The 110,846-nt window shown below is 68.3% G+C and carries 101 protein-coding genes and 1 pseudogene (1 of these 102 only partly in view); 50 read left to right on the top strand and 52 right to left on the bottom strand.

The window, feature by feature from the left end; genetic code table 11:
* Nucleotides 1-101 precede the first annotated feature (101 nt).
* Nucleotides 102-890 (bottom strand): IclR family transcriptional regulator, encoded by a 789-nt coding sequence (locus LRH25_RS18610; protein WP_141287586.1) that lies wholly within the window; start codon nt 888-890, stop codon nt 102-104.
* A gap of 198 nt (nt 891-1,088) precedes the next feature.
* Here LRH25_RS18610 and LRH25_RS18605 point away from each other — a divergent pair, with 198 nt between their 5' ends.
* Genes LRH25_RS18605 through LRH25_RS18565 form a run of 9 tightly spaced genes read left to right on the top strand, consistent with a single transcriptional unit; the run spans nt 1,089 to nt 9,629 of the window.
* Nucleotides 1,089-1,841, top strand: a complete 753-nt coding sequence (locus tag LRH25_RS18605) for an SDR family oxidoreductase (protein ID WP_141287587.1) — start codon at nt 1,089-1,091, stop codon at nt 1,839-1,841.
* A 16-nt stretch (nt 1,842-1,857) separates the two neighbouring features.
* Complete coding sequence (locus LRH25_RS18600; protein WP_141287588.1) at nt 1,858-2,724, top strand: amidohydrolase family protein; 867 nt, start codon at nt 1,858-1,860, stop codon at nt 2,722-2,724.
* Nucleotides 2,725-2,734: 10 nt separating this feature from the next.
* A complete protein-coding gene (locus LRH25_RS18595) occupies nt 2,735-4,240 on the top strand; it encodes a sugar ABC transporter ATP-binding protein (protein WP_141287589.1) in 1,506 nt (501 codons plus the stop codon).
* A 23-nt stretch (nt 4,241-4,263) separates the two neighbouring features.
* Complete coding sequence (locus tag LRH25_RS18590; RefSeq protein WP_141287590.1) at nt 4,264-5,286, top strand: ABC transporter permease; 1,023 nt, start codon at nt 4,264-4,266, stop codon at nt 5,284-5,286.
* A 58-nt stretch (nt 5,287-5,344) separates the two neighbouring features.
* Complete coding sequence (locus LRH25_RS18585) at nt 5,345-6,286, top strand: ABC transporter substrate-binding protein (RefSeq protein WP_141287591.1); 942 nt, start codon at nt 5,345-5,347, stop codon at nt 6,284-6,286.
* A gap of 59 nt (nt 6,287-6,345) precedes the next feature.
* On the top strand, nt 6,346-7,206 hold the full coding sequence (locus LRH25_RS18580) for an ureidoglycolate lyase (protein WP_141287592.1): 861 nt from the start codon (nt 6,346-6,348) through the stop codon (nt 7,204-7,206).
* 16 nt (nt 7,207-7,222) lie between these two features.
* Nucleotides 7,223-8,503 (top strand): L-fuconate dehydratase, encoded by a 1,281-nt coding sequence (locus tag LRH25_RS18575; RefSeq protein ID WP_141287593.1) that lies wholly within the window; start codon nt 7,223-7,225, stop codon nt 8,501-8,503.
* A gap of 2 nt (nt 8,504-8,505) precedes the next feature.
* Nucleotides 8,506-9,288: an L-fucose dehydrogenase gene (locus LRH25_RS18570; protein WP_141287594.1), complete on the top strand. Its 783-nt coding sequence runs from the start codon at nt 8,506-8,508 to the stop codon at nt 9,286-9,288.
* Nucleotides 9,288-9,629: an L-rhamnose mutarotase gene (locus LRH25_RS18565; protein WP_141287595.1), complete on the top strand. Its 342-nt coding sequence runs from the start codon at nt 9,288-9,290 to the stop codon at nt 9,627-9,629. Before LRH25_RS18570 ends, LRH25_RS18565 begins: the two co-directional genes overlap by 1 nt.
* 4 nt (nt 9,630-9,633) lie before the next feature.
* On the opposite strand, the gene LRH25_RS18560 is transcribed toward LRH25_RS18565, so the two are convergent.
* Complete coding sequence (locus LRH25_RS18560) at nt 9,634-10,542, bottom strand: LysR family transcriptional regulator (RefSeq protein WP_231011903.1); 909 nt, start codon at nt 10,540-10,542, stop codon at nt 9,634-9,636.
* 125 nt (nt 10,543-10,667) lie between these two features.
* Between LRH25_RS18560 and LRH25_RS18555 the strand changes: the two genes are divergently transcribed.
* Together LRH25_RS18555 and LRH25_RS18550 are read left to right on the top strand one after the other, a co-directional pair.
* Nucleotides 10,668-11,351 (top strand): type 1 glutamine amidotransferase domain-containing protein, encoded by a 684-nt coding sequence (locus tag LRH25_RS18555; protein ID WP_141291087.1) that lies wholly within the window; start codon nt 10,668-10,670, stop codon nt 11,349-11,351.
* The gene (locus LRH25_RS18550) at nt 11,351-11,662 is read left to right on the top strand and encodes an antibiotic biosynthesis monooxygenase family protein (protein ID WP_141291088.1); all 312 of its coding nucleotides are present in this window, start codon (nt 11,351-11,353) and stop codon (nt 11,660-11,662) included. The genes LRH25_RS18555 and LRH25_RS18550 overlap by 1 nt, the downstream gene beginning before the upstream one ends.
* A 58-nt stretch (nt 11,663-11,720) precedes the next feature.
* On the opposite strand, the gene LRH25_RS18545 is transcribed toward LRH25_RS18550, so the two are convergent.
* The 4 genes from LRH25_RS18545 to LRH25_RS18530 all read right to left on the bottom strand — a co-directional run bounded on the left by LRH25_RS18545 (nt 11,721) and on the right by LRH25_RS18530 (nt 16,999).
* On the bottom strand, nt 11,721-13,790 hold the full coding sequence (locus tag LRH25_RS18545) for a S9 family peptidase (protein WP_231011902.1): 2,070 nt from the start codon (nt 13,788-13,790) through the stop codon (nt 11,721-11,723).
* Nucleotides 13,791-13,866: 76 nt separating this feature from the next.
* Nucleotides 13,867-14,370, bottom strand: coding sequence for an RNA 2',3'-cyclic phosphodiesterase (gene thpR, locus LRH25_RS18540; RefSeq protein WP_141290805.1), 504 nt, complete (start codon nt 14,368-14,370; stop codon nt 13,867-13,869).
* A 15-nt stretch (nt 14,371-14,385) separates the two neighbouring features.
* Entirely contained in the window at nt 14,386-15,672 is a 1,287-nt protein-coding gene (locus tag LRH25_RS18535) for an amidohydrolase family protein (RefSeq protein ID WP_141290803.1), read from the bottom strand.
* A 46-nt stretch (nt 15,673-15,718) separates the two neighbouring features.
* A complete protein-coding gene (locus tag LRH25_RS18530; RefSeq protein WP_231011901.1) occupies nt 15,719-16,999 on the bottom strand; it encodes a winged helix-turn-helix domain-containing protein in 1,281 nt (426 codons plus the stop codon).
* 107 nt (nt 17,000-17,106) lie between these two features.
* Here LRH25_RS18530 and LRH25_RS18525 point away from each other — a divergent pair, with 107 nt between their 5' ends.
* The 4 genes from LRH25_RS18525 (at nt 17,107) to LRH25_RS18510 (ending at nt 22,284) form a co-directional block, all read left to right on the top strand.
* The gene (locus LRH25_RS18525) at nt 17,107-17,736 is read left to right on the top strand and encodes a hypothetical protein (RefSeq protein ID WP_231011900.1); all 630 of its coding nucleotides are present in this window, start codon (nt 17,107-17,109) and stop codon (nt 17,734-17,736) included.
* Nucleotides 17,737-17,790: 54 nt separating this feature from the next.
* Nucleotides 17,791-18,897 (top strand): Rieske 2Fe-2S domain-containing protein, encoded by a 1,107-nt coding sequence (locus tag LRH25_RS18520; RefSeq protein ID WP_231011897.1) that lies wholly within the window; start codon nt 17,791-17,793, stop codon nt 18,895-18,897.
* Nucleotides 18,897-20,003, top strand: a complete 1,107-nt coding sequence (locus tag LRH25_RS18515) for an adenosine deaminase (protein WP_141289021.1) — start codon at nt 18,897-18,899, stop codon at nt 20,001-20,003. The genes LRH25_RS18520 and LRH25_RS18515 overlap by 1 nt, the downstream gene beginning before the upstream one ends.
* Nucleotides 20,004-20,205: 202 nt before the next feature.
* Nucleotides 20,206-22,284, top strand: a complete 2,079-nt coding sequence (locus tag LRH25_RS18510; RefSeq protein ID WP_141289019.1) for an FG-GAP repeat domain-containing protein — start codon at nt 20,206-20,208, stop codon at nt 22,282-22,284.
* Nucleotides 22,285-22,360: 76 nt separating this feature from the next.
* Here LRH25_RS18510 and LRH25_RS18505 read toward each other — a convergent pair whose 3' ends face one another.
* The gene (locus tag LRH25_RS18505; RefSeq protein WP_231011896.1) at nt 22,361-24,631 is read right to left on the bottom strand and encodes a TonB-dependent receptor; all 2,271 of its coding nucleotides are present in this window, start codon (nt 24,629-24,631) and stop codon (nt 22,361-22,363) included.
* Nucleotides 24,632-24,767: 136 nt separating this feature from the next.
* A complete protein-coding gene (locus tag LRH25_RS32845; RefSeq protein WP_259374079.1) occupies nt 24,768-26,786 on the bottom strand; it encodes a phosphorylase family protein in 2,019 nt (672 codons plus the stop codon).
* Nucleotides 26,787-27,004: 218 nt separating this feature from the next.
* On the opposite strand from LRH25_RS32845, the gene LRH25_RS18490 reads away from it, so the two are divergent.
* Nucleotides 27,005-27,391, top strand: a complete 387-nt coding sequence (locus LRH25_RS18490; protein ID WP_141288408.1) for a translation initiation factor Sui1 — start codon at nt 27,005-27,007, stop codon at nt 27,389-27,391.
* Nucleotides 27,392-27,499: 108 nt separating this feature from the next.
* Here the strand turns inward: LRH25_RS18490 and LRH25_RS18485 are convergent, their stop codons facing one another.
* Nucleotides 27,500-28,396: an aspartyl/asparaginyl beta-hydroxylase domain-containing protein gene (locus LRH25_RS18485; protein ID WP_141288413.1), complete on the bottom strand. Its 897-nt coding sequence runs from the start codon at nt 28,394-28,396 to the stop codon at nt 27,500-27,502.
* Nucleotides 28,397-28,599: 203 nt separating this feature from the next.
* On the opposite strand from LRH25_RS18485, the gene atpD reads away from it, so the two are divergent.
* The 9 genes from atpD (at nt 28,600) to LRH25_RS18440 (ending at nt 35,356) form a co-directional block, all read left to right on the top strand.
* On the top strand, nt 28,600-30,039 hold the full coding sequence (gene atpD, locus LRH25_RS18480; RefSeq protein WP_141288409.1) for a F0F1 ATP synthase subunit beta: 1,440 nt from the start codon (nt 28,600-28,602) through the stop codon (nt 30,037-30,039).
* Nucleotides 30,029-30,445: a F0F1 ATP synthase subunit epsilon gene (locus LRH25_RS18475; protein ID WP_211361422.1), complete on the top strand. Its 417-nt coding sequence runs from the start codon at nt 30,029-30,031 to the stop codon at nt 30,443-30,445. The genes atpD and LRH25_RS18475 overlap by 11 nt, the downstream gene beginning before the upstream one ends.
* Complete coding sequence (locus LRH25_RS18470) at nt 30,435-30,761, top strand: AtpZ/AtpI family protein (RefSeq protein ID WP_231011892.1); 327 nt, start codon at nt 30,435-30,437, stop codon at nt 30,759-30,761. The genes LRH25_RS18475 and LRH25_RS18470 overlap by 11 nt, the downstream gene beginning before the upstream one ends.
* On the top strand, nt 30,748-31,083 hold the full coding sequence (locus LRH25_RS18465; RefSeq protein WP_211361423.1) for an ATP synthase subunit I: 336 nt from the start codon (nt 30,748-30,750) through the stop codon (nt 31,081-31,083). The genes LRH25_RS18470 and LRH25_RS18465 overlap by 14 nt, the downstream gene beginning before the upstream one ends.
* Complete coding sequence (locus LRH25_RS18460; protein ID WP_141288411.1) at nt 31,067-31,735, top strand: F0F1 ATP synthase subunit A; 669 nt, start codon at nt 31,067-31,069, stop codon at nt 31,733-31,735. Before LRH25_RS18465 ends, LRH25_RS18460 begins: the two co-directional genes overlap by 17 nt.
* A 20-nt stretch (nt 31,736-31,755) precedes the next feature.
* Nucleotides 31,756-32,037 carry a F0F1 ATP synthase subunit C gene (locus LRH25_RS18455; protein WP_141288412.1) on the top strand — a complete coding sequence of 94 codons (282 nt, stop codon included), beginning with the start codon at nt 31,756-31,758 and terminating at the stop codon, nt 32,035-32,037.
* 3 nt (nt 32,038-32,040) lie between these two features.
* On the top strand, nt 32,041-32,853 hold the full coding sequence (locus LRH25_RS18450) for a F0F1 ATP synthase subunit B family protein (protein WP_231011889.1): 813 nt from the start codon (nt 32,041-32,043) through the stop codon (nt 32,851-32,853).
* A 110-nt stretch (nt 32,854-32,963) separates the two neighbouring features.
* Complete coding sequence (locus LRH25_RS18445) at nt 32,964-34,448, top strand: alternate F1F0 ATPase, F1 subunit alpha (RefSeq protein ID WP_231011918.1); 1,485 nt, start codon at nt 32,964-32,966, stop codon at nt 34,446-34,448.
* On the top strand, nt 34,445-35,356 hold the full coding sequence (locus LRH25_RS18440) for a F0F1 ATP synthase subunit gamma (RefSeq protein ID WP_231011888.1): 912 nt from the start codon (nt 34,445-34,447) through the stop codon (nt 35,354-35,356). The genes LRH25_RS18445 and LRH25_RS18440 overlap by 4 nt, the downstream gene beginning before the upstream one ends.
* 10 nt (nt 35,357-35,366) lie before the next feature.
* Here the strand turns inward: LRH25_RS18440 and LRH25_RS18435 are convergent, their stop codons facing one another.
* Nucleotides 35,367-36,602 carry a CaiB/BaiF CoA transferase family protein gene (locus tag LRH25_RS18435; protein WP_231011887.1) on the bottom strand — a complete coding sequence of 412 codons (1,236 nt, stop codon included), beginning with the start codon at nt 36,600-36,602 and terminating at the stop codon, nt 35,367-35,369.
* Nucleotides 36,603-36,758: 156 nt separating this feature from the next.
* Between LRH25_RS18435 and LRH25_RS18430 the strand changes: the two genes are divergently transcribed.
* Nucleotides 36,759-38,459 carry an FAD-dependent oxidoreductase gene (locus LRH25_RS18430; RefSeq protein WP_231011886.1) on the top strand — a complete coding sequence of 567 codons (1,701 nt, stop codon included), beginning with the start codon at nt 36,759-36,761 and terminating at the stop codon, nt 38,457-38,459.
* A 9-nt stretch (nt 38,460-38,468) separates the two neighbouring features.
* Here the strand turns inward: LRH25_RS18430 and LRH25_RS18425 are convergent, their stop codons facing one another.
* The 4 genes from LRH25_RS18425 to LRH25_RS18410 form a co-directional block, all read right to left on the bottom strand.
* Nucleotides 38,469-38,750 carry a VF530 family protein gene (locus tag LRH25_RS18425; protein ID WP_141289042.1) on the bottom strand — a complete coding sequence of 94 codons (282 nt, stop codon included), beginning with the start codon at nt 38,748-38,750 and terminating at the stop codon, nt 38,469-38,471.
* A gap of 21 nt (nt 38,751-38,771) precedes the next feature.
* A complete protein-coding gene (locus LRH25_RS18420) occupies nt 38,772-39,521 on the bottom strand; it encodes a ferredoxin reductase (RefSeq protein WP_211361455.1) in 750 nt (249 codons plus the stop codon).
* Nucleotides 39,518-40,126 carry a sulfite oxidase-like oxidoreductase gene (locus LRH25_RS18415; RefSeq protein WP_141289040.1) on the bottom strand — a complete coding sequence of 203 codons (609 nt, stop codon included), beginning with the start codon at nt 40,124-40,126 and terminating at the stop codon, nt 39,518-39,520. The genes LRH25_RS18420 and LRH25_RS18415 overlap by 4 nt, the downstream gene beginning before the upstream one ends.
* A gap of 110 nt (nt 40,127-40,236) precedes the next feature.
* A complete protein-coding gene (locus LRH25_RS18410) occupies nt 40,237-40,722 on the bottom strand; it encodes a GFA family protein (RefSeq protein WP_141289039.1) in 486 nt (161 codons plus the stop codon).
* Nucleotides 40,723-40,882: 160 nt separating this feature from the next.
* On the opposite strand from LRH25_RS18410, the gene LRH25_RS18405 reads away from it, so the two are divergent.
* From LRH25_RS18405 to LRH25_RS18395, 3 genes are all read left to right on the top strand, one after another.
* The gene (locus LRH25_RS18405) at nt 40,883-41,653 is read left to right on the top strand and encodes a hypothetical protein (RefSeq protein ID WP_141289038.1); all 771 of its coding nucleotides are present in this window, start codon (nt 40,883-40,885) and stop codon (nt 41,651-41,653) included.
* Between the two features lie 121 nt (nt 41,654-41,774).
* The gene (locus LRH25_RS18400; protein WP_141289037.1) at nt 41,775-42,182 is read left to right on the top strand and encodes a hypothetical protein; all 408 of its coding nucleotides are present in this window, start codon (nt 41,775-41,777) and stop codon (nt 42,180-42,182) included.
* On the top strand, nt 42,179-42,994 hold the full coding sequence (locus LRH25_RS18395) for a class I SAM-dependent methyltransferase (RefSeq protein WP_231011884.1): 816 nt from the start codon (nt 42,179-42,181) through the stop codon (nt 42,992-42,994). Before LRH25_RS18400 ends, LRH25_RS18395 begins: the two co-directional genes overlap by 4 nt.
* 43 nt (nt 42,995-43,037) lie before the next feature.
* Here the strand turns inward: LRH25_RS18395 and LRH25_RS18390 are convergent, their stop codons facing one another.
* From LRH25_RS18390 to LRH25_RS18380, 3 genes are all read right to left on the bottom strand, one after another.
* Nucleotides 43,038-44,075, bottom strand: a complete 1,038-nt coding sequence (locus LRH25_RS18390) for a Gfo/Idh/MocA family oxidoreductase (RefSeq protein ID WP_231011883.1) — start codon at nt 44,073-44,075, stop codon at nt 43,038-43,040.
* Nucleotides 44,072-45,067 carry an inositol 2-dehydrogenase gene (gene iolG, locus LRH25_RS18385; RefSeq protein WP_231011882.1) on the bottom strand — a complete coding sequence of 332 codons (996 nt, stop codon included), beginning with the start codon at nt 45,065-45,067 and terminating at the stop codon, nt 44,072-44,074. The genes LRH25_RS18390 and iolG overlap by 4 nt, the downstream gene beginning before the upstream one ends.
* Before the next feature lie 69 nt (nt 45,068-45,136).
* On the bottom strand, nt 45,137-46,039 hold the full coding sequence (locus LRH25_RS18380) for a MurR/RpiR family transcriptional regulator (protein ID WP_141289024.1): 903 nt from the start codon (nt 46,037-46,039) through the stop codon (nt 45,137-45,139).
* A 208-nt stretch (nt 46,040-46,247) separates the two neighbouring features.
* Here LRH25_RS18380 and LRH25_RS18375 point away from each other — a divergent pair, with 208 nt between their 5' ends.
* The 7 genes from LRH25_RS18375 (at nt 46,248) to iolB (ending at nt 55,036) form a co-directional block, all read left to right on the top strand.
* A complete protein-coding gene (locus tag LRH25_RS18375) occupies nt 46,248-47,282 on the top strand; it encodes a sugar ABC transporter substrate-binding protein (protein ID WP_141289026.1) in 1,035 nt (344 codons plus the stop codon).
* Nucleotides 47,283-47,355: 73 nt separating this feature from the next.
* Nucleotides 47,356-48,516, top strand: a complete 1,161-nt coding sequence (locus tag LRH25_RS18370; RefSeq protein ID WP_141289028.1) for an ABC transporter permease — start codon at nt 47,356-47,358, stop codon at nt 48,514-48,516.
* A gap of 30 nt (nt 48,517-48,546) precedes the next feature.
* Nucleotides 48,547-49,347: an ATP-binding cassette domain-containing protein gene (locus tag LRH25_RS18365; protein WP_141289029.1), complete on the top strand. Its 801-nt coding sequence runs from the start codon at nt 48,547-48,549 to the stop codon at nt 49,345-49,347.
* 14 nt (nt 49,348-49,361) lie between these two features.
* Nucleotides 49,362-51,353, top strand: coding sequence for a bifunctional 5-dehydro-2-deoxygluconokinase/5-dehydro-2-deoxyphosphogluconate aldolase (locus tag LRH25_RS18360; protein WP_231011881.1), 1,992 nt, complete (start codon nt 49,362-49,364; stop codon nt 51,351-51,353).
* Entirely contained in the window at nt 51,350-53,215 is a 1,866-nt protein-coding gene (gene iolD, locus LRH25_RS18355; protein ID WP_231011879.1) for a 3D-(3,5/4)-trihydroxycyclohexane-1,2-dione acylhydrolase (decyclizing), read from the top strand. The genes LRH25_RS18360 and iolD overlap by 4 nt, the downstream gene beginning before the upstream one ends.
* 49 nt (nt 53,216-53,264) lie before the next feature.
* On the top strand, nt 53,265-54,194 hold the full coding sequence (gene iolE / locus LRH25_RS18350; RefSeq protein WP_141289483.1) for a myo-inosose-2 dehydratase: 930 nt from the start codon (nt 53,265-53,267) through the stop codon (nt 54,192-54,194).
* Nucleotides 54,191-55,036, top strand: a complete 846-nt coding sequence (iolB, locus tag LRH25_RS18345; RefSeq protein WP_141289484.1) for a 5-deoxy-glucuronate isomerase — start codon at nt 54,191-54,193, stop codon at nt 55,034-55,036. The genes iolE and iolB overlap by 4 nt, the downstream gene beginning before the upstream one ends.
* 213 nt (nt 55,037-55,249) lie before the next feature.
* Here iolB and LRH25_RS18340 read toward each other — a convergent pair whose 3' ends face one another.
* The gene (locus tag LRH25_RS18340) at nt 55,250-56,320 is read right to left on the bottom strand and encodes an NAD(P)-dependent alcohol dehydrogenase (RefSeq protein WP_141289485.1); all 1,071 of its coding nucleotides are present in this window, start codon (nt 56,318-56,320) and stop codon (nt 55,250-55,252) included.
* A 172-nt stretch (nt 56,321-56,492) separates the two neighbouring features.
* Between LRH25_RS18340 and LRH25_RS18335 the strand changes: the two genes are divergently transcribed.
* On the top strand, nt 56,493-57,026 hold the full coding sequence (locus LRH25_RS18335; protein ID WP_141289486.1) for a hypothetical protein: 534 nt from the start codon (nt 56,493-56,495) through the stop codon (nt 57,024-57,026).
* Nucleotides 57,027-57,047: 21 nt separating this feature from the next.
* On the opposite strand, the gene LRH25_RS18330 is transcribed toward LRH25_RS18335, so the two are convergent.
* The 8 genes from LRH25_RS18330 to LRH25_RS18295 form a co-directional block, all read right to left on the bottom strand.
* On the bottom strand, nt 57,048-58,022 hold the full coding sequence (locus LRH25_RS18330) for a dipeptide ABC transporter ATP-binding protein (protein ID WP_141289487.1): 975 nt from the start codon (nt 58,020-58,022) through the stop codon (nt 57,048-57,050).
* The gene (locus tag LRH25_RS18325) at nt 58,019-59,011 is read right to left on the bottom strand and encodes an ABC transporter ATP-binding protein (RefSeq protein ID WP_231011878.1); all 993 of its coding nucleotides are present in this window, start codon (nt 59,009-59,011) and stop codon (nt 58,019-58,021) included. Before LRH25_RS18325 ends, LRH25_RS18330 begins: the two co-directional genes overlap by 4 nt.
* A 2-nt stretch (nt 59,012-59,013) precedes the next feature.
* On the bottom strand, nt 59,014-59,931 hold the full coding sequence (locus tag LRH25_RS18320) for an ABC transporter permease subunit (RefSeq protein ID WP_141288590.1): 918 nt from the start codon (nt 59,929-59,931) through the stop codon (nt 59,014-59,016).
* Nucleotides 59,924-60,934 (bottom strand): ABC transporter permease subunit, encoded by a 1,011-nt coding sequence (locus tag LRH25_RS18315; RefSeq protein WP_141288591.1) that lies wholly within the window; start codon nt 60,932-60,934, stop codon nt 59,924-59,926. Before LRH25_RS18315 ends, LRH25_RS18320 begins: the two co-directional genes overlap by 8 nt.
* A gap of 21 nt (nt 60,935-60,955) precedes the next feature.
* Entirely contained in the window at nt 60,956-62,104 is a 1,149-nt protein-coding gene (locus LRH25_RS18310; RefSeq protein WP_141288592.1) for a branched-chain amino acid ABC transporter substrate-binding protein, read from the bottom strand.
* 195 nt (nt 62,105-62,299) lie between these two features.
* Nucleotides 62,300-63,901 (bottom strand): ABC transporter substrate-binding protein, encoded by a 1,602-nt coding sequence (locus LRH25_RS18305; protein WP_141288593.1) that lies wholly within the window; start codon nt 63,899-63,901, stop codon nt 62,300-62,302.
* Nucleotides 63,902-64,113: 212 nt separating this feature from the next.
* Nucleotides 64,114-64,728: a GNAT family N-acetyltransferase gene (locus LRH25_RS18300; protein ID WP_170200935.1), complete on the bottom strand. Its 615-nt coding sequence runs from the start codon at nt 64,726-64,728 to the stop codon at nt 64,114-64,116.
* A 73-nt stretch (nt 64,729-64,801) separates the two neighbouring features.
* A complete protein-coding gene (locus LRH25_RS18295; protein ID WP_231011877.1) occupies nt 64,802-65,656 on the bottom strand; it encodes a dioxygenase family protein in 855 nt (284 codons plus the stop codon).
* Nucleotides 65,657-65,753: 97 nt separating this feature from the next.
* Here LRH25_RS18295 and LRH25_RS18290 point away from each other — a divergent pair, with 97 nt between their 5' ends.
* The 3 genes from LRH25_RS18290 (at nt 65,754) to LRH25_RS18280 (ending at nt 69,026) form a co-directional block, all read left to right on the top strand.
* Nucleotides 65,754-68,327: an ABC transporter permease gene (locus LRH25_RS18290; RefSeq protein ID WP_375142181.1), complete on the top strand. Its 2,574-nt coding sequence runs from the start codon at nt 65,754-65,756 to the stop codon at nt 68,325-68,327.
* 100 nt (nt 68,328-68,427) lie between these two features.
* Complete coding sequence (locus LRH25_RS18285) at nt 68,428-68,700, top strand: YlcI/YnfO family protein (protein WP_141289330.1); 273 nt, start codon at nt 68,428-68,430, stop codon at nt 68,698-68,700.
* Nucleotides 68,697-69,026, top strand: a complete 330-nt coding sequence (locus LRH25_RS18280) for a type II toxin-antitoxin system RelE/ParE family toxin (RefSeq protein WP_141289329.1) — start codon at nt 68,697-68,699, stop codon at nt 69,024-69,026. Before LRH25_RS18285 ends, LRH25_RS18280 begins: the two co-directional genes overlap by 4 nt.
* 61 nt (nt 69,027-69,087) lie before the next feature.
* On the opposite strand, the gene LRH25_RS18275 is transcribed toward LRH25_RS18280, so the two are convergent.
* The gene (locus LRH25_RS18275) at nt 69,088-69,903 is read right to left on the bottom strand and encodes an SHOCT domain-containing protein (protein ID WP_141289328.1); all 816 of its coding nucleotides are present in this window, start codon (nt 69,901-69,903) and stop codon (nt 69,088-69,090) included.
* A gap of 254 nt (nt 69,904-70,157) precedes the next feature.
* On the opposite strand from LRH25_RS18275, the gene LRH25_RS18270 reads away from it, so the two are divergent.
* Nucleotides 70,158-71,222 (top strand): hypothetical protein, encoded by a 1,065-nt coding sequence (locus LRH25_RS18270; protein WP_170200965.1) that lies wholly within the window; start codon nt 70,158-70,160, stop codon nt 71,220-71,222.
* Nucleotides 71,223-71,249: 27 nt separating this feature from the next.
* Here LRH25_RS18270 and LRH25_RS18265 read toward each other — a convergent pair whose 3' ends face one another.
* From LRH25_RS18265 to LRH25_RS18195, 11 genes and pseudogenes are all read right to left on the bottom strand, one after another.
* Nucleotides 71,250-72,803 (bottom strand): methyl-accepting chemotaxis protein, encoded by a 1,554-nt coding sequence (locus LRH25_RS18265; protein WP_141289326.1) that lies wholly within the window; start codon nt 72,801-72,803, stop codon nt 71,250-71,252.
* A gap of 263 nt (nt 72,804-73,066) precedes the next feature.
* Nucleotides 73,067-73,600 carry a chemotaxis protein CheW gene (locus LRH25_RS18260; RefSeq protein WP_141290422.1) on the bottom strand — a complete coding sequence of 178 codons (534 nt, stop codon included), beginning with the start codon at nt 73,598-73,600 and terminating at the stop codon, nt 73,067-73,069.
* A gap of 91 nt (nt 73,601-73,691) precedes the next feature.
* The gene (locus LRH25_RS33165; RefSeq protein ID WP_310742434.1) at nt 73,692-75,410 is read right to left on the bottom strand and encodes a methyl-accepting chemotaxis protein; all 1,719 of its coding nucleotides are present in this window, start codon (nt 75,408-75,410) and stop codon (nt 73,692-73,694) included.
* Between the two features lie 30 nt (nt 75,411-75,440).
* On the bottom strand, nt 75,441-75,899 hold the full coding sequence (locus LRH25_RS18245; RefSeq protein WP_141290418.1) for a cache domain-containing protein: 459 nt from the start codon (nt 75,897-75,899) through the stop codon (nt 75,441-75,443).
* 162 nt (nt 75,900-76,061) lie between these two features.
* Entirely contained in the window at nt 76,062-77,993 is a 1,932-nt protein-coding gene (locus tag LRH25_RS33160) for a Cache 3/Cache 2 fusion domain-containing protein (protein ID WP_310742433.1), read from the bottom strand.
* An 8-nt stretch (nt 77,994-78,001) separates the two neighbouring features.
* Nucleotides 78,002-79,549: a methyl-accepting chemotaxis protein gene (locus LRH25_RS33155; protein WP_141290998.1), complete on the bottom strand. Its 1,548-nt coding sequence runs from the start codon at nt 79,547-79,549 to the stop codon at nt 78,002-78,004.
* A 162-nt stretch (nt 79,550-79,711) separates the two neighbouring features.
* The gene (locus LRH25_RS18215; RefSeq protein WP_231011876.1) at nt 79,712-81,502 is read right to left on the bottom strand and encodes a methyl-accepting chemotaxis protein; all 1,791 of its coding nucleotides are present in this window, start codon (nt 81,500-81,502) and stop codon (nt 79,712-79,714) included.
* A gap of 81 nt (nt 81,503-81,583) precedes the next feature.
* A pseudogene (locus tag LRH25_RS18210) lies at nt 81,584-82,654 on the bottom strand (methyl-accepting chemotaxis protein); the annotation flags it as partial.
* A gap of 304 nt (nt 82,655-82,958) precedes the next feature.
* The gene (locus tag LRH25_RS18205; protein WP_231011875.1) at nt 82,959-85,091 is read right to left on the bottom strand and encodes a chemotaxis protein CheA; all 2,133 of its coding nucleotides are present in this window, start codon (nt 85,089-85,091) and stop codon (nt 82,959-82,961) included.
* Between the two features lie 65 nt (nt 85,092-85,156).
* Nucleotides 85,157-85,519, bottom strand: coding sequence for a response regulator (locus LRH25_RS18200; protein ID WP_141291582.1), 363 nt, complete (start codon nt 85,517-85,519; stop codon nt 85,157-85,159).
* Nucleotides 85,520-85,585: 66 nt separating this feature from the next.
* Nucleotides 85,586-86,005: a hypothetical protein gene (locus LRH25_RS18195; protein WP_231011874.1), complete on the bottom strand. Its 420-nt coding sequence runs from the start codon at nt 86,003-86,005 to the stop codon at nt 85,586-85,588.
* A gap of 304 nt (nt 86,006-86,309) precedes the next feature.
* Between LRH25_RS18195 and LRH25_RS18190 the strand changes: the two genes are divergently transcribed.
* The 5 genes from LRH25_RS18190 (at nt 86,310) to LRH25_RS18170 (ending at nt 91,118) form a co-directional block, all read left to right on the top strand.
* Nucleotides 86,310-87,461: a hybrid sensor histidine kinase/response regulator gene (locus LRH25_RS18190; RefSeq protein ID WP_231011873.1), complete on the top strand. Its 1,152-nt coding sequence runs from the start codon at nt 86,310-86,312 to the stop codon at nt 87,459-87,461.
* On the top strand, nt 87,458-88,096 hold the full coding sequence (locus LRH25_RS18185; RefSeq protein WP_141289665.1) for a response regulator: 639 nt from the start codon (nt 87,458-87,460) through the stop codon (nt 88,094-88,096). Before LRH25_RS18190 ends, LRH25_RS18185 begins: the two co-directional genes overlap by 4 nt.
* Nucleotides 88,097-88,307: 211 nt before the next feature.
* On the top strand, nt 88,308-89,147 hold the full coding sequence (locus tag LRH25_RS18180) for a DUF2306 domain-containing protein (RefSeq protein WP_141289664.1): 840 nt from the start codon (nt 88,308-88,310) through the stop codon (nt 89,145-89,147).
* Nucleotides 89,148-89,211: 64 nt separating this feature from the next.
* Nucleotides 89,212-90,318 (top strand): sensor histidine kinase, encoded by a 1,107-nt coding sequence (locus tag LRH25_RS18175; RefSeq protein ID WP_141289663.1) that lies wholly within the window; start codon nt 89,212-89,214, stop codon nt 90,316-90,318.
* The gene (locus LRH25_RS18170; protein WP_141289662.1) at nt 90,315-91,118 is read left to right on the top strand and encodes a LytR/AlgR family response regulator transcription factor; all 804 of its coding nucleotides are present in this window, start codon (nt 90,315-90,317) and stop codon (nt 91,116-91,118) included. The genes LRH25_RS18175 and LRH25_RS18170 overlap by 4 nt, the downstream gene beginning before the upstream one ends.
* Nucleotides 91,119-91,141: 23 nt before the next feature.
* Here LRH25_RS18170 and LRH25_RS18165 read toward each other — a convergent pair whose 3' ends face one another.
* The 9 genes from LRH25_RS18165 to flhD all read right to left on the bottom strand — a co-directional run bounded on the left by LRH25_RS18165 (nt 91,142) and on the right by flhD (nt 99,496).
* Entirely contained in the window at nt 91,142-93,370 is a 2,229-nt protein-coding gene (locus tag LRH25_RS18165; RefSeq protein ID WP_231011872.1) for a hybrid sensor histidine kinase/response regulator, read from the bottom strand.
* A 165-nt stretch (nt 93,371-93,535) separates the two neighbouring features.
* Nucleotides 93,536-94,282, bottom strand: a complete 747-nt coding sequence (locus LRH25_RS18160; protein ID WP_231011871.1) for a class I SAM-dependent methyltransferase — start codon at nt 94,280-94,282, stop codon at nt 93,536-93,538.
* 272 nt (nt 94,283-94,554) lie between these two features.
* Nucleotides 94,555-94,959: a hypothetical protein gene (locus tag LRH25_RS18155; RefSeq protein WP_141287262.1), complete on the bottom strand. Its 405-nt coding sequence runs from the start codon at nt 94,957-94,959 to the stop codon at nt 94,555-94,557.
* A gap of 80 nt (nt 94,960-95,039) precedes the next feature.
* Nucleotides 95,040-95,672: a protein phosphatase CheZ gene (locus tag LRH25_RS18150; RefSeq protein ID WP_211361353.1), complete on the bottom strand. Its 633-nt coding sequence runs from the start codon at nt 95,670-95,672 to the stop codon at nt 95,040-95,042.
* A 31-nt stretch (nt 95,673-95,703) separates the two neighbouring features.
* Nucleotides 95,704-96,102 (bottom strand): chemotaxis response regulator CheY, encoded by a 399-nt coding sequence (gene cheY / locus LRH25_RS18145; RefSeq protein ID WP_141287261.1) that lies wholly within the window; start codon nt 96,100-96,102, stop codon nt 95,704-95,706.
* Nucleotides 96,103-96,161: 59 nt separating this feature from the next.
* Nucleotides 96,162-97,100 carry a flagellar motor protein MotB gene (gene motB / locus LRH25_RS18140; protein ID WP_141287260.1) on the bottom strand — a complete coding sequence of 313 codons (939 nt, stop codon included), beginning with the start codon at nt 97,098-97,100 and terminating at the stop codon, nt 96,162-96,164.
* A gap of 102 nt (nt 97,101-97,202) precedes the next feature.
* On the bottom strand, nt 97,203-98,060 hold the full coding sequence (gene motA / locus LRH25_RS18135) for a flagellar motor stator protein MotA (protein WP_141287259.1): 858 nt from the start codon (nt 98,058-98,060) through the stop codon (nt 97,203-97,205).
* Between the two features lie 364 nt (nt 98,061-98,424).
* Nucleotides 98,425-99,093 (bottom strand): flagellar transcriptional regulator FlhC, encoded by a 669-nt coding sequence (gene flhC / locus LRH25_RS18130; RefSeq protein WP_141287258.1) that lies wholly within the window; start codon nt 99,091-99,093, stop codon nt 98,425-98,427.
* Nucleotides 99,094-99,172: 79 nt separating this feature from the next.
* Nucleotides 99,173-99,496 carry a flagellar transcriptional regulator FlhD gene (flhD, locus tag LRH25_RS18125; RefSeq protein WP_141287257.1) on the bottom strand — a complete coding sequence of 108 codons (324 nt, stop codon included), beginning with the start codon at nt 99,494-99,496 and terminating at the stop codon, nt 99,173-99,175.
* 359 nt (nt 99,497-99,855) lie between these two features.
* Here flhD and LRH25_RS18120 point away from each other — a divergent pair, with 359 nt between their 5' ends.
* Genes LRH25_RS18120 through LRH25_RS18110 form a run of 3 tightly spaced genes read left to right on the top strand, consistent with a single transcriptional unit; the run spans nt 99,856 to nt 102,951 of the window.
* On the top strand, nt 99,856-100,896 hold the full coding sequence (locus LRH25_RS18120; RefSeq protein WP_141287256.1) for a polysaccharide deacetylase family protein: 1,041 nt from the start codon (nt 99,856-99,858) through the stop codon (nt 100,894-100,896).
* 20 nt (nt 100,897-100,916) lie between these two features.
* Entirely contained in the window at nt 100,917-102,254 is a 1,338-nt protein-coding gene (locus tag LRH25_RS18115; RefSeq protein ID WP_141287255.1) for a hypothetical protein, read from the top strand.
* Nucleotides 102,247-102,951, top strand: coding sequence for a class I SAM-dependent methyltransferase (locus LRH25_RS18110; protein ID WP_141287254.1), 705 nt, complete (start codon nt 102,247-102,249; stop codon nt 102,949-102,951). The genes LRH25_RS18115 and LRH25_RS18110 overlap by 8 nt, the downstream gene beginning before the upstream one ends.
* Before the next feature lie 24 nt (nt 102,952-102,975).
* On the opposite strand, the gene LRH25_RS18105 is transcribed toward LRH25_RS18110, so the two are convergent.
* Nucleotides 102,976-104,520, bottom strand: coding sequence for a methyl-accepting chemotaxis protein (locus tag LRH25_RS18105; RefSeq protein WP_141287253.1), 1,545 nt, complete (start codon nt 104,518-104,520; stop codon nt 102,976-102,978).
* A 319-nt stretch (nt 104,521-104,839) separates the two neighbouring features.
* Between LRH25_RS18105 and LRH25_RS18100 the strand changes: the two genes are divergently transcribed.
* The gene (locus tag LRH25_RS18100; RefSeq protein ID WP_141287252.1) at nt 104,840-105,343 is read left to right on the top strand and encodes a hypothetical protein; all 504 of its coding nucleotides are present in this window, start codon (nt 104,840-104,842) and stop codon (nt 105,341-105,343) included.
* Nucleotides 105,344-105,351: 8 nt separating this feature from the next.
* Here LRH25_RS18100 and LRH25_RS18095 read toward each other — a convergent pair whose 3' ends face one another.
* From LRH25_RS18095 to LRH25_RS18080, 4 genes are all read right to left on the bottom strand, one after another.
* A complete protein-coding gene (locus LRH25_RS18095; RefSeq protein WP_141287251.1) occupies nt 105,352-106,167 on the bottom strand; it encodes a hypothetical protein in 816 nt (271 codons plus the stop codon).
* A gap of 16 nt (nt 106,168-106,183) precedes the next feature.
* A complete protein-coding gene (locus tag LRH25_RS18090; protein ID WP_231011869.1) occupies nt 106,184-107,557 on the bottom strand; it encodes a glycosyltransferase family protein in 1,374 nt (457 codons plus the stop codon).
* A complete protein-coding gene (locus LRH25_RS18085; RefSeq protein ID WP_141291210.1) occupies nt 107,557-109,071 on the bottom strand; it encodes a methyltransferase domain-containing protein in 1,515 nt (504 codons plus the stop codon). The genes LRH25_RS18090 and LRH25_RS18085 overlap by 1 nt, the downstream gene beginning before the upstream one ends.
* Before the next feature lie 110 nt (nt 109,072-109,181).
* Nucleotides 109,182-110,846, bottom strand: partial view of an O-linked N-acetylglucosamine transferase, SPINDLY family protein gene (locus LRH25_RS18080; protein ID WP_231011868.1) — the 3' portion only. It continues 252 nt past the right edge of the window; 1,665 of the gene's 1,917 nt are visible here — the last part of the coding sequence; the start codon falls outside the window, past its right edge — the gene reads right to left on this strand; it ends in the stop codon at nt 109,182-109,184.

Here is a 110,846-nt window from a genome sequence, read left to right as displayed (position 1 = left end):
TATCTAGCGCGACGTCTCAGGCCAGCGCCGGGCCGCTCCCAAGCGGCCTGAGCACCCTCACGGAGGGTGGCAGCGGTACGCCGCAGCCGGGTGCCCACGTTTCATGCCAGCGACAGCCCTTGCGTGGCCTGTTTCAACAGCCCGCGCACGGTGTCCAAGTCCGCACCCACGTGCCGGTCGATGCGACGGATGAACGGGCAGGTCAGCACTGCCAGCGCGTGGCCGTGCGAGTCCAGGATGGGCATGGACAGGTCTGTCACGCCAAACGCCTGCTGGCTCTCGCCCTGCCAGTGGCCTTGCTCGCGCACGCGCGCCAGGATGGCCTGCAGTTCGGTGGCGCCCACCGGCACCTCGCCGTCCAGCGCCACGTGTTCGGCCAGCATCAGAGCGCGCCGGGTTTCGGGCTGGAAGGCCAGCAGCACGTGGCCGGAGCCCGTGTCCGCCAGGCTCACGCGCACGCCCAGGCGGATCGACAAGCCCCAGGCGCTGGGCCCGTTGACCTGCGCGACCACGGTGATGTTGCCGCGGTCGTAGATGCCCAGGTGGCAGGACTGCTCGGCCGCCTTGGCAAACGCATCCATGGCCGGCAGCGCGCGCGTCACCAGCCGTTCGATGGGCGGGTGACGGTGGCCCAGCACGAACAGCTTCAGGCTCAGGGCGTAGCGGTCCCCCTCCTGCGAGCGCGTCACGTAATGGCGCACCACCAGCCGCTCCAGCATGCGGTAGATCTCGCTGGGACTGCGGCCCATGGCCTTGACGATCTCGGCGCGGGTCATGCCCTGCGGCTGCTCGGCCAGCAGTTCGAGGATGTCCAGGCCCTTGTCCAGGGCCGGTGCGCGGTAACGGTCGTTGGGTGCGTCGCTGGTCGGCTCGTTGTCGGGTTCGGTCATGGCGGCGGCGGGTAAGGGGCGCAACAGGAAGGATGGACGAGGCTCCGCTCGCGTCGGCCTGCGCTGACCATACCGGACGGCAGCGCTCAGTCGGCCCTTCGGGTCCTCAGGGTAAGCACCAGAGGCGCAAGCAGAATCGGATCACTACAGTCATTCTCCAGTAAACGAAGTGTTCATACATGAACTTTTGAGGCGCCCATGAGACTGCAAGGCAAAACCATCCTGATCACCGCTGCGGGGCAAGGCATCGGCCGCGCCAGCGCGCTGGCCTGCGCCGCCGAAGGCGCGCGCGTGATCGCCACCGACATCAACGGCGCGCTGCTCGAATCACTGGCCGCCGAGGGTGCCGGCATCGACACGCGTTTGCTGGACGTGCGGGACAGCGCTGCCATTGCTGCGCTGGCGGCTTCGCTGCCGCCACTGGACGGCCTGTTCAATTGCGCCGGCTTCGTGCACCACGGCACTGTGCTGGACTGCGACGAAGCCGCCTGGGACTTCAGCTTCGACCTGAACGTCAAGGGCGCCTACCGGCTGATCCGCGCCTTCCTGCCCGGCATGCTGGAGAAGATGAAGCAGGACGGCAGCTTCGGCAGCGTCATCAACATGGCGTCCATCGCGTCCTCGGTCAAGGGCCTGCCGAACCGCTTTGTCTACGGCGCGACCAAGGCCGCGGTGATCGGCATGAGCAAGGCCATCGCGGCGGACTACGCCAAGGTGGGACTGCGCTGCAATGCACTGTGCCCCGGCACCGTGGACACGCCCTCGCTGCGTGGCCGCATTGCGGGCGCGGCAGACCCGGTGCAGGCCGAGAAGGACTTCATCGCCCGCCAGCCGCTGGGCCGGCTGGCCACGGTCGAAGACATCGCGCCGCAGGTGGTCTACCTGCTCAGCGACGAGTCGTGCTTCGTCACCGGCCAGGCCGTGATGGTGGACGGCGGCATTTCGATCTGAGCTTCGTGCCTGCTGTATGAATCGAACAGACGCGCACCAGCACTTCTGGCGCCCCGCTCGCGGCGACTACGGCTGGCTGCAAGGCGACGAGCCGGCGCTGGCGCCGCTGCGGCGCGACTTCCTGCCCGAGGAATTGCAGCCGCTGATGCAGGCCGCTGGCGTGCAGAAGACGGTGCTGGTGCAGGCGGCCGACAGCGTGGCCGAGACCGAATGGCTGCTGGAACTGGCCTCGCAGCATGACTTCATCGCCGGCGTGGTTGGCTGGGTGGACCTGAGCCGCGCGGACGCGGTGCAGACGCTGACGCGCCTGGCCTTGCACCCGAAGTTCAAGGGCGTGCGGCCGATGCTGCAGGACCTGCCCGATGCGAACTGGATCTGCCGCGCGCCGCGGCCCGAGGCCATCGAGGCGCTGGTTTCGTTTGGCCTGTGTTTCGACGTGCTGGTGCAGCCGGTTCAACTGCCGTTTGTGCTGCAGTTCCTGCGCGACTGGCCGGCGCTGCCTGCGGTGATGGATCATGCCGCCAAGCCGCCGCTGGCCGAAGGCTGGCACGCGGGCTGGGTGGCGCCTTGGCGCCGGCTGATGGGCGAGGCCTCGCAGCTGCCGAATGTCAGCTGTAAGTTCTCTGGCCTGTTGACCCAGTTGCCGGCGACCGAGCGTGGCTCGGTCGCCGACGCCGTCACCGCGCTGCGCCCGCTCTGGCACGAGTTGCTGACCCTGTTCGGGCCGGAGCGCCTGATGTGGGGCAGCGACTGGCCGGTGCTGACGCTGGCTGGCTCGCATGCGGAATGGGTGGCCGTCAGCGAAGCGCTGATCGGCGAGCTGTCGCCCGAAGCGCAGGCGGACGTGTGGACCCGCAATGCGCAGCGCTTCTACGGCCTGTGAAGGTGTTGACATGACCCCGCTCGTCGAGATTCGCAACCTGTCGAAGTCCTTTGCCGGCGTGCGTGCGCTGCAGGACATCCAGTTCGAGCTGCTGCCCGGCGAGGTGCATGCGCTGATGGGTGAAAACGGCGCCGGCAAGTCCACGCTGATGAAGGTGCTGGCGGGCGTCTATCCGCGCGATGGTGGCGAGATCCTGGTCGACGGCCGTGCGGTCGAGATCGACAGCCCGCGCGCCGCGCAGGCGCTGGGCATCGGCATCGTGCATCAGGAACTGAACCTGATGAACCACCTCAGCGCCGCGCAGAACATCTTCATCGGCCGCGAGCCGCATGGACGCTTCGGCTGGCTGGACGAGGCCGCGCTGAACGCCAAGGCCGAGCAGCTGTTCCAGCGCCTGAACCTGAAGCTGGACCCGCGCACGCCCGTGGGCGAGCTGACGGTGGCGCGCCAGCAGATGGTGGAGATCGCCAAGGCGCTGTCCTTCGACTCGCGCGTGCTGATCATGGACGAGCCCACCGCGGCACTGAACAACCAGGAAGTGGCGGACCTGTTTCGCATCATCCGGCAACTGCAGGCCGAAGGCGTGGGCATCGTCTACATCTCGCACAAGATGGACGAGCTGCAGCAGATCGCCGACCGCGTCACCGTGATGCGCGACGGCCTGTACATCGCCACCGCGCCCATGGCCACGACCAGCGTGGACAGCATCATCGGCATGATGGTCGGCCGCCAGCTCGATGCCTTCACCAAGCACCTGCCCGACACCACGCGCAACGAAGTGCTGCTCCAGGTGCGCGGCCTGAACCGCGGCCGCGCGGTGCGCGATGTGTCCTTCGAGCTGCGCGCCGGCGAGATCCTCGGCTTCGCCGGCCTGATGGGCGCCGGCCGCACCGAAGTCGCGCGTGCGATCTTCGGGGCCGACCCGCTGGACTCGGGCAAGATCCGCGTGCGCGGCAAGCCGGTCACGATCCGCTCGCCGCAACAGGCGGTGGCGCTGGGCATTGGCTACCTGTCCGAGGACCGCAAGCACTTCGGCCTGGCGACCGGGCTGGACGTGGAGACCAACATCGCGCTGGCCTCCATGGGCCAGTTCACGTCGGCCGCCGGCTGGGTGAACCAGGCCGCGCTGCGCCAGACGGCCGAGCAGCATGTGCGCCAGCTGGGCATCAAGACGCCTTCGGTCGAGCAGCCGGTGCGGCTGCTGTCGGGCGGCAACCAGCAGAAGATCGTCATTGCCAAATGGCTGCAGCGCGACTGCGACATCCTGTTCTTCGACGAGCCCACGCGCGGCATCGACGTGGGCGCCAAGGCCGAGATCTACAAGCTGCTGAACCAGCTTGCCGCGCAGGGCAAGGCCATCGTCGTGATCTCTTCCGAACTGCCCGAGGTGCTGCGCCTGGCGCACCGCGTGCTGGTGATGTGCGAAGGCCGCATCACCGGCGAACTCTCGGCCGGGCAGGCCACCCAGGCCAGCATCATGCAGCTGGCCACGCGGCGTGAAGCCGCCCCCGCCTGAGGGCGCAACGAACACCGACTGCCATGCCACCCATCACCACTTCTCCCTTGCCGGCGGCCGAAGCCGCCGTGCCGCGCCGCCGCGTCTGGCTGCGCCCCGCTGCGCGCCAGAAGCTGCTGGCCTTTGCCAGCCTGCTGGCGCTGATGGTGTTCTTCAGCTTCGCCTCCGGCAGCTTCCTGCAGGTCGACAACATGGTCAGCATCCTGCAGGCCACGGCGGTCAACGGCGTGCTGGCGATTGCCTGCACCTTTGTCATCATCACCTCGGGCATCGACCTGTCGGTCGGCACGCTGATGACCTTCTGCGCGGTGATGGCCGGGGTGTTCCTGACCTACCTCGGCCTGCCGTTGCCGGTCGGCGTGGCTGCGGCGCTGTTCTTCGGCGCGCTGAGCGGCTTCGGCTCGGGCCTGTTGATCGCCAAGCTGAAGATCCCGCCTTTCATCGCCACGCTGGGCATGATGATGCTGCTCAAGGGCCTGTCGCTGGTGATCTCCGGCACCAAGCCGATTTACTTCAACGACACGCCAGGCTTCTCGGCCATTTCGCAGGACTCGCTGATCGGCGACCTGATCCCCGCGCTGCCGATCCCCAACGCGGTGCTGATCCTGTTCATCGTCGCCATCGTCGCCAGCCTGATCCTGAACAAGACCATGCTGGGCCGCTACACCTTCGCGCTGGGCAGCAACGAAGAAGCGGTGCGGCTTTCGGGCGTGAATGTCGACTTCTGGAAGATCGTCGTCTATTCGCTCAGCGGCGCGATCTGCGGCGTGGCTGGACTCTTGATCGCCTCGCGGCTGAACTCGGCGCAGCCGGCGCTGGGCCAGGGCTACGAGCTAGACGCGATAGCCGCGGTCGTCATCGGCGGCACCTCGCTGTCCGGCGGCACCGGCACCATCCTCGGCACCATCATCGGCGCTTTCATCATGAGCGTGCTGACCAACGGCCTGCGCATCATGAACGTGGCGCAGGAATGGCAGACGGTGGTGACCGGCGTGATCATCATCCTCGCGGTCTATACCGACATCCTGCGGCGCCGCACGCGCTGAGCTGCCTCTTTTCCCGTTCCCGTTCGCTTCGATTCCTACAACGACAGGAGACACCACCATGATGAAGAAAACCGTTTCGCAACTCGCCTTGGCCGTGGCCGCCACTTTCGCGCTCGCGGGTGCCGCCAGCGCGCAAGAGGTCTACATCCCGCTGATCTCCAAAGGCTTCCAGCACCAGTTCTGGCAGGCGGTGAAGAGCGGCGCCGAGCAGGCCGGCAAGGACTACAAGGTCAAGATCAGCTTCGAGGGCCCCGAGTCCGAAGCGATGGTGGACAAGCAGATCGACATGCTCTCCGCCGCGCTGGCCAAGAAGCCGGCCGCCATCGGCTTTGCCGCGCTGGACAGCCAGGCCGCGCTGCCGCTGTTGAAGAAGGCCCAGGCCGCGAAGATCCCGGTCATCGCTTTCGACTCCGGCGTGGCCGGCGACATCCCGGTCACCACCGCCAGCACCGACAACAAGGCCGCCGCCTCGCTGGCCGCCGACAAGATGGCCGAGCTGATCGGCAAGGCCGGTGAAGTGGCCGTCGTCGCCCACGACCAGACCAGCCGCACGGGGGTGGACCGGCGCGACGGCTTCGTGGACCGCATCAAGTCCACCTATCCGAACATCAAGGTCGTCAGCGTGCAGTACGGCGGCGGCGATCACCTGAAGTCCACCGAGATCGCGAAGTCCATCCTGCAGGCCTACCCGAACCTGAAGGGCATCTTCGGCACCAACGAAGGCTCGGCCATCGGCGTGGCCAACGGTGTGCGCGAGATGAAGCGCAAGGTCGTGATCGTCGGCTACGACTCGGGCAAGCAGCAGAAGGACGCGATCCGCGACGGCCTGATCGCCGGCTCGATCACGCAGAACCCGGTGGGCATTGGCTACAAGACCGTGGAAGCGGCCGTCAAGGCGCTGAAGGGCGAGAAGCTGCCCAAGGTCATCGACACCGGCTTCTACTGGTACGACAAGACCAACCTCAACGACCCGAAGATCGCCGCGGTGCTCTACGACTGATCTTCGCCTTGCACACGACGCTGTCGTCACTCTCACTCACCGATAAAAGAGGAATCTGAATGAAACTGCTGCGCTACGGCCCCCTGGGCCAGGAAAAACCGGGCCTGCTGGATGCCGATGGGCGCGTGCGGGATCTTTCCGCCGTGGTGGCCGACATTGCCGGCGATGTGCTCACGCCCGCCGGTCTGGACAAGCTGGCCAGCCTGGACATCGCCTCGCTGCCGCTCGTGCCAGGCACGCCGCAGCGGGACCTGCGGCTGGGCGCCTGCGTCGGCAAGGTCGGCAAGTTCATCTGCATCGGGCTGAACTACGCGGACCACGCGGCCGAGTCCGGCGCGAAGGTGCCGGACGAGCCGGTGGTGTTCAACAAGTGGACCAGCGCCATCGTCGGCCCGAACGACGACGTGGAAATCCCGCGCGGCAGCTCGCGCACCGACTGGGAGGTCGAACTCGGCGTGGTGATTGGCAAGGGCGGCCGCTACATCGCCGAGGCCGATGCCATGTCGCACGTGGCCGGCTACTGCGTGGTCAACGACGTCTCCGAGCGCGAGGTGCAGCTGGAGCGCGGCGGCGGCCAGTGGGACAAGGGCAAGGGCCACGACACTTTCGGCCCCATCGGCCCGTGGCTGGTGACTGCAGACGAAGTGCCGGACCCACAGCAGCTCGCGATGTGGCTGGAGGTCGACGGCCGCCGCTTCCAGAACGGCAACACCAGCACCATGGTGTTCGGCGTGAAGAAGCTGGTCAGCTACCTCAGCCAGTTCATGAGCCTGCAGCCGGGCGACATCATCTCCACCGGCACGCCGCCGGGCGTGGGCCTGGGCCAGAAGCCGGTGCCCATCTACCTGAAGGCTGGCCAGACCATGCGCCTGGGCATCCAGGGCCTGGGCGAGCAGCAGCAGCGCACGGTACAGGCCTGAACGCCCGGAACACGCCATGACCACCATTCGTTCCATGCGCGTGCTCGACGTGCGCTTCCCCACGTCCGAGCACCTGGACGGCTCCGACGCGATGAACCCGGACCCGGACTATTCCGCGGCCTACGTGGTGCTGGAGACCGACCAGCCGGGCCTTGAAGGCCACGGCCTGACCTTCACCATCGGCCGCGGCAACGAGATCTGCTGCGCCGCGATCCGCGCGATGGAACACCTGGTCGTCGGCCTGGACCTGGCCTGGATCGCCGAGGACATGGGCCGCTTCTGGCGCCATGTCACGTCCGACAGCCAGCTGCGCTGGATCGGCCCGGACAAGGGTGCCATCCACCTGGCCACCGGCGCGGTGGTGAATGCTGTGTGGGATCTGTGGGCCAAGGCCGAGGGCAAGCCGGTGTGGCAGCTGGTGTCCGACATGACGCCGGAGCAGATCGTCAAGCTGATCGACTTTCGCTACATCACCGACTGCATCACACCCGACGAAGCGCTGGCGCTGTTGCGCGAGCGTGGCGAAGGCAAGGCCGCGCGCCGCGCCGAGCTGCTGGCCAACGGCTACCCCTGCTACACCACCTCGGCCGGCTGGCTGGGCTATGACGACGCGAAGCTGCGCCGCCTGGCGCAGGAGGCGGTGGACGCCGGCTTCTCGCACATCAAGCTGAAGGTGGGCCGTGACAGGGCCGACGACATCCGCCGCGTGCGCATTGCCCGCGAGGTGCTGGGCCCGGACCGCAAGCTGATGATCGATGCCAACCAGGTCTGGGAGGTGGACCAGGCCATCGATTGGCTGCAGGACCTGGCCTTTGCCAAGCCCTGGTTCATCGAGGAGCCGACCAGCCCGGACGACATCGAGGGTCACCGCCGCATCCGCGAAGCGGTGAAGGATTCGATGCAGGTCGCCACCGGCGAGATGTGCCAGAACCGCATCATGTTCAAGCAGCTGATCATGCGCGGCGCGATCGACGTGGTGCAGATCGACGCCTGCCGGCTCGGTGGCCTGAACGAGGTGCTGGCCGTGATGCTGATGGCCGCCAAGCACGGCCTGAAGGTCTGCCCGCATGCCGGCGGCGTGGGCCTGTGCGAGTACGTGCAGCACCTGTCGATGATCGACTACCTGTGCATTGCTGGCACCAAGGAAGGCCGGGTGATCGAGTTCGTGGACCACCTGCACGAGCATTTCGTGGACCCCTGCGTGATCCGCGGCGCGGCCTACCTGCCGCCCACGCGGCCGGGCTATTCGATCGAGATGAAGCCCGAGTCGCTGGCGCACTACACCTTCAAAGGCTGAACATGGACTTGCACCTGCAGGACAAGGTCGTCATCGTCACCGGTGGCGGTGCCGGCATCGGCGGCGCCATCAGCCTGGCGCTGGCCCGCGAAGGCGCAGTGCCGGTGATCTTCGGCCGCAGCCCGCTGTTGCCGGAGTTCGCCGCGCAGCTGGACACGCTGTGCCCACGCCATGCGTTCTTCCAGCTCGAACTGGAGGACGACACCGCCTGCGCCGGTGCGGTCGCCGACACGCTGAGCCGCTTCGGCGGCATCGACGCGCTGGTCAACAACGCCGGCGCCAACGATGGCGTGGGCCTGGATGCTGGCCGCGTGGCCTTCATGCGCTCGCTCGAAGCCAACCTCGTGCACTGCTACGTGATGGCGCACTTGTGCGTCGAGTCCATCAAGCAGCGCCGCGGGTCCATCGTCAACATCTCGTCCAAGACTGCGCTCACCGGCCAGGGCGGCACCAGCGGCTACGTGGCCGCGAAGGCCGCGCAGCTCGGCCTTACCCGCGAATGGGCTGCAGCGCTCGCGCCGTTTGGCGTGCGCGTCAACGCCGTGCTGCCGGCCGAGGTCATGACGCCGCTCTACCAGCGCTGGCTGCAAACCCTGCCCAACCCGGAAGACGCGCTGCAGAACATCACCGCCCGCATCCCGCTGGGCCACCGCATGACGACCGACCAGGAAATCGCCGACATGGTCGTCTTCCTGCTGTCCGACCGCTCGTCCCACACCACTGGCCAGTGGCTGCACCCGGACGGCGGCTACGTGCACCTGGACCGCGCCCTGGGGAAGATGTGATGCGCCACTGCCTGCTGCTGGACCTGAAAGACGACCCGGCCCTGATCGCCGAGTACGAAGCCCACCACCGCCGCATCTGGCCCGAGGTTGCGGCGCACCTGCACGAGCAAGGCGTGCTGTCCATGGAGATCTACCGCCTCGGCACCCGGCTGTGCATGGTCATGGAAACCGACGACGCGGTCTACAACCCCGAGCGCATGGCCCAGGCCCAGGCCGAAGACCCGAAGCTGCGCGAATGGGAAGACCTGATGTGGCGCTTCCAGGCGTCCACGCCGTGGACGCCGGCGGGTGAGAAGTGGGTGCCGGCGGCGCGCATCTTCGATTGGCGCGCCAAGGTCTGACGAATCACGCCACGGCTTCGTCCGGCGCATCCGCCAGCAGGAAGTCCCGCAGCAACCTCGCGCTCGGCCCGATGCGCCGGCTGTGCACCAGGAAAATCTCCAGCGACGCGGTTTCCACTTCGGGCAGCACGCGCACCAGTTCGCCTGACGCGAGCAGCGGTGCGGCGTCGTAGGCCGGCAGGCGGGCGATGCCTTCGCCGGCCAGCACGAAGGCCAGGCGGGAGGCGGCGCTGTCGGTGACGATGTCGCCTTGCACGGGGATTTCGATGGTCTTCCCGTCGTGGCGGGCCGAGAGCGTGCGCTGTGATGGCGGGTACACCACCCAGCGCTGTTGCGCCAGCGAAGCCACCGTGGCGGGCGTGCCGTGGCGGCGCAGGTAGGCGGGTGAGGCGCACAGCATCGTCGGCTCCTTGACCAGGCGGCGGGCCACCAGGTCCGAGTCCGCCAGCGGGCCGGCGCGCACGGCCAGCTCGATGCCGGCCTGCACCAGGTCCACGTTGCTGTCGTTCATCGCCACGTGCAGGCGGATGGACGGGTAGCGCCGGCGGAACGCCAGCAAGGCCGGCAGGATGCGCCGCTGGCCGAAGTGGTGCGAGCAGGTGATGCGCACTTCGCCGCGCGGCTCGGCGCGCAGCAGCTCCATGCCGCGGATGCCGTCCTGCGCCTCGTCCAGCATGCGCTCGCAGTGCACGCGGAAGGCTTCGCCGGCGGGTGTGAGGCTGAAGCTGCGCGTGCTGCGCTGGGCCAGCGGCACGCCCAGCTTGGCTTCCAGGCTGGCCACATGGTGGCTCACCACCGCGCGGGTCAGGCCCAACGCCCGCGCACCGGCCGAGAAGCTGCCGCTGCGGACCACGGTGGCGAAGACGGCCATCGCGCGCAGTTCGTCCAGGATGGGCGATGGGTGGGTGCTCATGGCTTGATTGTCAGATCAGATAAGACAATCAGTCAACTTCCGCGCGTCTACCGTGCAGGTGCCGCTTTCCTTAATCTTCGTTTCATCCCGGAGTCGCCGGGTGTCAACCGAAATAGGAGAGTGTCATGAGTGTCAAGCATGTTCTGTTTGTTGTGACAAACGCAGCTGTGATCGGCCCGAACAATCGCGCCACCGGTTTCTTCTTCCCCGAGATCGCACACCCTTTCGAGGTGCTGGACAAGGCCGGCATCGCAGTCGAATACGCCTCGCTGCAAGGCGGCAAGCCACCGGAGGATGGCTTCGACGGCAGCGACGCGGCGCAGGCCGAGTTCCTGGCCAGCGACTCCTACCGCCGATTGGCCCGCAGCCGCAAGCTGTCCGAGGTGGACGTGCTGGACTACGACGCGGTGTTCTTCCCCGGCGGCCTGGGCCCGATGGTGGACATCACCGGCAACCCGGAGGTGCAGGCCGCCGTGCGCCGCGCCTGGGACGGCGGCAAGGTCGTCGCTGCCGTGTGCCATGGCCCGTCTGCGCTGCTGGGCGTGAAGCTGGCGGACGGTTCGCCGCTGGTGCGTGGGCGCAAGGTTGCCGGGTTCTCCACCGCCGAGGAAGACGGCTATGCCCGTGCGGATGTGCCCTTCGACCTGGAAAGCGCGCTGCGCGACGAAGGCGGCCTCTACGAATCGGCCGAACCGTGGCGGCCCAAGCTGGCCGTGGACGGCCGGCTGATCACCGGGCAGAACCCGGCTTCGGGCACGCTGGTCGGCCAAGCCATCGTCCAGGCGCTGAGCGGCAAGGCGGTGGCGTGATGAACGCGGTCGTCACCCCCATCGTGATCGTGGCCCGCTGGCAGATGCCGCTGGAGGCTGTAGACGAGGTGTTGCGCCATGTGGCGGAAGTCCGCGAGGCCACGCTGGCCGAGCCGGGCTGCCTGGGCTACGAAGTCTTCCAGGCGATCGCGAAACTCGGCGAGGTGCTGCTGCTGGAACACTACCGTGACGATGCGTCACTCCAGGCGCACCGGGAGTCAGCCCACTACCGGGCCGTGGTCGTCGACCGCATCCTGCCGCTGCTGACCCGGCGGCAGGTGGAGATCCTTCGGCCGCATGCCGTGGCCTGAAGGGACCGGTGGCACCGGCCCAGGGCGCCGGCCACCTGTCTCTTTCACTTCGCCGACCTCAGTCGCGCGCCTTCTGCGGCTGCAACTGCTGGTCCAGGAAGGTCTCCAGCTCGGTGAAAAACGCCAGCCGGTGCGCTTCCCGGCTGAGGTGGTGGTCGCCACCTTCCTGCTCCACGTAGCGGTAGGTCTTGCCGGCGCTCTTCAGCGCGCTGGCCATGGTCTGGCTCTGGTCGACCGGCACCACGCGGTCGGCCGTGCCATGCACCAGCAGCACCGGCACGCGAATGCTTCCGGCCTGGCGCGCCGGCGAGGTGGCGCGCAGGCGCTCGCGGTCGCCCCAGGCCTTGCCAATGGTGCGCTCGGCTTCTTCGAGGCCGCCGTGGTACAGGCTCTCGGTGGCGATCAGGTCCGGCAGGTCGGACACGCCGGCGAAGCTCACCGCGCAGCGGTACAGCTCGGGTGTCTTCACCACGCCCATCAGCGCCGCATAGCCGCCATAGCTGGCGCCGACGATGCAGACGCGCGCCGGGTCGGCCAGGTGCTGGCCGGTGGCCCACAGCAGCGTGTCGCTCAGGTCATCCTGCATCTCCAGGCCCCAGCGTTGCAGGCCGGCGGCCTTGTGCGCATAGCCGTAGCCGTCCGAGCCCCGGAAATTGACCTGCAGCACCAGGTAGCCGCGGTCGGCGAGGAAGGCGGTCCAGGGGTCGAAGCCGGTGTCGTCGTGGCTGTTGGGTCCGCCGTGCGGCAGCAGCACGGTGGGCAGCGGCGGGCCGGCGTCACCGAGCTTGCGGCCCAGCGGCAGCGTGGCAAATGCGACCAGCGGCAGCCCGTCGCGCGCCTTCAGCGTCACCGGCACCTTGTGCGCCAAGCGGTCCGGGTCCAGGTCCGGGTAGGTCTCTGCCAGCAGGGTCAGCTCGCCGCTGCGCCGGTCGCCCAGGTAGTACTCGCCTGGTTGGCCATTGCCCTCGGAATAGATCAGGTAGCGCTGCTCGTCGTGGCTGATGTCCAGCAGCAGGTTGTCCCGTTCGGGCAGGCCCTTGTCGATGGCCTTCAGCGTGTTGCGCCAGGTGGCGTTCCACATCGCAGGCCGCGTCTCGTCGGTGGCGTCGGCTTCTTCGTCGGCCCCGCTTCGCAGGCCCAGCACCTCGCCGGTGAGCGGCGAGCGCAGCAGCCAGCCGCCCACGTCGGCATGCGGGTCGGCCAGGCGCAGTTGGCGCGGCAGCGCGGCGTCGTCCAGGCGCACCGTGAACACCGCCAGCCGGTCCTCGTGGTAGGCCTTGATGTAAAGCTCCTGCGGGTCCTGCCCGAAGCCCATCGGCCAGACGCGGTCCTTCATTTCAGTGCTGCGCCACAGCGTGCGCCAGCGCTTGCCGTCCGGGTCGCAGGCACGGACCTCGATCACGCCATCGTCTTCCTGCAGGCCCACCCGCACGCGGCCCTGGGCGTCGCTGAGCCAGCGCATCACCAGCCGCTCAGGCCCCTTCACCATCACGCGCTCGCCGGTGTTCACGTCCACCTTGTAGACCGCCGGGTTGACCGAGCCCGGCCCGTTGAGCTGCAGCAGCACGTGCTGGCCGTCCTGCGGCAGCCAGTCGAGCACGCGGTCCTGGAATTGCTGCGAAGGCGCGTTGCCCAAAATGCTGCCGGAGGGCACCGGGTTGCGCACCAGGTTCACCGAGCCGCTGCCATCGACCTTGACCGACAGCAAGCGTGTCTCGACGGTGGCCACGAAATCGCGCCGCGAGGCAAAGCGCACGCTGGCCAGCACCCGCTCGTTGTTGACCCAGTGAATCCAGTTGAACGAGAACTCCTGGTTGTCGGTCGTCAACAGCGCGCGCGGCTTGTTGCCGGTCACCGGACGGGTCATCAGCACCGTCTTGCCGCCGGTGTTCATCAGCGCCGCGATTTGCTGCCCGTCCGGCGACAGTCTCACGTCCGACAACAGCGGCAGGCTGGCGAAACTTGTCAGCGGCTGCCGGTCAACCTTGGCCGCAATCGGCGGGCTTTCAGCCGCTGCGGCAACGGTGGAGAAAAGGGCGACCCAGGCGAGGGTCACGGAGGCAGCTGCAATGTGCAGCACGCGGCCAGCATGCCAACGCGGCAGCGGCTTGGAATGTTCGAATCGCATCGATGAAGCAGGGAAGCCAGTCGTCAGCCGGCGATTGTCGGGGCCGGACTGCGTGCACCCACATCCTCGACCGTCCTCACCCATACCGATGAATCACCCGGTACCCTTGGTTGGACTCCATCAGCACGTAACCTTCGCTGCGCCAGGTCAGCGGGCCGTCGACCTGGGCGCCGGGGGCGGCCATGCGGGTGCGGGCGACCGTGACGTGGGGTTGGTAGGTGCGGGGTTCCAGCGCGAAGCCGGCCTGGGTTGCGGCGGTGGCGAGGGCGGCGTGCAGGACCTGCAGTTCTTCCGGGATGCTGGTGGGCGCCAGCACGGCGACGCCGGCGCGGGGCCAGGTTTCGACGTGGGTCAGTGACAGCTCCAACTGCAGGCGCGGGGCGGGCACGTTGAGCTGCGGGACCAGGTCGCCCACCGTGGCGCGGGGCACGGCGCCGAGGAAAAGCAGCGTGATGTGCAGGTCGTCGCGGCGGTAGATGCGCGCGTCTTCGGGCCAGGTGCAGCGGCGCTGCCAGGCCACGATGGCGCGGGTGGTGTCTTCGTCAGGCACCAGGGCCAGGAAGAGGCGGGCGTCGGGCATGTTCGGGGGCGTGTGTCAGCGCTTCAGGAAGTCAATGCCGCCGGGGCGGTCCGCGAGATGCAGCCGGGTCTCCAGCGGCGGGCTCTCGGCCAGCATGCGGCCCTGGCGCCACACGCCCAGGCGGTGCGCGCGCAGCCGGATGGCCTCGACGGGATCTTGCGCCTGCAGCAGCACGAAGCTGGCTTCGCGGCCGACGGCGAGGCCGAAACTCTCTTCCAGCCCCAGCAGGCGCGCCGGGTTCGTCGTCACCGCTTCGAAGCATTGGCGCATCGCCGCCTGGCTGGTCATCTGCGCCACGTGCAGGCCCATGTGGGCGACCTCCAGCATGTCGCCACTGCCCAGGCTGTACCAGGGGTCCATCACGCAGTCGTGGCCGAAGGCGACGGTGAGGCCGGCGGCCATCAGTTCGGGCACGCGGGTCATGCCGCGGCGCTTGGGGTAGCTGTCGTGCCGGCCCTGCAGCGTGATGTTGATCAGCGGGTTGGCGACCACGCCGAGTTGCGCCTCGGCCATCAGCGGGATCAGCTTGGAGACGTAGTAGTTGTCCATGCTGTGCATGGAGGTCAGGTGCGAGCCGGTGACGCGGCCGTGCAGGCCCAGGCGGTGGGTCTCGAAGGCCAGGGTTTCGACGTGGCGCGACAGCGGGTCGTCGCTCTCGTCGCAGTGCATGTCCACGCGCTTGCCCAGCTCCGCGGCCAGTTCGCAAAGCCGCTTCACGCTCAAGGCGCCCTGTTCGGCCGTGCGCTCGAAATGCGGAATGCCACCGACCACGTCCACGCCGCGGCGCAGCGCCTCCTTCAGCAGGTCCATCGCGCCCGGCGCGCGCAGCACGCCGTCCTGCGGGAAGGCGACCAGCTGCAGGTCCAGGTAGGGCGACACGCGGCGCTTGACCTCCAGCAGCGCGTCCACCGCCAGCAGCCGCGGGTCGCACACGTCCACATGCGTGCGGATCGCCAGCAGGCCCTTGGCGACCGCCCAGTCGCAATAGGCCAGCGCGCGTTCGACCAGCGCCTCCTGCGTCAGATCGGGTTTCAGTTCGCCCCACAGCGCGATGCCTTCCAGCAGCGTGCCGCTCTGGTTGACGCGGGGCAGGCCGTAGCTGAGCGTCGCGTCCATGTGGAAATGGGCGTCGACAAACGGCGCGCTGAGCAGCATGCCCTGCGCGTCGACCGTCTGGGCCGCGGGGGCGTGGTCGGGCGTCAGGTGCGGGCCGATGTCGGCGATCAGGCCGTCCTGCACGGCCACGCCAATTTGGCGGCGGCCGTCGGGCAGGGTGGCGTCGTGGATCAGCAGGTCGAGCATGGGGAAAGGTTATCGCAGTTCGGTGGCCGGGCTGGCGGCGGGCCTGTCACCCGTTCGGGCCAAAGACGCGAGTCAACAACGCGCGGCCCACCGGGTGCTGCGGCAGCCAGTCGGCGTGCGCCGGGTCGCGCAGCACCATGGCCAGCATGCCGCAGCGTTCGTCGCAGGCCTGGCGCAGCAGCTCGGCGGCGCGGTCCACCTCGCCCAGCGCGGCCAGTGAAGCGGCATACAGCGTGGCCTCGCCGGTGCTGGTGCGCGCACACATCAGCGAGGCGTCGATGATGTCCAGTGCCGCTTCGCGCTGGCCCAGGCGCGCCAGCACGAAGGACGAGATGGTCCAGACGTAGGGCGGCGTGTCGTGGCCTTCGATCAAGCGCAGCGTCGGCGCAGCCAGCGCTGGCTCCGGCGCCACCATGGCCCGCATGGACAGTGCAAACGCGCCGATCAGCAGCTGGCCCGGGTGGTCGGCCACGGCAGCGTCGGCCTCGGCCAGCGCTTCGGCGCCGTGTCCGGCCTGCACCAGCGCCCGGGACAAGGACATGCGCAGCATCAGCGAGTGCGGCGACTGCTGCCGGGCCCGGCGCAGCTGCTCGACGGCCAGCGCCGGTCGGTCGGTGAACAGCAGGTGGCGGGCGTGCAGCAGCAGCGTGTCCGGATCGTTGGCGCCAATTTTCAGTGCGCGCGCATGGGCCACCTCGGCATCGGCAAAACGCCAAGCCATGTCCAGCAGGCAGCCGCGGGCGGCGTCCAGGCCGGGCGTGGCGGGATCGCGCGCCGCGGCATCGTCCAGCGCCTGCAGCCCTTCGGCAACCGCTGCGTCGGTGTCGGACTGGCCCCAGCCGATGGCGGCAGCCAGCGCGTCGCCCAGTGCCACTGCGGCCGGCGTGTAGTCCGGGTGGGTGCTCAGCAGCTCGCGCAGCAGTGCGATGGCCCGGCCCAGGGCCTCCGGCGTGCGCTGCTGGGCCAGCTGGCGCGCGTGGATGTAGGCGTCCAGCGTGCTCGCGGAAGGCTGGGCCGGGCGCGTCGCGGGGCCTGTGGGCAGCGCGGTTTCGCTGCTGAGCCGGTAGCCTGTGCCGTAGACCGACTCGATCTGCCAGCCATGCGGGGCCAGCGCCTGCCGCAGCCGGCTGATGCAGCGCGCCAGGCTTTCGTCGGACATGTCCCCGCCGCGCCAGGCCACGGCCGCGAAATCGTTTTTCGCGACCACGGCCGGCTGTCGCTGCAGCAGCAGCGACAGCGCCGCGCGCTCCTTGGGCGGCAGGCGCAGCGGCTGGTCGCCGAGCTGGGGGAAACCAGCAGTGTCCAGGGTCAAGGTGTCGGCAGGCATGGCAGGAAAACTGGCGGGCAGGGCGTGTCCGTCATGATCTGGTCAAGATTGCCACAAGCCGGGCTTCTAGCATCCAGGCTTCTTTCTGATTGTTTCGGAGCCATTTCATGAAACGTTCTCTGCAAGTCCTGGGCGCGGTGTTGGTCGGCTGGGGCATGCTGGCTGGCAGCAGCTGGGCGGCTGGCCCTGTTGCCACCCAGCTGGCGGTGCCGACCGCCGCGGCCAAACAGGTGCTGATCGACACCGGCGCGCCCGGTGGCTGGTTCGGCTACTGGGGCTTCGACATCTACACCGAGCAGACCGTGGGCGCCCGCTTCACGGTGCCGGTGGACAGCGACTTCAAGCTCTCGCGCATCGGCATCTGGCTGATGAACAACTCCGACGTCGACCAGGCCAAGATCAAGCTGACCCTGCAGACCGACGCGCTGGACGAAGGCGGCGGCGAGAGCCTGCCCAGCGGCCACAAGCTGGAACACTGGACCGCACCGGTGGCCACTTTCGGCTGGACCCCCGTGCAGCAGTTCTTCAGCAGCGAAAAGACGCCGCGCCTGAAGGCCGGCCACAGCTACTGGGTGGTGGCCGAGTCCAAGGCCAAGGCGCTGAAGAACGCCGTGTGGGTCACCGCCGCCGAAGGCCTGCTGTTCACCAGCACCACCTACCAGGGCGCCTGGCAGACCGGCGGCGAAGGTGCCGCACTGACGCTGAGCGTCGACGCCAAGCCCGTCGCCCCGAAGTGATGCGCGGCTGAGGCGGGGGTCGCCCGGCCGGGGTGCGCGGGTTCACAATGGGCCATGCCCGCCTCACCGCCAGCCTCGGCAGCCCCGTCTGCTCCCGCCGACCCTGAGCGCGCGCCGCCTGGCGCCGCCGAACCGCCGCGGCCCGAGGCCGCCGTCAGCCATCCGGTGGCCGACGCTGCAGCCTGCGAAGGACCCGGCCCCTGGCCCGTGCGCCTGCTGGGCCGCGACTGGGTGCTCTGGCGCGACGCCACAGGCCACCTGCGCGCAGCCCCTGACCAATGCCCACACCGTGGCGCGCAGCTCTCGCTGGGCCGCGTGGCCGCTGGTGAATTGCAGTGCCCGTACCACGGCTGGCGTTTTGCCGGCAACGGCCATTGCGTTGCGGTGCCGGCCGTGCCCGGGTTTGTGCCGCCCGCCTCGCACCGCCTGCACTGCGCCAGCCTGGCCGAGGCGCGCGGCCTGGTCTGGCTACGGCCGGACGGCGGGCCGGTCCAGCTGCCCAGCTTCGACGCCGAGGCGGACGCCGGCCTGCACCGCCTGAACGTCGGTCCTTTCGACGTGGCGGCCAGCGCGCCGCGCATCGTCGAAAACTTCCTGGACCTGGCGCACTTCGGCCTGGTGCATGCAGGCTGGCTGGGCGACGCCGAGCACCTGCAGGTGCCGGACCACCAAGTCGAAATCGTGCCGGCCGACGCTACCACGGGCCGCGCCGAAGCCTTGCGCATCAGCGGCTGCAAGGCTTGGCAGCCGCGTGCCCATGAAGCCGCTGCCGAGGGCGCCTGGGTCGACTACGTCTACCACCTGCCCGCGCCGTATGCCGCGGTGCTGGAGAAGGTGCCCGCACTTGACGACGGTCACCGCGAGGCCATCGCGCTGCTGATCTGCCCGCTGGACGAGGAACGCAGCCGCGTTTGGTTCCGTCTCGCGGTGCCAGCAGAAGGCGGCGTGTCGCCCGAGCGCGAGGCCGCGTTGCGCGAGTTTCAGCAGGCCATCTTCCTGCAGGACCGGCCCGTGCTCGAATCCCAACGCCCGCGCCGCCTGCCGCTGGGCCTGACCGACGAAGGCCGCATGGCACGTGAAGTGCACAGTGCGGCCGACAAGGCTTCCGCCGCCTACCGGCGCTACCTGCGCCGCCACCTGATCACCTTTGGAGTCTGCTGATGCCAGCCGTTCCTGCTGTTGCCGCTGCCGCCCCGTCCGTTCCGCTGGACGACACGCTGTTCGACCGCATTCCGCGCGCCGCGCTGCCGGCGCTGCTGGCCCGCATGCCCAAGGCCGAACTGCACATCCACATCGAAGGCTCGCTGGAGCCCGAGCTGATCTTCAAGCTCGCGCAGCGCAACCAGGTGGCCCTGCGCTACGCCAGCGTCGAAGCGCTGCGCCAAGCCTATGCCTTCACCGACCTGCAGAGCTTCCTGGACATCTATTACGCCGGCGCCAGCGTGCTGCTGCAGGAGCAGGACTTCTACGACATGGCCTGGGCCTACTTCGAGAAGGCCAAGGCGGACAACGTGGTGCATGCCGAGCTGTTCTTCGACCCGCAGACCCACACTGCCCGCGGCGTGGCCATGGAGACGGTGATGCGCGGCCTGTCGCGCGCCTGCAATGACGCGCACGACCAGCTGGGCGTCAGCGGCGCGCTGATCCTGTGCTTCCTGCGCCACCTCAGCGAGGAAGATGCGTTTGCCACGCTGGAGGAGGCAGAGCCCTTCCTGGAGCTGTTCATCGGCGTGGGCCTGGACAGTTCCGAGCGCGGCCATCCTCCCGGGAAGTTCGAGCGTGTGTTCGCCCGCGCGAAGGAACTGGGCCTGCACCGCGTGGCCCACGCTGGCGAGGAAGGTCCGGCCGCGTATGTGCGCGACGCGCTGGACCTGCTGGGCGCGCAGCGCATCGACCACGGCGTGCGCAGCATCGACGATCCGGCGCTGATGCGCCGCCTCGCCGCCGAGCAGATCCCGCTCACCGTCTGCCCGCTGTCCAACCTGAAGCTTTGCGTCGTGGGCACGCTGGCCGATCACCCGCTGCCCGCACTGCTCGCCGCCGGCCTGGTCGCCACCGTCAACTCCGACGACCCCGCCTACTTCGGCGGCTACCTGAACCAGAACTACCTCGAAACCTTCGAGGCCTTGCCGCAACTCGGCCCCCGCGAGGCCTACATCCTGGCCCGCAACAGCTTCGACGCCAGCTTCGTCAGCGACCTGCGCAAGGAGCGCTGGACGGAGATGCTGGATGCGGTTTTTGTGGAGGCGGCGAATTCGGGGGCGTGAGCCTCAAGCAGCTGGCAACTGTCCTTCGGGTAGGTGGGGTAGCGGCGGCCTTCGGGGGCGCGCGCGGTAGGGGCCGCATGCAGCCTGAGAGCTACCGATCTTGTATCCTCCGCCCAAGCGCACAGCGCAACAAGAAAAACAACGGCATCTCTTAAATGTGTACACAGAGGCCGGATTGCCGTTGGTCCGGAGGAGGGAAATCATGAAATTCGCGACACGTGCGCGCTTGGCCCTGGCTTCGGCTGCGGCAGGCCTGTTGGCTTCGTTTGCATTGGTACAACCCGCACCGGCGCTCGCTGGCAAGACCTCCAATCCTGCCACCGGGGTTCAAGCCAGTTGGGCATGGCAGTCACTGGGCGGCAGCATTGGCTTGGCCGGCATGGAGACCTTGGTGGTGGATGGCGCCACTGAGGTTTTTGTCAGTTCGCACGACAGCTGGCATGTCCTGCGCGGCCAGCCCGGGGACCTTTCCAAGGGGCTGTTGCAGGTCTTTGTGTCCGAGCCAATGCATGGCCTCATGAGTCTGGTGTTGGCCAACGGACCGAGTGGCCAGAAACTCGTCGTGGCGGCATTGGGCGACGGCACGTTGGTGATCTACGACGCCGTCACCAAGGCAAAACTCTCGACACAGCCAGGCCGTTGCTACAACCCTAAGCTGGAAGAGGCCGGGCTCAGGGTGCTCAAGGCGGCAGACCTGAATGGCGATGGCGTGGATGAATACATCTCGCTGTGCAACGACGGCAAGTTGGTGGCTGAGGGTCCGGCCTATGCAGGGTGGAGCCTGAAGAGTGTCGGAGGCTACGAGCTGGCCGTCGGCCAGATGGACGGCGATGCCGCGATGGAAATCGTGTCTAGCTCGGGCAAGGTGATCGACGCCGACACGCACCAAGTGCAGTGGAACTATTCCAAGGGTTTCGGCGACGTGCTGGCAATCGACTCGGATGGTGACGGTCGCGCTGAGTTGATCTCGGTCACGAGTGATCGGCTCAGCGTCTACGATGTGGCGAAGAAGGCTGGACAGTGGTGGCTTGCCTTGACGGATGTTGAGGCTGTCGGGCAGGGCGATCTGGATGGCGACGGCGTGCCGGAGGTCCTGGTGGGCAGTGCGCAAGGCACCGCTGTGCGCGCCTTCAGTCTTGTCGCCAGGAAATCGATCGGATTGATCCAAGCGCCCGAGTCCGGGACGATGGCGATCACCGTGGCGGACGTGAATGGCGATGGCGTCAAGGACCTGCTCTGGAGTTCCGGTGGCAATTCCAGCAGCGGCCCCTATCGCTTGCACCTCGGAGATTGGCAGAGTCAGTCCATTCGCTGGCAGACGGTGGACCTCCACGGACCTTTCATCGGGCCTGTTGTGGGTGATCTGGACGGTGACGGCGTGCCCGAAATCGTGATGGCCTCGACCAGCTCCGATAGCTACGGCGGGGGGCGCCTGGTGGTGTTCGACAGCGACAAGCTGAAAGTGCGGGCCATTTCGGACCCGCTGGGTGTTTCCTTCCAGATCTCAGACATCAAGCTGCGCGATCTCGATGGCACAGGCAGGCTGAAGATCGTGGTCGCGGGTGGCGATGGCATTCAGGGGCAGCTCAGGGCCTACAACTTCAAAGCCAACAGCAGCTTCAAGCTCGTGATGAGCAATGTCGATGCCGGTGCGCCAAGCGGCACATTCCGCGCGCTTGAGGTCGCGGACGTCGATGGGGATGGGGCCGTTGAAGTGCTGGTTGCGGGTAATGGCGGGACCGTGGTCGCCTACGATCCCGCCACGGGGCAGCGGCGCTGGAGCATCCAGACCGAAACGTCCGCCACCTTGGATCAGCTCTTCGTCAGTGATGTGGATGAGGATGGCACCCAGGAGCTGGGCGTGTTGTCTTCGGGAGCTCGCACGCTGTATTTTTATGACGGCAAGACCCATGCACTGAACGGCTTGGTCGGATGGTCCACACTGAGTTCCGCTGCCTTGTCAGGTACGACGCACCTGGTGACCGGCGGCAGCGACGGCAAGGTGACCGAACTGGCCTATTTCCAGGCCCAGTTTCCCCAGGTGCAGCAGTTCACCGTGCCGGGTGGTGCCGTGAGCGGTTTGGTGGTCGCACCTGGCGGATCCTGGTGGGTGGCTTCTGGTGGCCAGCTGCGCCAGTATGTGGATCAGACGCTCAAGTTTGAGACCGTCAACTACGGCATCGGCCAAGCGCGTCAAAGCGTGGTCAGCGTGCCGGGGCGAAAGATGGTTTTCACCACCGGCCCGTACGGTATTCTCGGTTTCAAGACCAACTTGAACTGAGCCTGGGACTGGCCTTGCAGGCCAGTCGTGTGGGTCTTTGAAGGCCGCGCAGCCAAATCGCGTGGCCTTTTCACTTTCAGAACATTGCCTTGAACTGCGCCCCCCAGGTGCGCGGCTCGTTCACGAAGCCGGTCAGGTTGTTGAAGTCGATGGCGCCGTTGACGACGACACGGTTGGTGATGTTGCGGCCGAACGCGGCGAGTTCGTACTTGCCGTTGTCCCAGATGTAGCCCAGGCGCAGGCCGCCGGTGGTCAGGGGCTTGCCGGTGAACTCGGGCGATTCGTACAGGAAGAAGTTGACCTTGCTGCGGTAGGTCCAGTCGGTGTAGGCGTAGAACTCGCCGCTGGCCGTGGGGATGCTGTAGCGCAGGTTGGCGTTGGCCACGTACTTCGGGGCCTGCGGCAGCGGGTTGCCGTCGATGAAATAGACCGTCTTCTTGCTGCCATCTGGCAGGGTGACCTCGGTGGACGGATCTGTGGGCGTGCATTGGGCGCAGCCACCAACGACCAGGTCCTTGTCCTTGATCTTCGTGACGTTGACGCTGCCGCTCAGGCCCAGCAGCAGGTTCTCACTGAGGTAGGCGTCCAGCGTGAATTCCACGCCCTGGCCCATGGCCTTCTTGGCGCTTTCCAGCACGGTGGAGTTGGCGTTACCGCCCACCACGGTGAGCTGCTGGTGCTTCACGTCGTAGTGGAAGACGTCCGCGGTGACGCGGGCCCGGCGGTCGAACAACTCAGACTTCACGCCAACCTCGTACGAGGTGCTGGTCTCCGGTTCGGCCTTGGACATCGGGTTGAAGCCCGAGGCCGGCAGGATGCTGGCGCCGCGTACGCCGGTGGCAACGCGGCCGTAGAGGTTGGTGTTCTTGTCCATGGCCCAGCTCAGGGCGACGTCGCCGGTGACCTTGCTGCTGGAGACCTCGTCGCTCAGACCCTCGCTCACGTCGAAGTTGGGCACCGTGCCTGGGTCGGTAGAGAGCTTCTTCTTGTCGTGGGTGTAACGCAGGCCGGCGCGCAGCGAGAGGTCCGGCGCGAGCGCATAGTTGACCGAGCCGAAGGCCGCGTAGGCATTGTTGCTCTGCGTGGTGGGAGACGAACTGGTGAAGGCCCCGCCGGCGGTCGAGTCGTAGTTGTACGAGGTCATCCGGAAGGTTTCGCGGAAGAAGTACAGGCCGGCCTGCCAGCTGAGTGGGCCTGGCTTCGTGGACTCCAGCCGCAGTTCCTCGGAGAACTGGCGGTGGCCGCTCAGGCCGTCGGCCGTCTCGCTGGGGAACAGGATCAGCCCGGGACCCGAACTGGGCAGGAAGGACGCGCCGTAGCCGCCGTCCACGTCGCCGCGGCTGTACGAGTGCACCGTCTCCAGGCCGGTGATCGAGTGCAGCTTCACGCCGTCCAGCGCCCAGGTCAGGTGCGCGTTGGCACCGATGCTGGTCAGCTTCTGCTCGTTCTTGCCGTCCAGGTAGACCTTCTTGATGTCGAAATCGTCGACCAGGTCGTTGCTGCCCTTCTGGATGATGTTGGCGCGGAACAAGCGGGCGCTGCCATTCAGGTCGCGGGCATGCACGTTGAACAGCGCGGTGAAGGGCGTGCCGGCGCCGTAGAGGAACTGGGCGCGGGCGGCGCGGTCGTCATAGCCTTCGAGCTTGTGCGTCTGCTGCAACTCGGCCGGGGCCTCGTTGGTGACCCAGTCGTCGCGGTGCTGGACCTGCACCGAGAAACGGGACTGCCACTGGTCCGACAGCGGCGCGTTGACGGCGCCTTCGAGGTTCACCGTGCCATACGTGCCGTAGCTGATGCTGCCGTAGCCGCCGAAACCCTTCTGCGGCTTGACCGAGTCGATCTTGACCACGCCGGCCGGCGTGTTGCGGCCGAACAGCGTGCCCTGCGGGCCGGCCAGCACTTCCACGCCCTCGACGTCGAAGATCGGGAAGCCCTTCAGGATCGGGTTCTCCTGCACCACGTCGTCCAGCACCAGCGAGACCGGCTGCGAGGCGTTGAGCCGGAAGTCGGTGTTGCCGTAGCCGCGGATGTAGAAGCGCGGAAAGGCCCGGCCGAAGGACGATTCGATGTTCAAGCTGGGCACGCGGCCAGACAGCATGCGCAGGTCCTCGCCGCTGGAGTTCAGCACGTCCAGGGTTTCGCCGCGCAGCGTGGAGACGGCCATCGGCACGGTCATGACGCTCTCGGCGCGGCGCTCGGCTGTCACGGTCACGGTTGCCAGCTTGCCGGCCTCGCCGGGCGCCGGGCTGGCCTCCTGTGCGCGCAGGGCCTGGGCGGGCGCCAGTGCGGCGGCGAGTGCCAGGCAAAGCGGCGAGAGGCGGGGAATGAAGGTGGGCTTCGATGACATGGCGGCTTGTGAAGTAGTTGTGCCGCCATGCAAAGCAACGCATATGCCACCGGCGTGCCGCTCTCGGCACGCTTGCATTCGGTTGCGCTTGTCATCCAGCCGCGCCGGTGGGCGGGGGCTGCCGCGATCGGTCGCTTCAGGGCGCCGGCACGCCGCGCTGCCACTGCGCCCAGTTCGCCACGATGTCGCGCACCAGCGTGCCGCCAACGATGGCCAGGTTCTGCGTGGCCGGCACGAAGCCGCCGGTGGCGCCGGTGGTCGAGGCCAGCAGCGATTGCTGTGCGGTCTGGCCCGGGTGCGGCCGGTCGAAATTCGACGCGGTGCGCAGCACGGCAAGGCGCTTCAGGTCGACCTTGCCGGCCGCGGCGGCGCGTTCCAGCGCGTTGCGCGTCGCGTTGTCTTCCTGCTGCGTGGTGCAGTAGGTGCCGGCGCCGTCGGTCATCAGCTTGGTCCAGTCGCGGGCGTGCTGGCCCAGCTTGTCGCCATGCCACCAGGTGTCGCCGCCCAGCGTGTCGCACTGGATCACCGCCGGCGGCTGCGCGGCCGGGCCGGTCTTGTATTTGGCGCGGTAGGCCTGGGCCTGCGGGCTGTCCTGCAGCGCCACGCCCTTGCTCAGCGCCAGCGCCTTCTGCAGCAACGCCTCGTCCACGCGGGCGACTTCGGTGCGGTATTCCAGCTTGGGTTTTTCGCCCGGGCCCTTGGTCAGCACGCCGTAGTAGCCGCTCTTCCAGGACTTGGGCATCTCGCGTGCGTCGATCTCGTGCGCAATGCCCACGTCCACCAGCCAGCGCGCCCAGGCGGCGCTGCCCAGCGTGCCTTGCGCCGGGTCGATGCCGGCAATGCCGGCGATCAGGAAATACGTTTGCCGCAGGTCGAAGCGCGGATCCAGCGTCACGGCCAGCACCGAGGCCGCGGCGTTCGAGTGGCCCATGCCGGTGGTCAGCAGGCACACGTCGTCGGCGCTGCAGCGCAGGGCCGGGTAGTCGGGCGACAGGCCGGGCACGGTGATGGCCTGGTCCAGCGCGAAGGGCTTGATCCAGGGTTCGGCCTCGGGACCGAACATGCTGATCACCAGCGCCTTGACCTTGCGCGCGCCGCTGTCGGCGCCGGTGATCTTCGTGCTCACCGAGGTCAGCGGCGACTGCCAGGCTTTCAGGAAGGCCAGCGTCACGGCAGCTTCGTTGGCCTCGGCCAGGCCGCTGGCGAACATCGCGCCCACGTCGGCGTCAAACGCTTCGGCGCCGGCCAGGTCGCTCAGGCTGCGAAAGGCGATGTAGGGCACCTGGTTCACATAGGCCACGTGGGCGAGCGCCGCGGTCTCCATCTCGAAGGTCTGGGCCTGCAGCGTGTCGAACAGGTAGCGGCGGTACTGCGCATTGGCCAGGAACACCGGGGCCGACACGCCGCGGCCGCCCACCAGCAGGCGCGGCTGGGTCTTCATGCAGAGTTTGGGGTCCAGCGAGCCGTCGGCCTGTTTCGCGCGCGGGCCGCAGCGCTGCAGGTCCGGCTTCAGGGACTTGGCCACCGCCAGCATCGCCGGGTCCACCGGGTAGTCGAAGCGGTACTCGCCGGCTGGTGCGTTGGCGGCGTTCAGCGCGTAGGTCTCGCGCATGAACAGGCCGGTCTGCACGCTGCCGCCCGCGCCTTGCAGCGCGAACGGCGGCACTGTCTTGCCGTCCGGTTGCGCCAGCTTCAGGCCCAGGCAGGAGACGTCACCCTGCGCGCCGCACGGCGAAGGCAGCTTCTCGTCGCCATTCCAGAAGACTTCCATCGGCATGGCCCAGCGGTCCGGCACGGTCACGTCACCCACGTGGTTGGCGGGGTTCACGCCGCCGGCAATGCCGCTCATCACCAGCCGGTCAATGCGGAAGTGGTCCAGCATCTGCTGCGTGACCAGCGTCGAGTTGACGATGCTCACGCCGCTGAGCACGACGACCACACGGTGGCCTTCCAGCTCGCCCGTGGTGAAGCGCTTGCCTTCGATGGTCCAGGCCTGCGGCTGCTGCAGCTGGGCGAGCAGCAGATCGGCCTCGGCGCCGAAGGCCGAGACGATGCCGATGCGCGGCGTGCAGTCGCTCAGGCAGCGCGGGCTGTCTGCGGCAAACGCCGGCAGGCCGGTGAGCGCCAGCAGCGCTGCAGCGGCTGCAGTGCGCATCAGGAGAAGGGGCGAACGGAACAAGGCGGGCATGCGCAAAGGTTCAGGCACGGCAGGGCGCGGCCGTGTGACGCGAATCGAGGCGAGGGCTGGCGCAGCAAGCAGGCGCCGTACCAGCGCGGCGTTGGCAAGGCGACAATCCGGCACCGCGCGAGCTTATCGGCTGGCGCCGCCGTGCACCATCCTTCCCTCGCTGTTTGCTGCCTGTTTCAACTGCCATGGCTTCCTCGACCCGCGGCTCCGGCCTGTCGTCACTGTCCCGCCTGGTCTATTCGACCGAAGGCGGCCGCACCTGTCCGGACTGCAAGCAGGCGCTGGCCGATTGCCGCTGCGCAGCGTTGAAGGCTGCCGCAGTACCAGCCGGAGACGGCGTGGTGCGCATCTCGCGCGAAACCAAGGGCCGCGGCGGCAAGGCCGTCTCGCTGGTGCGTGGCGTGCCGCTGAATGCAGAAGACCTGGCCAAATTGGCCAAGGAACTGAAAGCCGCCTGCGGCAGCGGCGGCACGGTCAAGGACGGCGTGATCGAGATCCAGGGCGACCACGTGGCCCTTTTAATGCAGAAGCTCGAAGGCCGCGGCTGGAAAGTCAAGCGCGCCGGCGGCTGAACACACCAAGGTCGAACACCGCGCCGGCAGCCAGCGCCGGGCCGCCCCAAGCGGCTGGCGGACCCGCCCGGCGGGTGGTGCGCCGTACCCGGCGAACCGGGTGCACCATTACCGGAGGATCAGGTACAGCGCGCCCAGCATCAGCGCCCACTTGCCCACGTAGTAGGTGGTGCGCGAGCGGGCTTTCAGTGCCTTGCCGGCCAGGCGGATCTTGTAGCCGTAGAAGAACAGCTTGTTCAGCGTGCCGATGGGTTCGTCGTCGGTGTTGCGCGTGGCCGCTGCGGTCATCACCAGGCGGCCGAACAGGCGGTTGAACCAGCGCATGGGCGCCGTGTGCACCGGGCGCTCCACGTCGCAGAACAGGATCACCCGCTGCTGGTCGGTGGTGTTCTCGGCGTGGTGGATGAAGGTCTCGTCGAACATCACCGCCTCGCCGTCATGCCAGGCATGGCGCTGGCCGTCGACCTCGATGTAGCAACCGTCCGAGTTGGGCGTGAACAGGCCCAGGTGGTAGCGCAGCGAGCCGGCGTAGGGGTCGCGGTGGCGCACCAGCTTCGCGCCGGGCGGCAGCGAGGCGAACATCGCGGCCTTCACGCTCGGGATCTGCCTGAGCAGCTCGACGGTGCGCGGGCACATGGCCTGCGCCGAGGCCATGTCGGTGCCATACCACTTCAGGTAGAAGCGCTTCCAGCCGGTGCGAAAGAAGGAGTTGAAGCCGATGTCGGTGTGGCCGGTGGCGGCCTTGATGTGGCCGTCGTGGTTCAGCAGCAGCGCCTCGTCGCGGATCTCTTGCCAGTGCTCGCGCAGCGGTGCCAGTTCCGGGAAGTCCTGCAACGGCAGGTAGGGCGTGGCCGGCACGCGGGAGCTGAGGTACAGCAGCGCGTTGACGGGCGCCAGCAGCACCGTGAAGTCGGTCAGCGCACGCGACAGCTTGAAGCGCACGCGGCCACGGAAATGCGCGTACAGGGCAGAAGTGGCGAAGACGAACAGCAGCCAGTAGCGCAGCGGCGGTAGCCAGAGATGGGCCATGTTGAACGGGCCTGCGAGTCAGGTGCGCGCATCTTAAAAAACGTCGAATTTCCAGAACGACTGTGGGGTTGACCCGAATTGCGCCAGTGCGGCACTGCAGGGCCCGGAGTTGTGCCAGATCAAGGGCTGCGGCGCCAGGCCCTGCAAGATCGGCGCACATGACTTTCTTGCCGGCACCCATGCCCGTCTCCCCGCCCGGGGCATTGCCACTGCCAGGCCGCGTCACGGCCATCCGCGCAAGCGTGGTGGACGTGCGTTTCGAGGCCGGGCTGCCGCCGATCCGCACGCTGCTGCTCGCAGGCGAGCGTGGCGAGATTGCGCTCGAAGTGATGGCCCAACTGGATGCCTTGCGCGTGCGCTGCATTGCGCTGACCTCCACCCAGGGGCTGGCGCGCCACATGGCGGTGCACGACACCGGTGCGCCGCTGCAGGCGCCGGTCGGGCCCGGCATCGTGTCGCGCATGTTCGACGTGTTCGGCCAGCCCATCGACCGCCTGCCCGCACCGGCCAACGTGCAGCGCCGCTCGGTGCATCGCGCACCGCCGCCCCTGAGCAGCCAGTCCACCCGCTCGGTGGTGTTCGAGACCGGCATCAAGGCCATTGACGTGCTGCTGCCGCTGGAGACCGGCGGCAAGGCCGGGCTGTTCGGTGGTGCCGGCGTGGGCAAGACGGTGCTGCTGACCGAGCTGATCCACAACATGGTGGGCCACCACGACGGCGTGAGCATCTTCTGCGGCATTGGCGAGCGCTGCCGGGAGGGCGAGGAGCTCTATCACGACATGCGAGAGGCCGGTGTGCTGCCCAACATGGTGATGGTCTTCGGCCAGATGAACGAGCCGCCCGGTGCGCGCTTCCGGGTCGGCCATGCGGCGCTGACGATGGCGGAGTACTTCCGCGACGACGAGCACCGCGACGTGCTGCTGCTGGTCGACAACATCTTCCGCTTCATCCAGGCCGGCTCCGAGGTCTCCGGGCTGATGGGACAGATGCCTTCGCGCCTGGGCTACCAGCCGACGATGGGCACCGAGCTGTCGGAGCTGGAGGAGCGCATTGCCAACACCGCCACCGGCGCCATCACCTCCATCCAGGCGGTCTACGTGCCGGCAGACGACTTCACCGACCCGGCGGCAGTGCACACCTTCTCGCACCTGTCGGCCTCCATCGTGCTCTCGCGCAAGCGGGCCAGCGAGGGTCTGTACCCGGCGATCGATCCGCTGCAGTCCAACTCGAAGATGGCCACGCCCGGCATCGTCGGCGCCGAACACTACCGGCTGGCACAGGAGATCCGGCGCACGCTGGCGCAATACGCCGAGCTGAAGGACATCATCGCGATGCTGGGGCTGGAGCAGCTGTCTTCCGAGGACCGCAAGGTGGTGGCCCGGGCGCGCCGGCTCGAACGCTTCCTGACCCAGCCCTTCTTCACCACCGAACAGTTCACCGGCATCGCCGGCAAGACCGTGGGCCTGAAGGACGCGCTGGACGGCTGCGAACGCATCCTGCGCGACGAGTTCAAGGACCATCCGGAAAGCGCGCTCTACATGATCGGCCGCATCGCCGAGGCCAAGGGCGAGCCGATCACGGTGCAGGCCTTGCCGGCGGAGGATGCGCATGCCGCTTGAACCCATGCGCCTGGAAGTGCTGCTGCCGTCGCGCGTGCTGCTGTCCAGGAGCGGCGTGACCCGCATCGTCGCCGAGATGGCGCAGGGCTCGTTCGGCATCCTGCCGCGCCGGCGGGACTGCGTGGCTGCGCTCACGCCTGGCATCCTCACCTTCGAGACGCCGGCAGACGGCGAGGTGTTTGTCGCGGTGGACGAAGGCGTGCTGCTGAAAGCCGGGCCCGAGGTCCGCGTCTCGGTGCGCCGCGCCATGCTGGGCCGTGACCTGGGCCAGCTGCGCGCCGCCGTCGAGCGCGAGTTCCGGGCCCAGGACGAAGAAGCCCTGCAACTCCGCACGCTGATGGCCAAGCTGGAGACCGCCTGCCTGACGCGGCTCTCCGGCCTGCAGGGGCTTGCCCGTGGCCGCTGATCGCGACAAGTCCCTGGCGGCGCAAGTGGGGGCGAAGGCAGATCGCAAACGCCGCGCCCGGCGCAGCGGTGAGCCGGGCGTCTGGACCGGGCTGGGCGCCATGGGCCTGATCGGCTGGTCCGTCGTGGTGCCCACGCTGCTCGGCGCGGCCCTGGGCATCTGGCTGGACGCGCACGATCCCGGGCGGCACCGCTGGACCCTGGCCTTGTTGGTGGCCGGCCTGGTGCTGGGCTGCGCCAACGCCTGGCACTGGGTGGCCCAGGCCGACCGCGCAATGCGCAAGGAAAACGAGGACCGATCCGATGCCGATGAATGAGGCCTGGACATGGCCGTCGTTGGCGATGGCCGGCCTGGCTGGCCTGGTGTTGGGCGGCTGCTTCTTCGGCAGCCTGTGGTGGACGGTGCAGCGCACGCTGAGCGTCCGGCGCCCTGCGCTGCAGCACCTGGCCGGCTGGCTGCTGCGCATGTTCCTCACCCCGCTGGGCTTCTACCTGGTGGGTGCCGGCCACTGGCAGCGGCTGCTGGCCTGCCTGGCGGGTTTCCTGGTCGCGCGCTTCATCGCCATTCGGCTGACGCGGCCACGCCCGCCCGGCATGGGCCACGAAGCGCTGGAGGCACGCCATGCGGCTCAGCCCTGACGAATGGATCTTCTGGCTGCACGGCTTCGTCAAGCTGAATGCCACCATCGCGTTCACCTGGCTGCTGATGCTGGTGCTCACGCTGGGCGCCTGGCTGGTGACGCGCCGCCTGAGCCGCGGGTTGCAGCGCTCGCGCTGGCAGAACCTGCTGGAGATCGTCGTGCTGGGCATCGTGCAGCAGATCGAGCAGGTCGGCCTGCGCCAGCCGCGGCGCTACCTGGCCTTCCTGGGCACGCTGTTCCTGTTCGTGGCCGCCGCGGCCCTGTTCACCATCCTGCCCGGCTACGAGCCGCCGACCGGCTCGCTGTCGACCACGCTGGCGCTGGCCTTGTGCGTCTTCGTGGCGGTGCCGCTCTACGGCATTCGCGACCAGGGCCTGCGCGGCTACCTCAAGTCCTACCTCGAGCCGACCGCGCTGATGCTGCCGTTCAACATCATCAGCGAGGTCTCGCGCACCCTGGCACTGGCGGTGCGCCTGTTCGGCAACATGATGAGCGGCGCGATGATCATCGCCATCCTGCTGACCATCACCCCCTTCCTGTTCCCTGTCCTGATGACGGCCCTGGGCCTGCTCACCGGCATGGTGCAGGCCTACATCTTCAGCATCCTCGCCGCGGTCTATGTGGCCGCAGCCACCCACGTCGGCGACTAGCCGGCACAAGGAGAAATCTCATGGACAGCATGACCATCATCGCGGTGGCCTCCATCGTCATTGCCGGCCTCACCACGGGCTTCGGCTGCATGGGCCCGGCCTTCGCCGAGGGCCGTGCAGTGGCCACTGCGCTGACGGCGCTGGCGCAGCAGCCGGATGCCTCCTCGACCATCACGCGCACGCTGTTTGTCGGCCTGGCGATGATCGAGTCCACCGCGATCTACTGCTTCGTGGTCTCGATGATCCTGATCTTCGCCAACCCGTTCTGGAACACCGCGATCGCCCATGTCGCCGGGAAGTGAGCCATGTTGATCGACTGGTTCACCGTGGGCGCCCAGGCGCTCAATTTCGTGATCCTGGTGGCGCTGCTCAAGCGCTTCCTCTACCAGCCTGTGCTGGACGCAGTGGACGCACGCGAGGCGCAGATCGCCAAGCAGCTCGCCGACGCCAAGGCCATCGCCCAGCAGGCCCAGGCGCAGCAGGACAGCTTTGCGCAGAAGAGCGCCGCGTTCGAGCGTGAACGGGCGGAACTGCTGGCGCAGGCCAGGCGCGAGGCCGACGCCGAGCAGGCCCGGCTGATCGCCGCCGCGCGCCAGGCCGCCGATGCGCTGAGCGCGCGCCGGCTCGACGCGCTGCACGAGCAGGCCGCCACGCTGGAAGCCGAGCTGCGCGACGGCGCCAGCCGCGAGGTCTTCGCCATCTCCCGCAAGGTGCTCGCCGAGCTGGCCTCGGCCGAACTCGAAGCGCTGGCCACCCGCGCCTTCATGCAGCGGCTGCAGGCGCTGGACGCGGCCGACCGGCAGGCGCTCGCCGCCGCGCTGGCCGTGCCCACGGCGGCACCCCGGCTGAGCAGCGCCTTCGCGCTTCCGGCGGCCCAGCGTGCCGAGATCCAGGCCGCATTGACAGAGACCTTTGGCGCCGTCACCGCGCTGCAGTTCGTCGTCGCGCCAGACCTCGTCTGCGGCCTCGAGCTGGTGGCCGGCGGCCAGAAGCTTGCATGGAGCATCGCGCAGCACCTGGACGGCATCGCACAGGTGCTCACCGACCTGCTGGCCCGCCAACAGCAGGGCGCGCGGCCGGAGGCAGCCGGGGCGGTGCAAGCTCAGGGCGCCGCATGAGCCCGCCGGGCCGCCCCAAGGGCGAAACCGAAGCGCGTCAGCGCGAAGGTCGTCCAGTGAACGCCGAAACCATCGCGCCGCGGCGTGCGGTCGAGCGGCTGTTCGCCGCCATGGCCGAGGCCAGGACGGGGCACGCGCCGGTGCTGGGCCTGAGCGAGGTTGGCACCGTCACGCACGTGGCCGCAGGGGTGGCCAGGGTGACCGGCCTGCCGAATGTCGCGTTCGATGAACTGGTCCGCTTTCCCGGGGACGTCTACGGCATCGCGTTCGACATCGACGAAGAAGGCGTGGGCGTGGTGCTGCTGGACGCGTACTGGCGCCTGCGTGCAGGCGATCCGGTCGAACGTACGGGCCGCGTGATGGACGTGGCCGTGGGCGAGGGCTTGCTGGGCCGCGTCATCGACCCGCTGTGCCGGCCGCTGGATGGCCTGGGGCCTGTGCGCGCCAGCAGCCGGCTGCCCGTGGAGCGGCCGGCCGCGCCCATCATGGAACGCGCTGCGGTGAGCATGCCGCTGCAGACCGGCGTCAAGGTCGTCGACGCGCTGATTCCCGTGGGCCGCGGCCAGCGCGAGCTGATCCTCGGCGACCGCCAGACCGGCAAGACGGCGATTGCCATCGACGCCATCCTGAACCAGCGCGGCAAGAACGTGCTGTGCGTGTACTGCGCGATCCGCCAGCGGGCCTCGGCGGTGGCCAAGGCGGTGGCCACGCTGCGCGAGCACGGGGCGCTGGACTACACGGTGGTGCTTGTCTGCGAAGGCCAGCAGGCGCCGGGGCTGGCCTACATCGCGCCATATGCCGCCACCAGCATTGCCGAGCACTTCATGGAAGCCGGGCGGGATGTGCTGATCGTCTACGACGACCTCACCCAGCATGCCCGCGCCTACCGTGAACTGTCGCTGCTGCTGCAGCGGCCGCCCGGTCGCGAAGCCTTCCCTGGCGACATCTTCTACCTGCACGCCAGGCTGCTGGAACGCGCCACCCACCTGAGCGCCGAACGGGGCGGTGGCTCGCTCACGGCCTTGCCCATCGTCGAGACCGAGGCGCAGGACATGTCGGCCTACATCCCGACCAACCTGATCTCCATCACCGATGGGCAGATCTACCTGTCGCCCCGGCTGTTCGAGCTGGGCGTGCTGCCAGCGGTCGACGTGGGCCAATCGGTCTCGCGGGTCGGCGGCAAGGCGCAGCTGGGCAGCTTGCGCGCCGTGGCCGGGGACCTCAAGCTGGCCTACGCGCAGTTCGAGGAGCTGGAGACTTTCTCGAAGTTCGGCGCCCGCCTCGATGAGCGCAGCCAGCAGGTGATTGCGCACGGGCAGCGCATCCGCGCCTGCCTGAAGCAGGCGCAGGCCGATCCTTTGTCGGTGCCCGAGCAGGTGCTGATCCTGAGTGCCCTGACCGCAGGGTTGTTCGACACCGTGCCGGTGGCGCGCATGGCCGAGGCCGAGCAGGCCGTGCGGCACGCGGTGGCGGCCATGCCGCCTGCGCTGCTCGCAGGCCTGGCGCAGGCCGGTAAGCTGGGCGAGGGCGACGTCGCCGCGCTGGTCGCCCTCGCGCGCTCGGCCTTGCGGCCCTTCGCCGAAGCGGCGCCGTGACGGACTCGACCGCAGCGCTGCGCCACCAGATGGGCGCCGCCAGCGACCTGCAGTCCGTCGTGCGGACCATGCGGGCGCTGGCCGCCGCCAGCATCCGCCAGTACGAACAGGCAGTGCTGGCGCTGGCCGACTACCGGCTCACCGTGAACCAGGGCCTGGGTGTGTGCCTGCGGCAGATGCAGGCCTCCGAAGCTGCTGCGCCGGCGCGGCCAGGTCGCGAGGCAGCGGCGACAGGCCTGGTCGTCTTCGGCTCCGACCAGGGCCTGGTCGGGCAGTTCAACGAGGTGCTGGTCGAGCGTGTGTTGCAGGCGCTGCGGTCCGGGCCCGGCGCCTGTCCGGTGTGGGTGGTGGGTGAGCGGGCCAGGGCCTTGCTGGTGGACGCGGGTGCTTCGGTGGTGGGCACGCAGCCGGTGCCCGGTTCGGTCCAGGGCATTGCACCGCTGGTCGAGCGCCTGCTGCTGGCCACCGAGTCGCATCCGGGCCAGGTCGCATCGCCCCACATCCGGCTGTTCTTCAACCGGATGCGGGACGGTTCTGCGGTCGAGCCCACGGACGAAGCCCTGCTGCCGCTGGACGACGCCTGGCGCGCCGGGCTGCAGCAGCAAGCCTGGCCCACCCGGCGCCAGCCCGAGTTGGTCGGCGAGGGCGCTCCGGTGCTGCGGGTGTTGATTCGCCAGCACCTGTTCATCTCGCTTTTCCAGGCCTGCGCCGAATCCCTGGCAAGCGAAAACGCCAGCCGGCTGGCCGCGATGGAGCGGGCCGACAGGAACATCGAGGAACTGCTGGCCGGCCTGCGCGCCAGCTTTCACAAGCAGCGGCAGGACGCAATCGACGAAGAGCTGTTTGACCTGACCGCGGCCTTTGGCGCGCTGTTCGGCAAGCCGGTCGCCGCCGCGCCTGCGGGCTGAGCAGCCAGCCTCAGGCAACAATCCTGCGGTCTCTCAGCGCGGCGATCTGCGCCGCCGTGAGGCCGAGCTCGCGCAGCACCGCGTCGGTGTCCTCCCCCAGCCGCGGCGCGCTGCTGCGTACGCCGCCGGGCGTGCCCGTCAGCTTGGGCACGATGCCCGGCACTTCCAGCGTGTGGCCGTCGCGCGTGGTCTGCGAAAGCAGCATGTCGCGGGCGCGGAAGTGCGGGTCCTCGGCAATGTCTTTTGCGGTGTAGACCTTGCCGGCCGGCACGCTGACCTGGCCCAGCAGTGCCAGCACTTCGGTGGCCGTGCGCTGCTGCGCCCACAGCGCTATCGTGCGGTCCAGTTCCTCCACGCGGGCCACGCGGCCGGCGTTGTCCGCCAGCGCCGGGTCCGCCGCCAGGTCCGGCCGGCCGATGGCCTGCATCAGCCGCTTGAAGATGCTGTCGCCATTGCCGGCGATCAGCACGTAGCCGTCGGCGCAGCGGTAGGCATTGGACGGGGCGATGCCGGGCAGCGCGCTGCCACCGGCCTCGCGCACCGCGCCAAAGGCGCTGTACTCCGGCACCAGGCTTTCCATCACGTTGAACACCGCCTCGTGCAGCGCCACGTCCACCACCTGGCCGCGGCCCTGGTTCACATCGCGGTGGCGCAGCGCGGCCAGGATGCCGATCACGCCATGCAGCGCCGCCAGCGTGTCGCCAATCGACACGCCGCAGCGCACCGGCACGCGGCCCGGCTCGCCGGTCAGGTGGCGCAGCCCGCCCATGGCTTCGCCAATGGCGCCAAAGCCCGGCAGGTCGCGGTAAGGCCCGGTCTGGCCGTAGCCCGAAATGCGCAGCATCACCAGGCCCGGGTTCTGCGCCGAGAGGCTTTCGTAGTCCAGCCCCCAGGCTTCCAGCGTGCCTGGCCGGAAGTTCTCGACCAGCACGTCGGCCTCGGCGATCAGCTGCCGGGCAATCGCCTGGCCCTCGGCCTGGCGCAGGTCCAGCGCAATCGAGCGCTTGTTGCGCGACTGCACCTGCCACCAGACGGAGGTGCCGTCCTGCAGCAGCCGCCAGTTGCGCAGCGGGTCGCCGCTGCCCGGCGGTTCGATCTTGATGACCTCGGCACCGAAATCGCCCAGCGTCTTGGCGGCAAACGGCCCGGCGATCAACTGGCCCATTTCGACCGCGCGCAGGCCGTGCAGCGGGCCGGCAGGGTTGGAAGTGGCGGGGGCGGGAGACGAGGTGGTGGGTTCAGGCATGGCCGCCATTGTGCGAAGCGCAAGCCCGGGCTGGCATCCGCAAAGACGAGGGCTCACTTCGTGCTGGGCGAAAGCGCTATGCCCTTGTGCGGATGCCGCCGTCCGCGACACGCTTTAAGCTATGGCCAACCACCCCTTGTTGCATCGGAGACCCGCATGCCTGACGAAGCTGCGCCGTACACGCCCTACAACACCTTCAACAGCCGCCGCGCGCAGATGTTCCCGGCGCTGACCGATGCCGAGATCGAGCGCATCGGCCGCTTCGGCACGGTGCAGCACTATGCGCCCGGCAGCTGCCTGTTCACCGCGGGCCAGCCAGGCCCCGGCATGTTCGTGGTGCTGGCCGGCACCGTGGCCATCACCCAGCGCGACGGCCTGGGCCGCGTCACGCCCATCCTGTCGCAGGACCGCGGGCAATTCCTGGCCGAAGTGGGCCAGTTGTCGGGCCGGCCTTCGCTGGTGGACGGCCACGCCGAGACGCCGGTCGAGGTGCTGCTGATTCCGCCGGACCAACTGCGTGCCCTCATCATTGCCGAGGCCGACCTGGGCGAGCGCATGGTGCGCGCGCTGATCCTGCGCCGCGTCTCGCTGATCGAATCCGGTGGCAGCGGCCCGGTGCTGATCGGCGCGCCGAATTCGCCCGATGTGCTGCGCCTGCAAAGCTTCCTGAGCCGCAACGGCCAGCCGCACCATGTGGTCGACCCCGAGCAGGACGAAACCGCCAAGGCGCTGGCCGTGCAGTACGACGCCAAGGCCAGCGACGTGGTGGCCGTCTGCCCCAGCGGCGCGGTGCTGGTGAACCCCAGCGAAGGCGCGCTGGCGCGCTGCGCCGGTATGGTCAGCACGGAAGAATTCGACGAGGTGTTCGACGTGGCCGTGGTCGGCGCTGGCCCGGCGGGCCTGTCGACGGCGGTGTACGCCGCCTCCGAAGGCCTGCGCGTGGCCGTGCTGGACTGCAGGGCCTATGGCGGCCAGGCGGGCGCCAGCGCCCGCATCGAGAACTACCTCGGCTTCCCGACCGGCATCACCGGCCAGGCGCTGGCCGGGCGGGCCTATGTGCAGGCGCAGAAGTTCGGCGCCGAGATGCTGATCCCGTCTGAAGTGGCCTCGCTGGACTGCACCCGCGACCAGCCCGGCGGTGGCCTGGCCATCAGGCTCACCGACGGCCGGCGGCTGTGCGCGCGCACCGTGGTGATCGCCAGCGGCGCGCGCTACAAGCGGCCTGCGGTGCCGCGCCTGGAAGAGTTCGAGGGCCGCGGCATTTCCTACTGGGCTTCGGCGCTGGAGGCACGCATCTGCGCGAAGACCGAGGTGGCGCTGGTGGGCGGCGGCAATTCCGCCGGCCAGGCCGCCGTGTTCCTGTCGCAGCACGCCGCGCGCGTGCGCATGCTGGTGCGAGGCCCTGGTCTGGCGGCGACCATGTCGCGCTACCTGATCGACCGCATCGAAGCCACGCCCAACATCGAGCTGCTCGTCCGGACGGAGATCACCGAGCTGCACGGCGAACACTGCACCGGCCTGGAGGCCACCAGCTGGCGCCGGCGCAATGGCGGCGAGGTCGAAACCCATCCGGTGCGCAACGTCTTCCTGTTCGTCGGCGCCGAACCCGAAACGCGCTGGTTGGCAGGCTGCGACGTGAAGCTGGACCGGCATGGCTTTGTGCTCACCGGCCAGGGCACCACCTGCAAGATTCCCGGCCACGTGCCCGCCGCGCTGGAGTCCAGCATTCCCGGCGTGTTCGCGGTGGGGGATGTGCGCGCCGGCTCGGTCAAGCGCGTGGGCGGGGCCATTGGCGAAGGCGCCGCGGTGGTCGCGGCCATCCATCAGTACCTGTCCGGCACGCAGGCCGTCGCCTGAGTCGGGGCCTCAGCGCGCTTCGCGCCGCTGCTCGCGCAGCATGAACAGGTACAGGCTTTCGACCTTCTCGCGGGCCCACGGCGTCTTGCGCAGGAACTTCAGGCTGGAGCCGATGCTCGGGTCCAGCGCGAAGCAGCGCACCGGCACCTGCTCTGCCAGGCCTTCCCAGCCGAAGTAGGCGACCAGGGCCTGCAGCATGGCCTCCAGCGTCAGGCCGTGCAGCGGGTTTTTCGGCTGGCCGGGCGGCTTGCTCGGGGGCTGATCGGGCGGTGCGGCGGGTGCGTCTGACATGCGGCGATTCTCGCAGCCCGCTCAGCTCAGCCCGCCGTAGCGCTCGGTGCGGATGCTCGCCGCCGGCATGCCCAGGTCCACCAGCGCTGCGGCCACCGTCTCGACAAAGCCTGTCGCGCCGCATAGGTACCCGTCCTGCGGCTGCTGGCCCCACTGCTGCAGCGCAGTGGCCAGTGCGGCGCGGTCCAGCCGCTGCGAAAAGTCGCCGGCGCGCCGCGCCGGCTCGCGGGTGGTGACCGCTGTGAAGTGAAAGCGGGCATCCTGCGCCGCCATCGCGGCCAGCTCGTCGCGGTAGACCAGTTCATCCCAGGTCCTGGCGCTGTAGATCAGCAGGGTGTCGACGGGCGCCTGCGTGGCCGCGCGGTGGCGCAGCATGGCCATCAGCGGCGCAATGCCGGAACCACCGGCCACCAGCAGCAGCGGGCCGGGCTGGGTGACGCGCCAGACGAAGTGGCCGCCAATCGGCCCGCGCAGTTCCAGCACGTCGCCGGCAACCGTCACCTCGTGGAAATAGGGCGAGACCTCGCCGTTGTCCAGCCGCTCGATCAGCAACTCCATGCGCGGCGCGCCGGGCGCCGAAGCAATGGAGTAGCTGCGCCGCGCCTCGTAGCCGTCTTCCGCGACCAGCCGCAGGTCCACATGCTGGCCCGCCTGGTGCGGCGGCAGCGGGCTGTTCAGGAACAGGCTGAGCGCACGTGGCCCATGGCGCAGCACTTCGTCGACCGTCGCCTCCCGCCAGGGCGAGGCTGCAGGCGTGGGCACCGCGCTCACGGATCGTCCGAGAAGCGTTGCTCGCGCCATGGGTCGCCGTACATGTGATAACCGCGCAGCTCCCAGAAACCGGCCTCGTCACGCTCGGTGAACTTCAGGCCGTTGACCCACTTGGCGCTCTTCCAGAAGTACAGGTGCGGCACCAGCAGGCGCGCCGGGCCGCCATGCTCGGGCGCCAGCGGCTCGCCGCCAAAGTGCGTGGCAATCATCGCCTTGCCGCCGATCACGTCGGCCAGCGGCACGTTGGTGGTGTAGTCGTCGAAGGACTGGGCGAGCAGGAAGGGTGTGGGCGGCGTGATGCCGGCCGCGGCGAACAGGTCGTCCAGCGACACGCCCCGCCAGGCGGTGTTGAACTTGGACCAGGTCGTCACGCAGTGGATGTCGCCCTGCCACTCTGTCTGCGGCAGTGCCTGGAATTCGTCCCAGCTCCAGCTGGCCAGCGGCTTGGCGCCAGCCTTCAGCGTGAAGCGCCAGGTCGCCAGGTCCACACGCGGCGTAGGGCCAAAGGAGAGCACCGGGAAGTCCGGCGTCAGGTGCTGGCCAGGCGGCAGGCGCTTGGCGGTTTCGGCGCTGGGCCGCATCCCGAAGAATCCACGGGTGGCCATGGCAAGTCCTTTGTCTGGTCAGGAAGGTGGAAGTCAGGCGACTGTGCCTCTACAGGGCGAGCCTGTCCACCGCCGAAGGCAGGGATGTGGATCGTCCAAAAGGTCGGCCATCAGGGCGAGGTCAGCCCGTGCTGGGCATGCCACTCGGCCAGCGACATCGGCGGGTATTCGTCGTAACGTGGGTCGCCGGGCAAGCCTTCCACCGCCACCCACGGCGCCTTGGACCCCAGCATCAGGTGCACATGCGAGGGTGGCAGGGGCAGCGGCGTGTCGATGGCGCTGGCATGCGGGTGCACCAGGTCCGGCCAGGTCGGGTCGTAAAGCCACAGCGCGCTGCCGCAGCGCGTGCAGAAGTGGCGTTGGCCGGTGCTCTGCTCAAGCTTGCCGTCTCGCTCGATGTGGGCCTGGTACACCCGCAGATAGCGCCTGCCCGTGACCTTCAGCGTGCGGAAGTCCGCACCGAGGTTGATCGCAAAGCCGCCGCCGCCGGCGGTCTTTCGGCAGATCGAGCAATAGCAGCGCATGAACGGCACCGGCTGCGCCGACTGGACCGAGAACTTGACGCTGCCGCAGTGGCAGCTGCCTTCGAGTTGCATGGGGGTTCCTGGCTCGGTGGTGGAACGTTGTCCGGGCAGGCCGCGTGCCTGGGCCGCCGGAGGTTACGGCATACTCGTTTGCCATTCTTCTGCCGGGCCGTCGCGGCCTGTCTGCTCGCCGTCAGTCTCGCGGTGAGCGCTCGTTCAACGCATTGCTGCCATGACCCTGGAACGTTCGCTTTTCTCCGTTCGCCGGCTGGCCGCTGGCGCGTTCGCCTGCGTGGCGGTGCTGTGGCTTTCGGGCTGCTCATCGACCTACCTCACGCCCGGTCCCAAGGCCGACCTGCAGGAAGAAACGCCGGCAGACCTGCAAGCAGGCTTTGCCGCCAAGCCCACGCTGAAGTTCCCGGCCAGCATCGTGGCCATGCATGTGCAAGGTCCGGCCTACAACAACTTCGCGCTGGGCCGCCGAGGCGGTGCCGTGGATGGCGGCGGCCGGTACACCGTCGTCACCACGCGCGACGACGCTGAACAAGCCGAGTTGGAGCGCCTGGGCAAGCTGCCGCAGGTGGCCGGCCTGGCGTCCGTCAATCGCATGCTGCTGCCGGAGCGCATCAGCAGCGAACGCGACCTGCGGCTTGCCGCCTCGCGACTGCAGGCCGACGTGGTCTGGCTCTACACCTTCGACACCCGCTTCTTCGACAACGACCAGGCCAAGCCGCTGACCGTCGTCTCGCTGGGCCTGGCGCCCACGCACAAGATCTCGGTCAGCACCGTGGCTTCCGCGCTGCTGGTGGACACCCGCACCGGTTACGTCTACGGCGCCTACGAGGCAACCGCACAGGCCCAGACCTTGGCCTCCTCCTGGGGCAGCCAGGACAGCGCGGATGAACAACGCCAGCTCACCGAGCGCGACGCATTCTCCAAGCTCACGGCCGAATTCAGCCGCAGCTGGCCCGGTCTGGTGGCTCGCCACAGCGCGGGCTCCTGACTTCGGGCGGGGCGCCATCTTCGGCCGCGGGTCGAGGCGTCCCCCAAGTTGGCGTTGCGCCGCTGGCCGTGCGCATGGATAGTGAAGGTGTTTCTCATTCGGCAACAAGCGGGAGCTCGCCATGTATCTGCCCTGGATGGTGTTCTGGTCTCCGCAGTACCACTTTCCCTGGAGCGGCTCGGTTGCGCAGCAGATCGAGCCCAACTTGACGGCGTTTTTCAATGGCATCTCGCCTCAGTCCGGCGACAAGGACATCGAGCGCCAGGCGTTTGATGTGGCTTCTTATGGCAAGCAGCTGGGTTGGCTGACCGAGGTCGTGCTGGGTCAACTCGGCCGAGGTCAGGTCGACGCCGACACGGTCGAAGACGCCCTGAAGGGGCTGGAAGACACGCAGCAGCAGGTCGAAGCCTTGAAGCTGCGCAAGCTCAAGGCGGACATGGACCGCATTGGCGTGCTGCTGGAAACGATGAAGAAGGACCGGCCCAAGGAATATGCCTTGCTGGCCAGGCGGCTGCGGGATCAGGGGTGACGGCTGGCGGACCGACGGAAGCCCCGGCCTTCTACGACGCGCTGGCACCGCTCTACCACCTGGTCTACCCGGACTGGCCGGCCAGCGTGTGGCGCCAGGGTGAGCAACTCTCGGTGCTGATGCAGCGCGAGTGGCCGCGGGCCACGCCGCAGCGGCGGGTGCTGGATGTCGCCTGCGGCATCGGCACGCAGGCGCTGGGGCTGGCGCAGCAAGACCACGCCGTGACGGCTTCTGACCTGTCGCCTGCCTCGGTGGCTCGGGCGCGAGACGAGGCGGCCCGACGCGGCCTGCACATCGCCTTCTCGGTGGCGGACATGCGGGAGGTGCACCGCCACCACGGGGGCGGTTTCGACCTGGTGCTGTCTGCCGACAACTCGCTGCCGCACCTGCTCACGGATGCGGACCTGCTGCAGGCGCTGCAGCAGATGCACGACTGCCTCGCCCCCGGTGGCGGCTGCGTGATCAGCGTGCGCGACTACGCCGCCGAGCCGCGCGGGCGCGGCATCGTCAAGCCCTACGGCGTGCGCGAAGAAGCCGGCAAGCGCTTCCTGCTGAGCCAGGTCTGGGACTTCGAGGCCCGTCCTGCAGCGGCCGACGGGACCCCGCAGGCCGACCTGTGCCACATCACATTTTTCTTCGTCGAGGAAGACACTGCCAGCCAGGCGGTGCAGACCCACGTGATGCGCTCGGTCTACCACGCGGTGAGCACCGACACGCTGCTGCAGCTAATGCGGGCGGCGGGCCTGCGCGACGTGCGGCGCCTGGACGATGTGTTCTATCAGCCGGTGCTGGTGGGCACCCGGGCCGGCTGACTGCACGGCGCCGCGGCGCCCTTGGCACGCCGCGCAAACGCCTTCACACGGTTTCGGGCTGGCCACTGTGCAGCGAGCGCCGCATGGCCTGGCCGATGCGGGTGGCCGCGGTGGCATCGGCCAGGCTCAGGCCGGTGGGCGGGCCACCCCGGCAGGCCTGGACGAAGGCGTCCAGTTCGTGGCGGAAGGCCTCGTGGAAGCGCTCGAAGAAATCGGCCACCGGGCGGTGGTGCACGCCGCTTGCGTCCCGCGTCTGCACGCGGTCGCGGTGGGCTCCCACACCCACGCTGAGCACGCCCTGGGTGCCGATCACCTCGGTGGTGGTCTCGTGGCCATGCGGCATGGTGCGGCTGGCGTAGAGCACGGCCCGGGCGCCGCCCTCGAACTCGATGATGGCCATGCCGTTGTCCACGTCGCCGTGCTCGGCCAGGTCCGGGTGCAGCGCGATGGTGCCGCTGGCGAACACCCGCAGGGCGCGCGGGCTGCCCAGCATCCAGCGGGCCAGGTCGATGTCATGCACGCTGCAGTCCATGAACAGGCCACCCGAGGTGGGGGCAAAGCGCACGAAGAAGCCGGCCGGGTCGTGCATGTCGCAGGTCTGCGAGCGCACCAGGAACGGCCGGCCCACATGGCCGGCCTCGATGTCGGCCCGGGCCTGGCGGTAGCTGGGGTCAAAGCGCCGCACAAAGCCCACCATGGCCACCAGGCCAGGATGGCGGGCCGCCACCGCCTCCACCCGCTCGCAGGTCTCCACGTCCAGCGACAGGGGCTTTTCGACGAAGACGTGCTTGCCCGCGGCCAGCGCCGCCATGGTCTGCTCGGCATGCAGGGTGGTGGGGGTGACCAGCACCACCGCGTCCAGTTGCGGGTCTTGCACAAAGGCCTGGAAATCGCTGTGCAGGGTCTGCACGCCCAGCGTTTCGCGGGCCCAGGTGCGTTCCTCGGCGACGGGGCTGCAGGCCGACACCAGCTGGGCACCAGGCGCATGCCGGGCCAGGTGCTGGGCGTGGCGCTGGCCCAGCCGGCCCAGGCCGGCAATGCCCACGCGCAGCGGCGCGCTCGTTGCAGCGGCCGCGCTCACAGCACCACCACCTGTCCGCTGGCCAGCGACTGGGCGGCCGCGTCCGCCAACTGCTGGGCTGCCACGCCATCCTCGATGGTCGTGCGAAAGGCACGGCCCGATTGCAGGCATTCGAAGAAGTGCGCCAGCTCCAGGCGATAGGCTTCGCGGTAGCGCTGCAGGAAGAAGTGCTCGGGCTTGTCGGCTCGCACGCCCTGGGCGTCGGACTGCACGACCTCGGTGGGCCGGTGGTTGCCACACTGCAACATGCCGGTCGAGCCCAGCACCTCGAAACGCTGGTCGTAGCCATAGGCTGCGCGACGGCTGGTGTTGATCTGCGCCAGCCGGCCCTTGCGGGTGCGGATGGTGACCACGCTGGAGTCGATGTCGGGCACCTCGGCAATGGCCGGGTCCACCAGCACCGAGCCGGTGGCATAGAGCGTGGCTGCCTCGTCGCCATCGCTGCAGAGGATCCAGCGGAAGATGTCGAAGTCGTGGATCAGCATGTCGCGGAAGATGCCGCCCGAGCCGCGCAGGTATTGGGCCGGCGGCGCGCCGGGGTCGCGGCTGGTCACCACCAGCATCTCCGGCGCCCCGATCTCGCCGCGCGCCAGGCGCTGCTGGGCTTCGTTGAAGGTGGGGTCGAAGCGACGCTGGAAGCCGATCATGCAGGCCACGCCCGCGGCCCGCACCGCCTGGGCGCAGGCCTGGGCGCGCGGCACGGAAAGGTCCACCGGCTTCTCGCAGAAGATGTGCTTGCCGGCCGCTGCGGCGCGGGTGATGAGCTCGCTGTGGGTGTCGGTGGGCGAGGCAATGGCCACCACGTCGATGCTGGGGTCTGCCAGCACCGCTTCCGGGGTCGAGACCTCGGCGCCGAGCTGGCTCGCCAACTCGGCGGCCTGCGCGGCCATGGGGTCGCACACGCTGCGCAGGCGCACGCCAGGCAGTGCCGCCAGGTTGGTGGCATGGATGCGGCCGATGCGGCCGGCGCCGAAGACGGCGACGTTCTTCATGGGGTGTCTCCTCTGGAAGTGTGGGGGAAGTTGTTCGTGCAGCAGCCCGGGGCCGTGCGCGGGGGTTGTTCATGCACCTGCGGCGGGGTGGTAGTCCAGCTCCAGCCGGTAGGCCAGGGCGATGAAGAGGCTTTGCGCCAGGGCCATCACATTGGTCAGCCCGCGAAAGCCGAAGGTGCTGCTTTCGTTGACCACCAGCGTGGTGAGGGCCAGCGCCGCCAGCGGGCCCATGCGGCTGTCGGTGATGGCGATCAGGCGCGCACCCTGGGCGGCGGCGGCCTCGGCGGCCTGCGTGGTTTCCTGCGCATAGGGTGCAAAGCTGATGGCGATCATGACGTCGTCGCGGCGCAGGCTGCGCAGCTGGCCCTCGTGCATCGCGCCCATGCCGGTGACGAGCTGAACCGGCTTGTCGGTGTGCTGCAGCGCGTAAGCCAAGTAGGTGGCCACCGGGAAGGAGCGGCGCGCGCCCACCACCCAGATCGCGGGCGCCTGCGCCAGCAGCTCCACGGCATCGCCCAGCGTGGAGCCGTGCAGATCGCGCTGGAGCTCGTTCATGCCGGCAATCGCGCCAGCGATGAACTCGTAGGCGATGTCGGCGCTGGAGAGCCGGCCCTGGCCCTGGGCGATCACCTCGCGGATGCGCGCCTGGTAGTTGCGCGTCGGGGCGATCTGCGCGGCGATGCCGTCGCGGAACAGCTTCTGCAGCTCGCTGTAGCCCGAAAAGCCGAAGTGCTTGGCAAAGCGCACCACGGCCGAAGGCTGCACGCCGCAGCGCGCGGCCACGTCCTGGATCTTCTCCAGGCCCAGGTGGTCGCTGTGCTGCTCCACGTGCTGGGCGATCTGCTTGAGCTGCTTGCTCAGCGAGGGGTACTCGGCGGCGATGCGCTGCAGCAGCGCATGCACGGGAGATTCCGCCTGGGCACGTTCGGCGGGGGCAGGAGAAGCAGCGGGCGCGACGGGCGGAGCGGACATGGGGAGCGCAGGGGTGGGGCCAACAAACCGGTTTGCATGATAGGTCGGCAGGTGGAAAATTAGAAATTAATTTCTAATCGTTATCCACTAAGAAGTTTTTTTCTCTTCTGACTACACTGGCGTCGCGGCAGGCCCTGAACCGGTTTGTCCGCCATGAGATCTGCCGAAATTCCCAGCCAATCGCAACGCATTGCGAGGAGACAAACACATGAAGCAGCATTCGCTCAGCCGGCGCCTTGCCATCACCACCCTGGTCCTGGCGGCCAGCCTGACCTGCGCCGCCGCACAGGCCGGCGGCCGCTACGTGTTCATCAGCCACGCGCCGGACTCCGACGCCTGGTGGAACACCATCCGCAACTCGCTCAAGCAGGCCGGCGAGGACTTCGGCGTGACGGTGGACTACCGCAACCCGGCCAACGGCGACCTGGCCGACATGGCCCGGCTGATCGAGCAGGCCAGCGCGCAGAACTACGACGGCGTGATCACCACCATCGCAGACTTCCAGGTGCTGCAAGGCGCGCTGAAAAGAGTCACCGACAAGAAGATCCCGCTGATCACGGTGAACTCAGGCACGCCCGAGCAAAGCGAGAAGCTGGGCGCGCTGATGCATGTGGGCCAGCCCGAGTACGAGGCCGGCAAGGGGGCGGGCGAGCGGGCCAAGGCGGCGGGCGTGAAGAGCTTTGTCTGCATCAATCACTTCGCCACCAATCCGGCCTCGTTCGAGCGCTGCCGCGGCTTTGCCGAGGCGATTGGTGCCGACTTCAAGAAGAGCACCATCGACACCGGCATCGACCCCGCCTCGGTGGAGAGCAAGACCGCCGCCTACCTGCGCCAGAACCCCGGCACCCAGGCCGTGCTGGCCCTGGGCCCGGACGCTGCCGCCCCGGCCCTCAAGGCGGTCAAGAAAGCGGGCCTGGCAGGCAAAATTTTCTTCGCCACCTTCGACCTTTCCGACGAGATCTCGCGCGGCATCAAGGCCGGCGAGATCAACTTCGCGATCGACCAGCAGCCCTACCTGCAGGGCTACATCCCGGTGGCCGTGCTGTCGCTGATGCACGATGCCAAGAGCACCGACCTGGCCCAGGCCACGGCCGCGCTCAAGGCCAACGCCAAGTTCAAGACCAGGCTGGACACCTACGGCCTGGCGCCCGCTTATGGCCCGCGCCACATTGGCTCCGGCCCCGGCTTCGTGACCAAGGACAACATCGCCACGGTCGAGAAGTACGCCGGCCAATACCGGTGAAGTGGTGAACCCTGCGCCGCGGCAGCTCCCTGCGCCGCGGCCTCTTCTGGCTTGATTGACGCACGAGGTTTTCATGAGTGCCCTGCTGTCCACTCCCCATCCGCCACCCAGCACGGTGGCGCCGGTCCCTGCTAGCGACGAGCGCCTGCGCCAGGTCGGTCGCCTGCGGCGGCTGCTCGCGCGGCCCGAGTTCGGCGCGCTCTCCGGCACCGCGCTGGTGTTCCTGCTGTTCGGCCTCGGCGCGGGCGGCTCTGGCATGTTCAGCGCCGAGGGCATCGTCAACTGGGGCACGGTGGCCGGTTTCCTGGGCATCCTCGCGGTGGGTGCGGCGCTGCTGATGATTGCCGGCGAGTTCGATCTCTCCATCGGCTCGATGATCGGCTTCGCCGGCATGATGCTGGCGATCCCCTGCCTCTACTGGGGCTGGCCGGTCTGGCTGGCCGTGCTGTTCGCCTTCGCCACTGCGATGGCGCTGGGCGGGCTCAACGGCTGGCTGGTGGTCAAGACCGGGCTGCCCAGCTTCATCGTCACGTTGGCCTTCTATTTCATCCTGCGCGGCCTGAGCCTGGCCATCTCGGTGCTGCTGACCGGCAAGACCATCGTCTCCAGCAATGGGGACGCAGTGCTGCACGAGCTGATCGCGGCCGACCCGCTGGTGCAGGCCTTGTTCCAGGGCCATGTGCTGACCGGCCTGTTCAACGCGCTGGCCCGGCTGGGCCTGCTGGCCGCGCGCGACGACGGCGCGGCGCTGGCCATCGGCGTGCCAAAGGTGATGGTGTGGTGGGCCGCGCTGACGGCAGGCGGCGCCTTCGTGCTGGCCCGCATGCGGGTGGGCAACTGGATCCTCGCGGTCGGCGGCGACGCCAACGCGGCCAAGAACGTGGGCATCCCGGTGGCGCGGGTCAAGGTGCTGCTGTTTGTCTTCATGGCCTTTTGCGCCACCGTGTTTGCGGTGCTGCAGGTGGCCGATGCCGGCTCGGCGGCGGCCGATCGCGGGCTGCAGAAGGAGTTCGAGGCCATCATCGCCGCGGTCATCGGCGGCTGCCTGCTGACCGGCGGCTTCGGCTCGGTGATAGGCGCCGCGCTGGGGGCCTTGATCTTCGGCGTGGTGCAGATCGGCATTGGCTACACCAGCATCGACAACAACTGGTACCGCGTGTTCCTGGGCGGCATGCTGCTGGCCGCGGTGCTGTTCAACAACTACATCCGCCGGCGCGTTGCGCTGGGCCGCTGAGCCGCGCTCAGCCACCACACCGGAGCTGTGATGAGCAACCCCAAGCCTGACGACTACATCCTTCAGTTGGAGAACATCAGCAAGTACTTCGGCGCCGTGATCGCGCTGAGCGACATCACGCTGCGCCTGCGCCGCGGCGAGGTGCACTGCCTGCTGGGCGACAACGGTGCCGGCAAGAGCACGCTGATCAAGACCCTGGCCGGCGTGTTCACGCCCGAGAAGGGCCAGTACCTGGTCAATGGCCAGCCGGTGCGCTTTCGCTCGCCGCGCGAGGCGCTGGACGCTGGCATCGCCACCGTCTACCAGGACCTGGCGCTGGTGCCGCTGATGAGCGTCTCGCGCAACTTCTTCATGGGCCGCGAGCCGGTCAGGAAACTCCTGGGCGTGCTGCCGGTGATGGACCACGCGCAGGCCGCCCGCATCGCCGCCGAGGAGCTGGCCGCCATGGGCATTCGCGTGCGAGACGCGGACCAGATGGTGGGCCAGATGTCCGGCGGCGAAAAGCAATGCCTGGCGATTGCCCGGGCCATCCACTTCGGCGCCCATGTGCTGATCCTGGACGAACCCACCGCGGCGCTGGGCGTCAAGCAAAGCGTCAACGTGCTCAAGCTGATCCACCGGGCCCGCGAGCGCGGCATCTCGGTGATCTTCATCACCCACAACGTCAACCACGCCTACCCGGTGGCCGACAGCTTCACGCTGCTCAACCGCGGCCAGTCCATGGGCAGCTTCGCCAAGCGTGATGTCAGCAAGGCGGAGGTGCTGGACATGATGGCCGGCGGCGCGGAGATGCAGAAGATGATGGCCGAGCTGGAAGGCGTGACGATCTGATGGACACCCCCGCCATGTACCTCACCCCCAACACCCACCCAGGCCCGCAGCTGGCCATTCCCGGCGGCCGCCGCCACGACCTCGCCTGCCTGGGCCGGCTGGCGGTGGACCTGTATGCCCAGCAGGTGGGCTGCCCGCTGGAAGACGCCAGCAGCTTTGCCAAATACCTGGGCGGCAGCTCGGCCAACATCGCCTTCGGCGCCGCCAGGCTGGGCCTGCGCAGCGCCATGATCTCCCGCGTGGGCGACGAGCAGATGGGCCGCTTCCTGCTGCAGACCCTGCAGCGCGAGGGCTGCGACACCCGCATGGTGCAGGTCGACCCGGAGCGCCTGACCGGCCTGGTGCTGCTGGGCCTGAAGGACCGCGACACCTTCCCGCTGCTCTTCTACCGCGAGAACTGCGCCGACATGGCACTGCAGGCCGAGGGCATCTCGGAGGACTTCATCGCCCAGTGCCGGGCGCTGCTGATCACTGGCACGCATCTCTCGCAGCCCACGGTGCGCGCGGCCTCCAGCGCCGCGCTGGCCCATGCCGGCCGGCACGGCACGCTGCGCGTGCTGGACATCGACTACCGGCCGGTGCTGTGGGGCCTCACCGCCCGCGGCGAGGGCCAGAACCGTTACGTGGCCGATGCCGCCGTGAGCGCCAGCCTGCAGGCCCTGCTGCCGCAGTTCGAACTGCTGATCGGCACCGAGGAGGAGTTCATGATTGCCGGTGGCGTGCCGGGCGATCTGATGGGCTCGCTGCGCCGGGTGCGGGCGCTGACGCCGGCGGCCATGGTGGTCAAGCGCGGCCCTCTGGGCTGCAGCTATGTGCCAGGCGAGGTGCCCGCACGGCTGGACGATGCGCTGACGGTGCAGGGCGAGCGCGTGGAAGTGCTCAATGTGCTGGGCGCGGGCGACGCCTTCGCTGCCGGCTTGATGACAGGCCTGCTGCGCGGCCAGGGCTTCGCCGAGGCCGCAACGCTGGCCAATGCCTGCGGCGCGCTGGTCGTGTCGCGCCATGCCTGCGCGCCGGCCATGCCCACGCCGGCCGAGCTGGCGCACTGGTTCAGCGGCCGGCGCCTGCCCAGGGTCGATGCCGACGCGCAGCTGGCCCACCTGCATCGCAGCACCGCCGCCCGGCCGCAGTGGCCCGAGCTGAACGTGATGGCTTTTGACCACCGCAGCCAGTTCCTGGACCTGGCCCGCGAGGCTGGCGCTGACCCGGCCCGGCTGCCGCTGCTCAAGCAGCTGCTGGTGCAGGCGGCCGAGCAGGTCGCCCACAGCCACGGGCTGCAAGGCCGCGTGGGCGTGCTGATCGACGCCGACTTCGGCGCCCCCGCGCTGCACGCCGCCACCGGCCGCGGCTGGTGGGTGGGCCGGCCGGTGGAGCTGCCCGGCTCGCGCCCGCTGCGCTTTGACGGCACCGCCTCCATCGGCTCCGAGCTGGCAAGCTGGCCACGCGAGCAGGTGGTCAAGTGCCTGGTGCATTACCACCCGGATGACGCGGTGGACCTGCGGCTGGAGCAGGAGGCCCGGGTGCGCGAGCTCTGGCAGGCCACCCGCGCCAGCGGCCACGAGCTGCTGCTGGAACTGATCCCGCCGCGCGCGCTGACGCCAGAGGGCTCTGCCGACCAGGCGGTGCTTCGCTCGGTGCAGCGCTTCTACAACCTGGGCTTCCAGCCCGAATGGTGGAAGCTGGCACCCATGCAGCAGGCTGGCTGGCAGCAGCTGGCCGCGCTGGTCGAGGCGCGCGACCCGCAGTGCCGCGGCGTGGTGATCCTGGGGCTGAACCAGCCGATTGCCAGCCTGGTGGCCGGTTTTGCGCAGGCCACGCACCCCATCGTCAAAGGCTTCATGGTCGGCCGCACGCTGTGGGCCGGCCCCAGCCAGCGTTGGCTGGCCGGGCAGATCGGGGACGCCGAGCTGGTCCACCAGGCGGCCGACAACTTCGCCCAGCTGGTGGACGCCTGGCGCGCCAGCCGCCCCGGCGCGCGGGTCCACGATGTTCAGGAGGCCGCATGATGGGGAACAACACGATCAGGCTCACCATGGCCCAGGCGCTGGTGCGCCACCTGGCCGCCCTGCGCATCGAGGCGCCAGACGGTTCGCTGCAGCCCTTCTGCGGCGGCGTGTGGTCCATCTTCGGCCACGGCAATGTGGCCGGGCTGGGCGAAGCCTTGTGGCAGCAGCGCGCCGAGCTGCCCACGCTGCGGGCCCACAACGAGCAGGCCATGGCGCACGCCGCGATCGCCTATGCCAAGGCGAATTTCCGCCGCCGCATCATGGCCGTCACCAGCTCCATCGGCCCCGGTGCCACCAACCTCGTCACTGCCGCCGCGCTGGCCCATGTGAACCGGCTGCCGGTGCTGCTGCTGCCCGGCGACACCTTTGCCTCGCGCGCGCCGGACCCGGTGCTGCAGCAACTGGAAGACCCGCAGGCCGGCGACCTCTCCGTCAACGACTGCTTCCGGCCCGTCACCCGCTACTTCGACCGCATCGTGCGGCCCGCCCAGCTGCTCAGTGCGTTGCCCCGCGCGGTGCAGGTGATGACGGACCCGGCCCTGTGCGGTCCCGTCTGCCTGGCGCTGCCGCAGGACGTGCAGACCGAAGCCTTCGACTGTCCGGAAGACTTCCTGCACCCCGCGCCGCTGCGCCTGCGCCGGCCGCCGCCCGATGAAGCCGAGTTTGCGCAGGCGCTGGCCCTGCTGCGCCAGGCCCGCCGGCCGCTCATCGTGGCCGGCGGTGGCGTGCTCTACAGCGGCGCCTGCGACGTGCTGGCCCGGCTGGCCGAGCAGCGCGGCATCCCGGTGGCCGAAACCCAGGCCGGCAAAGGCAGCCTGGCCTGGGACCATCCGCTGAACCTGGGCGCCATCGGCGTCACCGGCTCGCCTGCTGCCAACGCGCTGGCCCGCGAGGCCGATGTGGTGCTGGCCGTGGGCACCCGGCTGCAGGACTTCACCACCGGCTCGCACTCGCTGTTTGCGCAGGCCCGTCTGCTCAGCCTCAACGTGGCGCCGCTGGACGCCCAGAAGTGGCATGGCCAGGCCCTGGTGGCCGATGCGCAGGTGGCGCTGGCCCGGCTGGAACAGGAAGCCGGCTGGCGCGCCGAGCCGGCCTGGCGCGAGCGCGCCACCCACGCCGCTGCCGCCTGGCGCCAGCGGGTGGACGCACTGACCACCGCTACGCCGGAACCTGGCACGCTGCCGTATGACGCCGAGGTGATCGGCGCCGTGCGCGACTCGGCTGCCGACTCGCCCGGCGGCGACGTGGTGGTCTGCGCTGCCGGCACGCTGCCGGCCGAGCTGCACAAGCTCTGGCGCAGCGGCCGCCCCGGCGGCTACCACATGGAGTATGGCTACTCCTGCATGGGCTACGAGATTGCCGGCGGGCTGGGCGTGAAGCTGGCCCGGCCGGAGGCCGAGGTGGTGGTGATGGTGGGCGATGGCTCCTACCTGATGATGAACTCCGAGATCGCCACCTCGGTGATGCTGGGCCGCAAGCTGCTCATCGTGGTGCTGGACAACCGCGGCTTCGGCTGCATCCAGCGCCTGCAGACGGCCACCGGTGGCGAGCGCTTCAACAACCTGCTGGCCGACTGCGTGGCCGAAGGCGGGCAGGACGTGGCCATCGACTTCGCCGCCCATGCCCGCAGCCTGGGCGCCGAGGCGGTGCATGTGGACAGCCTGGCCGCGCTCAAGCCCGCGCTGAAGCGCGCTCGCGCCGCGCAGCGCACCCAGGTCATCGTGATCGACACCACCCACCGCCGCACCACCGACGACGGCGGCTGCTGGTGGGAAGTGGCCGTGCCCGAGGTTTCGGCCCGCGCCGAGGTGCAGGCCGCGCACAGCGCGCTGCAAGCCGCCAAGGCCGCGCAGCGCCCCTGAGATTCGCCCTTTTTCCATTCCTTATTTCTGCCCCCCCGGAGACATCGGCATGCAGCCCACCCCCTGGAACGTCCGCATCGGCATCAACCCGATTTCATGGAGCAACGACGACCTGCCCGAGCTGGGCGGCGAAACCCCGCTGGAGACCGCACTGCGCGAAGGCGCAGCCATTGGCTACCAGGGCTTCGAGCTGGGCAACAAGTTCCCGCAAGCGCCCGAGGCCCTGGCCGCCAAGCTGGCCGAATTCGGCGTGGCCTGCGTCAGCGGCTGGTACTCCGGCCGTTTGGCCGAAGGCCCGCTGGACGACGAGATCGCCAACTGCCATGCCCACATGCACAAGCTGCAGCACAACGGCTGCAAGGTGGTGGTCTATGGCGAAGTGGCAGGCAGCATCCAGGGCCGCATCGACACCCCGCTGGCCCGCCGCCCGCGCTTCACGAACGAGGCCCAGTGGCGCGCCTACGGCCAGCGCCTGAACGCCTTCGGCGAGCACCTGCAAGCCGCCTACGGCCTGACGCTGGCCTACCACCACCACATGGGCGCCTATGTGGAGTCGCCCGAAGACGTTGCGCAGCTGATGGCCGTGACCCAGGCGCCGCAGGTGGGCCTGCTGTTCGACACCGGCCACGCCTTCTATGGCGGCGCCAGCGACCCCGCCGCGCTGTTGCGCCAGCACGTCAGCCGCGTGGTGCATGTGCACTGCAAGGACGTGCGGCCCCAGGTCATCGCCCAGGCCCGCAACGAAGGCTGGAGCTTTCTGACCGGCGTGCTCAATGGCACCTTCACCGTGCCCGGCGACGGCGTGATCGATTTCGACGCCGTGCTGCAGACCCTGCACGCCGCCGGCTACCAAGGCTGGCTGGTGGTGGAAGCCGAGCAGGACCCGGCCGTCGCCCCCAGCGAGCCCTATGCCCGCAAGGGCTACGAGACGCTGCGCCGCTGCATCGCCACAGCCACCGCCAGCGGAGTCACCGGATGACCAGCCCCCTGCTGGTCAAGGCCAACCCTGAAGGCCGGGAGATCGTCACCGTCACCCCCGAGCGCGCCGGCTGGCGCCACGTGGGCTTCCAGGCCCTGCGGCTCGCGCCCGGCGAAGCCGAGAGCCTGGCCACCGGGGCGCGTGAGCTCTGCCTGGTGGTGCTGAGCGGGCAGGTCGATGTGCAGGTGATCGAGCCACCCGCGCAGGCCGGTGAGGCCGCCGGTCACCGCAGCCATGAATTCCGGGCGCTGGGAACGCGGGCCGATGTGTTCGAACCGGTCTCTCCGGCCGCCGTCTATGTGCCGCCGAACTGCCAGGTGGTGGTGCGGGCAAGCACGGCTGCGGAAGTGGCGCTGTGCAGCGCGCCGGGCGATGCCCAGCCGCGCCAGGTGCGCCTGATCGATCCTGCCGGCATGCGCCGCAGCACCCGTGGCCAAGGCAGCAACACCCGCTACGTCTGCGACATCCTGCCGCACGACGACCCCACCGCCGCCCACCTGCTGGTGGTGGAAGTCATCACCCCGCCCGGCCACTCCTCCAGCTACCCCCCGCACAAGCACGACGCCGAGCAGCCGCCGCTGGAAACCCAGCTGGAGGAAACCTACTACCACCGCCTCAACCCCCCGCAAGGCTTCGCCTTCCAGCGCGTCTACACCGACGACCGCAGCCTGGACGAAGCCTGCGCCGTGGAGGACCACGACGTGGTGATGGTCCCCCGCGGCTACCACCCCGTCGTCGCCCCGCACGGCTACGAGCTCTACTACCTCAACGTCATGGCCGGCCCCCAACGCCTCTGGGTCTTCCGCAATGACCCGGTGCATGAGTGGATGTTGAAGGGGTGACGCGGCAGGCCACGGCGGAGTGGCCCTGCGCCGAAGGCAGCTGCGCCCGCGCGGCCGATACCGGCCCGGCTGAGCTTTGCTGTCCTCGCCTGTCTTGCAACGGCCGCCGCCGCGTTGGCCTCTGCCTCCGTCTCTGGCCAGCCAGGCTGGGGACCAGCGCGCCGACCGGCTGCCGGTTCATTTCGTCTGCTTCGCACCGGACGCGGGTGAGCGTCAGGCTGCCGCTGCCTTTGCCTCCAGCGTCGCCATGTCGATCACAAAGCGGTACTTCACATCGCTCTTGAGCATGCGTTCGTAGGCGGTGTTGATGTCCTGCATCGCGATCATCTCGATGTCCGAGACGATGTTGTGCTCGGCGCAGAAGTCCAGCATCTCCTGCGTTTCGCGGATGCCGCCGATCAGCGAGCCGCCCAGGCGGCGGCGCTTGAAGATCAGGCCGAAGACGTTGGGCGCCGGGTGGGCGTGCTCGGGCGCGCCGACCAGCGTCATCGTGCAGTCGCGCTTGAGCAGGGCGATGAACGGGTCCAGGTCGTGCTGGGCGGCCACGGTATTGAGGATGAAGTCGAAGGAGTTCTGGTGCGCGGCCATGGCGGCCGGGTCCTTGGAGATCACGACCTCGGCCGCGCCCAGGCGCTTGGCGTCCTCGATCTTGCTCGGCGAGGTGGTGAACAGCACCACGTGCGCGCCCATGGCCGCGGCGATCTTCACCGCCATGTGGCCGAGGCCACCCAGGCCGACCACGCCCACCTTCTGGCCCTTGCCCACGCCCCACTGGCGCAGAGGAGAGTAGGTGGTGATGCCGGCACACAGCAGCGGCGAGACGGCAGCCAGGTCCTTCTCCGCATGGCTGATCTTCAGCACGAACTTCTGCTTCACGACGATGCGGCTTGCGTAGCCGCCAAAGGTGTTTTCGCCGCCGAAGACCGGGCCGTTGTAGGTGCCGGTGAAGCCGTTTTCGCAATATTGCTCCAGGCCTTCGCCGCAGGAGGCACAGTGCTGGCAGCTGTCCACCATGCAGCCCACGCCGGCCATGTCGCCGAGCTTGAACTTCGTGACGTTGGCACCGACTGCGCTGACCCGGCCGACGATCTCGTGGCCGGGCACCGTCGGGTACAGCGTGTTCTTCCACTCGTTGCGCGCGGTGTGCAGGTCCGAGTGGCAGACGCCGCAGTAGAGGATGTCGATCTGCACGTCGTCCGGCCCGGGCGGGCGGCGCTCGATGCTGAAAGGCGCAAGGGGGCTGGTGGCGCTCTGGGCGGCGTAGGCGAGGGTGGTCGCGGTCATGGGAAGGGCTCCTGGATGCGAGAAGACGAACGGCGCAGTTTCGCCTCGCCAGACTGCGCTGTCCAAGGACCTGCGTCCATCGCAGGGCTTCCCCGGTGATGCATCGCGTTCAGGTCGAACGTGCTAGCGCTGCGGCATCTGCCGGCGTTGTTCGGAACAGAATCCACGCATCATGGAATTCATGCGCTTCAACTCCCCTGATCCCGATGCGCTCGCGATCGGCATCGAAGAAGCCCGCGCCAAGTTTGCGGCGGCGCGGCTGGCTGGGGACATGCTTGCCACGGTCGAACACGCAGCGGATCTCGGCAGCATGCTGACCACGGCAAGGCGGGAAGGCGAAGCGCTCGAACTGATGCAAACCTTGCTTGCTGAAGCCGAGGCCCAAGCCGCGCATGAGCCCGCCGGCTGGTTCTTCAATGCCTACGCGACCGCGCTGCAGTATTGCGACAGGCGAGACGAAGCGAATGATGTGTTCGCCAAGGCCCTGGCCCTGTGCCGCAACAGCCGCTGGTCACGCCTGCAGTCCTTCGTTCTGCAGCACTGGGGCCGAAGCCTGGTGGAGCGGCAGCGTTTGGACGAGGCGCAGGCCTGCTTCATGGAAGCGCTGGACCTGCGGGTTCAGCTCAACGACCCTCGCCAGGCCTCCACGCGAAAGGCGCTGGAGGCGTTGGCGGAATTGCGTGGGCTGCGAGACGACCGCGATTGATCGCTCGGTCGCCGGCTCACATCAACCCGTCACCGCCCAGCAAGCCACATCCTGCTCGCCGCGCCGTTCCAGCGGCGGCATTGCCTTTGCGCATTGGTCGAACGCCAGCGGGCAGCGGGTGCGGAAGGGGCAGCCGCTGGGGCGGTCGATGGGGGAGGGCAGTTCGCCCTTGAGGATGATGCGTTCGCGGCGCAGGGCCGGGTCGACCGTGGGCGTGGCGGAGAGCAGGGCGCGGGTGTAGGGGTGGCGCGGGCTGTCGAAGACGGCGTCGCGCGGGCCGCGTTCGACGCAGCGGCCGAGGTACATCACCATCACCTCGTCGGCCACGTGGCGGACCACGCCGAGGTCGTGCGAGATGAAGATGTAGGCCACGCCGAGCTGTTGCTGCAGGTCGGCCAGCAGGTTCAGCACCTGGGCGCGGATGGACACGTCCAGCGCCGAGACTGGTTCGTCCAGCACCAGCACGCGCGGCTTGAGCATCAGCGCGCGGGCAATGGCAATGCGCTGGCGCTGGCCGCCGGAGAACATGTGCGGGTAGCGCTGGAAATGCTCCTCGCGCAGGCCGACCAGCTTCATCATCGCGCGGGCATCGGCCTCACGGGATTTGGCGTCGCCCTGGCCATTGACCAAGAGTGGTTCGGTCAAGGCATCGCCCACGGTCTGGCGCGGGTTCAGTGAGCCGTAGGGGTTCTGGAAGACGATCTGGATCTGGCGGCGCAGCGTGCGGCGCTGGGCCTCGTCGGCCTCGGTCACATCGGTGCCGTCGATCAGCAGTTGCCCAGCGGTGGGCGACTCGATCATCGTCAGCAGCCGCGCCAGCGTGGACTTGCCGCAGCCGGACTCACCGACCACGGCCAGCGTGCGGCCGGCCTGCACCGAGAAGCTGACGCCGTCCAGCGCATGCACCGTGGCGGGCTGTTTGAACAGGCCGCGGTTGACGGGATAAAAGCGCTGCAGCGCACGCGCTTCAAGAATGGGGGAAGTCACAGCATTCATGCCGGCATCTCGTGGGGCACGCCGTGGTCCAGCGGGCGGAAGCACAGCGCGCGGCCCAGCGCCTCGGGGGCGGGGCCGGGGGCTGCGGCGCGGCAGCGTTCGTTGGCAAAGGCGCAGCGCGGCTCGAACAGGCAGCCGGGCGGGCGGTCACCCTGGCCGGGCACCATGCCGTCGATGGCTTCGAGGCGGCTGCCGGTCGCGCGCTCGGGCAGCGCGGCCAGTAGCGCGGCGGTGTAGGGGTGGTGCGGGTCCTGGAACAGCGCGTCGGCGTTTTGCGTTTCGACCGGGCGGCCGGCGTATTGCACGACCACGCGGTCGGCCGCTTCGGCGACCACGCCCAGGTCGTGCGTGATCAGCACCAGGGCCATGCCGGTCTCGCGGCGCAGGCGCTGCAGCAGGTCCATGATCTGGGCCTGGATGGTCACGTCCAGCGCGGTGGTCGGCTCGTCGGCAATCAGCAGGCGCGGCTTGCAGGCCAGCGCCATCGCGATCATCACGCGCTGGCACATGCCGCCGGAGAGCTGGTGCGGGAAGGCGCGGGCGCGGCGCTGCGGGTCGGGGATGCCGACAAGGTCCAACAGCTCGATCACGCGGGCCTTGCGCGCGGCGCGGTCCAGCTCGGTGTGCGCGGCCAGCGCTTCGGCGATCTGCCAGCCCACGGTGAAACACGGGTTCAGCGAGCTCATTGGCTCCTGGAACACCATGGCCACGTCCTTGCCGATGAGGGTGCGGCGCTGCCTGGGCGTGAGCTTGAGCAGGTCCTGCCCGTCGAACACCATGCGCTCAGCGGTGATGGTGGCCGTCCACGGCAGCAGGCCCATGATGGCCAGCATCGCGACCGACTTGCCGGAGCCCGATTCACCAACGATGGCCAGCAGCTCGTTGGGCGCGACCTGCAGGTTCACGCCGTCGACCGCGCGGAAGGCGCCGCCGCGGGTGGCGAAGCTGACGGTCAGCCCTTGGATGTCTAACAGCGGGGTCGTGCTCATGCTCACGATCTCCTCATTTTCGGATCCAGCGCGTCGCGCACGCCGTCGCCGGCCAGGTTGATCGAGACCACGGTGATCAGGATCGCCAGGCCGGGCAGCGTGACCAGCCAGGGCTCGGAGCGGATGAATTCGCGCGCGTCGGCCAGCATCGTGCCCCACTCTGCGGTGGGCGGCTGAGCGCCCAGGCCGAGGAAGCCAAGCGCGGCGGCTTCGAGGATGGCATCCGACACGCCGAGCGCGGCCTGCACGATCAGCGGCGCCAGGCAGTTCGGCAGCACGGTCTTGAACATCAGGCGCCACTTGCCCACGCCGGCCACGCGGGCGGCGGTGACGTAGTCCTTGCCCAGCTCGGTCTGTGCCGAGGCGCGCAGCAGCCGCACGTAGCGCGGCAGGTAGACGATGGTGACCGCGACGATGGTGTTGATCAGGCTGGGGCCCAGCACCGCGACGACCAGGATGGCCAGCACCAGGCTGGGCACCGCCATGATCAGGTCCATCACGCGGGTGATGACCACGTCCACCGTCTGGCCCAGCTTGCCGTCGAACGAGACACAGGCCAGGCCCAGCAGCACGCCGACGACAAACGAAACGCCCATCACCGACAGGCCGATGAACAGCGAGATGCGCGCGCCGAAGATCAGCCGTGTGAGCATGTCGCGGCCCAGGCTGTCGGTGCCCAGCAGGAACTGCCGGCTGCCGCCTTCGGCCCAGGCGGGCGCGGCGCGCACGGCTTCGCGGAACTGCTGGTCTGGCGCGTAGGGCGCCACCCATTCGGCGAACACCGCGAGCAGCACGACCACCACGACGATCACCAGGCCCAGCATCGCGCCGCGGTTTTCGGAGAAGGACAGCCAGAACTGGCGCGCGGCCGAGGGCGGCGCGCTGGTCTTGGCAACAGGAGAAACAGCCATTTCAGCCATGACGAATTCGCGGGTTGATCAGGCCGTAAGTCAGGTCGACCACAAGGTTCACCAGGATCACCACGCCGGAGATCAGCATCACGCCGCCTTGCAGCGCGGGGTAGTCGCGGCGGGCGATGGACTCGATCAGCCACTTGCCGATGCCGGGCCACGAGAAGATGGTCTCGGTCAGCACCGCGCCGGCCATCAGTGCGCCCACTTGCAGGCCGATGACGGTGACCACCGGGATCAGCGCATTGCGCAGCGCATGCAGCCCGACCACGCGCCAGGCCGGCAGGCCCTTGGCGCGCGCGGTGCGCACATAGTCCTCGTTCAGCACTTCCAGCATCGCAGAGCGCGTCATGCGGGCAATGACGGCCAGCGGCACCGTGCCCAGCACAATGCCGGGCAGCACCAGGTGGTGCAACGCATCCAGCACCGCGCCTGGCTGGCCAGAGAGCCAGGCATCGATCACCATGAAGCCGGTGACCGGCTCGAAGTAGAAGTTGATCAGGTCGATGCGGCCGGAGACTGGCGTCAGGCCCCAGCGCTCGCCGACGAACATGATCAGCAGCAAGCCCCACCAGAAGATGGGCATGGAATAGCCGGTGACCGACAGGCCCATCAGCGTCTGGTCGAAGATGGTGCCGCGCTTGGCTGCCGCGATGGTGCCGGCCGGCAGGCCGATCAGCGCGGCAAACAGCATCGCGAAGATGCTCAGCTCCAGCGTGGCCGGGAACAGCGCCAGGAACTCGGTCAGCACCTTCTGGTTGGTCGCCAGCGAGGTGCCGAAGTCGCCGTGCAGCAGCTGCACGAAGTAGTCCCAGAACTGCTTCCAGATCGGCTGGTCCAGCCCCAGCTCATGGCGGAAGAAGGCCAGCCGCTCGGCACTGATGCCGCGCTCGCCAACCCGCACTTCCACAGGGTCGCCCGGCACCAGCCGGATGGCCACGAAGGTGACGAACATCAGGGCGATGAAGGTCGGCACCGTGAGCGCCAGGCGGCGCCAGAGAAAACGGAACATGCGTGCGTTTGCTTTTGGGTCTTACCAGACGTCGCTGCGTGTCAGCAGGAACCAGTTGCCGCGGGTCAGCTGGTAGACGCTGACGGCACCATAACGCTGTTCGCCGTCGGCGCCAAAGCGCATGCTGCTGGTCACCGGGGCCAACGGGTCGAGGGTCTTCAGCGTTTCGACCAGGGTCTTGCCGTCCACGCTGTGCGACTTGCGGATGGCCGACATCAGCACATGCACGGCGTCGTACGCATAGTGCGCAGCGTAGACCGGGTCGTGCTTGAACTCGGTGCGGAAGTTGTTCAGGAAGATCTTGCCGCCGAGGAATTCGCCGGCCGCGACGATGGGCGAGGTGGCGTAGATGTTGCCGATCTCGGGGTTGATCTTGAGCAGGCCTTCGGTCTTGATGGTGTCGCCACCGACGATGCTGATGTTGTGCAGGCCGGCGGCCAGCAGCTGGTCGGCCAGCGCAATGGTCTGGAAGTCGGCCAGCGTGGTGACCAGCACATCCACCTTGTTGTCCTTGATGCCGGCCACCAGCTTGGCGAACTCGGTGGTCTTGTCGTCCAGCGACATGGTCAGGCCGACGGTCTTGTTGCGCGTCTTCAACTGGCCTAGGGCCAACTCGGCCAGGCCCTTGCCGTAAGGCGTCGCGTCGTCAACCACCGCGTAGACGTGCTGGCCCGGCAGCTGCGCGGCAAACGAGCCCATGGCCTTGGACTGCAACGCGTCGCTGGCGACCAGGCGGAAGGTCGTCGGCAGGCCCATCTTGGTGTATTCGGGCTTGGTCGAGATGGCCAGCTGCGGGATCATCTTCTCGGCGTACAGTGGGGCTGCCGCCATGCTCACGCCGGAATTCAGGTGCCCGATCACGGCGACCACGCCCGCGTCGATCAGCGTCTTGGCAGCCTGCTTGCCGGCCTCGGCGTCGGCCTTGTCGTCGGCGGCCACGACTTCCAGCTTGATCGTCTTGCCGTCGATCTTGAAGCCTTCCTTGTTCAGCTCCTCGACCGCCATCTTCGTGCCGTCCAGCATGTCCTGCCCCAGGTCCTTCAGCGGGCCGGACAGCGGTTGGGCGACGCCGATCTTGATCGTGTCGGGCAGCGGGTGGCACGCGCTCAGCATGCCGGCCAGGCACAGCGTGGCCAGGACCGCCAGGGAAGGAAGACGACGGAGGTTCATTGTGGGCTGCGGTGGGGTGGGTAAAACCGTGGCGCTGCCGCGCTGCGTGGGCGCGGCGATGCGCGCCGGCCGGGCACTTGGGCGCCCCCAGACCTGCCGCTTCGCGTCAGGCCCCCCGAGGGGGTCAAGAAAACTCGGGAACGGTCCTTTGTTTTCTTGAGAGCTGGGTGCGCCGGCCGGCCAGGCGGGCTCGCTTTACTTCAGCGAGACGCCGTTGAATTCATGCGTGTTGAACGGGCTCTGCTTGTAGCCCGTGACCTGCTTGCGCATGACCTCGTAGACCACCGAGTGGGCGATCTTGAAGTCCGGCGCCTCCTCGTGTTCGATGACCTGCATTTCCTTGTACAGCTTGGTGCGCTCCTTCATGTCCGCGGTGGCGCGGGCCTTCAGCAGCTTCTCGTCGAAGGGCTTGAAGCACCACTTGGAGAGGTTCTGGCCACCGGGGCGAGCGGCGTCGCAGCCGTGCAGGAAGAAGAAATTGTCGGGGTCGCCGTTGTCGCCGTTCCAGCCCAGCATGCCGGTCTGGTGCTCGCCCTGCTGCAGGCGCTTGCGGTACTCGCCCCACTCGAACGTCACCAGCTTGGCATTCACGCCGATCTTGGCCAGGTCGGCCTGCATCATCTCGGCCACGCGCTTGGCGTTCGGGTTGTACGGGCGCTGCACCGGCATGTACCAGAGGTCCAGCTCGATGGGGGTCTTCACGCCGGCCTTGGCCAGCAGCGCCTTGGCCTTGGTCGGGTCGTACGGCCAGTCCTTGACCGCGTCGTTGTAGGCCGGAATGGTCGGCGGGATCAGGTTGACGGCCGGTGCGCCGGCACCGAGGTAGACGTCCTTCAGGATCGCTGCCTTGTCGATGGCCATCGTCAGCGCCTGCCGGACTTCCTTCTTGTCCAGTGGCGGCTTCTGGGTGTTGAAGGCCCAGTAGGCGATGTTCAGGCCGGGCTGGCTGATGACGTTCAGCGTGGCGTCCTTCTGCATCTCCGGCAGGTCGGCCGGACGCGGGTAGGCGCTCAGGTGGCATTCGCCGGCCTTGATCTTGGAGTAGCGCGCGGTCGGGTCGGTGGTGATGGCGTAGACCAGGTCGTCCACCTGAGCCTTCTCGCCGAAGTAGGCCTTGTTGGCCTTGTAGCGGATCACCGCGTCCTTCTGGTAGGTCACGAACGAGAACGGGCCGGTGCCGACGGGGATCTGGTCGAACTGTTCCTTCTTGTTGGCCTTGGCCAGGAAGTCAGCGTATTCGGCCGAGTAGATGGCCGCGAAGTCCATCGCCAGGTTGGCCAGCATGGTCACGTTGGCCGTTTTCAGCGTCATCTTGACGGTGTAGTCGTCCAGCTTTTCCAGCGCGAGCAGGTCGTCCTTGAGGCCCATGTCGGCGAAGTAGTCGTACTTGCCGCCGGAGACCTTGGCATAGGGGTGGTCCGCTTTCCATTGGCGCTCGAAGCTCCAGAGCACGTCATCGGCGTTGAAGTCGCGCGTGGGGGTGAAGCCGTTGACGCCGCTGTGGAACTTCACGCCCTTGCGCAGCTTGAAGGTGAAGACCTTGCCGTCGGGCGACACGGTCCAGCTCTCAGCCAGGCCGGGCTCGACGGTGGTGGTGCCGCGCGCAAAGTGCGTCAACCGGTCATAGACGGGTCGGGCCGCGTCGAAGCTGGTGCCGGTGGTGTTCAGCGCCGGCGTGAAGTTCTCGGGCGAACCTTCGGAGCAATACACCAGGGTCTTGGCGCTGGCGGCGCTGCCGCAGGCGGCGAGCAGGGCCAGGGCGAGGGTGGACAGCAGCTGAGGGGCGGATGCACGCATGCAGGGGTCTCCGGGGGACGGGGTCACCGTCGCGAGAGTTGATCGGGTCGTCGGATGGACGGGGCGGCGTCAAGGCAGCGGATGGTACGGCCGGCAGCCTGACGCGCGGATTCTGGCTTGCTCGGGATTTTCCTCTAGCTTTGGCTCAACTCACCGACACCTTGGTCGACCTGTGCAGGCGAGCAAGTTTCAGGCCGGCATTCAGCCGGCGTTCAGGCAGATGATTCAGGCAGGGCCAGGGGCCAGTCGCTCGGCCGCTGGAAGGCCGGGTTGCGCAGTGCATGCACGAAGTGGTCGCGCCAGGCGCCGTCGATGAACAGGTAGTCCCGCGACAGCCCTTCCACCTCGAAGCCCAGCCGCGCCAGCACCGACAGGCTGGGCTTGTTCTCCGGCCGCACGGCCGCCTGCACCCGGTGCAGGTTGACCCGCGCCGAGAACATCTCGGCCAGCCCGGCCTGCAGCGCCTCGTGCATCAGGCCGCTGCCCTGGCTGGCTTCGTCCAGCGCATAACCCAGCATGCAGCTGTGGAAGGCGCCGCGGGCGACCTGGTTGAAATTCACGCTGCCAATCACCTGGGTTGGCGCCTCGCGCGGCAGCACCCAGTAGCGAAAGCCCTGGCCGGCCGAAAACGCGCTCAGCCCTTCCTGGATGCGCGCGGCCTGTGCTTCGGCGGTGAAGAACACCTCCGGCGTCGGCGGGTCCCAAGGCGCGAAGTGAGCACGGTTGCGTTGGTAGAACTCGGCCACGGCGTCGGCCAGCGCAGGGTCACCCGCGGTGAGCAGCAGGCGCGGCGTGGTCAGGATGGTTTTGGCGGCAGACAGCAGCATGGCCACCCAATCTATCCCAGATCGGGCGGCAGTCGCGAGACGCGAGCAGGGGCGTCTGTTCCCCGGCAGCCCCTCAGGCTGGCGCGCTCGCCGTGTCCAGCGCCTGGGCCAGCCGCGGCGCTTCTGGGCCGAAGGCGTAGACATCCATGCCCATGTGGCCGAAGGTCACGCTGTCGTGCAGGCGCAGGCCGGTGGGCGCGTCGCCCGCAGCGCCGGCCGCCACGAACCAGGGCAGCAGATGCTCGTCGGTCGGGTGCATGAAGGCGGCGTGCGGGGCCTGGCGGCGGTAGTCGGTCAGCGCGGCCCAGTCGGCAGCTTGGGCCTGCTGGTGGAACCAGCCGCGGAAGGCGGCGCTTTCCTCGCGCTCGGGCGCCTCCAGCGTGCGTGCGCCGCCGGCAAAAAGCCGCAGGTTGTGCGTGATCGCGCCGCTGCCCATCACCAGCACGCCCTCGCCCGCCAGCGGTTGCAGCGCGTGGCCGAGTTGCAGCAGTTGCGCCGGTGTCCAGTTCGGCGGCCAGGCCAGCGGCAGGATGGGCACGTCGCCGTCCGGGTACATCGAGCGCAGCGGTGTCCAGATGCCGTGGTCCAGCCCGCCTTCGTCGACGACGTGCACCGGCACGCCAGCGTCCTTCAGCAGCGCTTGCACCCGCTGGGCCAGCGCCGGCGCGCCAGCGGCCGGGTAGCGCAGGTCGAACAGCGCCTGCGGGAAACCGCCGAAGTCGTGCACCGCCTCGTGCCGCGGTGCTGCCAGCAGCACCGGCTCGCGGGTCAGCGAGTGGGCTGAAACGGCCAGGATGGCCTTGGGCCGGCAGAAGGCGGCGTCGATCGCCGGGCCGAGCCGGGCCCAGAAAGCGCCGGCGGCGCCCGGTTCCAGCGCCGTCATGGGCGAGCCGTGGGAGATGTAGAGGCTGGGCAGAGTGTGCGACATGATGGCCTCATTGCAGCAGCCCCCGCGGCCCTGGTCGTTCGATTGGCTTGCACGCAGCGTTCGACTTGGCTGGGAACGTTCGTGTACCGTGGCGGCCATGCCCGACACGTCACCCGTCTCGCCCGCCGCTTCGGCCGCGGTTTCTCCGTCGATCTGGCGCCTCGCCGCCCGGCAGATGCTGCGCGACTTCGCTGCAGGTGAGCTGCGGCTGGTGCTGGTGGCCGTGGTGCTGGCCGTGGCGGCGCTTAGCGCGGTCGGCTTTTTTGCGGACCGGCTGCAGGCCGGCCTGAAGCGCGACGCGGCCCAGTTGCTGGGCGGCGACCTGGTGATCAACAGCGACCACCCGCTGCCGCCGGACTATGTGCAGCAAGCGCAGAAGCAAGGCCTGGTGGCGGCCCACACGGCACAGTTTCCCAGCATGGCCCGCGCGCCGGACAGCCTGGGCGGCGCCAGCCGGCTGGTGGCCGTGAAGGCCGTCAGCCAGGGCTACCCGCTGCGTGGCGCCTTGAGCCTGCAGCAAACCGCCAACGGTCCTGCCAAGCCCGGCCCCGGCATGCCGGCCGCTGGTGAGGTCTTCGTGGACCCGGCGCTGGCCGAGGCGCTGGCGCTGAAGGTGGGCGACCCGCTGCTGCTGGGCGACGCGCAGCTGCGCATTGCCGCGCTGATCGCGCTGGAGCCTGACCGCGGCACCGGCTTCCTCAGCTTCGCGCCACGCGTCATGCTCAACGAGGCCGACCTGCCGGCCACAGGCCTGGTGCAGCCGGCCAGCCGCATCACCTACCGCACGCTGCTGGTGGCACCGCTGGGCCAGGAAAAGGCGCTGGCGCCTTACATGGCCTGGGCCCAGCAGGCGATCAAGGACCAGGGCCAGCGCGGCACGCGGGTCGAATCCCTGAACTCCGGCCGGCCGGAAATGCGGCAGACGCTGGACCGGGCCGACAAGTTCCTGAACCTGGTCGCCTTGCTGGCGGCCTTGCTGGCCGCGGTGGCGGTGGCGATTGCCGCGCGCGACTTCGCCCAGCGCCACCTGGACGACTGCGCGATGCTGCGCGTGCTCGGCCTGTCGCAGCGGCAGATCGCCGGCATCTACGCGATCGAGTTCGGCGCGCTGGCGGTATTGGCCAGCCTGCTGGGTGTGCTGGCGGGCCTCGCGCTGCACGGGCTGTTCGTCAACCTGCTGGGCAGCCTGGTGCCGGCCACGCTGCCTCCGCCCGGCTGGGCGCCCGCCGCGTTTGGCATGGGCGTGGGTATCACGCTGATGCTGGGCTTTGGCCTGCCTCCCGTGCTGCAGTTGGCGCGCGTGCCGCCGCTGCGCGTCATCCGCCGCGAGCTGGGCAGCATCAAGCCGCTGTCGCTGGGCGTGCTGCTGGCGGCGGGCGGCGCGTTTGCCGCGCTGCTGATGGGCGTGGCGCGGGACTTGACGCTGGGCTTGATCGCGGTCGGCGGTTTTGCCGCGGCGGTCGGCGTGTTTGCGCTGCTGGCCTGGCTGTCGGTGCTGGCGCTGCGCCGGCTGGTGCCGGAGAGCCGGGCGCCGCGCTGGCTGGTGCTGGCCACGCGCCAGGTCGCGGCGCGGCCGGCTTTTGCGGTGCTGCAGGTCTCGTCGCTGGCCGTGGGCCTGATGGCGCTGGCGCTTTTGGTGCTGCTGCGCACCGATCTCATCACCAGCTGGCGCCAGTCCACGCCACCTGATGCGCCGAACCGCTTTGTCATCAACATCGTGCCCGAGCAGGCCGAGGCCTTCCGCCAGCAGTTGGTGAAGGAAGGCGTGACCGGCGGCGACTGGTTCCCAATGGTGCGCGGCCGGCTGACGACGATCAACGGCGAGCCCATTGCCGAACGGCTGGCGCAGCGCGAGGACGCGCGCCGCTCGGTCGAGCGCGAGCTGAACCTCAGCTACTCGGCCCAGATGCCGGCGCACAACCAGCTGGTCGCCGGGCAATGGCGAGCTGGCGAGGCCGACGGCCTCAGCGTCGAAGAAGGCCTGGCCAAGAACCTGGGCCTGAAGCTGGGCGACGTGCTGCATTTCGACATCGGCGGCCAGCCGCGCGAAGGCAAGGTCACCAGCCTGCGCAAGGTGGACTGGACCTCGATGCGTGCCAACTTCTTCGTGATGTTCCCGGTGGCCGACATGCCGGACCTGCCCACCACCTTCATCTCCGCCTTCCGCGCCCCGGCCACGTCTGGCTTCGACAACCGCCTGACGCACGAATTCCCGAACGTCACCGCCGTCGACATCTCGGCCACGCTGGCCCAGCTGCAGCAGGTGCTGGACCAGGTGATCCAGGCGGTCGAGTACCTCTTCGTCTTCACCGTCGCAGCCGGCCTGGCCGTGCTGTTCGCCGCACTCAGCGCCACCCGCGAGCAACGCGCGCGGGAGTATGCCGTGATGCGCGCCTGCGGCGCGAGCGGCCGCCTGCTGGCTCAGGTGCAGCGGGCAGAACTGCTGGGCGTAGGCGCGCTGGCCGGCGTGCTGGCCTCGCTCGGCGCGATGGTCGTCGGCTGGGCCCTGGCCCGCTTCGCCTTCGACTTCACCTGGACCGCCGCGCCCTGGGTGCCGGTGGTGGGCGCGCTGGTCGGTGCCTTGCTGGCGTTGGCGGCGGGGTGGTGGGGGTTGAGGGAGTTGCTAAGGCGGCCGGTGATGGAGACCTTGAGACGGGCGGGGTTGCTTTGACTCGCCGGGGTCATCATTGGCCCCAAGCTCGAAGCATTCGAGTCTCAGGTTCGCCCGGCTGTGCTTTGACGTTGCAACGCGAATGCAACACAATGGTCGCATGAAGACTTCAATCCTTCCCCAAGTGCGCGTGGAGCCGCAGCTCCGCGCTGACCTCGAGTCAGTGCTTCGTGAGGGCGAGACGCTCTCGGAGTTTGTCGAGGCCTCGGTCCGCAAGGCGGTCGACTTCCGGCGTGTGCAGGATGACTTTTACGCTCGCGGCGAGGCGTCCTGGCAGGACTACCAACGCACGGGCGAGGCCTATCCTGTCGATGACGTGCTGGCCGAGCTGAGGGCCATGACCGATGCCAGACGCAAGCAGCTTGGCCTGTGAGCTACCTGGTTGAACTGAGTGCGTCCGCCAGGTTGGACTTGATCCGCCTCCACGAACACCTTCTGAGTCGGGCTCAAACTCACGAGGACATCGAAGCGGCTCAGCACGCGATCGCCGCCATCGGAGAAGCGGTTTCGGCCCAGCTGAAGACCAATCCGTTCATTTGCCGCAAGGCGACAGCAGGCGGTCGCCGGCGTGAACTGGTCATCCCATTCGGCCGCACCGGCTATGTCGCCCTCTTCGAAGTCATTCCGACGATGGAGGAGGTGCAGGCCAAGGTACTCGTGTTGGCTGTCCGCCATCAACGCGAAGAGGACTATCACTGAAGCCTGCATCTTCTTGGTTGATGTCGGCGCCCGCGCGGTGTTTGTGTCCGGCAAGGCTTGGCTACAGCCGAGCCAGCAACTCCGCCTTCTTCGCACTGAACTCCTCGGTCGTCAGCACACCCGCGGCATGCAGCTCGGCGAGCTTTTGCAGGGTTGCGAGCAGATCGGTCGGCGATGCGCTTGAATTGCCGAACGACATCGGCGCAGGGTTGACTGGCAGCGGCGCCATGCCGTTGATCGACACCACCGGCAGGCTGTTCAGCGGGACCGTGCCGTACTGGCTGCTGCAGGTCATGGTGCCGTCCGCGGCTTGTTGCTGCGAGAAGCCGCCGATCTGGTGGTCCAGCGTGTCGTAGATGGTGACGGTGCCGCCAATGTCCACCGCTAGGCGCCGGGCCTGGGCGAAGTAGGCGTAACGGGCGCCGTTCTGGCTGCCAGTGCTGTTCGGGAAACGCAGGCTGGGGCCCCACCAGTCGGGCGGCGGGGGCGTGAACAGGTTGTCGGCCGATGCGTAGCTGTTGTCTGCCGAGTCGCCGGACGGGCCCCAGCCCACCGCAGGCATCGGAGCGCCCTGGTTCTGGGACTGGAAGCTGCCGGCCTGCATCAGGCCGGGCTGTTGGGCGACCAGGTTGGACAGCTCGCTGCAGAGGTTGTCGACCCGGCCCTTGAGGTAGTTGTTGAACATGTCCGACACCATGGTCATGCCGCCGCGCATCCACTGGCCGGAGCCGGCGAACTCGCCATGGCTGAACTGCGCCATGCCGCCGTTGCCGCGCACCACGGCGTCCAGCATGTGCATCACCGCGTCCTGGCTGAAGCCGTGTCGCTGGGCGATGTCGTTGATGGCCTGCTGGCCGGCGGGGGAAAGGTGTCGCATCGCGCGGAGCCTCGGATTGGCACGCCTGGTGGCGCAAGGAAAGATCGTCACACCAGCCGATCAGGGCCGGTGGGTGCCAATGGTAGAGGCGCCCGCATGACAGGCCTGTTCCGGGGGCAGTCGCCGTGGCCGGCCTGAACGTCGTCGAGGCGCGCCCAGCGCCACATGGATGGACGCCGAACAGGGGAGAGACAGCCGACCCGGCCTTGGCGACCATGGCTGTTCCTCAACTTTTTCTGAACGGAAACCAAGTGATGCACCTTTCACCTGCTTTTGCCTCGCGGGTGGCTGCTGTTCGGCTGCTGCTGGGCGCATCGACCGTCTGTCTTGCCGCACTGGCTGTCACGCCCGCCCAGGCTGCTGCTGCCTACACCTTCACCATCCTGCCTACGCTGGGCGGCGACTTCGAGCGGGCCACTTCCATGGCCCAGAACGGCTGGGTGGCCGGCGCTTCGGGCAATCCATCGGGCTTCTCGAATGCCACGGTGTGGCAGCAGAAGCTGGCGGTGGACTTCGGGCCGGACGAATTGCGCAACAGCGCTGCCAATGGCCTGAACGAGACCGGCGACGTGGTGGGCTATGGCGAATACAACGCGCAGACCACCGGCATCTGGTGGCACGGCAGCGCAGACAACTACACGGTGCTGCCGCCGCTGCCCACCGGCCGCATCTCGTATGCCGCCGATGTCAATGCCGGTGGCGAGGTGGTCGGCCGTGCGGAGTACACGCCAGGCCGTTCGCATGCCACCTTGTGGCGCAACGCCGCCCCGCTGGATCTGGGCACGCTGGGCGGCGAGGAAAGCGAGGCGACTGCCATCAACGATGCTGGCGTGGTGGCTGGCTGGGCCATCACCGCAGACGGCTACCAGCATGCCGCGCGCTGGATCAATGGCGTGGTGACCGACATGGGCACGCTGCCCGGCGGTCAATTCAGCGAGGCTTATGCGCTCAATGAAAACGGCGAGATGGCCGGCGTGTCGGATCTGGGCGCGATCAACGTGCACGCGACGCTGTGGAGCGGCGGCAGCGTGATCGACCTGGGCACGCTGGGCGGCAGCATCAGCCAGGCCAAGGCGCTCAACAACCTGGGCACCGTGGTCGGCTGGGCCTACACCGCCTCCGAGCGCTATCCGCACGCCACGATCTGGACCAACGGCCAGATCGCCGACCTGAACCAGCTGGTGGAGCCGGCTGTTCTGGCGCTGGGCTGGCGGCTGCGCCAGGCCATGGCCGTCAACGACGCGGGTCTGATCGCCGGTGAGTCCTACAACGTCTTCACCGGGCTGACCAAGGTGTTCCTGCTCACGCCCAAGCCCTGAAGCCCGGGCCCGTCAGGCGGTTCAGCGTCAAGCGTTCGCCGGCAGGCGGAAGCGGCCGACCAGGTGGGTCAGCTGTTCGGCCTGCTGCTTCATGCTCTCCGCCGCCGCAGCCGACTCTTCGACCAGCGCGGCGTTCTGCTGCGTCATCTGGTCCAGGTGCGTGACCGCGCCATTGACCTGGCTGATGCCCTGGCTCTGCTCGGCGGTGGCGGTGGTGATCTCGCCAATGATGTGGCTCACGCGCTGCACCGAGGTGACGATCTCGGTCATGGTGCGGCCGGCGTCGCCGACCAGGCGGGCGCCGCCGTCGACACTTTCGACCGAACTGCCGATCAGGCTCTTGATCTCGCGGGCGGCTCCGGCCGAGCGCTGGGCCAGGTTGCGCACCTCGCCAGCCACCACCGCGAAGCCGCGGCCTTGTTCGCCGGCGCGGGCCGCTTCCACGGCCGCGTTCAGCGCGAGGATGTTGGTCTGGAAGGCGATGCCGTCGATCACGCCAATGATGTCGGCGATCTTCTTCGAGCTGGCGCTGATGGCGCTCATGGTCGCCACCACCTCGCCGACCACGGTGCCGCCGCGCGCGGCCACTTCGGCGGCGGTGGCGGCCAGCAGGTTGGCCTGTTGGGCCGAGGCAGCGGACTGGCGCACCGTGACGGTCAGCTGTTCCATCGAGGCGGCGGTCTCCTGCAGGCTGGAAGCGGTCTGCTCGGTGCGGGCGCTCAGGTCGTGGTTGCCGGTGGCGATCTCCGAGCTGGCGGTGCCAATGCTGTCGGTCGTCGTGCGCACCTGGCTGACCAGGTCGCGTAGGTTGTCGGTCATGGAGCCCAGTGCGCGCATCAGCACGGCGACCTCGTCCCGGCCCTCGGCCCGCACCTGCACCCGCAGGTCACCGCCGGCAACCTGGCCGGCGACGTCTGCGGCGCGGGCCAGCGGCCGGGTGATGGAGACGGTGAGCAGCCAGGCGAAGCAGGCGCCCAGGCCCAGTGCCACCAGGCCCAGCATGCCCATCAGCCATTGGCTTTGCCAAGCCAGCGCGTCGTTCTCGGCGGCCAGCGTGTCGATGTGCCGGTGCTGGTAGTCGATCAGCGCCTGCATCTTCTCCATGTAGACCTTGGCGGCGGGGCGGAACTCGTTGGCCAGCAACTGCTCCGCGGCTTCGGAGTTGCCCTCGCGCTTGGCGGCGCCAACCTTGTCGCGCGCCGCGATGTACTTCTTGCGCTCGGCGTACACGCCTTCCAGCAGGCTGCTTTCCTCGGCGCTTTTGGGCATGGCCTCCAGCAGCTTGGCGATCTCGGTGCCGCGCGCGGTGGTGATCTTCACCTCGGGCGCGAACTGCGCTTCCAGCGTCGTGTCGGCGCTTTTGGCAATGGCGGTGTAGCGCATCACGCCGACGGCGATGTTGCGATACCACTCCTCGAACATGCGCTCCTTGGCGAGCGGCGTTTCCATCGTCGCGCGCATCGAGGCCTCCAGCGAGTGCAGGCGCCAGATGCCGGTCAGCGCCATCGCCGCGATCAGGCTCAGCACGATGGCGAATCCCCCGCCCAGCCGGGCCCCCAGCTTCCATCGGTTCAAGGACATGGCGAAACGAGCCTTTCAATGTTCGGGTTTGTGTGGGGGATATCGACTCAGCGGCAACGCAGCTTGAGGTGTTCACGCTGGCCCGCCAAAGCAAGAAGGCCGTCGCAAGCGACGGCCTTCTCGAATCCGCACGGCGGGTGAACGAAGCGCCCCCGGCGGCCGGCGCCGAGCCGCCTCAAGGCGGCCGCGCAACCCGCCCGGCGGGTGGTTCGGCGTTTCGCCGAACCGGGTGCTCCATTTCCCGCCGAACCGGGCGCCCCATTTCAGGAGTTGTCGTCGATCAAGCCCATGTCGGACGAGCTCATCAGCTGCGTGATGTCCATCAGGATCAGCATGCGTTCGCCGACGTTGGCGATGCCGGTGATGAAGGACATGTCGACATTGGCGTTCATGGCCGGAGCTTCCTTGACTGCGTCGCTGGAGAGTTCCAGCACGTCGGAGACGGAGTCGACCACGGCACCGACGACGCGGCCCTTGATGTTCAGCACGATCACGACGGTGAAGTCGTTGAACTCGGCCTGTTCGCAGTTCAGCTTCACGCGCAGGTCGATGATCGGCACGATCACGCCGCGCAGGTTGACCACGCCCTTCAGGAAGGCGGGCGCGTTGGCGATGCGGGTCGGCTGCTCGTAGGAGCGGATTTCCTGCACGCGCAGGATGTCGATGCCGTATTCCTCGCCGCCGAGGCGGAAGCTCAGGTATTCGCCGTGCGTGACGGCGGCAGCGCCTTTGGCGGCCTTGCCCGCCCGCGCGGCCTCGTGCCGGGCCACTTGCTTGGCTTCGGTGATCATGTCCATGGTGTTGGGTCCTTTGCGTGGGATGGGCGGGCCTTCTTGCGGCACCGCATGACGTTGATATCGGCCGTTTCCCGGCGATGTGAAGGGGCTTCTAGAAACTCGTCCAGTCGGTGTCGCCACCGGCTGTTGCTGGCGCTGCCGCCTGTGCCACCACCGATGCGCGGGGCTTCGCCGGCACCGGCTTGCTGGCGGGCCTGGCGCTCTCCGTGGGGGCTGCGGTGCTGGCGGCGGCCTTGGGCTTGGGCGCAGCTGGCGGCGCTTCGGCGTGGCTGGTGGCGCTGAGCTGGAAGGTCGACACCACCTGCGCCAGGCGCAGGGCCTGTTGCTTCATGGTGTCGGACGCGGCGGCACTTTCCTCGACCAGTGCGGCGTTCTGCTGCGTCATCTGGTCCAGCTCCGCCACTGCGCCATTGATCTGGCCAATGCCGTCGCGCTGCTCGACCGTGCTGGCGGTGATCTCGGCAATGATGTTGGAGACGCGGCGCGAGGATTCGACGATCTCGTTCATCGTCGTGCCGGCGTCCTGCACAAGGCGCGAGCCGTTCTCGACCCGGTCGACCGAGGCGCCGATCAGCGCCTTGATCTCGCGCGCGGCTTCGGCCGAGCGCCCGGCCAGGCTGCGCACCTCGCCGGCCACCACCGCGAAGCCGCGACCCTGCTCGCCGGCACGGGCGGCTTCCACGGCAGCATTCAGCGCCAGGATGTTGGTCTGGAAGGCGATGCCATCGATCACGCCGATGATGTCGCCGATCTTGCGCGACGCGGCCTGGATCTGGTCCATCGTCGTCACCACCTCGGCGACCGCTGCGCCACCGCGCTGGGCGACCTCGGCGGCCGAGCTGGCGAGTTGGTTGGCTTGCGCTGCGGCTTCGGCGCTCTGGCCGACCGAGCCCGTGAGTTGCAGCATCGACGAAGCCGTCTGCTGCAGCCGGCCGGCCGTCTGCTCCGTGCGGTTGGACAGGTCCTGGTTGCCGGTGGCGATTTCGCTGCTGGTCGTGGCGATGCTGCTGGCCGCGTGGCGCACCGTTTGCAGCGAGTCGTGCAGGCGCTGCACCATGCGCATCAGGCTGCGCTGCAGCTGGCCGATCTCGTCGCTGCGCTGGTTCTCGCCGGCTTGCTGTGACAGGTCGCCATCGGCCACCGCCTCGGCCAGCGCCGAAGCTTCGCGCAGCGCCTGGATCACCCTGCGCAGCAGCGCGGCGCAAACCAGCACCGCCACCGCCGTCAGCAGCAGGCTCAGCAGGCCCAGGCCCAGCGAATTGCGCTGGCCACGCGAGGCAGAAGCCTCCTGCGTGTGCTGGCCTGCGGCCTCGATGCTGTCGATCAGCTTGGACATGGCCTGGCTGGCCGCCTTGAAGCTGGCGTCGGCACCCTGCATCGCGGCCACGCCGGTGTTCGGGTCGACCTGGGCCAGGTCAATCGCCTGATCGGCCTGCTTGGCATAGGCGGCGAGGTCCTTGGCGACCTGCTGCGCGTTGTCGCGCAAGGCCTGGTCGTCGTGCAGGTCGCTGATGTCCTGGGCCACGCGGGAGATGTCCTGCACCTGCTTGGGCAGGCTGGTGCGCACCGCCTTCACGGCGGGCTCGTCCATCGAGGCGATCAGCGTCAGCGTGCGATACACGCCGCTGTGCATCTGGCCCATCTGCTCCTGCACGCTGGTGACGGTGCGCAACTGGTCCAGCGCGGCGGTGAAGACCTCGGCATTGCTGCTGGCCTCGCGCTGCATCAGCGCGCCGTTGATCGCGCCGCCGGTCAACGCGACCAGGGCCGTGATGATGGGCGGCAGCAGCAGTTTGGTTCCAAGTTTCATGAAGGACTCCGGCGCGGCACGGGTTGCGGCTTATTTGTAGATGCCGCCGCAGACGACGGTTTCATCCAGCCGCTCGCAGTACATCGCCTTGGGCTCGATCTTCTTGGTCTCGGGGTTGGTGAACTTGTAGTCCTGCCAGAAGCTGGGCTTGGCCTTGGCCAGCTCCACGCGTTCCTTGACGAAGGCCTTGCCGTCCACGTCCTTCAGCTCGATCAGGTTCTTGCCCACCATCTTTTCGTTGGCACCGTGGGCCAGCACCGTGCCGTCCATGCTGTAGACGGTCAGGTACAGGTCTTCATGGCGGAACTGGCCTGTCTTGCTGGTGATTTCGGCGTAGGCCTTTTCCTTGCCGCTGGCTTTCACGAAGGTCACACCTTTCTTGACCATCGCGATCGCGTCGGCCTCGGTGGCACCGCCTGCGGCGGCATGGGCGACGGAGCAGCCGAGAGCGACGGCGGCGGTGATCAGGGTGGCGGTGAAATGGCGCATGGGTGTCTCCTTGGGCTGAGGAAATCCGGTGCCGCGCGAGGCGGCTGGCCGGTGGCTTGGCCCTGGCACGGGCCGGTGTTGTTCACGGGGCAATCAACTTGTCTTCGAGGGATATCGGCAACTGCCGCGAAGACCTGATGGTGAGAAGGCGGTGGGCGCGGCTCAGCGCAGCCGGAAATTGGCCACCGCGCCGCTCAAGGCCTGCGCCTGCTGCTGCAGGCTGTCGGCCGAGGCCGCGCTTTCTTCGACCAGCGCCGCGTTCTGCTGCGTCATCTGGTCCAGCTGGCCCACCGCGAGGTGGATCTGGCCAATGCCGTCGCTCTGCTCGGCGGCACCGGTGCTGATATCGCGCACGATGTCGCCGACCCGGCGCACCGAGCGCACGATCTCTTCCATCGTCGCGCCGGCGTCGCGCACCTGGCGCGTGCCGCTGTCGACCTGCTCGACCGAGGCCTGGATCAGGCGCTTGATCTCGCGCGCCGCCTCGGCCGAGCGGCCGGCCAGCGAGCGCACTTCGCTGGCAACGACCGCGAAGCCGCGGCCTTGCTCACCGGCGCGGGCGGCTTCCACGGCGGCGTTCAGCGCCAGGATGTTGGTCTGGAAGGCAATGCCGTCGATCACGCCGATGATGTCGGCGATCTTCTGGCTCGCGTGGTTGATCTGGTCCATCGTGGCGACGACCTGGCCCACCGCTGTGCCGCCGCGCTGTGCGACCTCGCTGGCCGAGCCGGCCAGCGTGTCGGCCTGCTGGGCCGAATCTGCGCTGTGGCGCACGGTGCCGTTCATCTGGGTCATCGCGCTGGCGGTTTGCTGCAGGTTGCTGGCGGTCTGCTCGGTGCGCTGGCTCAGGTCGGCATTGCCGGCGGCGACTTCGGCCGAGGCATGGGCAATCGCTTCCGCGCTGTCGTGCACCGTCAGCAGTGCCTGGCTGAAGCGCTGGCGCATGTGCTCCAGGTCTTTTGCCAGTGCGCCCACTTCGTCGTTGCGGCCGCTGCGCATCGGTTCGCGCAGGTCCCCGTCGGCCAGGCGGTGCACGCCCACGGCCAGCTCGGCCAGCGGCGCGGCCACGCGGCGGCGCATCAGGTCGCGCAGGCCCAGGCCCAGCAGCAGCGCGCTGCCCAGCACCAGCCCGGCCAGCCAGCGCATCGCGGCCCAGTGCTCGCGCAAGGCCTCGCGCTGCGACCATTCGGCCACCAGCAGCCAGCCGGTGCTGGCCACGCTGCGCACCACGGCGCGCTGGCTGTCGTCGGCCGGGTTGCCTCGCAGCAGTGCGCCAGCTGGCAGCGCCACTGGCGTGTCGGTGGCGCTCAGCAGCAGCTCGGCCTGTGGCGCCACTTCCAGCAGTTTCTTGCCGGCCGCATTCGGGTGGGCCAGCAGCAGCGCGTCCTTGGCTTCCTTCTTCGGGTCGATCAGCACCAGGCCGCCCGTTTCGAACAGCCGGCCTTCGTTGACCACCTTGACGATGGAGGCCTGGATGGCGCTCAGGTCGAAGCCGACGAACAGGATCGCGATGATCTTGCCGCCGCTGTCCTTGACCGGCTCGTAGCGCGTCATGTAGGGCTTGCCGAACAGCACCGCGCGGCCGACGAAGGGCTCGCCGGCATTGACCGGCTTCCAGGCCGGGCTGGCCGGGTCCAGCAGCGTGCCGACGGCGCGCTCGCCGTTTTCCTTCTTCAGCGAGGTGCTGATGCGGCGAAAGCCGTCGCCGTCGCGCATGAAGATGGTGGCCACGCCGCCGGTCAGTGTGTGGAACTTGTCGACCTCCGCAAATTCATTGTTCAACACGGTGCCGTCGTGCAGCAGCTGGCCATCGGCCAGGCTCAGCGTGCCGGGCAGCAGCGAGCGGAAGCCGGCGTGGGCCTGCAGGGCCGACTCGCGCGCCGCGGCGTCGAAGGCGTCGATCATGTGGGCGACGGCTTCGGTGCGCTGCAGCGCCTGCTGCGTCACCTGGAGCTGCTCGGCCCGGGTGGCCCGCCAGCCCAGCAGGCTGCCGACGGCCAGCAGCATCAGCAGGCTGGCGCTGGCTCCGAGCAAGGCCACGTCACGGGCGATCGAGCCCGAAGGGCGCGCGGAAGAGGGGTGTGAGGTTTGCATTCGGAGTTTCAGCCGAGTCGGAAGGTGGCGACAACGTCGGCCAGTTGGCGGGCTTGCTGCTTCAGGCTCTCGGCTGCGGCAGCGCTTTCTTCGACCAGCGCGGCGTTCTGCTGCGTCATCTGGTCGAGCTGGTTGACGGCGGTGCCGACCTCGCCGATGCCACGGCTCTGGTCACCGGCAGCGCCGCTGATTTCGTTGATGATGCTGCTGACGCGCTGCACCGAGGCGACGATCTCGCCCATGGTGCTACCGGCGTCCTGCACCTGGCGCGCGCCGTTCTCGACCCTGTCGACCGAGGCACCGATCAGGCCCTTGATTTCCCTGGCGGCGTTGGCGCTGCGCTGCGCCAGGCTGCGCACTTCGGTGGCCACGACCGCAAAGCCGCGCCCTTGCTCGCCGGCGCGGGCGGCTTCGACGGCGGCGTTCAGCGCCAGGATGTTGGTCTGGAAGGCGATGCCGTCGATCACGCCGGTGATGTCGGCAATCTTGCGGCTGGACTGGTTGATCTGCGCCATGGTCTGCACCACCTGCTCGACCATCTCGCCGCCGCGATGGGCCACGGCCGAGGCGGAGGTGGCGAGCTGGCTGGCCTGCAGCGCCGCGTCGGCGCTGTGGCGCACGGTGCCCGTCAGCGTCTCCATCGAGGCTGCGGTTTCCTGCAGGTTGCTGGCGGCCTGCTCGGTGCGCTGGCTCAGGTCCAGGTTGCCGGTGGCAACCTCGTCGCTGGCGATGCGGATGCTGTGGGCACTGTCGCGCACCTGGCCGACGATGCCGCGCAGCGAATGCTGCATGTCGCCCAGTGCGCGCATGAAATTGGCCACTTCGTCGCGCCCTTCGTCGGCGATGTTGGCCGACAGGTCGCCCCTGGCAATGTCGCCGGCCAGGTGGGCGGCGCGGTGCAGCGGGCCGGTGATGGAGCGCACCATGGTCAGCATCAGTGCCGCCATGCCGCCCAGCACCACCAGCATCACGCCAATGCGAACGCTGGACTGTGCGGCTTCGGAGCTGCGGTCGGCTTCGCGGGTGCTGGCAATCTGCTCATGGGTCTGCACCACCCACTTGTTGAACACGTCGCGGGCCTGGTCCAGGTCGGCCTGGGCCTGGCCGGCGTAGGCATAGGCGGCGGTGGCGTCCATCTTGGCGTCCACCACCTGCTGCAGGATGTCTTCCAGCGGCTTGACGTGGGCTTCGAAGCCGTCCACGCCAGGCTTGAGGGCGGCGGCGCGTTCGGGGTCGGCCATCACGGCCTGGAGCTGCGTGCGGGTTGCGGCAACGGTCTTCTTCCACTGCGCGTGGTAGTCGCCGGCTTCGTTGGCATTGTTGCCATTGAGCATCACCGACTGTTCGAGGCGCTGCACACGTTCGAGCGCAGCCAGGATGGCGCTGGTGTCGCGCGAGGTCGCGGCCTGCATGTCCAGCATGTCGCCCACGTGCTGCTGCAGCGCGCGGAAGCTGATGGCGGACCAGCCGCCCATTGCGAGGATCAGGATGCAGAGGGTGAGGGTGCTGCCCAGCAGCCGCTGTCGGATGGTGAAGCGGCGGAGAAAGTGGTTCATGGCGATGGCGCGGATGGGTTGGAGCGGGCCTGGGGTGGCCCGGACGGCAAAGCTCGCGTCTCCATGGGTATCCGTTGTCGCCACGCGCCGCGCAGGGCGCGGGGCATGACCCGGTCTTTGCCGGGTTCTGGCGTCAGGAAGCGGTGGTCCGCTGATCGGGGGTCAGAAAGTTTCCCAGTCGCTTTCGTTGATGGCGGCGCTGGTCGCAGCGGTGGCGGCCTGGGCACGCGGCGCCGGTGCGGCTGCGGGCTTGGCGACGGCCTTGACGGTGCTGGTTGCGGCCGGCTTGGTGACTTTCGACGGCGACGCGGCGGGCTTGGCCTCCGCAGCCGAGGTCGGGCTGGCGGCGGGCGCCTTCGGGGCCGGCACCGCCACCGGGGCGGCGACCGGGGAAGAGGCGTCGACACGGAAGCGCGCCACGACGCTGTTGAGCCGGCTGGCCTGGTCCTTCAGGCTCTCTGCGGCAGCGGCGCTTTCCTCGACCAGCGCGGCGTTCTGCTGCGTCATCTGGTCCAGCTGCACCACGGCCGAATTGACCTGGTTGATGCCCTTGCTCTGCTCGGAAGCGGCGGTGCTGATCTCGCGCACGATGGCGGTGACGCGCTGCACCGAGCTGACGATGTCGCCCATGGTGCTGCCGGCGTCCTGCACCAGGCGGGCGCCGGTGTCGACCTTCTCGACCGAGGCATTGATCAGGCGCTTGATCTCGCGCGCGGCTTCGGCCGAGCGGCCAGCCAGGCTGCGCACTTCACCGGCCACGACCGCGAAGCCGCGGCCTTGCTCACCTGCGCGGGCGGCTTCCACGGCGGCGTTCAGTGCCAGGATGTTGGTCTGGAAGGCGATGCCGTCGATCACGCTGATGATGTCGGCGATCTTGCGGCTGGCGCTGTTGATCTCGTCCATCGTGTGCACCACCTGGGCCACGACCTCGCCGCCGCGCTCGGCGACGCTGGAGGCCGAGCCAGCCAGCTCGCTGGCATGGTTGGCCGAGTCGGCGCTCTGGCGCACGGTGCCGGTCAGCTCTTCCATGGCGCTGGCGGTTTCTTCCAGGCTGCTGGCGGCCTGCTCGGTGCGGGCGCTGAGGTCGGTGTTGCCGGAGGCCACTTCGCTGGCCGCCGCATGGATGCTGCCCGAGGTGCTGCGGACTTCACCGACCAGGCCGGCCAGCGACTGCTGCATGTGCTGCAGCGAGCGCAGCAGCTCGCCGGCCTCGTCCTTGCCGGTGGCGTCGATGCGGTGCGTCAGGTCGCCTTCGGCGATCGCGTTGGCGATTTCGGTGGCATGCATCATCGGCTTGATGATGGAGGCCGAGTTCAGCAGCGTGGCCGGCACGACGACGATGACCACCACCGCCAGCACGCCGATGAACATGATCAGCGTCATGTGCATCTTCTCGTTGAACTCGCGCTGGGTGCTCAAGGCCTCGTTGTCGATGATCTGCTCGATCTTCTCGAACTTGGTCTCGGCCGACGCGATCGATTCCTTGGCGCGGCCCAGCATCTTGTCGGCCGTGCGGGCGTTGTCGAACGCGCCGGCCTCGATCTGCTTGATCACGCGGCTGGTGCCCTCGGTGTAGGCCGCCACGTCCTTCAGCGCCTCGCGTGCCACCGCGTTGTCTTCATCTTCCTCGCCTTCGAGCAGCGCATTGATCGCCTTGTTCAGCGAGGCCACGCTCTCGCGCCATTTGGCGGCATGGGCCTGCACCGAAGCCGTGTTTTCGTAGTCGATGACCATGCTCTTCTCGTAGAGCCGCACGGCGCCCAGGTGCTCGCGGATCGACGCAACATCCTTGATCTCGAGGATGGAGGCGGTCATGAACGAGGTGTTCAGTTCGGCCATCTGGCTGCCGCCGATCAGGCCGGTGGCGCCGACCAGTGCGAACAAGGCCAGCACGATGCCGATCGCGCCTTGCATGCGCAATCGGATCTTGAAGTTCCGCATCCAGGTCATCATGGTGGGTAGGCTCCGGTGTTTCTTGGGTTCAAGGCAATGAAGTGGCAAAGGCCGGCGTTGCCGCCTCGCGCTGCAGTGGTGTCAGAAGCTGGCCCAGTCGTCGTCACCTGCGGGCGCGGGCACGCGGGCCGCCGGGGGCGGCGCAGCGGCGCGTGCGGGCGCAGGCGAAGGTGCGCGGGCAGTCACAGGCCTGGCCGCCGGCTTGTGTGCGGCGGCGGGGCGGGCGACCGTCTTCGCGGCGGCAGGCGGTGCGGGCTTGGGCGCCGCTTGCGCCGCACCAGCCTGGTCCTGCAGCCGGAAGTTGGCGACCACGCCAGCCAGGCGCGAAGCCTGTTCCTTCAGGCTCTCGGCAGCGGCGGCAGACTCTTCCACCAGCGCAGCGTTTTGCTGCGTCATCTGGTCGAGCTGGGTCACGGCGCTGTTGACCTGGCCGATGCCGCTGCTTTGTTCGCTGGCGGCGGCGCTGATCTCGCCAATGATGTCGGACACGCGCTGCACGCTGGAGACGATCTCGGTCATGGTCGAGCCGGCGTCCTGCACCAGGCGGGTGCCGCTTTCGACACGTTCGACCGAGGCGCCGATCAGGGTCTTGATTTCACGCGCGGCCTCGGCCGAGCGGCCGGCCAGGCTGCGCACTTCGCCGGCCACGACCGCGAAGCCGCGGCCTTGTTCGCCGGCGCGTGCCGCTTCGACGGCCGCGTTCAGCGCCAGGATGTTGGTCTGGAATGCGATGCCATCGATCACGCCGATGATGTCGGCGATCTTCTTCGAGCTGGTGCTGATCTCGCCCATGGTCGAGACGACCTGCGAAACCACGTCGCCGCCGCGGCGCGCCACCTCGGCGGCTGAGCTGGCCAGTTGGTTGGCCTGGGCTGCAGCGTCGGCGCTCTGGCGCACGGTGCCGGTCAGCTCGGAGATGGAGTTGGCAGCCTGCTGCAGGCTGGAGGCGGTCTGCTCGGTGCGCGAGGACAGGTCCTGGTTGCCGGTGGCGATCTCGCTGGCGGCCACGGTCACGCCGTCGGCGCCGGTGCGGATCGAGGTGATCGAGCGGCGCAGTTCGGCCTGCAGCTCGGACAGCAGACCCAGCAGCACGGCGGTTTCCGGGTTCGCATTGACCGGGCGGATTTCCTGAGACAGGTCGCCCTTGGACAGGTTGCGCACCAGGCCGCAGAAATGCACGTTGAACTGACGGATCACCATCAGGCTGCCGACGTAGATCGCAGCAGCCACGGCGTTCAGGGTCAGGCTGGAGGCGAGCACGGCGGTCGTGGTCCAGCCAAGCGACAGGCCGGTCGCGACACAGGCCTGGCCGGCTGCGATGAAGCCGAGCACCAGCAGTGCACGCTGCTTGGCCGAGAGGAATGACAGCATAGGAGTGGGCTGGATGGGGAGCAGGAGGAGGCAGGCCTGCGCCGATCAGGGCGCAGGTGGAGGCGCTTCGGCGCTGGAGCGGGGATCAGTGCCGCGAGCGGCGCACCAGCGAGCCGATGTCCAGGATCAGCGCGACGCGGCCATCGCCCATGATGGTGGCGCCCGAGACGTCGTTGACCTTGCGGTAGTTGGCTTCCAGGTTCTTCACCACGACTTGCTGCTGGCCCAGCAGTTCGTCGACCAGCAGGGCCACGCGGCCGCCTTCGGCTTCCACCACGACCATGATGTTCGAGACGTTCTCGAAGTCGAAGCGCGGCACCTCGAAGACCTTCTCCAGGTCGATCACCGGCATGAACTCGTCACGCACCTCGACCACGCGGCCCGAGCCGCCAATGGTCTTGATCATGCCCGGCTCGATCTGGAACGATTCGACCACCGAGGACAGCGGCAGGATGTAGCACTCCTCGCCGACGCCGATGCTCATGCCGTCCATGATGGCCAGGGTCAGCGGCAGCCGGACCTTGACGCTCATGCCGTAGCCTTCGGCCGAGTCGATCTCGACCGTGCCACCCAGCGAGGTGATGTTCTTCTTGACCACGTCCATGCCGACGCCGCGGCCGGACACGTCGGTCACCTGGTCGGCGGTCGAGAAGCCCGGCGCGAAGATCAGGCCGTAGACCTCCTGGTCGGTCATCGAATCGGGTGCGTCGATGCCGCGTTCGCGGGCCTTGCTCAGCAGCTTGGCGCGGTTCAGGCCGCGGCCGTCGTCGCGCACTTCGATCACGATGGAGCCGCCCTGGTGGGAAGCGACCAGGGTCACGGTGCCGTTCTCAGGCTTGCCCTTGGCGGCCCGGTCTGCCGGCGATTCGATGCCGTGGTCGCAGCTGTTGCGCACCAGGTGGGTCAGCGGGTCGGTGATCTTCTCGACCAAGCCCTTGTCCAGTTCGGTGGCTTCACCCTGCGTGACCAGGTCGACCTTCTTGTCGAGCTTGGCCGCCAGGTCGCGCAGCATGCGCGGGAAGCGGTTGAACACGACCGACATCGGAATCATGCGGATCGACATCACCGCTTCCTGCAGGTCGCGGGTGTTGCGTTCCAGGTCGGCCAGGCCGGACAGCAGCTGCTGGTTGATCTGCTGGTCCACGGCGCGGCTGTTCTGGGCCAGCATGGCCTGGGTGATGACGAGCTCGCCCACCAGGTTGATCAGCTGGTCGACCTTTTCGATCGAGACGCGCAGCGTGCTGGACTCGGGGCCGGCAGCGGCCTTGGCTTCGGCGCGAGCGGTCGGGCGCTGGGCCACCGGCGTGGCGACGACAGACACCTCGGCGCTGGGCGCGGGGGCTGCGGCCGGTGCGGCGGCGGTGCTTTCCTGCGGCGCGCCAGGGGCGTCGTCGAAGAAGCCGTAGCCCAGGTCCTGGTTGGCGTTGGCAGACGCTTCGGGTGCGCCCGGTGCGCCCTCGTGGAAGCCGAAGCCATCGCCCAGCGGCGAAAGCTTCAGCTGCTCGCGGGCCACGTGGAAGGTGAACAGGTCCAGCAGATCGCCGTCGGCGGACGTCGTCATGATCTTGAAGCGGCGCATGCCGTCGGCCGAGCGGCCGGCGTCCAGCGGCTCGATCGTGCCGAGGTTGGTGATTTCCTTGAACAGGTCGGCAATGCTGTCGGCCTCTTCAGGGTGGTCCAGCGGGCCGACCGTCAGCTCCAGCATGCGCACACCGCTGACCAGCGGCGCGGGCGCAGGGGCCGCAACCGGCGCAGCCGCAGCCGCCGGGGTGGCGGCAGCTGCCGGCGCGAACGCGCCGCGGCCTTCGGCCAGCGCGCGGATGTGGGCCACCAGCTCGGAAGTGTCCAGCGCCGCGGCGCCTGAGCCCTGGTGGCGGGCCAGCAGGCTCTTCAGGGCGTCGCCTGCGGACAGCAGCACGTCGACCATCTGTGAGGTCGGCTGCAGCTCGTGGCGGCGCAGCTTGTCCAGCAGGGTCTCCATCTGGTGGGTCAATTCGGCCACGTCGGAAAAACCGAAGGTGGCAGCGCCGCCCTTGACCGAGTGCGCGCAACGGAAGATGGCGTTCATCTCCTCGTCGTCGGCTGCGGTGATGTCCAGCTCGAGCAGCTTCTGCTCCATCGCTTCCAGGTTCTCACCAGCTTCCTCAAAGAAGACTTGGTAGAACTGGCTCAGATCGATGCCATCGTTGGTGCCGTTGTCGTGCGAGGTCTCGCCCATTTTTGCAAGCTCCTGATCTTGATACTTCTGCTGCTCCGGTCAGACCGGAACGTGGACCGGTGAGGTCAGCGAATGACCTTGCCGATCACCTCGATCAGCTTGGCGGGGTCGAAAGGCTTGACCAGCCAGCCGGTGGCACCGGCGGCGCGGCCGGCCTGCTTCATCTGGTCGCTGGACTCGGTGGTCAGGATCAGGATGGGCGTGGCCTTGAACTTGGGGTTCTCGCGCAGCTTCTTGGTCAGGCTGATGCCGTCCATGCGGGGCATGTTCTGGTCGGTCAGCACCAGGTTGAAGTCGCGCTGGCCGGCCTTCTCCCAGGCGTCCTGGCCATCCACGGCTTCAACCACGTTGAAACCGGCGTTCTTCAGGGTGAACGCCACCATTTGGCGCATCGAGGGGGAATCGTCAACGGCAAGAATCGAGTGCATCGCTTTTCTCCGAGAATTTCTTTAAGGGGGGCTGAGGCTGAGGTGCGGAACGGGTTGGAAGAGGGGCTAGAACAGATCGATGGAACCGGCGTCCATTTCGTCCTGGGTCACCGGGTTGGGGCGGCCGGGGCCGTCCTCCACGATCGCCATCCCGTCTTCGTCTTCATCCCCCATGGCGTCACGGGCGATGCGGTCAGCGCAACTGCGCAGCCGCTTCTGGGTGTGGCAAATCAATTGGGTGGCCATGTCATGGAACTGCAGCGCGGTGATCGCGCCGGCCAGGTTCTGCATGGCGACATGCATGCTGCCGTCGAGGTCGGGCAGCGCTTTCAATGCGCTCATCACGTCGTTCAGCTGGCTGCTGGCGCCGTAAAAATGCCCGGACAGCGTTTCACTCGCATCGTCCAGCAGCCGCTGCAGGCGTTCGAGGTCGTTGCTGGCCACCATGAGGTGATCCTGGAGGTCGGCGGCCGCCAGCAATGGCATGCCGGGACCTCCTCCCGCATCAGGCACTTGGACTTCAATTGTCTGCATCGTTGCTCCAGGGCAGTTTTTTCCGTTCTCCCCCTATTTCGGGACCGGCCGGGCGACACGCCACTCGGCCTCCCACAGACACAGTCAGTGGAGGAGTTGCCAGTGATTTTTCGGCACGAGACCCCCTGAGGTTGACCCGATCACAGGTAGAAAGAGGGCGTATTTCGTGATTAAGGGCCAGCGAGCGCCACCCGAGTCGCGAGAAAACTTGGGCGCCGCCGGTCGAGGCCCCCGAGCGCTGGTTCATACTTCAGCAATGGCTGTTCCTGATCCGAGCCGCCCGCTGCGGGTGCTGCACCTGGAAGACTCCGACCTTGACCATGCGCTGGTCATGGCCCATTTGCAACGAGGCGGGCTGCAGGTCGAAACCTTGCGGGTCGACACCGAGCCCGGTTTTCGCGCCGCCCTGGGCCAGCCCTGGGACGCCCTCATCTCCGACTACAACCTGCCCGGCTTCTCCGGGCTGAAGGCGCTGGAGATCGTGCGCGGCATGGGGCTGCAGCTGCCTTTCATCCTGGTTTCCGGCGAAATCGGTGAGGACGTGGCGGTGCAGGCCATGCGCGATGGCGCCAGCGACTACCTGCTCAAGGCCAAGCTGGCCAGGCTGGTGCCGGCGGTCGAGCACGCGATTGCCGCGCACCAGACGCTGCGCGCCCGCCAGCGGGCCGACCGCGAGCTGGCCGCGTCGCGCCAGCGCCTGTCCGAACTGGCCCAGCACCTGCAGACCAGCGTGGAGATGGAACGCGCGGCGATTGCCCGCGAGATCCACGACGACGTGGGCGGCGGCTTGAGCGCGCTGAAGTTCGAGCTGGCCTGGATGGCGCGCCAGGCCAGCACGCCGCCGGAACTCAAGGCCAGGCTGGAAACCTCGATCGAGACCGTGACCCATGCGCTGGAAGCCAGCCAGCGCATCATGCATAACCTGCGCCCGGCCATCCTGGAGCAGGGCCTGGTGGCCGCGCTGCAGTGGATGACCAGCCGCTTCGAGAAGCGCACCGGGATCACCACCGAGTTCCGCACCAGCCAGGACAACCCGGTGCTGCCAGCCGGCGTGCCGCTGGTGGCCTACCGCACCGCGCAGGAAGCGCTGACCAACGTCAGCAAGCATGCCCAGGCCAGCAAGGTGCGGCTGGACCTGTCGCTGGCGCAGGACGTGTTGTCACTGGAAGTGAGCGACAACGGCAAGGGCCTGTCCGGCGAGGACCTGGCCAAGACACGCAGCTTCGGCATTCGCGGGCTGCACGAGCGGGCCTCCACGGTGGGTGGCTGGGTCGACCTTTCCAGCGGCCCGACCGGCACAACGCTGATACTCTCGGTGCCACTGCAGCCCGATGCCATCCCGACCCTCCCCGGCGACGAGGACGACGACCATGGGCCGCACGACCCGTCCGCCTGGGGAAGCCTATGACCCGCGTCATTGTTTGTGACGACCACGCCCTGATCCGCCGCGGCATCCGCGACACCCTGGCCGATGCGCCTGACCTCGAAGTCATTGGCGAGGCCGGCGACTATGGTGAGCTGCGCGCCCTGCTGCGCAAGGACACCTGCGACGTGCTGGTGCTGGACATCAACATGCCCGGCCGCAGCGGCCTGGACGTGCTGCACGTGCTGAAGGACGAAGGCTCGCAGGTCAAGGTGCTGGTGGTCAGCATGTACCCCGAGGACCAGTACGCCATCCGCGCGCTGAAGGCCGGCGCGCACGGCTACGTCAACAAGGGTGGCGACCCGGCGGTGCTGGTGCAGGCGGTGCGCACAGTGGCCCAGGGCCGCAAGTACATCACCCCGGAAATCGCCCAGCTGCTGGCCGAGAACATCGGCAAGGACGACCAGCACGAGAGCCCGCACGAAAAGCTCTCCGACCGTGAGCTGCAAACCCTGGTGATGATCGCCTCCGGCAAACGCCTGTCCGACATCGCCACCGAACTCACGCTGTCCCCCAAGACGGTCAGCGTCTACCGCGCCCGGGTGCTGGAAAAGCTGGCGCTGGGCAACAACTCCGAGCTGACGGTCTACGCGATTCGCAATGGCTTGGTTGGCGAGTAGACCGCCGGTACCGGACCCGCAAAGCGCGATTCAGGTGTAACGGCTGCAGGCAGGGCGCAGTTCATCCGCATCTGGCGTGGCTCGAAGCCGCCGCGCAGTGGTCCGTCCCATGGCGCTTTCGGCGCATCCGCTCGCTCGGCACACTGGGTTGTTCGCCATCGCCCGTTGCACTGCGCGCCGGGTGGCCGGCCCAACCGCAGGAGTCGATGCCATGCCGCCTTCCATTCGCCACCCATCCCAGGCCTTCTCTGCGCCTGCCGCTTGCTGGCCGACGGCTGTGCTGAAGGCAGCCGCGGCAGGCTGGTGCGTTGTGGCGGTGGTCGGCCAGCTGATGTTTGCGGGCTACGTGGCGGTGTTCTACGGCCGTGCCGTGGCGGATGGCCAGACTTCTCGTTGGAACCAGACACTGCCGAGTGGCCTGGTCCCGGGCGACACGCTGGGCAATGGGGTGGTCGCTTCGCATCTGCTGTTTGCAGTGCTGATCATCGTGGGCGGCGCGATCCAGCTGCTGCCGCAAGTGCGGCGGCGGGCGCCGGCGCTGCATCGTTGGAACGGGCGGGTTTACCTGTTCTCGGCGGTGGTGATGAGCCTGGGCGGGCTGTTCATCGTGGGCACCCGCCAGGGCGTGGGTGATACCTCCCAGCACCTGGCCATTTGCGTCAATGCCTTGTTGATCCTGACCTTTGCCGCACTGGCCGGACGGGACGCGGTGGCCCGTCGATTCGACAGCCATCGGCGCTGGGCGCTGCGGCTCTACTTGGCGGTGGCGGGCGTGTGGTTTTTCCGCATCGGGCTGATGGCCTGGCTGGTGCTGAACCGCGGGCCCGCGGGCTTTGATCCGCGCAGCTTCCAGGGGCCCTTCCTGACGTTTCTCGCCTTCGCGCAGTACCTGCTGCCGTTGTCGGTGCTGGAGATCTATTTCCGGGTGCGTGCCCAGGCCGGGTCGCGGGGCCGCCTGGCGATGGCTGCGGGCCTGGGCGTGATCACCTTGCTGACCGCGCTGGGGATCGGCGCGGCCGCCATGTTGATGTGGCTGCCGAGACTGCGCTGACGCCGCCCGCTTCTTGCGGGCAGCCTGACGCGCGCCCGCACCGCCGCTCCCCTATGCTCAAGGCATGAACGCCATTTCGGATCTGCCAGCTTCTTGCCTGCGGCGCCTGGTGGCGTGGCGGCGGGTGCGCTTCGTGCTGTTCGCCACGTTGCCGTTCGGCCTGGTGTTCGGGGTGGGTTCCACCGTCACTCCGCTGTTGGCCTGGGTGGCGCGCGCGGTGGTCACCGGGCTGGCGATGATGCTGGCCTACGGCTGGGTCGAGCAGTGGCCGGTGCGGCTGCCGGCATGGCTTGCGCGCTGGGTGCTGCAACTGCTGGGTGTCGTGGTGGCGGCGCCGATCGGTGCCTATGCGGCCATGTGGCTGACTTCCGGCGGCGATCCGCAACTCTTGCAGGAGCCGACGCGGCTGAACGGTTTTCGCACGCTGTGTTTTTGCGGCGTGCTGTTCGGGCCCTGGCTGGCGCTTGGTGCCATGGTGCGGCAGCGCGAAGGACTGGCCCGCCACCTGGCGCTGGGCTTCGAGCTGGAGCGCAGTGAACTGCAGCGCCAGGCGCTGGATGCCCGGTTGCGGCTTCTGCAGGCGCAGGTGCAGCCGCATTTCCTGTTCAATACGCTGGCCAACGTGCGGGCGCTTGTGAATGTGGGCTCGCCGCGGGCGCCAGCGTTGCTCGACAGCCTGATTGCCTATCTGCGTGCCGCAGTGCCGAGGCTGAACGAGCCCAGCGCCACCGTGGCGCAGGAGTTGGCGCTGGTACGTGCCTACCTGGCATTGATGCACATGCGCATGCCCGACCGCCTCCACTACGCGGTACATGCAGACGAGACCACGACGGCATTGCGCTGCCCGGCGATGGCGCTGCTGTCGCTGGTGGAAAACGCAGTACGGCATGGCATCGACCCCAGCGAGGAGGGGGGACGGATCGAGGTCTGCATATCGCGGCGCGGGCAACGCTGCACCGCCCGTGTCCTGGACACCGGTGTGGGCCTGCAGTGCGGCGGCAGTGACCCGCCAGGCACCGGATTGGCGATGTTGCGCGAGAGGATGCTGCTGGCCTTTGCAGGCGATGCCCGGCTGAGTTTGACCGCATTGATGCCGCATGGTGTCTGTGCTGAACTGGAGTTCCCAGCTGAAACCGCTGAAGAGTCCGAGTCCGGGCTTGGTGCGCCATGACTGATCGACGCCCGACGGCGCTGATCGCCGATGACGAGCCACTGTTGCGTGATGAGCTGGCGCTGATGCTGGCCCAGGTCTGGCCCGAGCTGTTGGTCGTGGCGCAGGCCCGCAATGGCCGCGAGGCGCTGGCAGGAGTCGAGGCCCTGCAGCCGGACATTTGCTTTCTCGACGTGCAGATGCCGGGCATTTCAGGCCTGGAGGCGGCGCGGCAGATCGGCCGGCGTGCCCATCTCGTGTTCGTCACTGCTTTCGATCACTACGCGCTGAAGGCCTTCGAGCATGGGGTGCTGGACTACCTGGTCAAGCCGGTCGAAGCGGCCCGGCTGGCCGAGACGGTGGCCCGGCTGAAGGAGCGCCTGAGGATGGTCGAGGTGCCGGGGCCTGGCATCGAAGTCATGTTGCGGCAATTGGCGGGCTTGCTGCAGCGCCGGGAGCAAACCGCCGGTATCGGCGCGGCGCCGTTGCGCTGGCTTCGCGCCGGGGTGGGTCAGTCATTGAGACTGATTCCGGTCGAGCAGATCGACTTTCTTCGGGCCGATGAGAAGTACACCTTGGTGGCCTGGCGCAGCGAAACTGGCCAGCCTGCGGAGGCCTTGCTGCGCACGCCGCTGAAGGAACTGCTGCCGCAACTCGACACGGCCTGCTTTGCTCAGGTGCACCGCTCGGTGGTGGTGAATCTGTCTGCGATCAGCCATGTGACCCGCGGCTTGCACGAGACCGCCGACATCCATCTGAAGGACCGCAGCGAGGTGCTGCCAGTCAGTCGCAGCTTCCTGCACCTGTTCCGGCAGATGTAGGGCGTTTGGCGCTACGCTTCGGTTCACTGCGCCACTTGCGCGTAGTGCTCGCGCTCCTGCTTGCCATGGTCCAGCCAGCGCAGCAGCATCAGGTACAGGTGCTCGGGGTTGACCGGCTTGGTGATGAAGTCGTCCATGCCGGCGGCCAGGCAGGCCTGGCGGTCGCTGTCGAAGGCGTTGGCGGTGAGGGCGAGGATGGGCACATGCGGCGGGGCGGCGCGCCCGGCGCGCAGGCGGCGGGCCACTTCCAGGCCGTCGAGCTCGGGCATCTGCATGTCCAGCAGCAGCAGGTCGAAGTCCTTGGCCAGGGCCAGGTCCAGCGCCTTGGCGCCATCGTCCACCGCGGTGACCTGCAGGCCGGCATGGGCCAGGAATTCGCAGGCGATCTCGCGGTTCACCGGGTTGTCTTCGGCCAGCAGCACGCGGGCGCCGGGATGGCGCTGGCGCAGCAACTGGTCGGCGCCGTGGTTTTCGCCGCTGGAGAGCGTGGCCGTGGTCACCGGCTGGCCGCGCTGCATCGGCACCCGCAGCCAGAACACGCTGCCGCGACCGGGCTCGCTGGTGGCGCCGGCTTCGCCGCCCATCCAGCGCGCCAGCTTGCGGGTGATGGCCAGGCCCAGCCCGGTGCCGCCGAAGCGGCGCACGACGGTTTCATCGGCCTGCTCGAACTCGCCGAACAGTCGGGCCAGCACCTGGGGCGCGATGCCCGGCCCGGTGTCCTCCACCTCCAGCAGCAATTCCAGCCGCTGCGGATCCTCGGGCAGCGGCTGGCACCGGGCATTCAGCGAGATGCCGCCGCGCTCGGTGAACTTGACGGCGTTGTTGGCGTAGTTCAGCAAGGCCTGGCGCAGGCGCAGCGGGTCGCCGCGCAGCCAGTCCGGGCAGTCGCGGTGGTCCACGCTGAGCGACAGGCCCTTGGTCTCGGCGGCCGGTGTGACCAGCGAGACCACCGAGTCCAGCAGCGCCGGCAGCGAGAAATCCACCGCCTCCAGCTGCAGGCCGCCGGCTTCGAGCTTGGAGGCATCAAGGATGTTGTTCAGCAGCGCCAGCAGATGGCCGGCGGCGCTGTGGATGCGTTCCAGCCGCTCGGATTGCTGCGGCGTGCAGGGGCTGCGCTTGAGCAGCAGCGTCATGCCGACCACCGCGTGCAGCGGGGTGCGGATCTCGTGGCTCATGTTGGCCAGGAAGGCGGCCTTGGTGCGGGCAGCGCTCTCGGCATCCTGCCTGGCCTGCACCAGCAGGCCGCGCTCCTTGGCCAGCCGCCAGCAGAGGAAGGCCAGCATGGACAGGGTCAAGGCGGCAAAGCCCAGCACGCCCAGCGTCAGCCGCAGGCGGGTGGCCTGCAGCTCCCCCATTGGCCGGTAGGTCAGCACCACCCAGCGCATGTTGTGCGACTGTTGCGGCGCCTGGTCCATCGCCATCGGGTCCATGCTGCGCCAGGCCCACAGCCCGCTGTCGATGGCCGTGCCTTCGCGCTCGGCCTGGAGGCGTGACCACAGCCCGCGGTGCTGGTTGCCGAAGTCGGCAATGCGCGGGGCGTCGGCCGTCGCTGGCGCGCGGAACTCGCGTTGCCAGCGGCCCTGGTCGTCCACCAGCAGCAGCTGGCGGTTGCCGACGGTGGACGTGCGGTCCAGCGTGGCGAAGATCGCGTTGGCATCGAGGTTGATGATCAGCAGGCCCAGCGGCTTGCCGGCGTCGTCGGCCACGCCGATGCACACCCGCAGCACCAGGCGCAGCGGCAGCTGCACCTTGCCGTGCTCCTGGTAGGCGTCCACCTGCGACAGGTAGATCGCCCCTGGCGGCATCACCCGGGCTTCCTTGACGAAGTAGCGTTCGGACTTGTCCTGCAGCTCGGACTCGACCTGGACCCGCTGCGGCTTGCCGTCGACCAGCTGCATGCGCACCCGCTCGCGGCCGGAGGTGTCCAGCCAGCGCACCTGCTGGTAGTTCGGGTTGCGTTGCAGCAGGCTGTGGAAGGCCTTGGCCATGGGCTGCGTGTCGTCCGGGTGGGCGAGGGTCTGGCGCACCGGGTCTTCCTGGGTCAGCGAGCGCACGTGCCGGAAGACAGGCGCGAGCGATTCGGTCAGCGCAGTGGCGCCGCGCAGCGCGGCCGACTGCTCGGCGAACAGCGCCCTGTCTTCCTCATAGTCCAGCCCGCGCCACAGCGCCACGCCTGCCAACGCGCAGGTCAGGGCACCGAAGGGAAGCATCAGCTTGGCGAAATGCTTCAGCACATGGGCACGGGTGTGCAAACAACTGTCTCCGGTGCCATCAAGTCTTGTGTCATGGGCCGGTAGCCGAATGGTTGGATGCAGTGTCGTTGAGCTTGCGCTTGCGGTGGAAGGCCATGGTCGAAGAATGGTCAGCCAGTCCTCACGGCAGTGGACGAATGGCCGCGGGCTGCGGACGGGGCGCTTTCAGCGCCGCTTGAACGGCGCCTGGTACAGCCACACCGGCTTGCCGGCCACGCTTTCGAGCCTGGCCTTGGGCACCAGTTCCGTGGCCTCGAATTCGAGGCTGACCAGCCACGCGCCAGGCTGCAGTTCCCGCTCGGCCTTGGCCACCGCACGGGGCATGCTTTCGGGCCGCTGGAACAGGTACACGAGCTGGTGGGCCGACCAGTCCCAGGCCCAGATGTCGGCACGCCTGACTTGCGCCTGCAGGCCGGCGCGGCGGCAGCGCCAGTCGCACAACAGGCGCAACGGCCAGCTCCATTCCAGGCCCAACAGGCGGGCTTGCGGGTATTCGGCGCGCAAGGCGCGCAGGCCGTCGCCCAGGCCGCAGCCGGCTTCCAGCAGCGAGGCTTCGGCGGGCAGGGGCGCGGTGCGTGCCAGGCCTTGCAGCGCGGCTTCGGGAGTGGGGAACAGCGGCGCGTCACGCCAGCTGCGCAGCGGGTAGAGCAGCAGCAAACCGCCCAGCGGCAGCAGCCAGAGCCAGCCCGGCAGGCCGGCGCCGCCGAGGGCCAGCAGCGACAGCGGAAAGCCCAGCGCGATGAAACCCTGGCGCCACAGCGTCTGCCGGCGGGCCAGCAGTGCAGCGCCACAGCCCAGCACCGCCGCGATCACAAACGCCGCCAACCCGGCCACGCCCAGCGCCGGCAGCCCGAGGAACAAACCCCAGGCAGCAAGCCAGGTCAGCAAGGCGGGAAGCGGCCAGATCAGCATCTGGCGATGATTGTGGCGAGGTGCTGCGTGTGCAGCCGTTGGAGAACCCGGTGTTTGCCGGGTCGTTTCAAGGCGACAAACCGTGGTTTGCGCGCGGGAAGCAGCCGGCGCCGAGCCGCCTCAAGGCGGCTGCGCCAACCCGCTCGGCGGGTGGTCCCGCGTACCCGCGGGACCGGGTGCCCCATTAAGCGGCCGGCGCCGAGCCGCCTCAAGGCGGCCGCGCAACCCGCTCGGCGGGTGGTCTCAGGTATCACCTGGGACCGGGTGCCCCATCATTGATCATCCTCGCGGATCCAGGAGAAGCCGGAGGACTTCTTTTCCCCGGTCTTGCGGGTGCGCAGGATGACGTCAAAGCCCTGGAAGCCGCCGTTGGCGATGCCGTTGAGCAGGCCGCAGACGTCTTCGCGGCTGAAGGCGTCGCAGTCGCGGCGGAACTGCTTGATGGCAGCGGCCAGGATCTCGCGCGGCACCGACTGATGCGTGGCCAGCACCAGCAGCAGCGCGGGGTAGAGCTCGCTGCCGGCCCGTTGGCAGATCACGCGGATGCGTTGCAGCGCGTCGGCTGGCGTGGCCCGGTGCTGCGGCAGCAGCCAGGCCAGGGCCTGCGCCACGGGTGCGTCAAGGTCTTCTGCTTCGGCGGTTGCTGCGGCGGCAGCGGGGTCTGCTGTGTCGCTCATGGGCGTGGCGGGAAGGAGGGCGGCGGATGGCAAAACGCGCCCGGGCTGGGGCGCGTTTGTCAGGTGGATGCAGGCGGGGCTCAGAAGCCCAGGCTGGCCAGCAAATCGTCGACTTCACCCTGGTTGGTGACGACGTCGGTGCGACCTTCGGCGTTCACCACCGGGCCTTGCAGCATCTGCGGCTCGATCTTCTCGCGCTGTTCCGGCGGAATGACTTGCACCAGCAGCTTGACCAAGCTGTCTTCCAGGTCGTTGGCCAGCGTCACCACCTTGGCCACCACCTGGCCGGTCAGGTCATGGAAGTCCTGCGCCATCATGATGTCGGTCAGGTGGTTGTCGATGCGCGAAGTGGCGCCTTCGACTTCCTTGACGAAATTCATCACCGAGCCGGAGGCCACGGCGCGAACCGGGTCGGCCACGATGGCCGCTGCCATGTCGCGCGTCAGTTCGGTGATGCGGGCATGGTCGGTCTTGGCCTGGTCGACCGAGTTCAGCACCTTGTTGGCGGCTTCTGCTGTCTTGGTGGCGATGTAGGTCAGCCGGCTGCGGGCGTCGGGCAGGCCGTCTGTGGCGGTTTGCAGCTTGGGCATCACGCCCAGTTGCTGCATGGTGTCGTGCAGCACGCGGGTGATGTTGCCGAGTTGCTGAAACACTTCCGGCGAGACCATCAAGGGCTCGACGGGTGCCACGGCGGTCAGATCTTCCATTTTCATGGCTGGGTCCCTGTTGTTTGGGGTGATCGCATCAGGCCGTGGCGGCCAGCTTCTGCATGATCTTCTGGACTTTTTCTTCCAGCGTTGCCTTGGTGAAAGGCTTGACGATGTAGCCGGCGGCGCCGCTTTGGGCGGCCAGCACGATGTCTTCCTTGCGCGCTTCGGCAGTCACCATCAGCACCGGCAGGTGCTTCAGGGTGTCGTCGGCCTTGATGGCCTTCAACAGGTCGAAGCCGTTCATGTTGGGCATGTTGATGTCGCTGACGACGAAGTCGAACTTCGCGCCTTTCAGGATGTTCAACGCGACTTGGCCGTCTTCGGCCTCCTCGACGTTGTTGCAGCCCATTTCCTTCAACAGGCCGCGCACGATGCGCCGCATGGTGGAGAAATCGTCAACAACAAGGAATTTCAGGTCGGTGGGGTTGCTCATGTCGGGTTCCTCTCGGCGGTCTTGAGAGCGTTATCGGCGGGGGGTGGGCACACTTGAGTTCAATGTGAAGGCTTTTCTTCGGCCGCCTCCGGCGCCGTGGCCGGCGCGGCTTCCGGCAGAGGCTCCGGCGCGGTCTTGAACACACGGTCTTCGGCTTCCCGGTTCATCACGATGATCGAGATGCGGCGGTTGCTCGGGTCAGTGGGGTCCTGCCGGTTGAAGGGCTGGCTGAAGGCCAGGCCCTGCACCCGCAGCACGCGGTTTTCGGCAAGGCCGCCGGCCATCAGCTCCCGTCTCGAAGCGTTCGCCCGGTCGGCCGAGAGCTCCCAGTTGCTGTAGCCGCGTTCCCCGCCGGGGAAGGGGGTGGCATCGGTGTGGCCTTCCACGGTCAGCAGGTTGGGCACGTCGCTCAAGACCTCGCCGATCGCGCGCAGGAGTTCTCGCATGTAGGGTTTGACGATGGCGCTGCCGGAGTCGAACATCGGCCGGTTCTGGTCGTCGACGATCTGGATGCGCAGCCCGTCGCGTGTCATGTCCAGCCGGATCTGCGAGGACAGGGCCTTGAGCTTCTCGCTGGCGCCCATGCGCTGCTCGATGTTGGCCTTCAGTTCCTGCAGCCGCCCGGCCTCGGCGCGCAGCTGCTCGGCTTTCAGCGCCTGCAGGTTGAAGGTGCGCTTGCCGGCTTCGATGTCGCCGCGCTTGACCTGGCCGCCGCTGCGGGTGAGGTCCTCGCCGCCGCCCTTGATGACGGACGACGCATCGCCGGCACCGGAGCCACCGCCCATCGCCACCTTCAGCGGCGACTGGAAGAAGTCCTGCAGGCCTTTCTTGTCGCCCTCGGTCGTGGAGCCCAGCAGCCACATCAGCAGGAAGAAGGCCATCATCGCCGTCACGAAGTCGGCGTAGGCGATCTTCCAGGCGCCGCCATGGGCGCCATGGCCGCCCTTCTTGACGCGCTTGATGATGATGGGCTGGAGCTTTTTCGCATCACCCGCCATGGCTCAGGTCTCCGTTGGTGAAGAGTTGGCTGCCGCCGGGCCGCCCCAAGGCAGCCGCTCCCCCTCGGGGGGGCGACGCTGTACTCAGCGTCTTGGGGGCTGTCATTTCTTCTTGACGTGGCTTTCGAGCTCGCCGAAGGTCGGGCGCTCGGTGGAGTACAGGACCTTGCGGCCGAATTCGATGGCGACCTGCGGTGCGTAGCCCTGCATCGAGGCCAGCAGCGTGGTCTTGATGCATTGCAGTTCCTTGCCGTCTTCGTCGATCTTCTGTTCCAGCAGGCCCGCCAGCGGTTCGGCAAAGCCGTAGGCCAGCAAGATGCCCAGGAAGGTACCGACCAGCGCCGAGCCGATCATGCCGCCCAGCACCGCGGGCGGCTGGCCCACCGAGCCCATGGTGTTCACGACACCCAGCACCGCAGCCACGATGCCGAAGGCGGGCAGCGCGCCGGCCAGCCGGGCGATGGCCGCCGAAGCGCCGTGCGCCTCGTGGTGGTGGGTTTCGAGTTCGGTGTCCATCAGCGACTCGATCTCGTGGGCATTCAGGTTGCCCGAGACCATCATGCGCAGGTAGTCGGTGATGAATTCGGTCACGTGGTGGTCATGGCCCACCACCGGGAATTTCTGGAACAGCGGCGAGTTGTGCGGATCTTCCACATCCTTCTCGATCGACATCAGGCCTTCCTTGCGGGCCTTCTGCAGGATCTCGAACAGCAGCGCCAGCAGCTCCATCGCGCGGGCCTTGGAGTACTTCGAGCCCTTGAAGCAGGCACCCAGCCCCTTCATCGTGGCCTTCAGCACTTTGGGCTGGTTGTTGGCCACCATGGCGCCAATCGCGCCACCAAAGATGGTCAGCATTTCAAAGGGCAGGGCGTGCAGGATCACCCCGATGTTGCCCCCGTGCGCGATGTACACGCCGAAGATGCAACCGATGGCGAGCAGCCAACCGACGATGACGAACATGGTGTGGAGTTCCGAATCTCGTGGAGTCGCCAGGAGTGCGACCCTTGGCGAACATATCGGCGCTGAGCATCGCCGGCTTGAGACTTGCGGAAAGGCGGAAAAGCAGCCCAAAGCCACGGCGACAGGCAGCGAAGTCGCCTCCCCAAAGAAAAATGGCGGGCTCCGCCAGGGAGTCCGCCAGGAAAGCACAGGGGAGTGCTAGGAGGAGACAAGCATGAAACGCTGCAGCGGGGTCCTGCGGGAAGCAAGCACTGCGTAAGGGGTTCTTCGGCAGCGGCGGCGTGAACTTGAGCCGGGCTCGGGTTGATGCCAGGGAAATTGCTGCCGGGTCGGGAATTCGGTGGGGGTCAGGGTGGCGGTGGCGTCAGTGGGCTTCGGCCGACGAATCGATCACCTTGCCGTTGCTGAGCACCAGGTCCGCTTCGTCTGCTGCGGCGGCCGCTGCGGCAAGGGCGCTGGCTTCCTGCTGGCTTTGCTGCACGCGCTCGGCCGCGCTGGGCAGCTGCAGGGCGCCTGCCTGGCGGCCCTTGCCGGCGCGGGCCGGCGGGTTGCACAGGCCGCAGATGAAGTGGCGGGCGATCTCGTGCGGGTGGGTCACGTAATGGCCGCCGCAGCCGGTGCACTTGGTCATGGTCAGCATGCCGTTGTCGACGAACTTGACCAGGCGCCAGGCGCGGGTGACGGAGAGCATGGGCTCCAGGCCTTGCGAAGCGGTCTGCTCCAGGTAGAGCTGGTAGGCCTTGATGACGGTGTCGATCTCTTCGAGTTCCGAGGTCTTGTTCAGGTACTCGTGGATGTTCAGGAACAGGCTGGCGTGGATGTTGGGCTGCCAGGTCATGAACCAGTCGGTGGAGAAGGGCAACTGGCCCTTGGACGGGCTCTTGCCAGAGACTTCCTTGTACAGGCGCAGCAGGCGCTCGTAGGACAGGTCGGTTTCAGATTCCAGCACCTGCAGGCGGGCGCCCAGGTTGATCAGGATGACGGCACGTTCGATCTGCCGTGCTTCTGTCAGGATGCTTTTGCTGCGGGCCATGGTCTTCTCTCCGTCCTGTTGATTTGATCTGTATCGGTGTCAAGGCTGTCCGGCAACCCGCCGGACCAGGGACATCAGGTCAGGCCGCCTCTTGATGGCGGCCGGCCATCAGGATCGAGGCATGCAGGCGAGACACGCTGTCGTTCGAGGCCGACTTGCCGTGGCTGGTCAGCAGGCCCCAGACCAGGTCGTCGTCCATGCGGAAGCGGCACAGCAGCGTGTTGCCGGTGGCGATCTTCATCATCTGCGCCGGGGTCAGCGCGCTGATCAGGTTGGCGGTCTCTTCCGAAACACCCAGGCGGAACAGGGCTTGTTCGCGGTCTGAGCGGATCAGGCTCTGGGCCAGCATCAGGTAAGACAGGTTGGCTTCGCGGATCTCGGCGAGGATTTGGTTGGTGTCCATGTGTCTGCTCCTAAGAGTGGCTGGCGGCTTGCCGGGTGAAGATCAAGATGCGATGGAGTGAACTGTAGGGATGGATACAAAGCAGAAACATCGGGGTACTTCCGCGGCTTGAGTCCCCGTTTTCACTATCCGCGTGTCAGGCAAATTCCTACACGCTGGCGGCAGGGTCTCCTGCAAAGCGCCCAAAACCCGCCCTCTCCGGGCAAACCGCGGGCCACTTGTGCAGCCGCGAGATGCCCCGAAAAGCGCGTTCACATCAGCGCTTTGCCGGCTCAAGTGCGCTCCTAGACTGGCTTCACGCCTCGCGGCCCGCCCGCATGGCGCCACATGCCAGCCAGAGACAACCCAGGAGCGCCTCCGTGAAACCCTATCTGATCCTCTACCGCGCGGGTCCCGGCTCCCTGCATCCGCACACCATCGAACGCCTGGAGCAGCAGAACTTCGACTATGCGCTGTCCTGGTTCGGCGATGAACACCCCCAGGCGCCCGGTGCGGTCTTTGTCCACATGCAAAAAGGCCCGAAGTACCCCGGCCTGGAACGCACGCTGGCGGCCAACTGGGAACTCATTTCGAAGTACCGCTACGTCTGGATGCCGGACGACGACCTGCTCTGCGTGCCCGAGCAGGTTTCGCGCATGTTCACCACCTGCGACGAACTGCAGCTCGAACTGGCCCAGCCCGCGCTGACGCCCGATTCCTACTTCGTGCACCCCATCACGCTGCAGCACGCCGAATTCCAGCTGCGCTTCACCAACTTCGTCGAGATCATGGCGCCGGTGCTGTCCATCGACATGCTGGCGCGGGTATTTCCCACGCTGGCCGGCAACATCAGCGGCTACGGGCTGGACAGCGTCTGGCCGCGCATGAGCAAGCTCGGCCGCGTGGCCATCCTCGACGACGTGCCGGTCAAGCACACCCGGCCGCTGGGCGGGCCGAACTACAAGTTCAACCAGCAGGCCGGCCTGACCGCGCTGCAGGAAGACTGGATCACCTGCGCCAGCCATTTCATCGACGCCAACGGCGACTTCCAGATCAACTACGGCGGCCTGCTGCAGAACGGCGACGCCATCGCCATCGGCGAGTCCGAGGAAGAGATGGAGCTGATGCTGCAGGCGCTGCTGTCGTCCTGCAGCCAGGTGCCGGTGACGGCGCTGCAGGTCACGCGCTACCTCGGCCAACACTACCAGTACTGGGGCGGCGGCCAGCAGAACCGGCTGCGCTACCCGCGCTCGCTGATCAGCTCGCTGCTGGAACGCGCCGTCAAGCCCACCGGCATGCGCTTCAAGAAGCCGGCCGCCAAGCAGGCTGCGACAGCGCCGGCCGCCCCGCCAGCGCCGACACCCGCGCCCATCCACACGGTCGCCTCGCCGATGCAGTCCTTCGGCCTGCACGCCCGCTGAAACCCTCACTGCTCACGCGCATGCACTACACCACCATCGCCTGCCTGGACGACCTCAGCCGCGACGCCTTCTGGCCGGCCAAGGAGTTCATGTACGACCTGATCCGCGTGCCCGTTTTCCATGCCACCGGCATGGACCTGGGCAAGTCGCCGCGCCGCGGCCAGCGCCACAACCTGAAGCCCGGTTTCGACACCGCGCACTTCCTGCGCCTGTGCGGCGCCGGCTCCGGTGCGCACGACTGGGCCGCGCTGTACCTGGGCATCCCGGCCCCTGCGGCCGACTACCTGAACGCCCACGTGCCCGAAGGCGCGCTGATCGTCGGCTACGAAATGCCGGCCTGGCTGCGCCAGGCGCTGGACCAGGGTGGCCACGCCTGGCTGGACATGCGGCTGTCGCCGCTGCGCTTTGCCAGCGACCTGTACATGGCCCTGGGCACCAACCGGCCAGACCTGTACGCCCGCCTGCTGCCGCACGCCCAGCGCATGGACGAGGTCTTCTCCGAAGCCTCGCTGATGGCAGCACAGGTCCGCTACCGCCAGCGCTACGACGAATCCGCTGGCCCGTATGACGGCGCCTGGATCTACATCGGCCAGACCGAGGCCGACGCTTCGCTGATCAACCCGCAGGGCCGTTTTGCCCGCGTGGCCGACCATGCCACCACGCTGCGCCAACTGGCCGGCAATGAGCGGCTGGTCTACAAACCGCACCCGCTGGCCCACGGTTTTGCCGCGGCCGAGCACCAGCAGCTCGAACGCATCCTCGGCCGCGCAGTGCCGCTTTGCGCGGCCGAAACCTACGAGCTGATGGCCGGCGAGCGCCCGGTGCGTTTCGTGGGCCTGTCTTCTGGCGTGCTGCAGGAAGCGCAGTGGTTCGGCAAGGAAGCCGTCTCGCTGATGGCGCCGATCTGCCAGCCGGCCTTCCAGCCCGAGCATGGCCCCGAGGCCTACCTGCAGATCGCCTCGCACGATTTCCTCAGCGAGCCCATGTGGGCTGCCGCATTGAACCCCGAGGCGTCGCGGGCGCATCCACTGCGCCACCCGCCGCGGCCCAACCATTTGCGCGAACTGCACAACACCTGGTGGGGCTATGCCAGCCACAGCGCGCGCCACAGCGACTTCTACCGCCAGGTCTTCGCCTTGCACGGCAGCCGCCGCGACGATGGCGCCAGCAGCGACACCATGCGCCAGGCCCTGACCCAGGCGCACCACCAGATCGACACCCTGCGCCAGGAAGTGGACGGCCTGAAGGATGCGCTGCGCGTGGTCATGCGCCAGACTGCAGCCCGCGTAAACCGGCCCGAGCGGCCCGAACGCCCCAAGCACCCCGAACGCCCCGCCGGGCTGCGTGTCAATGGCTGAGCTTTCCCCCCGCGCCGCCAACGACCCGCGCGCCGACGAACGCCTGCCCGGCTTCGAAGTGCTGGGCCTGAAGCGCCCGCAGTTTGCCGACCTGGCGCTGTGGACGCTGCTGTCCGACTACGACTTCGATAGCGTGCTGGACGTGGGCGGCGGTGCCGGCGAGCACAGCGAGGTCTTCCTCGCGTTCGGCAAGCAGGTCACCACGGTGGACTACGGCAAGTCCGTCTACTTCGAGCGCCGCAGCCCGCAGCTGCAATGCGTGATCGGCGACTTCAACACGCTGGAGCTGCCCGAGCGCTACGACTGCGTCTGGTGCAGCCACGTGCTGGAACACCAGCTCGACGCCCAGCGCTTCCTCGGCCGGCTGCACGGTGCGCTGCGCGAAAGCGGCGTGCTGGCGCTCAGCGTGCCGCCGATGAAACACCAGATCGTGGGCGGCCACGTCAGCCTGTGGAATGCCGGCCTGCTGCTGTACCGCCTGGTGCTGGCCGGCTTCGACTGCCGCCAGGCCCGCGTGCGCCAGTACGGCTACAACATCTCGGTGCTGCTCGAAAAGCGCAGCATCGAGGTGCCCGAGCTCGCCTTCGACTGCGGCGACATCCGCCGCCTCAAGGCCTTCCTGCCGGCCAACCTGCCGTTCGCCAGCAACGACCTGGACGACCCGTTCGACGGGAACCTGCAGCGGCTGAACTGGTGAAGGCAGGGGCAGCGTGCAGCGTGTTCAGCGGAATACGCTGACCGCTTCGACCAGCCGGGTGGCCTGCTGGCGCAGGCTTTCCGAGGCGGCGGTGCTTTGCTCCACCAGTGCCGCGTTCTGCTGGGTGATCTCGTCCAGGTGGCCCACTGCCTGACCCACCTGACCGATGCCGGTGGTCTGCTCGTGGGTGGCGGAGCCGATCTCGGCGATCAGGTCCGAGACGCGCTGAACCTGTTTCACGATGTCTTCCATGGTGCGACCGGCGTCGTCCACCAGCTTGGCGCCCGATTCGACCTTTTCCACGCTGCTGCCGATCAAGGACTTGATCTCGCGGGCGGCGTCCGCGCTGCGCTGGGCCAGGCTTCGCACCTCGCCGGCCACAACGGCAAAGCCGCGGCCTTGTTCGCCCGCGCGGGCGGCTTCCACGGCGGCGTTCAGTGCCAGGATGTTGGTCTGGAAGGCAATGCCATCGATCACGCCGATGATGTCGGCAATCTTCTTGGAGCTTTGCGTGATGTCGTGCATGGTGTTCACCACCTGCGACACCGCCTTGCCGCCGCGCGTGGCGGCTTCGCAAGCCGATCCAGACAACTGGTTGGCCGTGGTCGCGGTTTCGGCGCTGTTGCGCACCGTGGTGGTCATCTGCGTCATCGAAGAGGCCGTCTGCTGCACGCTGGAAGCCGCCTGCTCGGTGCGCACGCTGAGATCCTGGTTGCCCTGCGCGATCTCATGGATCGCGGTCTGCAGATTGAGCACCTGCTCGCTGACGTCATCAATCAGCCAGCGGAACATCAGGCCCAGCTGGCTGACGGTGCGCAAGGTCATGCCGATCTCGTCGACCCGGTCCATGTGCACCGACTTCTGGCTCTCGCCGCTGGCCACGCGCAGCGCCTGCGCGCGCAGTTGTTCCAGCGGCTTGGCGATCTGGGCTTCCAGCCACAGGCAGGCAAGCAGTGTCAGCGCCGCATTGGCGCCGGCAAACTCTGCCAGCGCCACGCCGCTCACATCCAGCAGCGCTGCCGCAGCGGTCAGGGTGGGGGCCAGCATCATCAACGGCAAGCGAATCCGCCAGCGAACCGACAGGGTCTTGAACATGGACCGCCATGCGGCCAGGCCGGTGCGGACCACCAGCCCCTTGTGGAAGCGCCGGCTGCCGGCCTTGCCCTCGCGGACCTCACGGTAAAACTGCTCAGCCCCTGCGATTTCCTCACGCGAGGCCTTGGTGCGCACCGACATGAAGCCTGCGACCTTGCCATCGCGCATCACCGGGGTGGCATTTGCGCGCACCCAGTAGTGGTCGCCGTTCTTGCGCCGGTTCTTGACCAGGGCTGTCCAGGGCTCACCGCCCTTGAGCGTGGCCCACATGTCGGCGAAGGCTTCGGCCGGCATGTCGGGGTGGCGCACGAGGTTGTGGGGCTTGCCATGCACCTCTTCGCGTGTGAACCCGCTGACCTCCACGAACGCCGCATTGGCATAGGTGATGTGGCTCTGCGTGTCCGTGGTGGACATCAGGGTCGCGTTGTCAGGGAATTCGTATTCCCGTTGGGTGATGGGTTGGTTGTCGCGCAATTGGATGCCTCGAATGGTTCTGGTTGTGCCGCGGCCAGCGGGCTGACGTGTCCTTCGACGAATGAGTGGAGACACATGAGCGCGGTTTCGGGCCAAGCGTGATTTCGTCCCGGCCAAGAGGGACCGTGTTCAGACACAGCGCCGCCTACCCTGCCATTTGCCGGCAACGGCCCGAACGCTCCGTTCGACGGCAGCCTGCAGCGACTGAACGGGTGAAGCTGTGTTGGTGAGGCCTTGGCCGGCACCTCGCCGGCCGGTGGTCTGACAGACAGGCAGCTGGGCGCTGGAAAAAATTCGCCAGCACTTCCAGGCAGGCCAGATGAAGCTCGTACAGCGTCTTTTCAGCATTGTTCATGGCCTGATGGCCGCACTCTTCGCTTTTGCCGCGCTCATGCTGATGGTCATAGCCGCCCGCATGGGCTGGCAGGCCTTCATGGGCGGACTCGATGGCACTGCCGCGCAGGCCATCATCGAGGCCGTCGGCCTGCTGGCCGCGGCGGTGGTGGCGCTGCAGATCGCCGAGACCATTGCCGAGGAAGAGGTGATCCGCGACGCGGACATCAGCGCACCGACGCGCGTGCGGCGTTATCTTTCGCGTTTCTTCGTGGTGGTCGTGGTCGCGCTGGGCATCGAAGGCCTGGTGGCGAGTTTCAAAGCCATCCATGAAGACCTGGCGCTGCTGCCGCACGCGGCGGCGCTCATCGTCTCGGTTGGCGTCTTGCTGGCCGCCTGGGGCGTGTTCATCCGCTTCAACCGGTCGGCCGAAGAGCTGGAACCGGAGGCGATGGCCGCTGCCAAGGAAGAAGACCACAAGGTCGAGTAGCGCGCCGCTCAGGCTGCTTGTGCCGCAGCCTCGTACAGGCCGATGTAGCGCTGCAGGCCCAGTTGCCGCACCAGTGCGTCGAACGGGGCAGTCGGCAGGCCAGGATACGGTTGCCAGTCGGAACCGGGCCGGATCGGCGAGCCCAGGTCCATGCCGCCGTGGCCGGCCTCGCCCCTGGCATAGAACTGGTGGGCGCGCAGCAGGTCGTCGTGCGGGGTCAAACCCAGGCCCTGACAGGCGCTGCGCAGCGTCGGCAAGGTCTGGTTGACAAGGTCTTCGTAGTGCAGCAGCGGCCGGCCGCTGGCCTTCAGCTGCTGGGCGCGCATGGCATAGAACAGCAGGAACTGCTCAAGTGGGTCGCTCATCGCGGCGAGCTGGCGCGAGAGCACCGGGTCCATCGCGTCGCACCAGGCGAGCAGCCGCGGCAGGCGCAATGTGCGCCAGTTGCGCAGGTGCTGCTGGTCGTTCGCATGCTTGCCGGCGTCGTAGGTCCACAGGGACACGAACATCGCGTACGGGTTGCGCACCAGGCTCACGCCGCGCCAGGCATGGCGTGGATGGAAGACGCCTTGCTTGAGCAGCAGGTGGGTGGCGCTGGCTTTCAGCGCCGGGCCGAGAAGGCGCTCGACCTCCACGCGCGGCATGCGGTTGGCCGGCCAGATGCGCAGCAGCTTGAACAGCGCGGTTTCGGCCGCGGTGTTGCCCACGCGCAGGTCGTGCACCACCTGCACTTGCGGGTGGACCGAGAAGGTGCGCAGGAACAGGGTTTCGCCGGACCGGGCCATCGAGCCCAGTTGCACCACGCGCAGGTCGTTGGCTGGCATGCGGGTTCGCCTCGGCTCAGCGGCGGGTGCCGGCCAGCGTGTGCATGAGGGGGTGCAGGGCTGGCGAGAAGTGGGTCTGGGCGCCGAGGCTGGCGTTCACGCTGGCGGCAAAGGCCGGGCCGGGCATCGGCTGGACGGCGGCCGGGGCCGGATCGGCCATGGCCGGTGCGGGCAGTGCCGGCACGGCCATCGGCGCGTCGGTCAGCCACTGGGCCATTCGGGTACCCCATTGGTGGCGGGCCAGCAGTTCGCTGTTCGGCCGGGCGGGTGGCGGCAGGCTGTCCAGCCAGCCGGCGGCGGCCACGCTTTCTGCGATGGCCGGGCGGTTGGCGTCGTAGCAGAGCACCTGTTCGGCCGGCAGCGCGGCTTCGGCCAGTGCGCTGTTGTCGTTGGTGATGATGCGGCAGCCCATCGCGGTGGTGGTGTAGACCCGGTCGTGCAGGCCGTGCTGCCAGTTCGGGTCGAAGTTCACCAGGCCGAGGTAGTGAGGCACCAGCTTGGCAATGTCACCATGGCGGATCTGGCCCACGTGGCGGAAGCCCGGCACCTCGCCCAGCAGCTGGTCCCAGCCGCTGCCGAAGAAGTCCACCTGCAGGCCGGTCATGCTGCGCACTGCGGCCAGGCGGCGCTCGCGCTTGAACCAGGAGTCCACCGCAATCGTCGCGGCCAGCTGCTCGTTGCCTGTCATCACCTCGGCCGGCGTCCAGCCCAGGCTGGCGGCCAGCGTGCGTGCGGGCATCGGGTGCGCGTCGGGCGCGTTCAGTGCTTCGGCGGCTTGCTGCAGGCGGCGGCTGTCCACCCGGCGGCCGAGCAGTCGCTGCAGCAAGGCTGGCAGGGTTTCGCCGGCCGGTGCGTTGCCGAGCTCGCCGCCAATCGTGCCGACCACGCAGAAGCGGCCTTGCGGCTCGGCCGGCGTGGCTTCTGCAGTGCCGGGCAGGGCCAGCTGCGGGAAGGCGGCAAACGGCAGGTAGCGCCAGGCCACCGGCAGCGTGCCGCCCAGCCAGTCGCGGTAGCCGGCTTCGGGCGAGATCAGCGAGAGGCGGGGCTGGCTGGCGGCGTCGGCCAGGAATTCCTTCATCACCGGCACGCGGGCCAGGTCGTAGAGCAGCGCGTCCAGCAGGTAGACCGAGACGGGCGAGCGGCCGAAGTGTTCCCACAGCGGGCGGCCGTCGATCTCTGTGGCCAGCGGCATCGGGCCCAGCGACAGCACACCCAGCATCTGCTGCGGCGGCACGGCGGCCAGCGCCTGCGCGTCGCCCGGCAGCGTGAAGACACGTGCGTTCAGGCCCTGGCAGACCAGTCCGGCCGCCATGCGCTCGGCCACACTGGTCACGGCATTGTTCGGGTGTTCGAAGGCCAGCACGGCCATCACTTCTGCATGGGGCTGCATCACAGCACCTCCTCGGTCGGAATCGGGTGGGCGGCAGCTTCGGTGAACACCCAGCTGTCATCGGCAATGCCGCCGAAATCGGCCTGCATCGCGCGGGCCACGGTGCGCTCGCGCGGCGTGGTGGCGATCTTGCGCAGCGTCATCTTCATGAACGCCGCCTGTTCCTTGTTGCAAGGCTTGGTCTGCATGTCCAGCCACTGCGACTGGGCGACCTCGAAGCGGTGCTCGAACCAGCCCAGGTACCAGAACCAGTCGGTGTAGTAGAGCCAGGAGTTCTCGTTCAATGCGCGCAGGTGCGTGGGGTCCTGCCAGGCCGTGAGCGCCTTTTCGTAAGGCACCTCGATCTGGAATTCGCCGCCTTCCTTGAGCAGCGTCAGCGCGTTGCCCATCAGCATCGGCAGGTCGGGCACATGCTCCAGCACGTTGTTGGCGTAGAGCAGGTCCAGGCTGTCGGGGGCCAGCAGGATCTCGGCGCCGCGCTCGCCTTGCAGCGTCAGCGGGAAGCTTTGCGCCTGGCCCAGGTCCAGCACCAGGTCGGGCTGGGCGCGGGCCAGGATGTCGATGTTCAGCCAGCCGGGCTTGTAGTCCTTGCCGGAACCCAGGTTCACACGCGTGGGCTTCCATGGTTCGGCCGCGCGGGTCTTGCCCCAGGCCTGGAAGAAGCCGGCGGCAAAGGCCAGCAGGTCGGCATAGGCGTCGATGGTGTCGTGGCGTGCGAAGGCGGCCAGCCTGGCTTCTGCCTGCGCGAAGAAGACGGGCCTGGCGAACTGGTGCTGGAAGAAGTTTTCGAGTTCGCCCTCACGCAGCCAGAAGACCGACTCGTCGAAGGCGGCACTCGGCCGGGTCTGCGGGCCGCGTTCGGAGATGACGGGCGTGCCCAGCGACATCGCATGGAAGGCACGCGCCTGCTCGAAGCGGCTGCTTTCGTAGAAATGGCAGTTCAGCACCGCCTTGGCCTGGCGCACGAAATGGTCGCGCTCGGGGCCGTACAGCGGGTGGTCGAAGTTGGCGACGTTCCAGCCGCAGGCTTCCACCCGCTGGATGAAGGCCTGGCGGCGCGGGTTCATGCTGCCGAAGAACAGCAGGTCGATGGGGCGCTCTTGCAGCGGCAGTGCGGTGCCGTCGGCCAGGTAGGGCGCGTGGCCGAAGGGCACGATGGGCACGTCCTGCGGCTCGCTGCAGTAGCTGGCGACGTTGGCGGCGTCGTAGTCCACCACCGCGGCGCCGCGCAAGAGATTCAGGTAATCGTTGCTGACGCGTGCGCCACCGTCACCCAGCTGTTCCAGGTTGACGAACACGCAGGCGTGGCGGCGCTGCCAGTCGGCGGGAAAGCCCAGGTGGGCGCCGAAGACCAGGTTCACCGCGTCCTCGCGCAACCGGTTCTTGGCAATCGTCACCTCCGCGCCCATGCGCGTGAACTGGTGGCGGAAATAGCGCGCCTGGTCCAGGAAGCCCAGCGAATGGACATAGCCGGCCGGCTGGATGATGGCCAGGTGTACGGGGGGCAGTTGCATACGCAGGGTTCCTCGGCCGCCGGCGGCAACTGCCAGCGCTGAGGCGATGGTGCCTGCGCTCGCCGTGAACTAAAGCGCGATGAGACGGGCCAAGCGGCGCCTTATCGTCTTCAGGCTGCGGCGAGTGCCGTGGGCGGCAAGCCTGCCTGCTGGCGGTCGAACATGCGCTGCAGCAGGGCTTCGTAGTCGCGGGCGTAGCGGTCGGTGTCGAACAGCGGCAGGGCCAGGCGATGTTCGTCCAGCTGGGCTTTCAGGCCTTGCAGCACCTGCGGCTCGTTGGCCAGCGCGGCGGCCAGGCCCACGTAGTCGGCCTCGCTGGCGCAGGCCAGGTCGGGCAGGCCGCAGGCGTGCACCAGGCTGGCGGCCACGCGCGAGGCGTAGGTCGGGCCCGGCACCGTCAGCACCGGCACGCCGGCCCACAAGGCCTCGCTGGCGGTGGTGTGGGCGTTGCAGGGCCAGGTGTCGAGGAACAGGTCGGCCTGGCGCAGGCGGGCAATGTGTTCGCCCAGATGCAGCTTGGGCGCCCAGAAAATGCGGCTGGCCGGCACGCCGCGGGCTTCCAGCTCGCGCTGCAGGTTGGCCTGGCCGTGCGGGTTCCAGGCCAGCATCCACAGCACCGCCCGGGGGGCCTGCGCGAGGATCGCGGCCCACAGGTCCAGCATGTGCGGCGACATTTTGTAGACCTGGTTGAAGCAGCACAGCACGACCGCGTCTTCCGGCAGGCCCAGGCTGGCGCGGCTGGGGGCTGGCGGCAGCGGGCGCTGGCGGTCGTTGGGCTGGTAGCTGTTGGGCAACTGGGCGATGTGTTCGCTGTAGTTCGCGGCGTGCGAGAGCGGCGTCACCACCGGGTCGCCAATCATGTAGTCGATGTAGTCGGCCCCCGTCGTGGCCGGATAGCCGAGGTAAGCCACCTGCACCGGCGCCGGCCGCTGGGCCAGCAGCTCGAAGCGGCTGCCGCGGGTGTGGCCCTTGAGGTCGACGGCAATGTCGATCGCGTCGTCGCGCATGCGCTGCGCGATGGCCGTGTGGGTCAGGTGCGTCACGTCCACGAAATGCTCGCAGGCCGCGCGCACCCGGCGCATCACGGCGCTGCCGTCGTTGATGCTGTGCGAGTAGAGCGTGACTTCGAAGCGGCTGCTGTCGCGCCGCTCCAGCAGCTCGGCCATCAGCACCGAGGTGGCATGCTGGTGGAAGTCGGAAGACAGGTAGCCGACGCGGATGCGGCCCGGGCGGCGCGGGCCCACCGGCGCCGGCAGTGGCTTGAGCTCGCGCGCCAGGCCCTTGGCGCGGATCTCGCCAATGCGGCGCTGCTGGGCAGGCGTGGCGTCCACCGCCAGCAGTGCAAACGGCGAGAGCAGCTGGCCGGTCTTGGCGTCGGCCTGGTCAATCGCCTGCAGCAGCTCGGCGGTGTCCTGGTCGACCAGGCGCCAGTCGCAGGTCTGCCGGCCTTCGTGCACCAGCAGTGACAGGGCGAGCGCGCGGGTGCTGTCGCTGTCCAGCGAGACGGCGGTGCGGAAGCATTCGGTGGCCTCGCGTGTCAGGCCCAGGTCCTTGAAGCACAGGCCCAGGCGGTAGTGGGTCAGCGCATCGTCGATCTTCAGCGCCAGGGCCTGGAAGAACGCGCTGACGGCGTCCTGCAGCCGCTGGCTCTGGAACAGCGCATTGCCCTGGGCCTGGTGCCACTCGAAGTCGCGCGCGGCCTGGGGCGGATAGGCATCGAACACCTGCGCGGCTTCGGCAAAGCGGTGCTGGCGCACCAGGCACTCGGCGAGCAG

Origin of the sequence: Ideonella azotifigens (assembly GCF_021043325.1) — a bacterium.
Classification (GTDB): domain Bacteria; phylum Pseudomonadota; class Gammaproteobacteria; order Burkholderiales; family Burkholderiaceae_C; genus Ideonella; species Ideonella azotifigens.
This window is presented reverse-complemented; position numbering and strand designations above follow the sequence as displayed.

Excerpts from the sequence above, each read along its gene's own strand:
- LRH25_RS18180 (WP_141289664.1), top strand. The coding sequence starts at position 88,308 with ATGCCGCCTTCCATTCGCCACCCATCCCAGGCCTTCTCTGCGCCTGCC.
- LRH25_RS18380 (WP_141289024.1), bottom strand. The coding sequence starts at position 46,039 with ATGTCCGCTCCGCCCGTCGCGCCCGCTGCTTCTCCTGCCCCCGCCGAA.
- LRH25_RS18570 (WP_141287594.1), top strand. The coding sequence starts at position 8,506 with ATGGACTTGCACCTGCAGGACAAGGTCGTCATCGTCACCGGTGGCGGT.
- LRH25_RS18450 (WP_231011889.1), top strand. The coding sequence starts at position 32,041 with ATGTTGATCGACTGGTTCACCGTGGGCGCCCAGGCGCTCAATTTCGTG.
- LRH25_RS18310 (WP_141288592.1), bottom strand. The coding sequence starts at position 62,104 with ATGAACCTCCGTCGTCTTCCTTCCCTGGCGGTCCTGGCCACGCTGTGC.
- LRH25_RS18290 (WP_375142181.1), top strand. The coding sequence starts at position 65,754 with ATGCCCGACACGTCACCCGTCTCGCCCGCCGCTTCGGCCGCGGTTTCT.
- LRH25_RS18110 (WP_141287254.1), top strand. The coding sequence starts at position 102,247 with ATGGCTGAGCTTTCCCCCCGCGCCGCCAACGACCCGCGCGCCGACGAA.
- LRH25_RS18595 (WP_141287589.1), top strand. The coding sequence starts at position 2,735 with ATGACCCCGCTCGTCGAGATTCGCAACCTGTCGAAGTCCTTTGCCGGC.
- LRH25_RS18545 (WP_231011902.1), bottom strand. The coding sequence starts at position 13,790 with ATGCGATTCGAACATTCCAAGCCGCTGCCGCGTTGGCATGCTGGCCGC.
- LRH25_RS18150 (WP_211361353.1), bottom strand. The coding sequence starts at position 95,672 with ATGAAAATGGAAGATCTGACCGCCGTGGCACCCGTCGAGCCCTTGATG.
- LRH25_RS18315 (WP_141288591.1), bottom strand. The coding sequence starts at position 60,934 with ATGTTCCGTTTTCTCTGGCGCCGCCTGGCGCTCACGGTGCCGACCTTC.
- LRH25_RS18155 (WP_141287262.1), bottom strand. The coding sequence starts at position 94,959 with ATGAGCGACACAGCAGACCCCGCTGCCGCCGCAGCAACCGCCGAAGCA.
- LRH25_RS18415 (WP_141289040.1), bottom strand. The coding sequence starts at position 40,126 with ATGGCCACCCGTGGATTCTTCGGGATGCGGCCCAGCGCCGAAACCGCC.
- LRH25_RS18585 (WP_141287591.1), top strand. The coding sequence starts at position 5,345 with ATGATGAAGAAAACCGTTTCGCAACTCGCCTTGGCCGTGGCCGCCACT.
- motA (WP_141287259.1), bottom strand. The coding sequence starts at position 98,060 with ATGTTCGTCATCGTCGGTTGGCTGCTCGCCATCGGTTGCATCTTCGGC.
- LRH25_RS18435 (WP_231011887.1), bottom strand. The coding sequence starts at position 36,602 with ATGCCTGAACCCACCACCTCGTCTCCCGCCCCCGCCACTTCCAACCCT.
- LRH25_RS18550 (WP_141291088.1), top strand. The coding sequence starts at position 11,351 with ATGAACGCGGTCGTCACCCCCATCGTGATCGTGGCCCGCTGGCAGATG.
- LRH25_RS18335 (WP_141289486.1), top strand. The coding sequence starts at position 56,493 with ATGGAATTCATGCGCTTCAACTCCCCTGATCCCGATGCGCTCGCGATC.
- LRH25_RS18340 (WP_141289485.1), bottom strand. The coding sequence starts at position 56,320 with ATGACCGCGACCACCCTCGCCTACGCCGCCCAGAGCGCCACCAGCCCC.
- LRH25_RS18275 (WP_141289328.1), bottom strand. The coding sequence starts at position 69,903 with ATGCGACACCTTTCCCCCGCCGGCCAGCAGGCCATCAACGACATCGCC.
- LRH25_RS18475 (WP_211361422.1), top strand. The coding sequence starts at position 30,029 with ATGCCGCTTGAACCCATGCGCCTGGAAGTGCTGCTGCCGTCGCGCGTG.
- LRH25_RS18565 (WP_141287595.1), top strand. The coding sequence starts at position 9,288 with ATGCGCCACTGCCTGCTGCTGGACCTGAAAGACGACCCGGCCCTGATC.
- LRH25_RS18405 (WP_141289038.1), top strand. The coding sequence starts at position 40,883 with ATGACCCTGGAACGTTCGCTTTTCTCCGTTCGCCGGCTGGCCGCTGGC.
- LRH25_RS18215 (WP_231011876.1), bottom strand. The coding sequence starts at position 81,502 with ATGATGACCTGGATGCGGAACTTCAAGATCCGATTGCGCATGCAAGGC.
- LRH25_RS18095 (WP_141287251.1), bottom strand. The coding sequence starts at position 106,167 with ATGCCAGCCAACGACCTGCGCGTGGTGCAACTGGGCTCGATGGCCCGG.
- LRH25_RS18505 (WP_231011896.1), bottom strand. The coding sequence starts at position 24,631 with ATGTCATCGAAGCCCACCTTCATTCCCCGCCTCTCGCCGCTTTGCCTG.
- LRH25_RS18600 (WP_141287588.1), top strand. The coding sequence starts at position 1,858 with ATGAATCGAACAGACGCGCACCAGCACTTCTGGCGCCCCGCTCGCGGC.
- LRH25_RS18430 (WP_231011886.1), top strand. The coding sequence starts at position 36,759 with ATGCCTGACGAAGCTGCGCCGTACACGCCCTACAACACCTTCAACAGC.
- LRH25_RS18265 (WP_141289326.1), bottom strand. The coding sequence starts at position 72,803 with ATGTCCTTGAACCGATGGAAGCTGGGGGCCCGGCTGGGCGGGGGATTC.
- LRH25_RS18535 (WP_141290803.1), bottom strand. The coding sequence starts at position 15,672 with ATGCTCGACCTGCTGATCCACGACGCCACCCTGCCCGACGGCCGCCGC.
- iolE (WP_141289483.1), top strand. The coding sequence starts at position 53,265 with ATGCAGCCCACCCCCTGGAACGTCCGCATCGGCATCAACCCGATTTCA.
- LRH25_RS18460 (WP_141288411.1), top strand. The coding sequence starts at position 31,067 with ATGCGGCTCAGCCCTGACGAATGGATCTTCTGGCTGCACGGCTTCGTC.
- LRH25_RS18270 (WP_170200965.1), top strand. The coding sequence starts at position 70,158 with ATGCACCTTTCACCTGCTTTTGCCTCGCGGGTGGCTGCTGTTCGGCTG.
- LRH25_RS33155 (WP_141290998.1), bottom strand. The coding sequence starts at position 79,549 with ATGAACCACTTTCTCCGCCGCTTCACCATCCGACAGCGGCTGCTGGGC.
- iolG (WP_231011882.1), bottom strand. The coding sequence starts at position 45,067 with ATGAAGAACGTCGCCGTCTTCGGCGCCGGCCGCATCGGCCGCATCCAT.
- LRH25_RS18100 (WP_141287252.1), top strand. The coding sequence starts at position 104,840 with ATGAAGCTCGTACAGCGTCTTTTCAGCATTGTTCATGGCCTGATGGCC.
- LRH25_RS18300 (WP_170200935.1), bottom strand. The coding sequence starts at position 64,728 with ATGCTGCTGTCTGCCGCCAAAACCATCCTGACCACGCCGCGCCTGCTG.
- LRH25_RS18445 (WP_231011918.1), top strand. The coding sequence starts at position 32,964 with ATGGCCGAGGCCAGGACGGGGCACGCGCCGGTGCTGGGCCTGAGCGAG.
- LRH25_RS18195 (WP_231011874.1), bottom strand. The coding sequence starts at position 86,005 with ATGCCATTGCTGGCGGCCGCCGACCTCCAGGATCACCTCATGGTGGCC.
- thpR (WP_141290805.1), bottom strand. The coding sequence starts at position 14,370 with ATGCCCGACGCCCGCCTCTTCCTGGCCCTGGTGCCTGACGAAGACACC.
- LRH25_RS18115 (WP_141287255.1), top strand. The coding sequence starts at position 100,917 with ATGCACTACACCACCATCGCCTGCCTGGACGACCTCAGCCGCGACGCC.
- LRH25_RS18305 (WP_141288593.1), bottom strand. The coding sequence starts at position 63,901 with ATGCGTGCATCCGCCCCTCAGCTGCTGTCCACCCTCGCCCTGGCCCTG.
- LRH25_RS18245 (WP_141290418.1), bottom strand. The coding sequence starts at position 75,899 with ATGCGCCATTTCACCGCCACCCTGATCACCGCCGCCGTCGCTCTCGGC.
- LRH25_RS18410 (WP_141289039.1), bottom strand. The coding sequence starts at position 40,722 with ATGCAACTCGAAGGCAGCTGCCACTGCGGCAGCGTCAAGTTCTCGGTC.
- LRH25_RS18360 (WP_231011881.1), top strand. The coding sequence starts at position 49,362 with ATGTACCTCACCCCCAACACCCACCCAGGCCCGCAGCTGGCCATTCCC.
- LRH25_RS18375 (WP_141289026.1), top strand. The coding sequence starts at position 46,248 with ATGAAGCAGCATTCGCTCAGCCGGCGCCTTGCCATCACCACCCTGGTC.
- LRH25_RS18455 (WP_141288412.1), top strand. The coding sequence starts at position 31,756 with ATGGACAGCATGACCATCATCGCGGTGGCCTCCATCGTCATTGCCGGC.
- LRH25_RS18320 (WP_141288590.1), bottom strand. The coding sequence starts at position 59,931 with ATGGCTGAAATGGCTGTTTCTCCTGTTGCCAAGACCAGCGCGCCGCCC.
- flhD (WP_141287257.1), bottom strand. The coding sequence starts at position 99,496 with ATGGACACCAACCAAATCCTCGCCGAGATCCGCGAAGCCAACCTGTCT.
- LRH25_RS18085 (WP_141291210.1), bottom strand. The coding sequence starts at position 109,071 with ATGCAACTGCCCCCCGTACACCTGGCCATCATCCAGCCGGCCGGCTAT.
- LRH25_RS18425 (WP_141289042.1), bottom strand. The coding sequence starts at position 38,750 with ATGTCAGACGCACCCGCCGCACCGCCCGATCAGCCCCCGAGCAAGCCG.
- LRH25_RS18530 (WP_231011901.1), bottom strand. The coding sequence starts at position 16,999 with ATGCCTGCCGACACCTTGACCCTGGACACTGCTGGTTTCCCCCAGCTC.
- iolD (WP_231011879.1), top strand. The coding sequence starts at position 51,350 with ATGATGGGGAACAACACGATCAGGCTCACCATGGCCCAGGCGCTGGTG.
- LRH25_RS18465 (WP_211361423.1), top strand. The coding sequence starts at position 30,748 with ATGCCGATGAATGAGGCCTGGACATGGCCGTCGTTGGCGATGGCCGGC.
- LRH25_RS18510 (WP_141289019.1), top strand. The coding sequence starts at position 20,206 with ATGAAATTCGCGACACGTGCGCGCTTGGCCCTGGCTTCGGCTGCGGCA.
- LRH25_RS18175 (WP_141289663.1), top strand. The coding sequence starts at position 89,212 with ATGAACGCCATTTCGGATCTGCCAGCTTCTTGCCTGCGGCGCCTGGTG.
- LRH25_RS18580 (WP_141287592.1), top strand. The coding sequence starts at position 6,346 with ATGAAACTGCTGCGCTACGGCCCCCTGGGCCAGGAAAAACCGGGCCTG.
- LRH25_RS18525 (WP_231011900.1), top strand. The coding sequence starts at position 17,107 with ATGAAACGTTCTCTGCAAGTCCTGGGCGCGGTGTTGGTCGGCTGGGGC.
- LRH25_RS18295 (WP_231011877.1), bottom strand. The coding sequence starts at position 65,656 with ATGTCGCACACTCTGCCCAGCCTCTACATCTCCCACGGCTCGCCCATG.
- LRH25_RS32845 (WP_259374079.1), bottom strand. The coding sequence starts at position 26,786 with ATGCGCACTGCAGCCGCTGCAGCGCTGCTGGCGCTCACCGGCCTGCCG.
- atpD (WP_141288409.1), top strand. The coding sequence starts at position 28,600 with ATGCCCGTCTCCCCGCCCGGGGCATTGCCACTGCCAGGCCGCGTCACG.
- LRH25_RS18160 (WP_231011871.1), bottom strand. The coding sequence starts at position 94,282 with ATGCTGATCTGGCCGCTTCCCGCCTTGCTGACCTGGCTTGCTGCCTGG.
- LRH25_RS18490 (WP_141288408.1), top strand. The coding sequence starts at position 27,005 with ATGGCTTCCTCGACCCGCGGCTCCGGCCTGTCGTCACTGTCCCGCCTG.
- LRH25_RS18555 (WP_141291087.1), top strand. The coding sequence starts at position 10,668 with ATGAGTGTCAAGCATGTTCTGTTTGTTGTGACAAACGCAGCTGTGATC.
- LRH25_RS18520 (WP_231011897.1), top strand. The coding sequence starts at position 17,791 with ATGCCCGCCTCACCGCCAGCCTCGGCAGCCCCGTCTGCTCCCGCCGAC.
- LRH25_RS18260 (WP_141290422.1), bottom strand. The coding sequence starts at position 73,600 with ATGGACATGATCACCGAAGCCAAGCAAGTGGCCCGGCACGAGGCCGCG.
- LRH25_RS18205 (WP_231011875.1), bottom strand. The coding sequence starts at position 85,091 with ATGGGCGAGACCTCGCACGACAACGGCACCAACGATGGCATCGATCTG.
- LRH25_RS18365 (WP_141289029.1), top strand. The coding sequence starts at position 48,547 with ATGAGCAACCCCAAGCCTGACGACTACATCCTTCAGTTGGAGAACATC.
- LRH25_RS18285 (WP_141289330.1), top strand. The coding sequence starts at position 68,428 with ATGAAGACTTCAATCCTTCCCCAAGTGCGCGTGGAGCCGCAGCTCCGC.
- LRH25_RS18400 (WP_141289037.1), top strand. The coding sequence starts at position 41,775 with ATGTATCTGCCCTGGATGGTGTTCTGGTCTCCGCAGTACCACTTTCCC.
- LRH25_RS33165 (WP_310742434.1), bottom strand. The coding sequence starts at position 75,410 with ATGAAACTTGGAACCAAACTGCTGCTGCCGCCCATCATCACGGCCCTG.
- flhC (WP_141287258.1), bottom strand. The coding sequence starts at position 99,093 with ATGGCCCGCAGCAAAAGCATCCTGACAGAAGCACGGCAGATCGAACGT.
- LRH25_RS18575 (WP_141287593.1), top strand. The coding sequence starts at position 7,223 with ATGACCACCATTCGTTCCATGCGCGTGCTCGACGTGCGCTTCCCCACG.
- LRH25_RS18200 (WP_141291582.1), bottom strand. The coding sequence starts at position 85,519 with ATGCACTCGATTCTTGCCGTTGACGATTCCCCCTCGATGCGCCAAATG.
- LRH25_RS18185 (WP_141289665.1), top strand. The coding sequence starts at position 87,458 with ATGACCCGCGTCATTGTTTGTGACGACCACGCCCTGATCCGCCGCGGC.
- LRH25_RS18090 (WP_231011869.1), bottom strand. The coding sequence starts at position 107,557 with ATGCAGCCCCATGCAGAAGTGATGGCCGTGCTGGCCTTCGAACACCCG.
- LRH25_RS33160 (WP_310742433.1), bottom strand. The coding sequence starts at position 77,993 with ATGCAAACCTCACACCCCTCTTCCGCGCGCCCTTCGGGCTCGATCGCC.
- LRH25_RS18590 (WP_141287590.1), top strand. The coding sequence starts at position 4,264 with ATGCCACCCATCACCACTTCTCCCTTGCCGGCGGCCGAAGCCGCCGTG.
- LRH25_RS18190 (WP_231011873.1), top strand. The coding sequence starts at position 86,310 with ATGGCTGTTCCTGATCCGAGCCGCCCGCTGCGGGTGCTGCACCTGGAA.
- LRH25_RS18370 (WP_141289028.1), top strand. The coding sequence starts at position 47,356 with ATGAGTGCCCTGCTGTCCACTCCCCATCCGCCACCCAGCACGGTGGCG.
- LRH25_RS18325 (WP_231011878.1), bottom strand. The coding sequence starts at position 59,011 with ATGAGCACGACCCCGCTGTTAGACATCCAAGGGCTGACCGTCAGCTTC.
- LRH25_RS18170 (WP_141289662.1), top strand. The coding sequence starts at position 90,315 with ATGACTGATCGACGCCCGACGGCGCTGATCGCCGATGACGAGCCACTG.
- cheY (WP_141287261.1), bottom strand. The coding sequence starts at position 96,102 with ATGAGCAACCCCACCGACCTGAAATTCCTTGTTGTTGACGATTTCTCC.
- LRH25_RS18515 (WP_141289021.1), top strand. The coding sequence starts at position 18,897 with ATGCCAGCCGTTCCTGCTGTTGCCGCTGCCGCCCCGTCCGTTCCGCTG.
- LRH25_RS18610 (WP_141287586.1), bottom strand. The coding sequence starts at position 890 with ATGACCGAACCCGACAACGAGCCGACCAGCGACGCACCCAACGACCGT.
- iolB (WP_141289484.1), top strand. The coding sequence starts at position 54,191 with ATGACCAGCCCCCTGCTGGTCAAGGCCAACCCTGAAGGCCGGGAGATC.
- LRH25_RS18330 (WP_141289487.1), bottom strand. The coding sequence starts at position 58,022 with ATGAATGCTGTGACTTCCCCCATTCTTGAAGCGCGTGCGCTGCAGCGC.
- LRH25_RS18605 (WP_141287587.1), top strand. The coding sequence starts at position 1,089 with ATGAGACTGCAAGGCAAAACCATCCTGATCACCGCTGCGGGGCAAGGC.
- motB (WP_141287260.1), bottom strand. The coding sequence starts at position 97,100 with ATGGCGGGTGATGCGAAAAAGCTCCAGCCCATCATCATCAAGCGCGTC.
- LRH25_RS18560 (WP_231011903.1), bottom strand. The coding sequence starts at position 10,542 with ATGAGCACCCACCCATCGCCCATCCTGGACGAACTGCGCGCGATGGCC.